This is a genomic window from Roseococcus sp. (genome assembly GCF_965227005.1).
Lineage (GTDB): Bacteria > Pseudomonadota > Alphaproteobacteria > Acetobacterales > Acetobacteraceae > Roseococcus.
In genome coordinates this window covers 390,809-486,036 of sequence record NZ_CBDDFJ010000037.1, presented here as the reverse complement: position 1 = coordinate 486,036, position 95,228 = coordinate 390,809, and the positions used below count along the sequence as shown (strand labels likewise).

At 68.7% G+C, this 95,228-nt stretch carries 97 protein-coding genes, 1 tRNA gene, 4 pseudogenes and 2 riboswitches; of the genes and pseudogenes, 45 read left to right on the top strand and 57 right to left on the bottom strand.

The window, feature by feature from the left end; genetic code table 11:
• From ACO057_RS22100 to ACO057_RS22085, 4 genes are all read left to right on the top strand, one after another.
• Positions 1-552 (top strand): 2-oxo acid dehydrogenase subunit E2 (locus ACO057_RS22100; RefSeq protein WP_421995540.1); only part of this gene is annotated, 552 nt, incomplete at its 5' end.
• Complete coding sequence (locus ACO057_RS22095; RefSeq protein ID WP_421995538.1) at positions 549-1,892, top strand: cytochrome P450; 1,344 nt, start codon at positions 549-551, stop codon at positions 1,890-1,892. The genes ACO057_RS22100 and ACO057_RS22095, both read left to right, overlap by 4 nt.
• A gap of 37 nt (positions 1,893-1,929) precedes the next feature.
• Entirely contained in the window at positions 1,930-3,618 is a 1,689-nt protein-coding gene (locus ACO057_RS22090; protein WP_421995536.1) for an amidohydrolase, read from the top strand.
• 141 nt (positions 3,619-3,759) lie between these two features.
• Positions 3,760-4,569: a hypothetical protein gene (locus ACO057_RS22085; RefSeq protein WP_421995534.1), complete on the top strand. Its 810-nt coding sequence runs from the start codon at positions 3,760-3,762 to the stop codon at positions 4,567-4,569.
• A 97-nt stretch (positions 4,570-4,666) separates the two neighbouring features.
• Here ACO057_RS22085 and mnmA read toward each other — a convergent pair whose 3' ends face one another.
• From mnmA to ACO057_RS22060, 5 genes are all read right to left on the bottom strand, one after another.
• Complete coding sequence (gene mnmA, locus ACO057_RS22080) at positions 4,667-5,731, bottom strand: tRNA 2-thiouridine(34) synthase MnmA (protein ID WP_421995532.1); 1,065 nt, start codon at positions 5,729-5,731, stop codon at positions 4,667-4,669.
• 123 nt (positions 5,732-5,854) lie between these two features.
• Positions 5,855-6,559 carry a thiaminase II gene (tenA, locus tag ACO057_RS22075; RefSeq protein WP_421995530.1) on the bottom strand — a complete coding sequence of 235 codons (705 nt, stop codon included), beginning with the start codon at positions 6,557-6,559 and terminating at the stop codon, positions 5,855-5,857.
• Positions 6,560-6,563: 4 nt separating this feature from the next.
• On the bottom strand, positions 6,564-6,881 hold the full coding sequence (locus ACO057_RS22070) for a ferredoxin family 2Fe-2S iron-sulfur cluster binding protein (RefSeq protein WP_421995528.1): 318 nt from the start codon (positions 6,879-6,881) through the stop codon (positions 6,564-6,566).
• A gap of 9 nt (positions 6,882-6,890) precedes the next feature.
• The gene (locus tag ACO057_RS22065; protein WP_421995526.1) at positions 6,891-8,066 is read right to left on the bottom strand and encodes a cysteine desulfurase family protein; all 1,176 of its coding nucleotides are present in this window, start codon (positions 8,064-8,066) and stop codon (positions 6,891-6,893) included.
• A gap of 6 nt (positions 8,067-8,072) precedes the next feature.
• A complete protein-coding gene (locus ACO057_RS22060; RefSeq protein ID WP_421995524.1) occupies positions 8,073-9,173 on the bottom strand; it encodes a cysteine desulfurase family protein in 1,101 nt (366 codons plus the stop codon).
• Positions 9,174-9,737: 564 nt separating this feature from the next.
• Between ACO057_RS22060 and ACO057_RS22055 the strand changes: the two genes are divergently transcribed.
• From ACO057_RS22055 to ACO057_RS22045, 3 genes are all read left to right on the top strand, one after another.
• Positions 9,738-10,406 carry an alpha/beta hydrolase gene (locus ACO057_RS22055; RefSeq protein WP_421995522.1) on the top strand — a complete coding sequence of 223 codons (669 nt, stop codon included), beginning with the start codon at positions 9,738-9,740 and terminating at the stop codon, positions 10,404-10,406.
• Positions 10,407-10,546: 140 nt separating this feature from the next.
• Positions 10,547-11,986 carry an amidohydrolase family protein gene (locus tag ACO057_RS22050; RefSeq protein WP_421995520.1) on the top strand — a complete coding sequence of 480 codons (1,440 nt, stop codon included), beginning with the start codon at positions 10,547-10,549 and terminating at the stop codon, positions 11,984-11,986.
• Between the two features lie 61 nt (positions 11,987-12,047).
• Positions 12,048-13,004: a tripartite tricarboxylate transporter substrate binding protein gene (locus ACO057_RS22045; RefSeq protein WP_421995518.1), complete on the top strand. Its 957-nt coding sequence runs from the start codon at positions 12,048-12,050 to the stop codon at positions 13,002-13,004.
• Between the two features lie 42 nt (positions 13,005-13,046).
• Here ACO057_RS22045 and ACO057_RS22040 read toward each other — a convergent pair whose 3' ends face one another.
• The 5 genes from ACO057_RS22040 to gcvT form a co-directional block, all read right to left on the bottom strand.
• Positions 13,047-13,475, bottom strand: a complete 429-nt coding sequence (locus ACO057_RS22040; RefSeq protein WP_421995516.1) for a cupin domain-containing protein — start codon at positions 13,473-13,475, stop codon at positions 13,047-13,049.
• A 38-nt stretch (positions 13,476-13,513) separates the two neighbouring features.
• Entirely contained in the window at positions 13,514-14,746 is a 1,233-nt protein-coding gene (locus tag ACO057_RS22035; protein ID WP_421995514.1) for an ABC transporter substrate-binding protein, read from the bottom strand.
• Between the two features lie 165 nt (positions 14,747-14,911).
• A complete protein-coding gene (gcvP, locus tag ACO057_RS22030) occupies positions 14,912-17,809 on the bottom strand; it encodes an aminomethyl-transferring glycine dehydrogenase (RefSeq protein WP_421995512.1) in 2,898 nt (965 codons plus the stop codon).
• Entirely contained in the window at positions 17,806-18,180 is a 375-nt protein-coding gene (gene gcvH, locus ACO057_RS22025) for a glycine cleavage system protein GcvH (protein ID WP_421995510.1), read from the bottom strand. The genes gcvP and gcvH overlap by 4 nt, the downstream gene beginning before the upstream one ends.
• Positions 18,181-18,190: 10 nt before the next feature.
• The gene (gene gcvT, locus ACO057_RS22020; RefSeq protein WP_421995508.1) at positions 18,191-19,330 is read right to left on the bottom strand and encodes a glycine cleavage system aminomethyltransferase GcvT; all 1,140 of its coding nucleotides are present in this window, start codon (positions 19,328-19,330) and stop codon (positions 18,191-18,193) included.
• Positions 19,313-19,419, bottom strand: a riboswitch (glycine riboswitch). Its footprint overlaps the gene before it by 18 nt.
• Positions 19,420-19,515, bottom strand: a riboswitch (glycine riboswitch).
• A 195-nt stretch (positions 19,516-19,710) separates the two neighbouring features.
• On the opposite strand from gcvT, the gene ACO057_RS22015 reads away from it, so the two are divergent.
• On the top strand, positions 19,711-21,420 hold the full coding sequence (locus tag ACO057_RS22015) for an LCCL domain-containing protein (RefSeq protein WP_421995506.1): 1,710 nt from the start codon (positions 19,711-19,713) through the stop codon (positions 21,418-21,420).
• A gap of 10 nt (positions 21,421-21,430) precedes the next feature.
• On the opposite strand, the gene ACO057_RS22010 is transcribed toward ACO057_RS22015, so the two are convergent.
• Positions 21,431-21,919: a PaaI family thioesterase gene (locus ACO057_RS22010; protein ID WP_421995504.1), complete on the bottom strand. Its 489-nt coding sequence runs from the start codon at positions 21,917-21,919 to the stop codon at positions 21,431-21,433.
• A 74-nt stretch (positions 21,920-21,993) separates the two neighbouring features.
• A complete protein-coding gene (locus tag ACO057_RS22005; protein WP_421995502.1) occupies positions 21,994-22,602 on the bottom strand; it encodes an NAD(P)-dependent oxidoreductase in 609 nt (202 codons plus the stop codon).
• Between the two features lie 102 nt (positions 22,603-22,704).
• On the opposite strand from ACO057_RS22005, the gene ACO057_RS22000 reads away from it, so the two are divergent.
• Positions 22,705-23,100: a winged helix-turn-helix transcriptional regulator gene (locus tag ACO057_RS22000; protein WP_421995500.1), complete on the top strand. Its 396-nt coding sequence runs from the start codon at positions 22,705-22,707 to the stop codon at positions 23,098-23,100.
• Here the strand turns inward: ACO057_RS22000 and ACO057_RS21995 are convergent.
• The 4 genes from ACO057_RS21995 to ACO057_RS21980 are packed head-to-tail and all read right to left on the bottom strand — an operon-like array spanning position 23,046 to position 27,781.
• Positions 23,046-23,579, bottom strand: a complete 534-nt coding sequence (locus ACO057_RS21995; RefSeq protein WP_421995498.1) for a GrpB family protein — start codon at positions 23,577-23,579, stop codon at positions 23,046-23,048. The two genes, ACO057_RS22000 and ACO057_RS21995, sit on opposite strands and share 55 nt — an antisense overlap.
• Positions 23,580-23,584: 5 nt before the next feature.
• Positions 23,585-24,667 (bottom strand): P1 family peptidase, encoded by a 1,083-nt coding sequence (locus tag ACO057_RS21990; protein WP_421995496.1) that lies wholly within the window; start codon positions 24,665-24,667, stop codon positions 23,585-23,587.
• Between the two features lie 10 nt (positions 24,668-24,677).
• Complete coding sequence (locus ACO057_RS21985; RefSeq protein ID WP_421995494.1) at positions 24,678-25,562, bottom strand: 50S ribosomal protein L11 methyltransferase; 885 nt, start codon at positions 25,560-25,562, stop codon at positions 24,678-24,680.
• A gap of 8 nt (positions 25,563-25,570) precedes the next feature.
• A complete protein-coding gene (locus ACO057_RS21980) occupies positions 25,571-27,781 on the bottom strand; it encodes an ATP-dependent helicase (RefSeq protein WP_421995492.1) in 2,211 nt (736 codons plus the stop codon).
• 97 nt (positions 27,782-27,878) lie between these two features.
• On the opposite strand from ACO057_RS21980, the gene ACO057_RS21975 reads away from it, so the two are divergent.
• Positions 27,879-28,808, top strand: a complete 930-nt coding sequence (locus ACO057_RS21975) for a hypothetical protein (RefSeq protein WP_421995490.1) — start codon at positions 27,879-27,881, stop codon at positions 28,806-28,808.
• Here the strand turns inward: ACO057_RS21975 and ACO057_RS21970 are convergent.
• The 3 genes and pseudogenes from ACO057_RS21970 to ACO057_RS21960 all read right to left on the bottom strand — a co-directional run.
• A complete protein-coding gene (locus tag ACO057_RS21970; protein ID WP_421995488.1) occupies positions 28,792-29,385 on the bottom strand; it encodes a hypothetical protein in 594 nt (197 codons plus the stop codon). The genes ACO057_RS21975 and ACO057_RS21970 overlap by 17 nt on opposite strands.
• Positions 29,385-30,044, bottom strand: coding sequence for a YjbE family putative metal transport protein (locus ACO057_RS21965; protein ID WP_421995486.1), 660 nt, complete (start codon positions 30,042-30,044; stop codon positions 29,385-29,387). Before ACO057_RS21965 ends, ACO057_RS21970 begins: the two co-directional genes overlap by 1 nt.
• Before the next feature lie 260 nt (positions 30,045-30,304).
• Positions 30,305-30,913, bottom strand: a pseudogene (locus ACO057_RS21960) (TerC family protein); the annotation flags it as partial.
• 149 nt (positions 30,914-31,062) lie between these two features.
• On the opposite strand from ACO057_RS21960, the gene purB reads away from it, so the two are divergent.
• From purB to grxD, 14 genes are all read left to right on the top strand, one after another.
• Positions 31,063-32,394 (top strand): adenylosuccinate lyase, encoded by a 1,332-nt coding sequence (gene purB, locus ACO057_RS21955; RefSeq protein WP_421995484.1) that lies wholly within the window; start codon positions 31,063-31,065, stop codon positions 32,392-32,394.
• A gap of 67 nt (positions 32,395-32,461) precedes the next feature.
• The gene (locus tag ACO057_RS21950) at positions 32,462-32,953 is read left to right on the top strand and encodes a YaiI/YqxD family protein (protein WP_421995575.1); all 492 of its coding nucleotides are present in this window, start codon (positions 32,462-32,464) and stop codon (positions 32,951-32,953) included.
• Positions 32,954-33,747: 794 nt separating this feature from the next.
• Positions 33,748-34,167 (top strand): hypothetical protein, encoded by a 420-nt coding sequence (locus ACO057_RS21945; protein ID WP_421995482.1) that lies wholly within the window; start codon positions 33,748-33,750, stop codon positions 34,165-34,167.
• Positions 34,168-34,236: 69 nt separating this feature from the next.
• Entirely contained in the window at positions 34,237-34,530 is a 294-nt protein-coding gene (locus tag ACO057_RS21940) for a hypothetical protein (RefSeq protein ID WP_421995480.1), read from the top strand.
• Between the two features lie 110 nt (positions 34,531-34,640).
• Positions 34,641-35,354, top strand: coding sequence for an NRDE family protein (locus ACO057_RS21935; protein WP_421995478.1), 714 nt, complete (start codon positions 34,641-34,643; stop codon positions 35,352-35,354).
• Between the two features lie 63 nt (positions 35,355-35,417).
• A complete protein-coding gene (gene purC / locus ACO057_RS21930; protein WP_421995476.1) occupies positions 35,418-36,182 on the top strand; it encodes a phosphoribosylaminoimidazolesuccinocarboxamide synthase in 765 nt (254 codons plus the stop codon).
• Between the two features lie 28 nt (positions 36,183-36,210).
• Positions 36,211-36,453, top strand: coding sequence for a phosphoribosylformylglycinamidine synthase subunit PurS (purS, locus tag ACO057_RS21925; RefSeq protein WP_421995474.1), 243 nt, complete (start codon positions 36,211-36,213; stop codon positions 36,451-36,453).
• Positions 36,450-36,689, top strand: a complete 240-nt coding sequence (locus ACO057_RS21920; RefSeq protein WP_421995472.1) for a hypothetical protein — start codon at positions 36,450-36,452, stop codon at positions 36,687-36,689. The genes purS and ACO057_RS21920 overlap by 4 nt, the downstream gene beginning before the upstream one ends.
• Positions 36,683-36,910 (top strand): hypothetical protein, encoded by a 228-nt coding sequence (locus ACO057_RS21915; protein ID WP_421995470.1) that lies wholly within the window; start codon positions 36,683-36,685, stop codon positions 36,908-36,910. The genes ACO057_RS21920 and ACO057_RS21915 overlap by 7 nt, the downstream gene beginning before the upstream one ends.
• 6 nt (positions 36,911-36,916) lie before the next feature.
• Entirely contained in the window at positions 36,917-37,264 is a 348-nt protein-coding gene (locus ACO057_RS21910; RefSeq protein ID WP_421995468.1) for a hypothetical protein, read from the top strand.
• Positions 37,261-37,935, top strand: coding sequence for a phosphoribosylformylglycinamidine synthase subunit PurQ (purQ, locus tag ACO057_RS21905; protein WP_421995466.1), 675 nt, complete (start codon positions 37,261-37,263; stop codon positions 37,933-37,935). The genes ACO057_RS21910 and purQ overlap by 4 nt, the downstream gene beginning before the upstream one ends.
• A gap of 104 nt (positions 37,936-38,039) precedes the next feature.
• Entirely contained in the window at positions 38,040-40,238 is a 2,199-nt protein-coding gene (purL, locus tag ACO057_RS21900; protein WP_421995464.1) for a phosphoribosylformylglycinamidine synthase subunit PurL, read from the top strand.
• A gap of 4 nt (positions 40,239-40,242) precedes the next feature.
• The gene (locus ACO057_RS21895; RefSeq protein WP_421995462.1) at positions 40,243-40,476 is read left to right on the top strand and encodes a BolA family protein; all 234 of its coding nucleotides are present in this window, start codon (positions 40,243-40,245) and stop codon (positions 40,474-40,476) included.
• Between the two features lie 22 nt (positions 40,477-40,498).
• Entirely contained in the window at positions 40,499-40,834 is a 336-nt protein-coding gene (gene grxD / locus ACO057_RS21890) for a Grx4 family monothiol glutaredoxin (protein ID WP_421995460.1), read from the top strand.
• 400 nt (positions 40,835-41,234) lie between these two features.
• Here grxD and rpsD read toward each other — a convergent pair whose 3' ends face one another.
• Positions 41,235-41,876, bottom strand: a complete 642-nt coding sequence (gene rpsD / locus ACO057_RS21885) for a 30S ribosomal protein S4 (protein WP_421995458.1) — start codon at positions 41,874-41,876, stop codon at positions 41,235-41,237.
• A 207-nt stretch (positions 41,877-42,083) separates the two neighbouring features.
• Between rpsD and ACO057_RS21880 the strand changes: the two genes are divergently transcribed.
• On the top strand, positions 42,084-42,287 hold the full coding sequence (locus ACO057_RS21880) for a hypothetical protein (RefSeq protein WP_421995456.1): 204 nt from the start codon (positions 42,084-42,086) through the stop codon (positions 42,285-42,287).
• A gap of 94 nt (positions 42,288-42,381) precedes the next feature.
• Here the strand turns inward: ACO057_RS21880 and ACO057_RS21875 are convergent, their stop codons facing one another.
• The 3 genes from ACO057_RS21875 to ACO057_RS21865 are packed head-to-tail and all read right to left on the bottom strand — an operon-like array spanning position 42,382 to position 45,082.
• On the bottom strand, positions 42,382-42,897 hold the full coding sequence (locus ACO057_RS21875; protein WP_421995454.1) for a MaoC family dehydratase: 516 nt from the start codon (positions 42,895-42,897) through the stop codon (positions 42,382-42,384).
• The gene (locus ACO057_RS21870) at positions 42,894-43,859 is read right to left on the bottom strand and encodes a tripartite tricarboxylate transporter substrate-binding protein (RefSeq protein ID WP_421995452.1); all 966 of its coding nucleotides are present in this window, start codon (positions 43,857-43,859) and stop codon (positions 42,894-42,896) included. The genes ACO057_RS21875 and ACO057_RS21870 overlap by 4 nt, the downstream gene beginning before the upstream one ends.
• Positions 43,860-43,879: 20 nt before the next feature.
• A complete protein-coding gene (locus ACO057_RS21865; RefSeq protein ID WP_421995450.1) occupies positions 43,880-45,082 on the bottom strand; it encodes a CaiB/BaiF CoA transferase family protein in 1,203 nt (400 codons plus the stop codon).
• Between the two features lie 89 nt (positions 45,083-45,171).
• On the opposite strand from ACO057_RS21865, the gene ACO057_RS21860 reads away from it, so the two are divergent.
• The gene (locus tag ACO057_RS21860; RefSeq protein ID WP_421995448.1) at positions 45,172-46,077 is read left to right on the top strand and encodes a LysR substrate-binding domain-containing protein; all 906 of its coding nucleotides are present in this window, start codon (positions 45,172-45,174) and stop codon (positions 46,075-46,077) included.
• 71 nt (positions 46,078-46,148) lie between these two features.
• On the opposite strand, the gene ACO057_RS21855 is transcribed toward ACO057_RS21860, so the two are convergent.
• From ACO057_RS21855 to ACO057_RS21805, 11 genes are all read right to left on the bottom strand, one after another.
• Positions 46,149-46,958: an RNA methyltransferase gene (locus tag ACO057_RS21855; RefSeq protein ID WP_421995446.1), complete on the bottom strand. Its 810-nt coding sequence runs from the start codon at positions 46,956-46,958 to the stop codon at positions 46,149-46,151.
• Positions 46,955-47,308, bottom strand: coding sequence for a CopM family metallochaperone (gene copM, locus ACO057_RS21850; protein WP_421995444.1), 354 nt, complete (start codon positions 47,306-47,308; stop codon positions 46,955-46,957). Before copM ends, ACO057_RS21855 begins: the two co-directional genes overlap by 4 nt.
• A gap of 51 nt (positions 47,309-47,359) precedes the next feature.
• Positions 47,360-48,781: a cysteine--tRNA ligase gene (cysS, locus tag ACO057_RS21845; protein WP_421995442.1), complete on the bottom strand. Its 1,422-nt coding sequence runs from the start codon at positions 48,779-48,781 to the stop codon at positions 47,360-47,362.
• Positions 48,778-50,094: a glutamate--tRNA ligase gene (gene gltX, locus ACO057_RS21840; RefSeq protein ID WP_421995440.1), complete on the bottom strand. Its 1,317-nt coding sequence runs from the start codon at positions 50,092-50,094 to the stop codon at positions 48,778-48,780. Before gltX ends, cysS begins: the two co-directional genes overlap by 4 nt.
• Entirely contained in the window at positions 50,091-50,504 is a 414-nt protein-coding gene (locus ACO057_RS21835; RefSeq protein WP_421995438.1) for a hypothetical protein, read from the bottom strand. The genes gltX and ACO057_RS21835 overlap by 4 nt, the downstream gene beginning before the upstream one ends.
• Positions 50,501-52,165 carry an NAD+ synthase gene (locus ACO057_RS21830; RefSeq protein ID WP_421995436.1) on the bottom strand — a complete coding sequence of 555 codons (1,665 nt, stop codon included), beginning with the start codon at positions 52,163-52,165 and terminating at the stop codon, positions 50,501-50,503. Before ACO057_RS21830 ends, ACO057_RS21835 begins: the two co-directional genes overlap by 4 nt.
• A gap of 126 nt (positions 52,166-52,291) precedes the next feature.
• Positions 52,292-53,452, bottom strand: a complete 1,161-nt coding sequence (locus ACO057_RS21825) for a nicotinate phosphoribosyltransferase (RefSeq protein WP_421995434.1) — start codon at positions 53,450-53,452, stop codon at positions 52,292-52,294.
• Positions 53,449-54,834 carry a class II 3-deoxy-7-phosphoheptulonate synthase gene (locus ACO057_RS21820; protein WP_421995432.1) on the bottom strand — a complete coding sequence of 462 codons (1,386 nt, stop codon included), beginning with the start codon at positions 54,832-54,834 and terminating at the stop codon, positions 53,449-53,451. Before ACO057_RS21820 ends, ACO057_RS21825 begins: the two co-directional genes overlap by 4 nt.
• A gap of 55 nt (positions 54,835-54,889) precedes the next feature.
• Positions 54,890-56,284 carry a glutathione-disulfide reductase gene (gene gorA / locus ACO057_RS21815; RefSeq protein ID WP_421995430.1) on the bottom strand — a complete coding sequence of 465 codons (1,395 nt, stop codon included), beginning with the start codon at positions 56,282-56,284 and terminating at the stop codon, positions 54,890-54,892.
• Positions 56,285-56,357: 73 nt separating this feature from the next.
• Entirely contained in the window at positions 56,358-56,765 is a 408-nt protein-coding gene (locus ACO057_RS21810; protein WP_421995428.1) for a VOC family protein, read from the bottom strand.
• Positions 56,765-58,237: an NAD-dependent succinate-semialdehyde dehydrogenase gene (locus tag ACO057_RS21805; RefSeq protein WP_421995426.1), complete on the bottom strand. Its 1,473-nt coding sequence runs from the start codon at positions 58,235-58,237 to the stop codon at positions 56,765-56,767. The genes ACO057_RS21810 and ACO057_RS21805 overlap by 1 nt, the downstream gene beginning before the upstream one ends.
• Before the next feature lie 105 nt (positions 58,238-58,342).
• Between ACO057_RS21805 and ACO057_RS21800 the strand changes: the two genes are divergently transcribed.
• The gene (locus ACO057_RS21800; protein ID WP_421995424.1) at positions 58,343-59,131 is read left to right on the top strand and encodes a cyclase family protein; all 789 of its coding nucleotides are present in this window, start codon (positions 58,343-58,345) and stop codon (positions 59,129-59,131) included.
• On the opposite strand, the gene ACO057_RS21795 is transcribed toward ACO057_RS21800, so the two are convergent.
• Positions 59,132-60,115, bottom strand: coding sequence for a bile acid:sodium symporter family protein (locus ACO057_RS21795; protein WP_421995422.1), 984 nt, complete (start codon positions 60,113-60,115; stop codon positions 59,132-59,134). It abuts the gene before it with no gap.
• 89 nt (positions 60,116-60,204) lie between these two features.
• On the opposite strand from ACO057_RS21795, the gene ACO057_RS21790 reads away from it, so the two are divergent.
• A complete protein-coding gene (locus ACO057_RS21790; RefSeq protein ID WP_421995420.1) occupies positions 60,205-61,056 on the top strand; it encodes a LysR family transcriptional regulator in 852 nt (283 codons plus the stop codon).
• Between the two features lies 1 nt (position 61,057).
• Here the strand turns inward: ACO057_RS21790 and glmS are convergent, their stop codons facing one another.
• Both glmS and glmU read right to left on the bottom strand, forming a co-directional pair.
• Positions 61,058-62,881, bottom strand: coding sequence for a glutamine--fructose-6-phosphate transaminase (isomerizing) (gene glmS, locus ACO057_RS21785; protein WP_421995418.1), 1,824 nt, complete (start codon positions 62,879-62,881; stop codon positions 61,058-61,060).
• Position 62,882: 1 nt separating this feature from the next.
• Positions 62,883-64,187 carry a bifunctional UDP-N-acetylglucosamine diphosphorylase/glucosamine-1-phosphate N-acetyltransferase GlmU gene (gene glmU / locus ACO057_RS21780; protein ID WP_421995416.1) on the bottom strand — a complete coding sequence of 435 codons (1,305 nt, stop codon included), beginning with the start codon at positions 64,185-64,187 and terminating at the stop codon, positions 62,883-62,885.
• Positions 64,188-64,271: 84 nt separating this feature from the next.
• Between glmU and ACO057_RS21775 the strand changes: the two genes are divergently transcribed.
• Entirely contained in the window at positions 64,272-64,916 is a 645-nt protein-coding gene (locus tag ACO057_RS21775; protein WP_421995414.1) for an HAD-IA family hydrolase, read from the top strand.
• Positions 64,917-64,923: 7 nt separating this feature from the next.
• On the opposite strand, the gene ACO057_RS21770 is transcribed toward ACO057_RS21775, so the two are convergent.
• Positions 64,924-65,685: a DUF3108 domain-containing protein gene (locus ACO057_RS21770; protein ID WP_421995412.1), complete on the bottom strand. Its 762-nt coding sequence runs from the start codon at positions 65,683-65,685 to the stop codon at positions 64,924-64,926.
• 77 nt (positions 65,686-65,762) lie between these two features.
• Between ACO057_RS21770 and ACO057_RS21765 the strand changes: the two genes are divergently transcribed.
• The 3 genes from ACO057_RS21765 (at position 65,763) to ACO057_RS21755 (ending at position 66,547) form a co-directional block, all read left to right on the top strand.
• Positions 65,763-65,837, top strand: a tRNA-Val gene (locus tag ACO057_RS21765).
• Positions 65,838-65,930: 93 nt separating this feature from the next.
• Complete coding sequence (locus tag ACO057_RS21760) at positions 65,931-66,161, top strand: hypothetical protein (protein WP_421995410.1); 231 nt, start codon at positions 65,931-65,933, stop codon at positions 66,159-66,161.
• A gap of 80 nt (positions 66,162-66,241) precedes the next feature.
• A complete protein-coding gene (locus tag ACO057_RS21755; protein ID WP_421995408.1) occupies positions 66,242-66,547 on the top strand; it encodes a hypothetical protein in 306 nt (101 codons plus the stop codon).
• Between the two features lie 125 nt (positions 66,548-66,672).
• On the opposite strand, the gene ACO057_RS21750 is transcribed toward ACO057_RS21755, so the two are convergent.
• The 3 genes from ACO057_RS21750 to ACO057_RS21740 all read right to left on the bottom strand — a co-directional run bounded on the left by ACO057_RS21750 (position 66,673) and on the right by ACO057_RS21740 (position 68,260).
• Positions 66,673-66,906 (bottom strand): hypothetical protein, encoded by a 234-nt coding sequence (locus ACO057_RS21750; RefSeq protein ID WP_421995406.1) that lies wholly within the window; start codon positions 66,904-66,906, stop codon positions 66,673-66,675.
• Positions 66,903-67,652, bottom strand: coding sequence for a hypothetical protein (locus tag ACO057_RS21745; protein WP_421995405.1), 750 nt, complete (start codon positions 67,650-67,652; stop codon positions 66,903-66,905). The genes ACO057_RS21750 and ACO057_RS21745 overlap by 4 nt, the downstream gene beginning before the upstream one ends.
• Positions 67,653-67,717: 65 nt before the next feature.
• On the bottom strand, positions 67,718-68,260 hold the full coding sequence (locus ACO057_RS21740; RefSeq protein WP_421995403.1) for a LemA family protein: 543 nt from the start codon (positions 68,258-68,260) through the stop codon (positions 67,718-67,720).
• Positions 68,261-68,449: 189 nt separating this feature from the next.
• On the opposite strand from ACO057_RS21740, the gene rpmE reads away from it, so the two are divergent.
• The gene (rpmE, locus tag ACO057_RS21735) at positions 68,450-68,677 is read left to right on the top strand and encodes a 50S ribosomal protein L31 (protein WP_421995401.1); all 228 of its coding nucleotides are present in this window, start codon (positions 68,450-68,452) and stop codon (positions 68,675-68,677) included.
• Between the two features lie 220 nt (positions 68,678-68,897).
• Positions 68,898-69,368 carry an Hsp20 family protein gene (locus ACO057_RS21730; RefSeq protein WP_421995399.1) on the top strand — a complete coding sequence of 157 codons (471 nt, stop codon included), beginning with the start codon at positions 68,898-68,900 and terminating at the stop codon, positions 69,366-69,368.
• A gap of 69 nt (positions 69,369-69,437) precedes the next feature.
• On the opposite strand, the gene ACO057_RS21725 is transcribed toward ACO057_RS21730, so the two are convergent.
• Entirely contained in the window at positions 69,438-69,635 is a 198-nt protein-coding gene (locus ACO057_RS21725) for a DUF1192 family protein (RefSeq protein WP_421995397.1), read from the bottom strand.
• Between the two features lie 129 nt (positions 69,636-69,764).
• Here ACO057_RS21725 and ACO057_RS21720 point away from each other — a divergent pair, with 129 nt between their 5' ends.
• Complete coding sequence (locus tag ACO057_RS21720; RefSeq protein ID WP_421995395.1) at positions 69,765-70,346, top strand: DUF1013 domain-containing protein; 582 nt, start codon at positions 69,765-69,767, stop codon at positions 70,344-70,346.
• Between the two features lie 21 nt (positions 70,347-70,367).
• Here the strand turns inward: ACO057_RS21720 and ACO057_RS21715 are convergent, their stop codons facing one another.
• Positions 70,368-70,538, bottom strand: coding sequence for a YdcH family protein (locus tag ACO057_RS21715; protein ID WP_421995393.1), 171 nt, complete (start codon positions 70,536-70,538; stop codon positions 70,368-70,370).
• Between the two features lie 179 nt (positions 70,539-70,717).
• Here ACO057_RS21715 and ACO057_RS21710 point away from each other — a divergent pair, with 179 nt between their 5' ends.
• From ACO057_RS21710 to ACO057_RS21690, 5 genes are all read left to right on the top strand, one after another.
• A complete protein-coding gene (locus ACO057_RS21710) occupies positions 70,718-70,918 on the top strand; it encodes a YdcH family protein (protein ID WP_421995391.1) in 201 nt (66 codons plus the stop codon).
• A gap of 18 nt (positions 70,919-70,936) precedes the next feature.
• On the top strand, positions 70,937-71,431 hold the full coding sequence (purE, locus tag ACO057_RS21705) for a 5-(carboxyamino)imidazole ribonucleotide mutase (RefSeq protein WP_421995389.1): 495 nt from the start codon (positions 70,937-70,939) through the stop codon (positions 71,429-71,431).
• On the top strand, positions 71,418-72,548 hold the full coding sequence (locus tag ACO057_RS21700; RefSeq protein WP_421995387.1) for a 5-(carboxyamino)imidazole ribonucleotide synthase: 1,131 nt from the start codon (positions 71,418-71,420) through the stop codon (positions 72,546-72,548). Before purE ends, ACO057_RS21700 begins: the two co-directional genes overlap by 14 nt.
• A 194-nt stretch (positions 72,549-72,742) precedes the next feature.
• Positions 72,743-73,837 (top strand): OmpA family protein, encoded by a 1,095-nt coding sequence (locus ACO057_RS21695; protein ID WP_421995385.1) that lies wholly within the window; start codon positions 72,743-72,745, stop codon positions 73,835-73,837.
• Between the two features lie 245 nt (positions 73,838-74,082).
• Complete coding sequence (locus ACO057_RS21690) at positions 74,083-75,180, top strand: OmpA family protein (RefSeq protein ID WP_421995383.1); 1,098 nt, start codon at positions 74,083-74,085, stop codon at positions 75,178-75,180.
• Positions 75,181-75,306: 126 nt separating this feature from the next.
• Here the strand turns inward: ACO057_RS21690 and ACO057_RS21685 are convergent, their stop codons facing one another.
• The 3 genes from ACO057_RS21685 to def all read right to left on the bottom strand — a co-directional run bounded on the left by ACO057_RS21685 (position 75,307) and on the right by def (position 77,017).
• Complete coding sequence (locus ACO057_RS21685; protein ID WP_421995381.1) at positions 75,307-75,843, bottom strand: hypothetical protein; 537 nt, start codon at positions 75,841-75,843, stop codon at positions 75,307-75,309.
• A gap of 119 nt (positions 75,844-75,962) precedes the next feature.
• Positions 75,963-76,520: a COQ9 family protein gene (locus ACO057_RS21680; protein ID WP_421995379.1), complete on the bottom strand. Its 558-nt coding sequence runs from the start codon at positions 76,518-76,520 to the stop codon at positions 75,963-75,965.
• On the bottom strand, positions 76,517-77,017 hold the full coding sequence (gene def / locus ACO057_RS21675; protein WP_421995377.1) for a peptide deformylase: 501 nt from the start codon (positions 77,015-77,017) through the stop codon (positions 76,517-76,519). The genes ACO057_RS21680 and def overlap by 4 nt, the downstream gene beginning before the upstream one ends.
• A 176-nt stretch (positions 77,018-77,193) precedes the next feature.
• Between def and rpsU the strand changes: the two genes are divergently transcribed.
• The gene (gene rpsU, locus ACO057_RS21670) at positions 77,194-77,397 is read left to right on the top strand and encodes a 30S ribosomal protein S21 (RefSeq protein ID WP_027286066.1); all 204 of its coding nucleotides are present in this window, start codon (positions 77,194-77,196) and stop codon (positions 77,395-77,397) included.
• A 159-nt stretch (positions 77,398-77,556) separates the two neighbouring features.
• Here the strand turns inward: rpsU and ACO057_RS21665 are convergent, their stop codons facing one another.
• From ACO057_RS21665 to ACO057_RS21655, 3 genes are read right to left on the bottom strand one after another with little or no spacing between them, the layout of a single operon-like run.
• Entirely contained in the window at positions 77,557-78,960 is a 1,404-nt protein-coding gene (locus ACO057_RS21665) for an NAD(P)(+) transhydrogenase (Re/Si-specific) subunit beta (protein ID WP_421995375.1), read from the bottom strand.
• Between the two features lie 4 nt (positions 78,961-78,964).
• The gene (locus tag ACO057_RS21660) at positions 78,965-79,366 is read right to left on the bottom strand and encodes a proton-translocating transhydrogenase family protein (protein ID WP_421995373.1); all 402 of its coding nucleotides are present in this window, start codon (positions 79,364-79,366) and stop codon (positions 78,965-78,967) included.
• Positions 79,367-79,376: 10 nt separating this feature from the next.
• The gene (locus ACO057_RS21655; RefSeq protein WP_421995371.1) at positions 79,377-80,504 is read right to left on the bottom strand and encodes an NAD(P) transhydrogenase subunit alpha; all 1,128 of its coding nucleotides are present in this window, start codon (positions 80,502-80,504) and stop codon (positions 79,377-79,379) included.
• 322 nt (positions 80,505-80,826) lie between these two features.
• Between ACO057_RS21655 and ACO057_RS21650 the strand changes: the two genes are divergently transcribed.
• Positions 80,827-83,355 carry an esterase-like activity of phytase family protein gene (locus ACO057_RS21650; RefSeq protein ID WP_421995369.1) on the top strand — a complete coding sequence of 843 codons (2,529 nt, stop codon included), beginning with the start codon at positions 80,827-80,829 and terminating at the stop codon, positions 83,353-83,355.
• 418 nt (positions 83,356-83,773) lie between these two features.
• Here the strand turns inward: ACO057_RS21650 and ACO057_RS21645 are convergent.
• From ACO057_RS21645 to ACO057_RS21620, 6 genes and pseudogenes are all read right to left on the bottom strand, one after another.
• A pseudogene (locus tag ACO057_RS21645) lies at positions 83,774-83,950 on the bottom strand (transposase); the annotation flags it as partial.
• Between the two features lie 281 nt (positions 83,951-84,231).
• Positions 84,232-84,612 carry an Eco57I restriction-modification methylase domain-containing protein gene (locus ACO057_RS21640; RefSeq protein WP_421995367.1) on the bottom strand — a complete coding sequence of 127 codons (381 nt, stop codon included), beginning with the start codon at positions 84,610-84,612 and terminating at the stop codon, positions 84,232-84,234.
• Positions 84,613-85,322: 710 nt separating this feature from the next.
• A complete protein-coding gene (locus ACO057_RS21635; RefSeq protein ID WP_421995365.1) occupies positions 85,323-86,909 on the bottom strand; it encodes a Fic family protein in 1,587 nt (528 codons plus the stop codon).
• A gap of 688 nt (positions 86,910-87,597) precedes the next feature.
• Positions 87,598-88,362: pseudogene (locus ACO057_RS21630) on the bottom strand (IS5 family transposase).
• Positions 88,363-88,820: 458 nt separating this feature from the next.
• Positions 88,821-90,131, bottom strand: a complete 1,311-nt coding sequence (locus tag ACO057_RS21625; protein WP_421995574.1) for an ABC1 kinase family protein — start codon at positions 90,129-90,131, stop codon at positions 88,821-88,823.
• Positions 90,132-90,169: 38 nt separating this feature from the next.
• A complete protein-coding gene (locus ACO057_RS21620) occupies positions 90,170-91,999 on the bottom strand; it encodes a M3 family oligoendopeptidase (protein WP_421995363.1) in 1,830 nt (609 codons plus the stop codon).
• Positions 92,000-92,048: 49 nt separating this feature from the next.
• On the opposite strand from ACO057_RS21620, the gene ACO057_RS21615 reads away from it, so the two are divergent.
• From ACO057_RS21615 to ACO057_RS21605, 3 genes are read left to right on the top strand one after another with little or no spacing between them, the layout of a single operon-like run.
• Positions 92,049-93,809, top strand: coding sequence for an AMP-dependent synthetase/ligase (locus tag ACO057_RS21615; protein ID WP_421995361.1), 1,761 nt, complete (start codon positions 92,049-92,051; stop codon positions 93,807-93,809).
• A 25-nt stretch (positions 93,810-93,834) separates the two neighbouring features.
• Positions 93,835-94,191, top strand: coding sequence for a hypothetical protein (locus tag ACO057_RS21610; protein WP_421995359.1), 357 nt, complete (start codon positions 93,835-93,837; stop codon positions 94,189-94,191).
• Positions 94,192-94,202: 11 nt separating this feature from the next.
• Positions 94,203-94,721 carry a Spy/CpxP family protein refolding chaperone gene (locus tag ACO057_RS21605; RefSeq protein ID WP_421995357.1) on the top strand — a complete coding sequence of 173 codons (519 nt, stop codon included), beginning with the start codon at positions 94,203-94,205 and terminating at the stop codon, positions 94,719-94,721.
• A 6-nt stretch (positions 94,722-94,727) separates the two neighbouring features.
• Here the strand turns inward: ACO057_RS21605 and ACO057_RS21600 are convergent, their stop codons facing one another.
• Entirely contained in the window at positions 94,728-94,922 is a 195-nt protein-coding gene (locus ACO057_RS21600) for a TetR/AcrR family transcriptional regulator C-terminal domain-containing protein (protein WP_421995355.1), read from the bottom strand.
• A gap of 58 nt (positions 94,923-94,980) precedes the next feature.
• Positions 94,981-95,127 (bottom strand): annotated as a pseudogene (locus ACO057_RS21595) (hypothetical protein); the annotation flags it as partial.
• Positions 95,128-95,228 lie beyond the last annotated feature (101 nt).

Below are 95,228 nucleotides of genomic sequence, written 5' to 3'. Positions count from 1 at the left end.
GCCGAGCCGCATCCGGCGCTGCGCCGATGCCACGCCACGCTGCCCTGGCCCCGCATGCTGGAGCTGGACCACGCGATCGGCTGCGTCGTGCTGGAGCGTGAGCACGAGGGCGAATCGGCCCTCTCCATCGCGCGCCTGCCCCGCTGCCACGCCATCCCCCTGCCCGAGCTGGCCCAGCGCCTGGCGCAGGCCAAATCCGCGCCCTCTGCCGAAGCGCGCAGCTTTCGCCAGTTCCGCCGATTCGCGCGTCTCCCCTGGCCGCTGCGGCGATTCCTTCTGCGCCTGGGAATCGCGACCGGCGGACCGGTGGTCCTCTATGGCGGCACCTTCGCCATCTCGGCTTTGGGCGAAAGAGGCGTGACCATCCTCGACAGCGTGAGCGTCCTGCCGATCTTCCTCTCCTACGGGCCGATCTCGCCCGAGGGCGAAGTGGACGTGACCCTCTCCTTCGACCACCGCGTCATGGATGGGGCGGACGGCGCGGACGCCCTGCGCGGGCTGGAAGAGGCACTCGAGGGTCCCGTCACGGACGAGCTCCTCGGCCTGGCATGAGCGACTTCATCCCGCCGCGCCCCGGCCTTGCCCAGGGCTATCCCGGCCCCGGGCGCATCCTGCACGCCACCGTGCGCGACCTGCTGAGCCTCTTCCCCGAGTCGGGCTTCAACCGGCACCTCATGCCCTTCCGGACCCTGACGCGGCGCGTCCTGGTCGTGAACGAGCCCGAGCTGCTGCGTCAGGTCTTCATCACCCGCCACGCCAATTACGAGGCCAAGAGCCAGCATTTCCAGCACGCCCTCGCCCCGCTGATCGGCGACAGCATGTTCCTCAACAGCGGCGCGACCTGGTCCGGCCGGCGCGAGGTGATGACGCGCATGCTGCACCCCTCGCGCACCGCCGGCTTCCACCCGATCTTCGTCCGTGGCGCCGAGGAACTGGCCGCCCGCTGGTCGGGCGAGGTCGACGTGGCCCAGGGCCTCGCCACGGCCACCGCGCTCGCCGTCATGCGCGCCCTGCTGGGGCCCGACGAGCCCTGGGAAGCCGCCGAGCGGCTCGCCGTCAGCTTCGGTGCCTATGAAAGCTCGGTCTTCGCGGTGGACTTCGCCCATGCGCTCGGCCTGCCGAAGCGATGGAGCGGCTGGCAGCGCGCCAGCGCCCACCGGGCGGCGCGCGAGGTGCGGGACCTCTGCGCGGGGCGCATCGCCGCCTCCGGCGCCGCGCCCGGGGGCCTCTTCGCCGAGATGCGGGCCGCCCGTGGCCCGGAGGGCGCGCCCCTGCTCGATGCGGAACAGCTCGTCAGCGAGGTCGCCTTCCTGCTGCTGGCCGGCAGCGAGACCGGCGCCAATGTCCTCACCTGGCTGCTCTACCTCGTCGCGAAACACCCGCCGACCCTGACCCGGCTGCGCGAGGAATACGCGCGCGTGCTCGGCGGCCGCGCGCCCGAGGTCGCGGATCTGCCGGCGCTGGTCTTCACCAAGGCGGTGATCCAGGAGGGCATGCGGCTCTTCCCCCCGGTGCCCTATCTGTCGCGCCAGGCGGCCGCGCCGGACCGGATCGCCCATATCCCCGTGGCGAAGGGCGACACCGTGCTGGCCGTCACCTGGCTGCTGCACCGCCAGGCGCAGCTCTGGGACGCCCCCCACGCCTTCCGCCCCGAGCGCTTCCTGCCCGACGCACCGCGCAAGCTGCCGCGCTTCGGCTACCTGCCCTTCAGCTTCGGCCCGCGGGTCTGCGTCGGCGCCTCCTTCGCCATGGCGGAGATGATGGTGTTTCTCGCTGTCCTGCTGCAGCGGCTGGACGTCACGGCCGATCCATCGATGATCCCCGTGCCCGGCGCGCGACTCACCTTGCGTCCGCAGACGGGCATGCGTCTCACCGTCGCGCCGCGTTCGTGAGAGAGTATCAGGACCGCCTACCATCTGGAGAGTTGAGTTGAGCACGCACGAACCCGCCGACCTGATCCTCTCCGGCGGCAAGATCATCACCGCCGATGCGCGGTTCAGCATCGCCGAATCGGTCGCCATCCGCGCGGGCCGCTTCATCGCCGTCGGCGAGGCCGCGATGGTCGAGCGCCACCGCGCTCCGCACACCCAGTCCATCGCGCTGAACGGCCGCGCCGTGCTGCCCGGCCTGATCGACGGCCACGCGCATATGGACCGCGAGGGGCTGAAGTCGGTCTTTCCGTCCCTGGCCGGCTGCCGCTCGATCGCCGAGATCCAGGCCCGCATCGCCGAGCTGGCGCGCGACAAGGCGCCGGGCGAGTGGATCGTCACCATGCCCATCGGCGAGCCCCCCTTCTATTTCGACCTGCCGGACTCCCTCGCCGAGGGCCGCTGGCCCACGCGGCAGGAGCTGGACGACGCCGCCCCGAACAACCCCGTCTATATCCGCGCCATCTGGGGCTATTGGCGGCACAGCCAGCCGCTCGTCTCCATCGCCAATTCCCGCGCGCTGCGACTGGCCGGGGTGACGCGCGAGACGGCGCCGCCGCACCCCTCCGTCACCATCGAGAAGGACGCGGCCGGCGAGCCCAATGGCGTCTTCGTCGAGCGGGGCTTCGTGCCGCTGGTCGAGCTTTCCCTCTTCCACATGGCGCCTGGCTTCACCATCGCCCAGAGAATGGCCGCGCTGCCGCGCTCCACGGCCTATTACCATGCCTTCGGCACCACCTCGGTCTATGAGGCGCATGGCGTCTCCTCGGAGCTGCTGGCGGCCTATCGCCAGGTGCATGCGGCGGGGAAGCTGACCATGCGCTCGCACCTCGCCTTCAGCCCGGACTGGCGCGGCATGGAGGGCGTGCCGATGGAGCGGCTCATCGGCGGTTGGGCGCATCAGCTCGCCGGCGCGGGGCTGGGCGACGACATGCTGCGGCTGTCGGGCATCATCACCGAGATCGGCCGCACGCCGGACAACGCGATCCGCGCCCAGGCCGCGCCCTACACCGGCTGGGCCGGCTTCAATTACGACATGGGCCTGGAGCGCGAGCGCGCGAAGGAGATGCTGATCGCCTGCGCGCGGAACGGCATCCGCGCCATCGGCATCTGGCCGAACATGCTCGACCTCTTCGCCGAGGTGAACGAGGTGGCGCCGATCCGCGACCTGCGCTGGGTGCTGGGCCATATCGCGGTGCTGACGCGCGAGCAGGTGAGCCAGATCCGCGACCTCGGCCTCGTGGTGAGCACGCACACCAACCGCTACATCTACAAGGAAGGCCACCTGCTGCAGGAGCGGAACGGGCTGCCCGACGAGGACGCGATCTCGCCGCTACGCTGGCTGGAGGAGGCGGGCGTGACCACGGCGCTGGCGACGGACAACGTGCCCGTCTCGATGTTCTACCCGATGTGGCAGGCCGTCTCGCGGATGAGCATGGTCACGCAACAGATGGTGGGCGAGCGCCAGGCGATCAGCCGCGAAAGCGCGATCCGCGCGGCGACGAATGCGGGGGCGTATCTGACGATGGCGGAGAAGGATAAGGGCGCGATCGAGGTGGGGAAGCTGGCGGATCTGGCGGTACTGACGGCGGATCCGCTAACGGTGGAGCTGCCGGCGCTTAAGGATGTGGCGGCAAAGCTGACGATGGTGGGGGGGAAGGTGGTGCATGAGGGGCGGTCGGGAGCCTGACCGCTTTTTTCTGTTGCGAGGGACTCGCTCTGTCACATATCCCGGTTAAGGGTTCGCCTAGCCGCGCCGGGAGACGGTGAGTTCAATGAGCGATGGATCTGAGAACCCGATCCCGCACAACCATTTTGATCGTATAAAATCATGCGAACCAAAATTCGATTCGTTATCAATTCCAATGGCTCTCTTCGACAACTCCTTTCAGCGGAGGAACAAAAGGATGGGACATTATCTATTTATATAAGACACGCACAAGACTACGATCAAGATGGGATTGTCAAGAAAATTAAATCTCAGAAATACTCAATACACCCAAATCCCCAAAGTAATGAACCCAGCCGAACGATCAAACATACTCTATTATTTTCAGATGGCACCTATACGGATACATGTCAATTCAGATATGTAACTAATGGAAGATTCCTGGCGCATATTTACTCTCGCTGCGCACCGACTCTAAATCCTAATCATTATGACGTAAGATTAGGCGCAAAATCAGAAATTATAAGACACATTTTCGATGAAGACATCAGAGGCATGATGATGTTTCATCACATAATTGTTTCGGATCCAGGTATGTCCTTTAAATTCTTGCACAATTTGAGTCTTCAAATTACACATCAAGATTTTTCTAATTTTCGTCTCGGAATAATTTCCGGATTCTTTACCGTGCCTGCCTTCGAAAAGGGACATCTACTTCATAGCATGACGAGTGAAGCTCGCACCGACAAAAATGCGCCTTCGAAGCCTGTGGATTTTATTGATCTTTCTTCATTATCCCCTCAAATATTATCAGCTCATATCACAATTAATACGATTCATCTTCAAAATATAATGTGGCAGAGACTACAAGAGAAGTTTTCCAAGGAAAATTTCCCAGTCGATTTAGTTGAATCCTCAAAAAAGATGATTCAAATCATTCGGAGGAACCCGCTGCCGAAAACGGATTCGTAGGGAAGCGACGTAGCTCGACGCCGGACGGGGGCAGGCATCGAACCGACGTCTACCATCAAGGTAAATAGCCAACGACATCTGAACTCCAGATTGTCGTCTACATCCGGATCGCCCCTCCCGCGATCACCCGCCCACCCCAATAAACCACCGCCGCCTGCCCTGGCGCCGCGATCCCCGGCACATCCGGCGTCAGCACCAGCTCCGCGCCATCCCACTCCGCCATCATCCCCGCCGGCCGCTCGCGCCCGCGCAGCTTCGCGTGGCATCGGAAGGCACCGCGAGGCGGATCGATCAGCCAGTTCACATCCCCCACCCGGATGCGGGCCTGCGCCAGCGCCTCGCGATGCGCCACCACAACCCGCCGCCGCTTCGGGTCCAGCTGCGACACGAACAACGGCGCCTCGTCCTCGCGCCGCGAGATCCCGAGCCCGCGTCCCTGCCCCACCGTGTAGCGCGCCAGCCCGCGATGCGTGCCCAGCACGTTGCCGTCCGTGTCCACGATCTCGCCCGGCTCCAGCGCCTCGGGCCGGAATTTTCCGACCACATCGGCATAGGTCCCGGTCGGCACGAAGCAGATGTCCTGGCTGTCCGGCTTTTCCGCCACCGCCACGCCGAGCCGCACGGCCTCGGCCCGCACCTCCGCCTTGGTCGCGTAGCCGCCCAACGGGAAGAGCGTCTTCGCCAGCTGCGCCCGCGTGGTCTGCGCGAGGAAGTAGGACTGGTCGCGCACGGGATCGACGGCCTGGTGCAGCTCCGGCCCCTCGGGCCCGTCGAGGCGGCGCGCGTAATGGCCCGTCGCCAGCGCCTCGCAGCCGAGGTCGGCGGCCAGCTCCGTCAGATCGTGGAACTTCACCGTCTGGTTGCAGCGGATGCAGGGGATGGGCGTCTCGCCGCGCGCGTAGCTGTCGGCGAAATCCTGGATCACCGCCTCGCGGAACCGCTGCTCGCGGTCGAGCACGTAATGCGGAATGCCCAGGGATTCCGCCACGTTGCGCGCGTCATGGATGTCCTGCCCCGCGCAGCAGGCGCCCTTCTTCTGGATGGCCGCGCCGTGGTCGTAGAGCTGGAGCGTGGCGCCCACCACCTCATGCCCCTGCTCGTGCAGCAGCGCCGCGACGGCGGAGGAGTCGACGCCCCCCGACATGGCGACGAGGATTTTCACTTTGCCGCCCTCAAACGCCGGGCGCCCGCTCCGCGGGCTGGGCTTCGCCGCGAGACGGGCACTCCCGGCGTCACGGTTGAGTGGGCGGCGCCGGCCGCCGTGCGGCCGGTTGCCAGCGCGATACTAATCATGGGCAGGCGGGACAGCGTCCAGGCCCTGCTGCCAGAAGCGCTGCTCCAGCCGCGCGGCCATGGAGAAGTCGCGCAGCAGCGTCTCGAAGCGAGCCGCCCCGCCATGGCTCTCGCCCAGCGCGTCGATGCGGTCGGCCGCGGCCTCGGCGAGGGACTGGTAGTTGTCACTGCCATAGGTCTCGATCCAGGACTGGTAGGGGTTGCCCTCCACCTGGCGCTTCGGGTCGGCCAGGATGCGCCGGGCCACCTCGCCATAGCCCACGGTGCAGGGCACCAGCGCGATCTCGAGGTCCATGATGTCGCCGTGCAGGCCGCGATCCATCACCCAGCGCGTGTAGCTGACCGTCTCGATGGATTCAGGGATCTTCGTGACCTGCTCCTCGGAGAGGCCCCATTCCGCGCAATACTTCAGGTGCAGCAGCGTCTCGTCGAGAATGGCGAGCACGGCGGCCGCCTTGCCGCGCATGGCCGCGAGGCTCTCGCCCTTCACCACCGCGAGCGCCTTGGCGCGGGCAAAGTGAATCAGGAACAGGTAATCCTGGATCAGATAGGTCTGGAACGCCTTGAGCGGCAGCGTGCCATCCGACAGCCGCTGGACGAAGGGATGCCAGGTGTAGCCGCTCCAATCCGCGCCAGAGGAGGCGCGGAGCTTGCGAAACAGGCCGTTTACCGAGCCGAACTCTTCGATCCCGCGCACAATATCAACGCGCCGCGGACGGCAGCTTGACGACAAGGCCGTCCAGCTCGTCGGTGATGATGATCTGGCAGCCGAGGCGGCTCGTCTCCTGCAGGTCGAAGGCGAGGTCGAGCATGTCCTCCTCGTCCTCGGTCGGCTCGGAGAGCTGCTTGAACCAGTCGCCCTCGACGATGACATGGCAGGTCGCGCAGGCGAGGCTGCCTTCGCAGGCGCCCTCGATGTCCACGCCGTTGCGATGCGCGATCTCGAGCACGGACAGGCCCAGGGGGGCTTCCACTTCGCGACGGCTTCCGTCGCGCTCGATGAAGGTCATCTTGGGCATGGTTCTGGTCTACTCCGCGGCGTGGGATCGGGCGACGAGGCCGCGCCAAGCCGCCCCGATGAGGCGCGCAGCCTGCTCCGCCTCGGCGGGCGAGGTAAAGCGCCCCAGCCCCAGACGCAAGGTGGCGCGTGCCTCGGCCTCCGCAATCCCCATGGCGCCGAGCACGTAGGACGGCGCGATCTCGGCCGAGGAACAGGCCGAACCGGTGGAAAGGCAGAGCTCCGGCAGGGCCGCGAGCAGGGCCTGGGCCTCCACCCCGCCGGGGAAGGTGAGGTTGAGGTTGCCGGCGACGCGAGCCTCCATCGTGCCGTTCACGCGCAGGCCGGGAATGGCGGCGTTCAGCCCGTCCAGCAGGATCTGGCGCTGGCCGGCGATGCGGCCGGAATCCAGCAGGCCCTCGGCGGCGGCGATGCGCGCGGCCTCGCCGAAGCCGACGATGAGGGGGGCCGGGAGGGTGCCGCTGCGCAGCCCCCGCTCCTGCCCTCCACCGGAGAAGAGGGGGGCGAGGCGCACACGCGGCCGGCGGCGGACATAGAGCGCGCCGATGCCTTTGGGGCCGTAGATCTTGTGGGCGGTGACCGACATCAGGTCGGCCTGGATCTCGGCCACGTCGATGGGGATGCGGCCGGAGGCCTGGGCGGCGTCGGTGTGGAAGAGGGCGCCGGCCTCCTTCACCAAAGCGCCGATGGCGGCGAGGTCCTGGATGACGCCGGTCTCGTTGTTCACGGCCATGACGGAGACGAGGAGGGTCGGGGTCTCCAGGGCCTCGCGCAGCACGTCGAGGTCGAGGAGGCCGTCCGGCCGCACGGGGAGAATGACGGGTTCGAAGCCCTCGGAGCCCAGGTCGCGGACGGATTCGAGCACGCATTTATGCTCGGTCGCGAGGGTGATGATCCGCTTCGGGCCATCGGTGCCAGCAAAACGCGCCGCGCCCTTGATGGCGATGTTGTTGGATTCCGTGGCGCCGGAGGTAAAGACCACCTCGCGCGGATCGGCCCCGATCAGCTCGGCGACCTGCTCGCGCGCAGCTTCCACCGCCTCCTCCGCCGCGCGGCCGAGCGCGTGCTCGACGGAATGGGGGTTCGCGAAATTCTCCTCCCACCAGGGGCGCATGGCGGCGAGGACGCGCGGGTCCAGCGGCGTCGTCGCGTGGTGGTCGAGATAGATGGGGCGGTTCGGGCGCATGGCTGACTATGTGGCGGCTGTGGCGCGGCGTGACGAGAGGCGGGCATGCATGGCGGCATAGGCGGCGAGGAAACGCTCCGGCGCATCGTCAGGCGCGTTCCAGGGCAGCGAGATGCGGATGCCGCAGCCGGCATTCGCCCCAAAGCCCATCGCCTCCAGCACATGCGAGGCCGCGACCTTGCCGGAAGAGCAGGCTGAACCGGCCGAAACGCGGATGCCGGCCAGGTCCAGCGCGATCACCTGGGTCTCGGCGGCGATGCCCGGCAGGATGGCGAGGCTGGTATTGGGCAGGCGCGGCGCGGTGGCGCCGGCGATGACGACCTCGGGCGCGAGGCGGCGCAGCCCGGCCTCGATGGCATCGCGCAGGCCGGCGATGCGCTTGGCGTCGTAGCTCTCTTCCACGGCCGCGCCGAAGGCGGCGATGGCGGGCAGCGGCTCGGTCCCGCCGCGCCGTCCGCGCTCCTGCCCGCCGCCGGCGATCAGCGGCGTCAGGTGCAGGCCGGGCGAAAGAAGCAGCGCCCCCGCACCCGGTACGCCGCCGAGCTTGTGGGCGGAGATCGCGATGGTCGCGGCGCCGATCGCCTCGATTCCGATGCGGCCGGCGGACTGCACCGCATCCACATGCAGCAGTGCGCCGTGGGCGTGGCAGAGCGCGGACACCTCGGCCAGGGGGTGCAGCACGCCCGTCTCGTTATTGGCGGCCATCAGGCAGACCAATGCGGGCGGTCCCTCGGTCAGCAGGGTCGCCAGGATGTCCAGATCCACCGTCCCGTCGGAACGAACGGGGATCTCCTTGGCCTCCGGCGCGGCCGCGCGGACGGCCGGATGCTCGGTGGCGCCCACCAGCGTCCAGCGGCCGCGCATCAGGCCCTGGATCGCCAGGGCATTGGCCTCCGTGCCGCCGGAAGTCAGGACGACATCGCCGGGCGCGGTGCCGAAGCGCCGGGCGATGGCGCCGCGCGCCTGCTCGAGGATCCGCCGCGCGGCCCGCCCGCCGCCATGGATCGACGAGGGATTCCCGCCCACCTCCATTGCCGCGATCAGCGCGTCGCGCGCGGCGGGGCGAAGGGCTTCGGTGGCGTTGGCATCGAAATCGAGTGCGGTCATGCCCCAGATGTCGCGATGCGATACCGGAAGGTCAATTCACGGGTTTCACGGAGTATTAAAGTTTTTAAGACATCGTTCCGGACCTGGTCTCTGAGAGACTCGACCAAAGCCTTTGGATTCACATTTGCCTGGAGCGCCATGCATTTACCCGGACCCAGCCATGCGGCGCTCGGCATGAATCCATTATGAAATTCAAGCGCGGGTTGAGTATGATGACGACGTCGCGCACGGGGAACCGAGCGTGGCTCTCGAAGCGATTGTTTTCCGGTCCGAACTTGAGATTTCGGGGCGGTGTCGCCAGCTCTCCGCTGTCCCGGTGGGTCGTTTCTGCGGAATGGAAGTCTGGAGGCAGTCAGGTGGCGCGTCAATGGCGTGCTCCTGCGATCCATTGGTTCGGGAAAAGCCACGCGGGCCGCCCTGCCCCGATCCTTCCGTCAGGTAAGGATTCGATGTTGCGGGGCAGCGTCAGATGCGGAGCGACCGCCAATTTGGCTGCATGAGGTCCACCGGGCTCCCCCGGCTGGCTTCGTGTCGCCCAACCGATGAAACGGACAAAGGACACCGATGCCTGAAGTCATGTTTGCCGGCCCCGACGGCCGCCTCGAAGGCCGTTACCATCATGCCAAGCGGCCGAACGCCCCCGTGGCGCTCCTGCTGCATCCGCACCCGCTGCATGGCGGGACGATGAACAACCGCGTGGTGCACAGCCTCTACGGGAAGTTCCAGGAAATGGGCTTCTCGGTGCTGCGCTTCAATTTCCGCGGCGTGGGCAAGAGCCAGGGCCGGTACGACGGTGGCATCGGCGAGATCAGCGACGCCGCGGCGGCGCTCGACTTCCTGCAGGCAATCAACCCCAATGCCTCCATGCTCTGGGCCGCCGGCTATTCCTTCGGCTCCTATGTCGGCATGCAGCTGCTGATGCGACGCCCCGAGATGGGCGGCTTCATCTCCATCTCCGCGCCGGCCAGCCATTACGACTTCGGCTTCCTCGCCCCCTGCCCCTGCTCGGGCATGATCCTGCATGGCGAGGATGACGAGCTGGTGCCGCTGAACAGCGTCCAGAAGCTGGTGGACAAGCTGAACACCCAGAAGAACGTCGCCATCGACTTCCGCACGATCCCCCAGGCCGGGCACGTCTTCACGCCGAGCCAGGTCGAGACGATCAGCGAGATGGCCGAGGACCACGTTCTCTCCATTCTCAACCGCAGCCGGATGGCCCTCGCCGCCGACTGAGGCTTCTTCAGGCCACTGATCAGCCGGCCGCGGCACCCAGGAACTGGGTCCGCGGCCGGCTTTTTTTGTGCTCCCGCCGCAGCTGTGGGACGCTGGCGGCCAAGGGGGACGCCCGGCTCACCCCCTCTGGGAGAAGATCCATGTTCGCCTGCGCCCCGGAAACCGCCACCCCGGCCGGACATGCCGGCTGCCTCTGCCACCGCCCCGAAATCCGCGCGCTGACACGCCGGCTCGGCCGGGAGATGTCGCGCCGCGGCTTCGTGGCCGCCTCGCTGGCCAGCGTTGCCGCGCCGGCACTCGCGCAGCCCGCCGCCCCACGGCCGCTCCTCCTCACGAATTTCCGCCTCTTCGACGGCACCTCGCCGGCCCTGCGCGACGGGCTGCGCGTGCTGGTCCAAGGGGGCCGCATCGCCGCCCTCACCCCAGGCAACCCAGCCCCGCCGGAGGGCGCGCAGGTCATCGACTGCGGCGGCCGCACGCTCATGCCCGGCCTGATCGACGCGCATTGGCACAGCCTCTTCGCCGGCATCCCGCTGCCCGTGCTGCTGACCGCCGATGCCGGTTATATCCAGCTCACCGCCGCCGCCGAGGCCAAGCGCACCCTGCTGCGCGGCTTCACCACGGTGCGCGACGCCGGCGGCCCGTCCTTCGCGCTGAAGCAGGCGATCGACGAGGGGCTGGTGCCCGGCCCGCGCATCTACCCCTCCGGCGCCATGATCACCTCGACCGGCGGCCATGGCGACTTCCGCCCCGTCGGCGACTTCCCCAGCCCCGGCGGCGGTCGCAGCGCCACGGAGCGGACCGGCGGCAGCGGCATCGCGGACGGCCCCGACGAGATGCGCCGCCGCGTGCGCGAGCAGCTCCTGCAGGGCGCGTCCCAGATCAAGCTGACGACCACCGGCGGCGTCTCCACCCCGCGCAGCCCGCTCGACGCCCTCACCCTCACCGAGGGAGAGATCCGCGCCGCGGTGGACGCCGCCTCGGACTGGGGCAGCTATGTGATGGTCCACGCCTACACCTCGGCCGGCGTCGCCCGCGCCGTCGAGGCGGGTGTCCGCTGCATCGAGCACGGCCATCTCATGGACGAGGCGACGGCCGCGCGCCTGGCCGAGAAGGGCATCTGGCTGAGCACCCAGCCCTTCGGCCAGGGCGATTTCGCCCCCGAAGCCGCCCCGACCACGCAGGGCGAGCGCGACCAAAGGGAGGTTTATGCCGGCACCGATCGGATCTACACCCTCGCCCGGCGCCACGGCGTGAAGACCGCCTTCGGCTCGGACCTGCTCTTCTCGGCCGCGCTGGCGACCCGGCAGGGCCTGATGCTCAGCCACCTGACGCGCTGGTACAGCCCGGCCGAGGCGCTGCGCATGGCCACGGCGACCAATGGCGAGCTGATGGCGATGTCCGGCCCCCGCAATCCCTATGACGGCAAGCTCGGCATGGTGGAGGCCGGGGCCTTCGCGGACCTGCTGCTGGTGGAGGGCAATCCGCTGGACAACCTCGCCCTCCTCGCGGAGCCGGAGCGCAACCTGCGGCTCATCATGAAGGACGGCCAGATCCACAAGAACACGCTGGCCGCTTAGGCCGGGCCGCGCTTTTTCTTCGTCACGGAACCGTTATATCCTCCGTGGCGGAGGAACATCCATGATCGCTCGTCGCACCTTGCTCGCCGCCCCGACTCTGCTGGCCGCGCCCGCCCTCGCGCAGGGCGGTTGGCGCCCGGACAAGTCGCTCACCATGATCGTCGCCTTCGCGCCGGGCGGCGGCACGGATGCCGCGGCCCGCACCATCGCGCGCTACATGGAGAAGGACCTCGGCCAGACGGTCGTGGTGCTCAACCGCCCCGGCGCCGGCGGCGAGATCGGCTTCACCGAACTGGCCCGCGCCCGGCCGGACGGGCTGACCATCGGCTTCATCAACACGCCCCATATCGTCACTCTGCCGATCGAGCGGCGCACGCGCTTCCGGCTGGAGGACTTCTCCCTCATCGGCAATATCGTGGACGATCCGGGCGGCCTCTGGGTCCGCGGCGATTCCGAGATCCGCGACTTCGCCGGGCTGATCGCCGCCGCCCGCGCCCAGCCGGGGGCCATCGGCTACGGCACCACCGGCGTCGGCTCGGACGACCACCTGGCCATGCTGGCGCTGGAGCGCACCTCGGGCGCCAGCTTCCTGCACGTGCCCTTCGGCGGCAGCGCCCAGGTGAAGCAGAACCTGCTCTCCCGTTCCATTCCGCTCGCCGTGATGAACGTCGCCGAGGGGGTGAACGAGTCGCGCCAGGGCGTGCTGCGCCCGCTCGCGCAGATGGGCGCGACGCGCTGGGCCCCGCTCGGCGACGTGCCCACGCTCAAGGAGCTCGGCTTCGATGTGATGGAGGGCTCCATGCGCGGCATGGCCGCCCCCGCCGGCCTGCCGCCGGAAATCCTGGCGCGGCTGTCCCTGGCCATCCGCCGGACCGTGGACGATCCGGAGTTCAAGGCCAGCGCCGAACAGCAGAATCTGCCGCTGCGCTTCCTCGATCCGGCGGAATACCTCGCCGAACTGCGCGGCTTGCAGCGGAACTACCAGTCCCTCTGGGACCAGCATCCCTGGCGGGAGTGACGCCCCTCGCCCCGGCAGGTCAGCCGGGGCGTCCGGTCGCGCTCAGGACGGGGGCGGATCGCAGGGCTTGGTGTCCATCGGGCCGGGGATCGACAGTTCGAGGATCTCGACATCGTCCGAGGTCGCGAATTCGTTGTGCTTCATGCCGCCTGGGATGAGCACGGCGTCGCCCGGCCCGAAGCGATGGCGGACGTCGTTGTCGAAGCCGAGTTCCACCCAGCCGCGCAGGACATAGACGAACTGCGCGTCGCAGACGTGATAGTGCCAGCCGGTGGGCTCCGTCATGCCGGTGATCGCCGTCATCACCTGGGCGCGCAGCCGGCCCTGGGTGGCATCGGCGATGCCGAGGTCGCGATACTTGAAGAAGGGACGCCGGCCGGGGACGTAGGACGTGTTGTCCTGGGTCGCCATCACGAATTTGACGGGCTCGGCCTCGGATTTCGGCGGGGCCATCGTGGTCTGACTGCTCATCATGTCCTCCTTGTTTTGAAAGGGTCGCCGCGGCGGGGTCAGGTGCGGACCAGCCGGCATCCGCCTTCGGCCAATGGGCGGAACGCCTGATCCCCCGGCAGCGTTTGCAGCACCTTGTAGTAGTCCCAGGGGCCGCGGGATTCCGCCGGCGTCTTGATCTCGAAGAGATAGGCGGGATGCAGCTTGCGGCCATCCTCGCGCAGGCTCCCCGCGCCGAAGCAGTCGTCCTCCGTCGGCATGGCCTTCATTCGCGCGACGGCCTCCGCGCCCGAGGCGCGGGTGCGCGCGACGCCAAGGTCGCGCGCCGCCTTGAGGTAATGGAGCGCCGCCGAATAGCAGCCCGCATGGATCATCGTCGGCGCGCCGAGCCGCGAGGCCGCGCGGAAGCGTTCGCTGAAGGCGCGCGTCCGATCGTTGAGGTCCCAGTAGAAGGTCTCGGCGCAGATGAGGCCCTGGGCGGCGGGCAGCCCCAGCGCATGGACCTCGGTGATGAACATCATCAGCGAGCACATGCGCGTGCCGCGCTGCGCGAGGCCGAATTCCGCGGCCTGCTTCACCAGGTTGATGAGGTCGCTGCCCCCGGCCGCGAGGCCCACCACCTTCGCCCGGCTCGCCTGGGCGCGCAGCAGGAAGGACGAGAAATCCGTCGTCCCCGGAAAGGGAAAGCGCGACGAACCCAGGACCCGGCCGCCCGCCGACTGCACGAAGCGCGAGGTCTCAGCCTCCAGCGAGTGGCCGAAGGCGTAGTCCACCGTGATGAAAAACCAGCTGTCGCCGCCCGTGCGCACCGTCGCCGCGCCGGTCGTATTGGCCAGCATGTAGGTGTCGTAGGTCCATTGCGCGGTGTTGGGCGAGCAGCGCGCGCCGGTCAGCTCGGCCGTGCCGGCGCTGGACGCGAGGAAGACTTTGTTCTTCTCCTGCGCGATGGTCGAGACGGCCAGGCCGGCCGCGCTGCCGGGGACGTCGATGATCGCATCCACGCCGTCGCGGTCAAACCATTGCCGGGCGATATTGGTCGCGACGTCGGGGCGGTTCTGGTGGTCGGCCGTGACGACCTCGACGCGCAGGTCCGCGCCGGCGATTTCCTGCACCGCCATGCGCACGGCGGCGACCGATCCGGGGCCGCTGAGATCCTGATAGGGGCCGGCCATGTCGCTCATGACGCCGAGGCGAAGCGGCGCGCCCGCCGGCTGCGCCCGCGCGCCCATGGCCCAGGAGACGGGGCCCATCGCGGCACCGGCCGCGAGCCAATTCCGGCGCGTTGTCGCCATTCTTCGTTCCCCCCGATGTCCGGGCCTTCCGATGCTCTGACGGCGTCGGTGGGGGCCTGGCTGGTCGGGGAAGACTATCGCGCGGCCGGCGGCAGGGACAAGTGCGACGGCCGGGCGCGTAATGTCGCGGGAGGGCGGGAGAGCCGGGGCTCCCCCGCCGCTCGTTTACTCGGCGGCCTGGAGCTGCATCTCTTCCGCATAGGCCTCGAGCGGCGCGCAGGTGCAGATCAGGTTGCGGTCGCCATAGACGTTGTCCACGCGCTTCACCGGCGGCCAGTACTTATGGGCCTTCACGTAAGGCAGCGGGAAGGCCGCCTCCTCGCGGGTGTAGGGGTGCGTCCACTCGCTCGCCATCACCTCGGCCGAGGTGTGCGGCGCGTTCTTCAGCGGGTTGTCGGCGCGGTCCATGCGGCCCTGCTCCACCGCGCGGATTTCCCCGCGGATGGCGATCATGGCGTCGCAGAAACGGTCGAGCTCGGACTTCGTCTCGCTCTCCGTCGGCTCCACCATGAGCGTGCCGGTCACCGGCCAGCTCATGGTCGGCGCGTGGAAGCCGTAGTCCTGCAGGCGCTTGGCGATGTCCTCGACCATCACGCCGCCGCCCTGCTGGAAGCCGCGGCAGTCCAGGATGCACTCATGCGCCACCATGCCCTGCCCGCCCCGGTAGAGGATCGGGAAGTGATCGCGCAGCCGCATCGCCATGTAGTTGGCGTTGAGGATGGCGATCTGCGTGGCGCGGGTGAGACCCTCGCCGCCCATCATGCGGATATAGGCGTAGCTGATGGGCAGGATCGCCGCCGAGCCGAAGGGCGCGGCGGAGACGGGGCCGAAGCCCGTCGCCGGACCGGCCTCGGCCACCAGCGGGTGGTTCGGCAGATGCGGGGCGAGATGCGCCGCCACGCCGATCGGCCCCACGCCGGGGCCGCCGCCGCCATGCGGGATGCAGAAGGTCTTGTGCAGGTTCAGGTGACAGACGTCGGCGCCGATCGTCGCCGGCGAGGTCAACCCCACCTGCGCGTTCATATTGGCGCCGTCCATATAGACCTGCCCGCCCTGCGCGTGGATGAGCGCACAGATCTCGCGGATCTTCTCCTCGAAGACGCCGTGGGTGGAGGGGTAGGTGATCATCAGCGCGGAGAGGTTCGCGCCGTGCTGCTCCACCTTGGTCCGCAGGTCGGCGAGGTCCACGCTGCCGTCGCGATCGCTCGCCACCACCACGACCTTCATGCCCGCCATCGCCGCACTCGCGGGATTGGTCCCGTGCGCGCTGGAGGGGATGAGGCAGATGTTGCGGTGATGATCGCCGCGCGCCGCATGGTAGGAGCGGATCGCGAGCAGGCCCGCATATTCGCCCTGGCTGCCGGCATTGGGCTGCAGCGAGACGGCCGCGAAGCCGGTGACGCCGCAGAGCCACGCCTCCAGCTGGCGGATCATCGCGAGATAGCCCTGCGCCTGGTCGATCGGCGCGAAGGGATGGATGTCCGCGAAGCCCGGGAAGGTGATCGGGATCATCTCCGCCGTCGCGTTCAGCTTCATGGTGCAGGAGCCGAGCGGGATCATCGAGCGGTTGAGCGCGACGTCCTTGTCCTCCAGCCGCTTCATGTAGCGCAGCATGGCGTGCTCGGCGTGGTGCGACTGGAACACCTCCGCTTCCAGGAAGGGCGTCGTGCGGACCAGCGCCACGGGCTCGCCGCCGGCCGGGGCCAGCGTGGCGAGATCGCCGCCATGGAAGAGCGCAACCAGCGCGGTGAGATCGGCGCGGTTGACGGTCTCGTCCAGCGCGATGGCGACGGCATTGTCGTCCACGCGGCGCAGGTTGAAGCCGGCGTCCAGCGCCGCCTTCATGATCGCGCCGGTCTTGCCGCCCGTCTCGATGCAGATGGTGTCGAAGAAGGCCGCGTGGCGCAGCTTGAAGCCGCCCTCTTCGGCGGCCCCGGCGACGAGGCGCGCCTGCAGCGCGACGCGGCGCGCGATCTTCTTCAGCCCCTCCGGCCCGTGCCAGACGGCATACATGCCCGCCATCACGGCCAGCAGCACCTGGGCGGTGCAGATGTTCGACGTCGCCTTCTCGCGGCGGATGTGCTGCTCGCGCGTCTGCAGCGCGAGGCGCATGGCGGGCGCGCCGGCCGTGTCGACCGAGACGCCGACGAGGCGGCCCGGCATCAGGCGCTTCAGCCCGTCCTTCACCGCCATATAGCCGGCATGCGGGCCGCCATAGCCCAGCGGCACGCCGAAGCGCTGCGAGGAGCCGACGACGATGTCGGCGCCCATCTCGCCCGGCGGCTTGACCAGGGTCAGCGCCAGCAGGTCGGCGGCGACGATGGCGATCGCGCCGGCCGCCTGGGCCGCGGCGATCTCGGGCGCGATGTCGCGCAGCTCGCCGGTCGTGCCGGGATATTGCGTCAGCACCGCGAAGGGCTTTTCGGCAGCGATGGTCGCGGCGAGCGCGGCGGGCGCGGCCAGCACGACCTTGATGCCCACGGGCTCGGCGCGCACCTGCACCACCGCGATGGTCTGCGGATGGCAATCCGTCGCGACGACGAGCGTGTCGCCCTTATTGCGCTGCGAGGAATGCGCGAGCGTCACGGCCTCGGCGGCCGCCGTGCCCTCGTCGAGCAGCGAGGCGCCGGCCATGGGCAGGCCCGTCAGCTCGCCGATCATGGTCTGGAAGTTCACCAGGGCCTCGAGGCGGCCCTGCGCGATCTCGGCCTGGTAGGGCGTGTACGCCGTGTACCAGCCCGGATTCTCCAGGATGTTGCGCAGGATCACCGGCGGCGTGTGCGTGCCGTGATAGCCCATGCCCAGCAGGCTGCGCTTGCGGATGTTGCGCTCGGCCAGCGCACGCAGCTCGGCCAGGGCGCCGGCCTCGTTCACCGGCTGCGGCAGGCCGTCCAGCGTCATGCCGCGAATGTCGGCGGGGATGGTCCGCGCCGTCATCTGCTCCAGGTCGTCGCAGCCCACGGTCTTCAGCATGGAGGCCACCTCGGCCTCGGTCGGGCCGATGTGACGGCGGATGAATTCGCCCTGATCCTCGAGGGCGGCGAGTTCCTGGAGCGCGCTCATCCGAGCGTGTCCACGAAAGCCGCGTAGCCGTCGGCGTCCATCAGGTCGTCCGGCAGCTCGCCGTCGAGCTCGATGCGGAAGAACCAGCCCTCGCCGGTCGGCTCCACGTTGATCTTCGCGGGGTCATCCACGAGGGCGGAGTTCACCTCGACGATCTTGCCGGCGATCGGCGCATAGACGTCGGAGGCGGCCTTCACGCTCTCCACCACGGCGATGGCCTCGCCGGCGGTGACGACGCGGCCCATCTCGGGCAGGTCCACGAAGACCACGTCGCCCAGCGCGTTCTGCGCGTGGTCGGTGATGCCGATGGTGGCGATACCGCCCTCCATCCGGATCCATTCGTGGTCCTTGGAGAATTTCATCTCGGACATGGCGGGGCTCCTAGCGGGCGTAGCGATGGGGTTGGAAAGGCATGGGCGCGACGCGGCCGGGCAGCGGCTTGTCACGCACGATGAGGTCGAGGGCGGTGCCATCGGCGGCCGCCTCGCGGGTGACGTAGCCCATGGCGACGGGCGCGCCGACCGAGGGGCCGAAGCCGCCCGAGGTGATCTCGCCGACCGCCACGCCGTCCTTCTGGATGACGGTGTGGCCGCGCGCGGGCTGGCGGCCCTCGGGCCGGATGCCGACGCGCAGGCGCTTCACGCCGTTGTCGAGATGGCCGCGCACGACATCGGCGCCGACGAAGTTCCACTCGGTGCGGCGGCGCTTGCCCATGGACCAGGTGAGCGCGGCCTCGACCGGGCTCGTCGTCTCGTCCAGGTCGTTGCCGTAGAGGCAGAGCCCCGCTTCGAGGCGCAGGCTGTCGCGCGCGCCGAGGCCCGTGGGCATGACGCCGGGCATGGCGAGCAGCGCGCGGGCGAGCTTCTCGGCCTGGTCGGCGGGCACGGAGATTTCGAGGCCGTCCTCACCCGTATAGCCGCTGCGGCTGGCGAGGACCTTGATGCCGGCGATCTCGATCTCGCCGATGCCCATGAAGGTCAGGCTCGTCGGGAGGAGCGTCGCGACGGCAGGGCCCTGGAGGGCGATCAGCGCGCGGTCGGGCAGCGGCTTCAGCTTCACGCCGGCGGGCAGCACGCTCTCGATCAGCGGCAGGTCGATGTGCTTGCGGCTGGCGTTGACCACCAGGAACAGCCGGTCACCGAGATTGGCGACCATGAAGTCGTCCACGATGCCGCCGGCCTCGTTCAGCAGCAGCCCGTAGCGCTGGCGGCCGGGCTTGAGCGCCTGGACATCGGCGGGGGTGAGCTTCTCCAGCGCGGCGGCGGCGCCCTCGCCGATCAGTTCGGCCTGGCCCATGTGGCTGACGTCGAAGAGGCCGGCCTGGGCGCGGCAGTGCAAGTGCTCGGCCATGATGCCGGCGGGGTATTGCACGGGCATGCTGAAGCCCGCGAAGGGGACCATGCGGCCGCCCAATTCCCGGTGCAGGGATGCCAGAGGTGTTTCGAGCAGAACTTCGGAATCGGTCACGCATCCCCCTGCCGCTTCGCGCGGCGGTTGAGTTTGTGACCCCCCTCTGTCCATGGAACCTGAGAGATTCAGAAGCCGGTGAAGACCTCCTTACTCCGTCGGCGTCGCCTGCCCCTTTCGGAGGACGAACTTTCCAGAGCGCCCAATCCCACGCGGCCCTTTTGCCTGAGCGTTTCCGGGGGCCGGTTGCGCCTTCGGCGACCCGATCCGAGGATCGGGTTCTCTCCCGCGCGGGATGCACAGGCAGGCGCCTACATGCCCCCCGATCGGGCCGGAGGCAAGGCGATTCCAGGACGAATCCTCAGGCTCGCCCCAAGCATGCCCAGGAATTGAGCAGGGGCGGAGCTTGAGGGCGCGACAGGCGCGACAATCCTCCCCTGTCGCCTGCCGTCCGCCCCCCTGCATGCTTTCGCGACGACCGAGGGGAAACCACCATGATGCGCCGTCTTCTGCTGCTGTCCCTGCTGCTGCCCCTGGCGCTGCTCGGATGGACCGGCGCGGCCGGCGCGCAATCCCTCCCCAATTGCCCCCCGACGGTGGACGGCGCCTCGCTGGGCCGCGCCGAGATGAGCTGCCGCTGCCCGGCCGAGGCGCTCAGCCAGGACGGCAGCGTCTGGGGCACCGACACCTACACCGCCGACAGCGCCGTCTGCCTCGCGGCCCGGCATGCGGGCGCGGTGACGGCCAAGGGCGGCGATGTGCGCCTGCGGATCACCGCCGGGCTGCCGGGCTATCGCGGCAGCGCGCGCAACGGCGTCGAGACGCGCGACTACGGCAGCTACCCCCAGAGCATCGCCTTCGCCCAGGACTCCTCCGCCGCTACGGAAGTGGGCCGCTGCCCCAACACCATGGCGAGCTATGCCGGCTCCTCCGAGGTGCTGAGCTGCGCCTGCCCCTCCGGCGGCGTCGGCTCGGTCTGGGGCAGCGACACCTATACGGCCGATAGCGACGTCTGCCGCGCCGCGCTGCATGCGGGGGTGGCCGGGCGCTCGGGCGGGACGGTGCGGATCCGCATGCTGCCGGGCGAGGCGCGCTATGCCGGCAGCACGCGCAACGGGCTCACCACCTCCAATTACGGCCCCTATGCCGCCAGCTATCGCTTCGAGGGCGAGACGGTGACCGGCGCCCAGGGCGCGGCCCCCGCCGGCAGCGGGGCCTGCCCCGACAATATGAGCGCCTATGACGGCTCGGCCGAGGTGTTGCGCTGCGCCTGCTCGCCCCAGGCGATGGCCGCCGGCGGCACGGTCTGGGGCAGCGACGCCTATACCGCCGACAGCGCGACCTGCCGCGCCGCGCTGCATGCCGGCGCGCTGCGCGGCCCAGGCGGCCAGGTCTCGATCCGCATGCTGGGCGGGCTGCCGCGCTATGTCGGCACCACGCGCAACGGCGTGCAGAGCCAGAACTACCAGAACTACGGCGCGAGCTTCCGCTTCGAGGGGATGGAGGCCAGCGGCCCCCAGCTCTGCCCCGACAATATGAGCGCCTTTGCCGGCACGACCGAGACGCTGCGCTGCATCTGCACGGGCGAGGCGGTGCTGCGGACCTCCGCCGTCTGGGGCACCAACGCCTATACCGCCGACAGCGGCACCTGCCGCGCGGCGCGGCATGCGGGGGTGGTGCCGGTGACGGGCGGGCTCGTGGAGCTCAAGATGCAGCCGGGCGACCCGCGCTATCCCGGCAGCACGTCCAACGGCGTGACGACGATCAATTACGGCGAGTACCCCGCGGGCTTCCGCTTCCTGGGCGGCCAGAACGTCGCCGTGGGCGCGCCGATGCAGGCCCCGGTCGCGGCGGCGCTGCGGCAGCAGGGCCGCGTCTCGCTCTACATCACCTTCCGCACGAATTCCGCCGACCTGGACATCTCGGCCGCACCGGTGCTGACCCAGGTGCGCGAGGCGATGGCCGCCGATCCGGCAATGCGGCTGCGGCTGGTCGGCCACACCGACAACCAGGGCGGGGCCAATATCAACGTGCCGCTCTCGCAGCGCCGCGCGGCCTCGGTCCAGGCCTGGCTCGTGCAGAACGGCGTGCCGGCCGCGCGGCTGGCCGCGGACGGACGCGGCCAGAACGAGCCCATCGCCGACAACGCCTCCGAGGCCGGCCGCTCGCTGAATCGGCGCGTGGAGGCGGTGCGGGTGGATTAGACCGCGTGTCCTACGGCTTGAGGATCATCAGCGTGGAGGAGGCATAGGCGTAGAGCGTCTTGCCGCCATCGCCCGTCAGCCGCGCCTCGGAGATCGCGATGCGCCCGCCACGGCTGACCACCTTGCCCTCGCAGCTCACGAGCCCGCTCTTCACCGTCAGCGCCTTGGCGTAGTTCACCTTCAGCTCCAGCGTCGTGTGGCCGTGGCCCGCCTCCAGCGTCGTGCGCACGCAGTTCCACAGCGCCGCATCCAGGATCGTCGCCGCATAGCCGCCATGGGCGATGCCGATGCTGTTGTAGTGCTGCTCGCCGACCACGCCTTCCATGACGGCGAGGCCGGGCTCGGCGCGCACCAGGCGGATGCCCATCAGCGCGAAGATCGGGCTGCGCGTCGCGCCCTCGGCGATCTGCGCCTGCATGGCATCCAGGCCGTTCATCCCGGCGAAGGGCGAGGGCCCTTCCGGAACATCCCAGGTGACGGTGTGGCTGCGGGTCTGCATGGAGTCGCCTTCTCTGCGTGGAGGCGCATCAAAGGCCGGCGCAGGCCCACCGCCAACACCCGCCGCGTCGGGGCTCAGTACCCGACGGTGAAGCGACGCCGGGAATGGGCCGGGCGCTCCAGCTCGTCGACGAGGGCGACAGCGTAGTCCTCGAAGGAAATGCTGCTGCCGGCCGGGCTGGCGAGAAGCTGGTCCGTCCCCAGGCGGAATTGCCCCGTCCGCTCGCCGGCGACGAAGAGCGCCGAGGGGGAGAGGAAGGTCCAGTCCAGCGCGCGCTCGTCACGCAGCAGATCGAGGAAGGCGCCGCCCGCCGCGGCTTCGGCCTTGTACTGTGCGGGGAACTCCGGCGTGTCGATGAGCTTCACCCCCGGCGCCACCTCCAGGCTGCCGGCGCCTCCCACCACCAGGTAGCGCGTCACGCCCGAGGCCCGCACCGCCTCGATCAGCTTGCGCGGATCGCTGGCCGTGAAATGGACCGCGCTGATCACCGCGTCATGGCCGGCCAGCAGCGCGGCGAGGCCGGCCTGGTCGAAGACGTCGCCGGCCTTGGCGGTGACGCCGGGCTGGGCCGGCACCTTCCCCGCGTTCCGGGCGATGGCGGTGACGGTGTGGCCGCGGCGGGTCAGTTCGGCGAGGAGGCGCGAGCCGGCGTTTCCGGTGGCGCCGATGAGGGCGATGTTCATGATCGTCATCCTATTGGTTTCCAATAGGTACCAGGTGGCCTAATGTCCCATCGAGGGGAAGAAGGCACTTTCTTCTCACCTGGTCACCTCGGAGAAACCGCCTTGCGCCCCTGGAACCCCTATGCCGCCGGTTGCCCGACACGCCTCGTGCTCGACCGCGTGGCCGACAAGTGGGCGGTGCTGGTGCTTGGCCTGCTGACGGGCGGGCCGGTGCGCTTCAACCGCCTGCGCCGCGAGATCGAGGGGCTGTCGCAGAAGATGCTTTCCCAGACGCTCAAGAGCCTGGAGCGCGACGGGCTGGTGAGCCGCCAGGCCTTTCCGACCGTGCCCGTGACGGTGGAATATTCCATCACGCCGCTGGGGCAGACGCTGACGGCGACGGTGGATGCGCTGCGCGTCTGGGGCGAGCGGCATATGGACGAGGTGCTGGCGGCGCAGCGGCGCTACGACGCGGGGGCCGAACCCCCGCGGGCCCTGGCGAGCAGCCCCGCCATATAGCCGGCCTTGGCCCCGGTATAGGCCTCGCGGTCCTCGCGGTGCCGCACGGCCAGCTCGCGCTTGAGCGCGGCGTAGCGCGCGGCCTCCTGCGGATCGTCGCGGAGGATGTCGCGGATGAGCAGCAGGTCCCACATCTCGGGCGAGGGCTCGATCATATGGACGTGATGCGACCGCCGCGCCGCGGCCGGCGGCAGGCCCTTCACGAAGAAGAGCCGGTGGCGGCGCGGATTCTCGGCCCAGAAGGCGTAGCCCAGCGCCTCCATCGGCCCCACGGCCTGCTCGCGCGCCTCCTCGATGGAGGTGACGGCCACGAGAATGTCGATCACCGGCTTGGCCAATAGGCCGGGCACCGCCGTGCTGCCGAAATGCTCCATCCGCAGCACGAGCCCCTCGGGCAGCGCCGCGAGAAGGCGCTCGGCCTCCGCGTCGTAGCGGGCCGGCCAGCTGGGGTCATAGGACAGGAGCTCGACCTCATCCATCGGCGTCAGCCCCGGTTGAGCCCGTGGTGCCGGACGATGCGCTCCACCTCGGAGGCCGGGATGGCTTCCAGGCGGCGGCCCTCATGGCCGGTGATCGTCACGGCCTGGAGCATGGCGTTGTAGACCGCCTCCTCCACCGCCTCCACGACGGCGTGGAAGAGCGGCGACATCGCGTCGTTCGGCAGGTCCAGTACCGCCGCCACGCCCTGGCGCTGGGCCGGCGTGCGGCGCACCGCCTCGGCCGTCGAGAAGGCGACGGCGTAGTCGCCCGAGCCATTCGCCATCGAGGAGCCCGTGCGCGCGATGCCGAGGAAGGCGCGGCGCGCGAGCCGGCCGAGGTTGCGGTCGGAGAGCGGCGCGTCGGTGGTGAGGACGATCATCATGGAGCCGTCGCCGCCGCGATCGTCCAGCCGGTCCCGCAGGTAATACCGCCCCAGCGCCTGGCCAACCGGCGCGCCGGCGACGGTCAGCACGCCGCCGTAATTCGTCTGCACCAGCGCGCCCAGCGTGTAGCCGCCGAGCCCGCGCGGCAGCACGCGCGAGCTGGTGCCGATGCCGCCCTTCCAGCCGAAGGCCTGGGTGCCCGTGCCGGCGCCGACGCAGCCCTCGGCGACGGGGCCGCCGGTGCAGGCGGCAAGGGCGTCGAGCACATGCTGCTTGGTGACGTGCCGGCCGCGGATGTCGTTGACGACGCCGTCATTGGTCTCGCCGACCACGGCGTTGACGGAGAGGACGCGCTCATTGCCCGGCTGGGCGAGGGTCCATTCCACCAGGCCGGCCATGCCCTCGGCGACGGAGAGGGTATTGGTCAGGACGATCGGCGTCTCGATCTCGCCGAGCTCCTCGATCTGGGTGGAGCCGGCGAATTTGCCGAAGCCGTTGCCGGCGGCGAAGCCGGCGGGGGTCTTGTCCTGGAAGGTGTTTCCGGGATGCGGGCGGATGACGGTGACGCCAGTGCGGATGGAATCGCCCTCGATGAGGGTGACCTGGCCGACCGTGACGCCGGCGACGTCGGTGATGGCGTTTAGCGGGCCAGGCGGGAGGATGCCGGGGGCGATGTGGAGGGTGCGGGCGCGGGGCGAGGGCATGTCGGGAACCTCAGCCCGGCTTGTGCAGAACCAGCGTGCACCACGGCGCCAGATCAATCCGCCGCTCCAGCACCAGCCCCGCCCGCTGATGCGCCACCAGCACCATCCGCACCTGCGTCCCCAGCAGCCCCGCCAGGATCGCGCGGCCGCCCGGGCGCAGATGCCGCCCCAGATCGCCCGCCATCGCGCAGAGCGGCCGGGCCAGGATATTCGCGAAGATCAGGTCGAAGGGCGCGCGCGTCTTGATCGCGCGGTGGCGGTAGCCATCGGCCAGGATCACCTCCATCCGGCCGCGCAGCCCGTTCATCACCACGTTCTCTTCCGCGACCCGCACCGACCACGGCTCGATATCCGTCGCCAGCGCCTTCGCGCCGTACATCTTGCAGGCGGCCATCGCCAGGATGCCGCTGCCCGAACCCACGTCCAGCACGTTGTGGGGCGCCTGCGCCAGGTCCTCCAGCGCCATCAGGCAGCCCTGGGTCGAGGAATGCTCGCCCGAGCCAAAGGCCAGGCCCGCATCCAGCGTGAGGGGAATGCGCCCATAGACCGGGCCCTGCGGCACATGCGTCGGACGGATGAGGAAGCGCTGGCCGATCTCCTGCTCGGGGAAGGCCTCGACGGTGCGGGCCAGCCAGCCATCGGCCTCCACCGGCGCGCGCTCCAACACCACCTCGTGGCCCGAAAGCCCGGCCGCGAGCGCCAAAGCGGCGGTCAGCGCGTCCTGGTCGGCCAGGACCTCGCGCACGGCCTCGATCCGCCAGGTGTCCCTGGGCTCGTCGCGGAACAGCGCGACGGTCGCGCTCACGGCCAGCAGCGCCGCTTCGTAGGCGGGCACGGCCTCGTCGGGCAGCTGGTCGAGCACGAGGGTCTCAAGCTGGGCGGGGTGCTTCTTCATGCGGGTTCTCAGACGGGTTCGACGAAACGGGAGAAAAGGCGCTTGGCGCCGGCCTTCTCGAATTCGATGTCCAGCTTGTCGTCATCCACCCCGGTCACGCGGCCGTAGCCGAACTTCTGGTGGAAGACGCGCGTGCCGCGCTGGAAGGCCTTTTCCGCCTCGGGCCGCTGGTCGACCTCCCAGGCGCCGGCCTCGATCACGCGCGGGCGGCGCGTGCTGGACAGGGCGCCGGCGGCGAAGACGGAGGAGGGCATGACCGGGCGCTGCTGCTTCACCCCGCCCTCGCGCGTGATCTCGGCTTCCGGAAGCTCGTCCAGGAAGCGCGAGGGGATGGAACTCGTCCAGTTGCCGTAGATGCGCCGGTTCGCGGCGTGGCTGATGATGCAGAGCCGCTTGGCCCGCGTGATGCCGACATAGGCGAGGCGGCGCTCCTCCTCGAGGGCCTTGGCGCCGCCTTCGTCGAGGCTGCGCTGGCTGGGGAAGAGCCCCTCCTCCCAGCCGGGAAGGAAGACCATCTCGAACTCCAGCCCCTTGGCCGCGTGCAGCGTCATGAGGCTGACCTTCTCGCCCTCGGCCGCGTCGTCCACGTCCATCACGAGCGCGATGTGCTCCAGGAAGGCGCCGAGCGTGGCGAATTCCGCCATGGCGCGCAGGAGCTCCTTCAGGTTGTCGAGCCGGCCCGGCGCCTCGAGGCTGCGATCGGCCCTCCACATCTCGACATAGCCGCTCTCCTCCAGCACCTGCGCGGCGACCACGACATGGCCTTCCTTCTCCAGCGCGGCGTTCCAGCGGGCGAGGCCCTGGAGCAGTTCGCGCAGGGCGGCGCGCGGGCGGGGGCGGATGGCGTCGCCCTCGATGAGGCGTTCGGCGGCGAAGCGCAGCGGGACCTGCTGCTCGCGCGCGAGCCGGTGCAAGGCGGCCATCGCCGTGTCGCCCAGGCCGCGCTTGGGCGTGTTCACGATGCGCTCGAAGGCGAGGTCGTCGGCGGGCTGCGACAGCGCGCGGAAATAGGCGATGGCGTCGCGGATCTCCAGGCGCTCGTAGAACTTCGCCCCGCCATAGACGCGATAGGGAATGGCGAGGGTGATCAGCCGCTCCTCGAAGGAGCGGGTTTGGAAGCCCGCGCGCACCAGGATGGCGATCTCGCCGGGCTGCTGGCCCTCGCGCCGCGCGGCCTCGATGCGGCCGCCGACCATGCGCGCCTCCTCCTCGCTGTCCCAGAGCGAGACGACGCGGACCTTCTCGCCCGAGGCGTCCTTGCGGCCGGAGCGCAGCGTCTTGCCCAGGCGGCCCTCGTTGCGCGCGATGAGGCCGGAGGCGGCGGAGAGGATGTGCTGCGTCGAGCGGTAATTGCTTTCCAGCCGCACGGTCACCGCTCCCGGAAAATCCCGTTCGAAGCGGAGGATGTTCTCGATCTCGGCGCCGCGCCAGGAATAGATCGACTGGTCGTCGTCGCCCACGCAGCAGATGTTCTTGTGCCCCTGCGCGAGCAGCCGCAGCCAGAGGTACTGCACCAGATTGGTGTCCTGGTACTCGTCTACCAGGATGTAGCGGAACATCCGGTGGTAGCGCTCCAGCACTTCGGCATTGGTGCGCAGGATCTCGGTGATGTGCAGCAGCAGGTCGCCGAAATCGCAGGCGTTCAGCGTGACCAGCCGCGCCTGATAGGCGGCGTAGAGCTTTTCCGCCCGGTTGTCCGCGTAGTCCGATGTCTCGGCGACGGGGATGCGCCCCGGCGTCAGGCCTCGATCCTTCCAGCGCTGGAGGATCGCCATCATCCCATTGGCAGGCCAGCGCTTGAGGTCGATGCCCTCGGCTTCCATCACCTGCTTGAGCAGGCGCGTCTGGTCGTCCGTGTCGAGGATGGTGAAGCTGGAGGTGAGGCCCACCAGCTCCGCATGGCGGCGCAGCATGCGCGCGGCCAGCGCGTGGAAGGTGCCGAGCCACAGCCCCTCGACCGGGCGGTCGATGATGGTGCCGACCCGCTCGCGCATCTCGCGCGCGGCCTTGTTGGTGAAGGTGACGGAGAGAACCTGGTGCGGCTGCGCGCGGCCGGTCATCAGCAGATGCGCGAAGCGGGTGGTGAGCACCCGGGTCTTGCCGGTGCCGGCGCCGGCGAGGACGAGCAGGGGGCCGTCCAGCGTCTCCACGGCCTCGCGCTGCTCGCTGTTCAGCCGGGCCAGGTAATCATGGGGGGGTGGGGCTGATGGTGCGGACACCCAGCAGCCTATAGAACATCGTTCCACGGCAACCAACCGCGCGCCCCGCGGGCGCCTGCCGCTCTCTGGGGAATAGGTCCGCAACTCCTTGGAATCGATGCGTCGCCTTCTGGAGTGGTCGGCCCTGCGCGGCGCGGCCCTGCTCGCCGCCGGCATCTTCGCCGGGCTTTTCGTGCCGCCCCTGGCCTCGGCCGCGCGGGGCGTCATCACGCCGATCGTCTTCCTGCTGATGGTGCTGGTGCTGCTCCGGGTCGATCCCGCGCAGGTCCTCGGCTATCTGCGCCGGCCCGCCCTGGTCACGGCGCTGCTGGCCTGGCTGCTGGTGCTCTGCCCGCTGATCGTCTGGGCCGTCCTCGGCGGCCTGGGGTTGGGCGGCCCCTTCGCGGCGGGGCTGGTGATCGTGGCGACGGGCTGCGCGGCCACCTCCTCGCCCGCCTTCGCGCGGCTGGTCGGGCTGGATGGGGAGATCGCGCTGGTCGTGGCCATCCTCTCCACGCTGATCCTGCCCTTCACCGCGCCGCCCCTGGCGCTCGGGCTGCTGGGGATCGACCTCGCCATCTCCATCCCGGGGCTGATGCTGCGCCTGGCGCTGCTAGTCGGGCTGCCGCTGGTGATCTCGATTTTCCTGCGGCAGTGGATGGGGCCGGCGCGGCTGCAGCATTGGGGCCGCGCGGTGGATGGCGCGGTGGTCCTGCTGGTGGTGCTCTACGGCTTCGGGGTGATGGACGGCGTGCTGGGCCAGCTTCTGGCCACGCCCGGTCTGGTGCTGACGGGGATCGTCGTGGCCTTCGCCGGCTCGCTGGCGATGAATGCCATGACCGCCTTGGCCTTCGCCGGCTTTGGCCGACGGATGGCGCTCTCGGCCGGGCTGATGGCGGGCAACCGCAACATGGCGCTCTACCTGGCCGTGATTCCCGCCACGGCCGACCCGAACATCATCCTGACCTTCGTGCTCTTCCAGTTCCCGCTCTTCCTCAGCCCGTTCCTGCTGAAGCCGATCTATCAGCGGTTCAGGGAAGAACCCTGAGCCCCGCCACGATGTCGCGCAGGAAAGCGCGCGGATCGGCGAGGGGCGGATCGCGCCGCGGCATCGAGGCCCGCAGCCGCAGGAGCTGGCCACCGGCCGCGCCCACGCAGATCATGCTCGTCACCGGCTGGCGCCCATAGGTGCCCTCCAGCTCCGCGCAACGGAAGAGAGGATTCTCCTCCGGCTGGTTCATCTCGTTGACGACCCGCAACCGGCGATGCTGCCCCGCGCCGCGCGCCGCCTCGGCGATGGAACGCTGGTACTCGCTTTGCACGGCGGGGGCTTCGATCCCGTCGGGCAGCGCCGCCGGATCGGTCGGCGGACGCAGGACCTGCACGAAGCCGGCGGCCGTCCGGCCCGGGGTGGCATAGGCCACCTCGACGCCCGGATGCGGCTGCCGCAGCGGCACCGTGGCGCCGCGTTGGAAGCCCGCCGCCTCGGTGGGAAGCCGCCGCGCCAGGAGCTCCGGCGCGGAGGCCACCGAGATCGGCGCCGGAAGAAGCGCCACCGACGGCGGCGAATCCTCCATGGCGCAGGCCCCGAGACCGAGAACCGCCAGCAACGCGAAGCCCCGCATCAAGCGAACAGAGCCAGCTTCAGGGGCGTCAGAAGACCGATGGATACCTCGGCGGCGTGGGCGGTGAAGTGCTGTACATCGTGATAGATCATCTCAAACCCGATATAGACGATGAGGGCCACGCCGATATAGGCGATGACCGGGAACTTCTCGAGCAGCTTGGCGATCAGCGTCGCGGCGACGCCCATCAGCAGGATCGAGATGATCAGACCGATGATCAGCATCTCCATATTGCCGCGCGCGGCGCCGGCCACGGCCAGCACGTTGTCGAGGCTCATGGAGACGTCGGCGATCACGATCTGGCGCAGCGCGACCATCATGGTCTTGGGCGCGGCGTCGGTATGACCGTCCGCCTCGTCCTTGTCCTTGGCCCGCAGCTCCTTGAAGAAGGTGTAGGCGATCCAGAGCAGGACCAGGCCGCCGGCGAGCATGATGCCCGGAATGGCGAGCAGATAGACGGCGCCGAGGCTGAGCACGATGCGCAGCACGACCGCCAGCACCATGCCGAACATGATCGCCTTGCCGCGCTGGGCGGCCGGCAGGCCGGCCGCGGCGAGGGCAATGAGCACGGCGTTGTCGCCGGAAAGGATGAGGTTGACGCCGAGGATCTCCGACAGCGTCACCCAGTTCCAACTCGCGGCAAAAGAGGCGAGGTCCATATCTTCAGCTTCCCCCAGGGTGAATCCGCGAAAACTACCCTCGCTGACCCACCCTGTCTTTACAGGAAGGTAATGTTTCGGAAAGGTAACGCCTAGTTGTTGTTGCGCTGGATGGCGCGCTTCACCGCATCCGCCATCAGCGTCACCACCACGGTCACCACCACGATCTGGAGGATCGTTGCCCCCGCCCAGAGCCAGGCAGGGAAGACACCCGGCAGAGCGAGATAGCCCAGCGGCAGCAGCAGGAAGGCGTAGGCTTCCGGCAGGCGGTCGGCGACTTCATGCGTGCCGGACCAGATCATGTCGCCAGCCACGTAGAGGATGATGATCAGGCCGACCCAGGCGATCCAGCGGTGCTTGTTGAGCAGGTTGGCGATCAGCGTCGCCGCCACACCCATCAGCACGACCGAGATGGCCAGGCCGAAGATCAGCACATAGGGATGATCCTTCGCCGCGCCCGCCACCGCCAGCACGTTGTCGAGGCTCATGGAGATATCGGCCACGAGAATCTGCGTGATGGCCTGGCGCATCGTCTTGCGCGGCGTGCCATCGGCATTCTGAGCGCCGGCCTCTTCGTCTCCATGCGCGTGCGCCCCGCCGTCGCGCAGCTCACGGTACATCTTCCAGCAGACCCAGAGCAGCAGCACGCCGCCCGCCAGGGTGATGCCCACGATGGACAGCAGCTGGACCGTGATGCTGGCGAAGCCGATGCGCATGATGGTCGCAGCGACGATGCCCCAGAAGATGGCCTTGCGACGTTGTTCGGAGGGAAGTCCCGCCGCGGCCATGCCCACGACGATGGCGTTGTCGCCCGCCAGGACGATGTCGATCATCAGGACCTGGAGGAGCGGTACAAACCAATCTGGCATAGGCGGCTTCCTTCACATTTTAAATTTGCAACATTTGGCCGGAGCCTCAATCATTGCCCAAATGACAGAAATAGCCCTCCGGGCCAAGCCTGCTTGCTCGGTACGGTGCAACGCGCGACATGTCGGCCCGATATCCGAAAGAGGCTCCGATGGTCCCCCGTTATTCCCGCCCCGCGATGGCCGACATCTGGTCCCCTGAGTCGCGCTACCGCATCTGGTTCGAGATCGAGGCCCTGGCCGCCGAGAAAATGGGCGAACTCGGCACGATTCCTGCGTCAGCGGCCGCGGCGATCCGCGCCGGGGGCGGCCCTAAGGTCGCCGCCATGGGCGCCGCCGACGTCCAGCGCATCGACGAGATCGAGTCCGTCACGCGGCACGATGTGATCGCCTTCCTGACCTGGCTCGGCGAGGGCATCGGCGAGGATGCGCGCTACATGCATCAGGGGTTGACGAGCAGCGACGTGCTCGACACCTGCCTCGCCGTGCAGATGACACGGGCGGCAGATTTGCTCATCTCGGATGTCGAAGCTGTCATGAACGCGTTGAAAACGCGCGCCATTGAGCACAAATTCACGCCGACGATCGGGCGCAGCCACGGCATCCATGCCGAGCCGACCACCTTCGGCCTCAAGCTCGCCAACCACTACGCGGAGTTCTCCCGCAACCGTCAGCGGCTGATCGCGGCGCGCGCCGAGATCGCCACCTGCGCCCTTTCGGGGCCCATCGGCACCTTCGCCTCGGTCGATCCGCGCGTGGAGACCTTCGTGGCCGAAAAGCTGGGCCTCGCGGTCGAGCCCGTCTCGACCCAGGTCATCCCGCGCGACCGGCATGCGGCCTTCTTCGCCACCCTGGCCGTCGTCGCCGGCGCGGTCGAGCGCCTGGCCACCGAGGTCCGCCACCTGCAGCGCAGCGAGGTCCGCGAGGCGGAGGAGTTCTTCCACAAGGGCCAGAAGGGCAGCTCCGCGATGCCCCATAAGCGCAATCCGGTGCTGAGCGAGAACCTGACCGGCCTCGCCCGCCTGGTGCGCGGCTACGCCATACCCGCGCTCGAGAACATCACCCTCTGGCACGAGCGCGACATCAGCCATTCCAGCGTCGAGCGTGTGATCGGCCCGGATGCCACCATCGCGCTCGACTTCGCGCTGATGCGCCTGGCCGGGATGATGAAGAAGCTGACCATCTATCCCGAGCGGATGGACGAGAACCTCGAAGGCCTCGGCGGCGTCGTGCACAGCCAGAAGGTTCTGCTGGCGCTGACCCAGGCGGGCATGTCGCGCGAGGGCGCCTATGCGGCGGTCCAGCAGGCGGCGATGGCCACCTGGCTGAAGCTCGGCAAGGCCGACGCCCAGCGCTTCCGCGAGAACCTGCTGGTGCAGCCCGAGGTCTCCGCCGTCATGGACGGCGCGGCGCTGGACAAGGCGATGGACCCGCAGGTCGACTTCCGCCACGTGGACACGATCTTCGCCCGCGTCTTCGGCTGAGACCCGGCGCAGGCCCCTCACCGGGCCTGCGTCCCCCTGATCATCGCCCGGGACAAGGAAGCCGAGCCTGACCGAGCTCTATATCGACGCCGATGCCTGCCCCGTCCGCGACGAGGCCTATAAGGTCGCACTGCGGCTGAACGTCCCTGTCCACGTCGTCTCGAACGGCGCGCGCGGCCTTCGCATCCCCGAGCATCCGCTGCTGCATCGCGTGATCGTGACCGAGGGCGCGGATGTCGCCGACGACTGGATCGCCGAGCGCATGACCGCCCGCGACGTCTGCATCACCCAGGACATTCCGCTCGCCGCGCGCTGCCTGGAGAAAGGCGCGGCCGCGCTGAACTCCAAGGGGCGCCCCTGGACCACGGACAATATCGGCGGCGCCCTGGCCGGCCGCGCCGTGGCCGAGCACCTGCGCTCCACCGGCGACCGCACGGGGGGGGCCGCGGCGATGACCCAGGCCGACCGCTCGCGCTTCCTCTCGACGCTGGACACCATGCTCCAGGCCGCGATGCGCGGCCCGGCGCCTAAGATGCGGATCCCGCCCGGCGGATTTTAAGCCCCGGCGGATTTCGACCGCATTTCCGCCTCGCTGCCGCGATGCCCTAAGCTCCGGTCTGGAAGCTTCCGCCTGGCGATCCATCGCCGCGCCGGAACTTCAGTGAGGGAATTGGGCAATGCGTGGGTTTCGGGCATGGATCGTGTTGGGGGCTTTCGCCTCGCTGGTCGGCTGCGGCACGCCGCCCTCCGGCGACACGCTGGGCGGAGCCCCGGCCGTCCCCGGCTTTGGCGATCCAGCCTACGCAACGCCCGCCGATCCTGGCTTCGTGGCCCCGACCTACACCTCGCCGGGCCGCTCCCCGTCCCGTGCCTCCGATCCCGAATCCGTTCGTCGTTATATGGATTCGATGAATGAGCGCCTGAACCGCGCCCGGGCCGGAGGCGGACAGCCGCCCCGCCACGCCGAGGAGGCCAGCCCGGCGCGGCATTCTCCCCGAGCGGCGCAGCATTCGCGGCATGCACCCGCCCCTTCATCGACGGCGCGACGGGCTACGCCCACCCCCCATGCCGCCACGCCGGCGCGGTCCCATTCGCAGGTCACGTCCCATCCTCCCGCCCCCCCGCCGCGCGCGACGCCGCGGCGGCATCCCGGTTGAGGAAAAGCGCAGAAATTTGGCGCAATCGCGCCATGGTTCCGCCATTGCGGTCTTCCCATATGAAGACGACGAAGAAGCGTCGGGAAAGACGTAGATCCAACCCGCGCATCGCTTCCGAGTTGAAGATGCTGCGACACCCCTGCATCAGGCACCCCCGCTTCGACAGGCAAGCTTCGCAGCCCCGGAGGAACAAGCCATGCGCCGGTTTCGCGCTCTGGCGGTACTGGGCCTGATGGCGTCGCTGGTCGGCTGCGCGCCCTATTACGGGCCGGGCTATGGCGGCCCCGTCTATGGCGGTGGTGGCGCCGGCTATGTAGGTGGCCCTGTCTATGCCGGCGGCTATGTCGCGCCAGCCTATGGTTACGGTTATGGCGGCGGCTATGGCTACGGCGGTGCGCGCTATTACGGTGGTGGGCCGCGCTATTATGGCGGCGGCCCACGCTACATCGCCCCTGCGCCGCGCAGCTATGGCTGGGCGGGTCCCCGGCCGGGTGGCTGGGGCGGGGGCGGAGGCTATCGTGGCGGCCCTGTCCTGAGCGGTGGTGGATATCGTGGCGGCGGCGGCGGCGGCGGTGGATACCGCGGCGGTGGCGGCGGGCACCACGGGCGCCGCTGACGTGACAAATTGCCACGCTTCCGCCACCAAGGCGGTGCTACATTCGAGGGAATGAAGGAGGACAATCCAATGCGGATGATCCGGAATGTGATGATGGCCAGCCTCGCCGCCCTCGGCGTCGGGGCGGGTGCTGCCCAGGCCCAGTGGATCGAGAAGCCCCCGGCTTACTACGCGCCGCCGCCTCCGGCCTATTACGCGCCGCCGAGGGTCTATGTCCCGCCGGTGCCGGTCTACGTGCCGCCGCCCATCTTCGTGCCGCCGCCGCGCTACTACGCGCCGCGCCCGTATTACGGATATGGATACGGCTACGGCCGTCCCTATGGCCGGCCCTACGGGTATGGCGGCTATGGCCGCCGCTGGTAGTCGGGAGCGGCGGAGGCCGCCGAACTGAGGGCGGTCTGGCCGGCTGATCCGGCATAGCTTTCCGCGCCCTGGCGATATCGCCAGGGCGCGTTCTGTTTTATCAGTCCCAGATGTGCACCGTGATCCTGCTGCGCCGCCCCGGTGCCGCCTGGCCCCTGCTTCTGGCCGCCCATCGCGACGAGCGGATCGACCGCCGATGGGACCGCCCGGCCGAGTTCTGGCCCGGCATCCTGGGCGGGCGCGACGCCACGGCCGGCGGCACCTGGATGGCGATGAACCGATCCGGCGTGGTCGCCGCCGTCCTCAACCGGCCGGGCAGCCTTGGCCCCGCGCCGGACAAGCGATCGCGTGGCGAGCTGCCCCTGATCGCGCTCGAATCCGCCACGGCCACCGAGGCCGCTTCGGCCATCGGTCGATTGGACGCGGGACTCTACCGCACCTTCAATCTCGTCATCGCCGATGCCCGGACGGCCTGGTTCGTCGCAGGCCTGGGGAGCGGCGCGCCGGAGGTGACGGAACTGCTGGAGGGCATCTCGATGGTCACGGCCCATCCGCCCAACGACCTCGCGAGCCCCCGCACCGCGCGGCACCTGCCCCGCTTCCGCGCCGCACCTCCGCCCGAGCCGCCGGACTGGTCCAGCTGGTCCGCGCTGCTCGCCGATTCCGAGGGCGGCCCGGGCGAGGCGCTGAATGTCCCACCGCTCGGCGGCTTCGGAACGGTCTGCGCCTCGTTGCTGGGCCTTGCCCAGGACGGACGCAAGGAGTGGCTTTTCGCGCCGGGCCCGCCGGACCGCACGGCCTTCGCCGGGCTTACGCTGCCCTGATCCGCGTGGCACGCATGGGCAAGCCTGCTATATGCCCAAATCACGAGATGAAGGACCATCACCATGGCTCGCCGACGCCAGATCTATGAGGGCAAGGCCAAGATCCTCTTCGAGGGTCCGGAGCCGGGCACGATCGTTCAATACTTCAAGGATGACGCCACCGCCTTCAACGCCCAGAAGAAGGGCATCATCACCGGCAAGGGTGTGCTCAACAACCGCATCAGCGAATACCTGATGGTCCGGCTTGGCGAGATCGGCATCCCCACGCATTTCATTCGCCGCCTCAACATGCGCGAGCAGCTCGTGCGCGAGGTGGAGATCATTCCGCTCGAGGTCGTGGTGCGCAACGTCGCCGCCGGCTCCATGGCCACGCGCCTGGGCATCGCCGAAGGCACGCGCCTGCCGCGCTCGATCATCGAGTATTACTACAAGAACGACGCTCTGCAGGACCCGATGGTCAGCGAGGAGCACATCACCGCCTTCGGCTGGGCCGCTACGCACGACCTGGACGACATGGTGCAGCTCGCGCTGCGGGTGAATGACTTCCTGACCGGCCTGCTGCTGGGCGTCGGCATCACGCTGGTCGACTTCAAGCTGGAATTCGGCCGGCTCTACGAGAACGACGAGATGCGCATCGTCCTCGCCGACGAGATCAGCCCCGACAATTGCCGCCTGTGGGACAGCAAGACCGGCGAGAAGATGGACAAGGATCGCTTCCGCCGCGACCTCGGCAAGGTCGAGGAAGGCTATCAGGAAGTGGCGCGCCGCCTCGGCATCCTGCCCGAGGCCGGCATCCGGGACGTCAAAGGTCCGGAGCAGATGCAGTAATGTCGACACGAGTTTCGCGAGGGATCGCATGACCAAACTGAAAGTGACCGTCTTCCCCAAGGCCGGCGTGCTGGACCCCCAGGGGAAGGCGATCGAGCGCGCGCTCGGCGGCCTCGGCTTTACCGGCGTGGGCGAGGTCCGCACCGGCAAGGTCATGATCGTCGAAACCGCCGAGACGGATGCCGCGAAGGCCAAGGCCGCCGGCGAGGAGATGGCGCGCAAGCTGCTCGCCAACACCGTCATCGAGAGCTTCACCGTGGAGATCATGTGATCACGCGCGAAACCTCGCTGCGCTGGTTCATCATCGTCACGGCCGTCTTCACGTCCTGGCGGTTGCTGACCACGGTCGCCTGGCTGGCCTTCGGCCCGGGATTGGGGCCGACGCATCCGCTGACGCAGATCTTCTTCTACCTGTCGCTTGCCTTCCTCGGCGGGTTGTTCTGGCCGATCAGCTTCTTCATCGATGGGCTGTCCAACCCCTTCGGCTGGTTCTTTCCGCCATGGTGAAGGCCTCGGTCTTCCTCATGGTCGTGCTGACCGTCCTCGTCTTCATTGGGATGCGCTGGCGCGAGCGGAGGATGACCGCCGCCAAGCCCGCGGTGCGGATCGGCTGGCTTGCCGGCAAGCGCGCCAGCTTCGATCGCTGGGTCACGGCCGCCGCCATCGCGGCGGTGGGCACGACGCTGCTGCTCGGCGGCCTGCACTGGCTGCGGGTCTGGCGGGGATGATGCGGCATGGCGGTGATCTGGGCCCTGCTCGTGCTGATCGTCCTGCCCGCGGGGATCTTCTCGGCGGTCTTCGGCGCAATGGCGCTGATCGCTCTGCCCCTCGCCGTCGCGCTCGCCCTGCTGCTGCCCCGCCGCTGGATGCGCGGCCTGCCCGCGCTGACCTTGTTCTTCGGCTCGATGCTGCTGGCGCCCGTCCTGATGATGGCGGGCCTGGCCCTCTCCGCCCTGGCCGAGAAGCCCATCACCTGGGAGCCCCTCGAATGGCGCCCCATCGATCACGCTCGGCTGCCCGGCGCCGCCTGGCACCACCTCTTTCCCGTTCGCTCCAGCAGCCGTGAGGACATGACCCCATGAAGGCTTCCATCGTTGTCTTCCCCGGAACCAATCGCGAGCGCGACATGGCGATCGCGCTCGAGCGCACCACCGGCCGCAAGCCGACCATGCTCTGGCATCGCGACGCCGAGCTGCCCACCGGCACCGATCTCGTGGTGCTGCCCGGCGGCTTCTCCTATGGCGACTACCTGCGCTGCGGCGCGATGGCCGCGCAGTCGCCCATCATGGCGGCGGTGCGCGCCCATGCCGAGCGCGGCGGCCATGTGCTGGGCGTGTGCAACGGCTTCCAGATGCTGACCGAGGCCGGGCTGCTGCCGGGCGCGCTGCTGCAGAACGCCTCGCTGCGCTTCCTGGCGATGAACTGCCAGATGCGGGTCGAGCGTGCGGACACGGCCTTCACGCATCACTTCCAGCGCGGCCAGGTCTTCGGCGCGACCATGGCCCATGGCGACGGCAACTACTTCTGCGACGCCGAGACCCTGGCCCGCCTGGAGGGCGAGAACCTCGTCGCCCTGCGCTACGAGGGCGGGAACCCGAATGGCAGCCTCAACGCCATCGCCGGCATCCTGTCGCCCAACCTGCGGGTGATGGGGCTGATGCCGCATCCGGAGAACTGCGTGGACCCGCTGGTCGGCGGGACGGATGGGCTGCCGATGTTCACCTCGCTCGCCGAGAGCTTCGCCGCGGCCTGAAAACCGGGTGGGAGGCACGGCCTCCCACCCCTCCGCGCTGAAAGCGTGCGGGCCATGAGCTTTCGGACGCTGGACAACCCCGGCGCGCGGCCCGAAATACAGCCATGGCCTCCGTCCCTCCCCTCGCCCCCGAACGTGCCACGCAGCTCGCCGCCGAGTTCGGCCTCAAGCCGGACGAATACGCCCGCGCGCTCGCCATTCTCGGCCGTGACCCGACCCTTGCCGAGCTCGGCATCTTCTCCGTCATGTGGAGCGAGCACTGCTCCTACAAGTCCAGCCGCGTCTGGCTGAAGGAGCTGCCGACCAAGGCCCCCTGGGTCCTCGTCGGCCCCGGCGAGAATGCCGGCGTCATCGAGATCGGCGAGGGCCTGGCCGCCGTCTTCAAGATGGAATCCCACAACCACCCGAGCTTCATCGAGCCCTATAACGGCGCCGCGACCGGCGTGGGCGGCATCCTGCGCGACGTCTTCACCATGGGCGCGCGCCCCATCGCCAACCTCAACGCGCTGCGCTTCGGCGACCCCAAGCTGCCCAAGACGCGCCAGGTGATGGACGGCGTCGTGCGCGGCATCGGCGGCTACGGCAATTGCGTGGGCGTCCCCACCGTGGGCGGCGAGGTGAACTTCCATCCCGCCTACAACGGAAATCCGCTCGTCAATGCGATGACGGTCGGCATCCTCAAGGCCGACCGCATCTTCACCGCGGCCGCCACGGGCCTGGGCAACGCCGTGGTCTATGTCGGCTCCAAGACCGGGCGTGACGGCATCCACGGCGCCACCATGTCCTCCACCGAGTTCTCGGCGGACAGCGAGGAGAAGCGCCCCACCGTCCAGATCGGCGACCCCTTCGCGGAGAAGCTGCTCATCGAGGCCTGCCTGGAGCTGATGGCGACCGACGCCATCGTCGCCATCCAGGACATGGGCGCGGCCGGGCTGACCTCCTCGGGCGTCGAGATGGCCGGCAAGGGCGGCATGGGCGTCGAGCTCGACATGGACCATGTCCCCCAGCGGGAGGAGGGCATGTCGGCCTATGAGATGATGCTGTCCGAGAGCCAGGAGCGCATGCTCATGGTGCTCAAGCCGGGCCGCGAGGAACTGGCCGAGGCCATCTTCCGTAAATGGGAGCTGGACTTCGCGATCATCGGCCGCCTGACCGATACGGGCCGCATCGTGATCCGCCACAAGGGTCTCGTCGAGGCCGATATCGAGCTGGCGCCGCTGGAATCCGAGGCGCCGCTCTACCGCCGCCCCACGGCCGAGACGCCCAAGCTGCCCGTCATCAACTCGGGCGACGTGGCGAACCCGGTCAGCCTGCTGGACGCGTTGAAGACCCTCGTCGCCTGCCCCGACCTCTGCTCGCGCCGCTGGATCTGGGACCAATACGACGCCCAGGTCGGCGGCCAGACGGCCAAGCGCCCCGGCCAGGCGGATGCCGCCGTGGTCCGCATCGAGGGCCATGTCCGCGCCCTTGCCATGACCACGGACTGCACGCCGCGCTATTGCCAGGCCGACCCCGAGGCCGGTGGCATGCAGGCCGTGGCCGAGGCCTGGCGCAACATCACGGCCGTGGGCGCCCTGCCCCGCGCCATCACCGACAACATGAACTTCGGCAATCCCGAGAAGCCCGAGATCATGGGCCAGTTCGCCTCGGCCGTGCGCGGCATGGGCGCGGCCTGCCGGGCGCTCGACTTCCCGGTGATCAGCGGCAACGTCTCGCTCTACAACGAGACCGAGGGCCGCGCGATCCTGCCCACCCCCGCCATCGGCGGCGTGGGCGTGCTGGAGGATGTGGCCCAGGCGGTGGGCCTCGGCCTGCCCGAGGGCACGGATCTGGTGCTGATCGGCGAGACGGCCGGCTGGCTCGGCCAGTCGCTCTGGCTGCGCGAGATCGCCGGCCAGGAGGCGGGCGCGCCCCCGCCGGTGGATCTGGCCGCCGAGCGCCGCAACGGCGACTTCGTGCGCGCCGAGATCCTCGCCGGCCGCGTGGCCGCCTGCCACGACTGCGCCGATGGCGGGTTGCTCGTGACGGTGGCCGAGATGTGCATGGCCACGGGCGTCGGCGCGACGCTCCGGGCCTCGGGCGACCACGGCTTCTGGTTCGGTGAGGACCAGTCCCGCTACGTCGTCGCCACGGCGGATGGCGCGGCACTTCTCGCAGCTGCGAAGTCAAACGGCGTTCCAGCCCTTGCCCTCGGACGTTCGGGCGGGAAAACTCTGGTGATTCCGGGCGGCGATGCCATATCGGTGGATGAACTGACGGCAGCGAACGAAGCCACGCTGCCGGAACTGATGCGGGGAATGTGAGCGAATGGCGATGCAGCCGGCCGAAATCGAGGCCTTGATCAAATCCGCCATGCCGGACGCGCATGTGGCGATCGAGGACCTGGCCGGCGACGGTGACCATTATGCGGCCACGGTCGTCTCCGAATCTTTCCGCGGTCTGTCGCGGGTGAAACAGCACCAGCTGGTCTATGCGGCCCTCCAGGGCCGCATGGGCGGCGTGCTGCATGCCCTCGCGCTCCAGACCAGCGCGCCCGAGTGATCATTCGACAAGGAACCGACAGATGACGACCGTGACCGAGCGCATCGAAGCCGAGATCAACGCCAACCCCGTGGTGCTCTACATGAAGGGCACGCCGGTCTTCCCGCAATGCGGGTTCTCAGCGCGGGTCGTGCAGATTCTCAGCCATGCGGGCGTGCCCTTCAAGGGCGTGAACGTCCTCGAGGACGCCGAGATCCGCGAAGGCATCAAGGCCTATACCAACTGGCCGACCATCCCTCAGCTCTATGTCGGCGGCGAGTTCGTCGGCGGCTGCGACATCGTGATGGAGATGTTCCAGTCGGGCGAGTTGCAGACGCTGATGCAGGACAAGGGCATCGCGACCAAGACCGAGGCCTGAGGCCTCACTCCACACCTGCGGGGCGGCGAGCACGTCCCGCAGGCCATTGAGGCCCGAGGCACAGGCAAGCCACGCGCGAGGTTGAGTTTATCCCTCGCCCGGCATTTCGTAGCTGCGCCCGACCGCCGGCTGGCCGCGTCTACCCCGGCCTTGGAAATTGCCGCGTGATCCGCTCAGCGCGTTGCGCAGCGGCAGAACGACACAGGCCTGATCAAATTCCCCACCACCGATGAAGATCCAGCCCTGCGGCGCAGCCCTGCGCCCCGGGGGCGAAGGCGCGCGTCGGGGTCCGGAGGAGCTGTCGCCGCGTCGCCCTTCGCCGAGCCCCAAAAGCAGAAAGGCGGCGCTGGGATTTCCCCCTGCGCCGCCCTCCAAAAATCCCGGACAGGCCGGAAGCGAATTAGCGCGAGTAGAACTCGACGACCAGGTTCGGCTCCATCTGCACCGGATACGGCACGTCGCTGAACTTCGGCGAGCGCAGGATCCGGCCCTTCATGGCGCGGTGATCGACCTCGAGGTACTCCGGCACGTCGCGGCCGGCTTCCTGAGCGGCATCGAGCACCATCGTCAGCTGCTTCGACTTCTCCTTGACCTCGATCACGTCGGTGTCCTTCACCGAGTAGGACGAGATGTTCAGGCGCTTGCCATTGATCGTCACGTGGCCGTGGTTCACGAACTGGCGCGCCGCGAACGGGGTCACCGCGAACTTCATGCGGTAGATGATGGTGTCCAGCCGGCGCTCCAGCAGGTCGATCAGGTTCTCGGAGGTGTCGCCCTTACGGCGCACGGCCTCGTCATAATACTTGCGGAACTGCTTCTCGCCGATGTTGCCGTAGTAGCCCTTCAGCTTCTGCTTCGCCATGAGCTGAATGCCGAAGTCGGTCGGCTTGTTCTTGCGGCGCTGGCCATGCTGGCCGGGGCCGTAGGTGCGCGCGCCCTGCTCACCCTTGCGGGGCTTGGAAACCGGGCTCTTGGCGCGGCCCCAGAGGTTTTCACCCAGGCGGCGATTGATCTTGTACTTGGAAGCGAGACGCTTGGTCATGCACGGCTTTCCCGGCAGCCTTCCGGCGCGGGACCTTCTTTGATGCGGACCCATTCTCAGGCCAGCGGATTGTCCCGGTAGTCCCTGCTCTCACGAGCAAAGCGGGCGCACGCCCCGAAGGCGTGTCCTCTTTCCCAGGAATGGGCGGGTCTTAGGCGGCGGGGTCGGGCTTGTCAAACCAGGGCTCCTCCCCCTACTCCGGGCGCCATGGTCACACGCGAAGAGATCCTGATCCTGGGCCTGACGGCCGGCGTCGTCGGCAGCCTGATCGGCGGACTGATGCTGGGCATCGGCTTCATCGCCGTCTCGGAAGGCGTGCATATGGGCTGGCTGCTCGTATTGCCGGCCGCGCCCCTTGGCGGCGGCATCGGCTATATGCTGGCGCGGAAGCTGGCGAAGCAACTCGGCTAAAGCAGATCCCGGTCATGCCGCCTGGCATGACCGGGTGACGATTCTCGGAAAACAAAAGTTCCAGAGGCGATCCCTAAGGCTCGCCCCCGCCGCATCATCCCGCCACGGGTGTGCGCCGCCGGAGCAGGTAGCGGTGCCGCCCCTCCAGCACCATGACACCTGCCTGATTGTGGATGGTGCTGCGCAGCCCCACCACGCCCGTGGTCCGGTTGGTGCTCAGCTCGTCCACCTCCAGGCAGGGGTAGAGCGTGTCGCCGACCACGACCGGATGCAGGAAGCGGCTGGACTGCTCGAGGAAGGCCTTGAGCGAGTCCTCGACGAGATGCGGGAAAAGGCCGGCCCCCGCCGCCGTCTGGATCGCGACCTGATAGCCATGCGCCAGCATGTCCGACAGGCCGTGCGCCCGGCAGTATTCGCGGTCGTAATGGATCGGATGGTTGTCGCCGCTGGCCGCCTGGAACGCCAGGAAGATGGCGTCGGTCATGGTTCGGCTGGGCAGCGGGAATCGCTCGCCGATGCGGAAATCCTCGAACCAGCGCTGCTCGGCCACCATGCGGTGGCTGCGCGGATCGAAGGGGGCCGCCGGCTTGGTCGTCGGGTTCGTGCTCATTGCGTGTTCATCCCCGACCGGCGGACAACCTCGCCCCATTTGGCGATCTCCTCCCGCAGGAAGCGGCCCAGCGCCTCGGGGGGCGCCGGCTCGGCCAGCTCGGCGCCGAGTTCCGCGAAGCGCGCGCGCAGGCGCGCATCGCCCATGGCCCGCAGGGTCGCCGCATTGAGCCGCGTCACCGCCTCGCGCGGCGCGGCCGCCGGCAGGAAGAGGCCGCTCCAGGTATAGGCCTCGTAGCCGGGCACGCCGCCCTCCGCGATGGTGGGCAGCTCGGGCGCGATCTCGCCGCGCGTCAGCATGGACCAGGCGATCGCCCGGCCCATGCCCGCGCGAGCCTGCGCCAGCCCGCTGGCGGCCGCATCGAGGTAGAAGTCGATCCGCCCCGCCGCGAGATCGGTCATGGCCGGCGCGGAGCCGCGATAGGGGATATGGACCGCCTGGAGCCCCGCCATCATCAGCAGGAGCGCGGTGCCGAGATGCGGCGCGCTGCCGACGCCGGCCGAGCCATAGATCGCCTGCCCATTGCGCGACCTGATCCAGTCGAGGAAGTCCGGCACGCCGCGGACGGGCAGATCCTTGCGGACCAGCACGACGAGCGGAACCTTCGCGACCAGCGCCACGGGGGCGAAGTCGCGCTCCGTGTCGTAGGGCAGGTTCGGGAAGAGCGACGGGTTCACCGCATGGGCCACGGTGGTCAGCAGCGCGGTCAGCCCATCCGGCGCCGCCTTCGCCACGGCCTCGGTGCCGACCACGACGCCGGCGCCGGTCCGGTTCTCGACCACCACCCGCTGGTCGAGGGGCGCGGCGACATGCTCGGCCAGGATGCGGGCGAGGATATCCGTCGGGCCGCCCGCCGCATAGGGCACGATCATCCGCAGGCTCGTCGCCGCGGATTGGGCGCGCGCCAGCGAGGGGGCGGCAATCGCCCCCAGCCCGCCCGCCATCATGAGGCGTCTCTTCATGGTCGTTTCCTCTTCCTGGGTCATACCACGCCGGCGGCGCGGAAGGCTTCGATCTGCGCCGGCCCGTAGCCCAGGCCGGCAAGCACGGAATCGGTATGGGCGCCGAGGGCGGGGACATCCCCCATCACCGCCTCGACATCGCCGAAGCTGACGGGTGGGAGCATCGCCCGCACCGGGCCGACTGGCGTGCCGACCTCGCGCCAGCGATCCCGCGCCCGGAGCTGAGGATGGTCCCAGACCTCGCGCGCATCGTTCATACGGCCATTGGCGATGCCTGCCGCCTCCAGCCGCTCCGTCACGATGGCGCTGGACAGCCCGGCGAAGGCCGCTTCGATCGCCCCCGTCATCGCCTCGCGATTCCGGACGCGGGCGATGTTGGTGGCGAAGCGGGGATCGGCCGCCAGCTCGGGCCGCAGCAGCACCGAGGCGCAGAAGGCCGGCCATTCGCGGTCGTTCTGAATGCCGAAGATCACCTGCCCGTCCGCCGTGCGATGGACGCCATAGGGCGCCAGCCCCGGATGGCTGCTGGCGCGGCGCTCGGGGGGCCCTTCCCCATAGGCCGCGTGGTAGAGCGAATTGCCGAGCCACTCCGCCATCGCATCCAGCATCGCGACCTGCAGGTGGGCGCCGGCGCCGCTGTGCCCCCGCCGCACCAGCGCGCCGAGAATGCCGGAGGAGACGTACATGCCGGTGGCGATGTCCGCGGCCGAGATGCCGGCGCGGGCGGGGATTTCCGGCGTGCCGGTCACGCTCATCAGCCCGGCCTCCGCCTGGATGAGGAGGTCGTAGGCCTTGCGGCCCGCATAAGGTCCGCCCTCCCCATAGCCGGAGATGTCGCAGAGGATCAGGCCGGGATGCCGGGGGGCCAGCGCCTGGTAGGAGAGGCCCAGCCGCTCCGTCGCGCCGGGCGCCCAGTTCTGCACGAGCACATCCGTCGCACCCACGAGCCGGGACAGGATCTCCGCCGCCTCCGGCTTCTTGACGTCGAGGGTGAGGCTCTTCTTGCCCCGGTTCAGCCAGACGAAGAAGGACGACATCCCCCGGACGGCCCCGTCATAGCCGCGCGCGAAGTCACCCACGCCCGGCCGCTCGATCTTGATCACCTCGGCGCCGAGGTCGGCGAGCTGGCGGGTCGCGATGGGCGCGGCCACGGCATGCTCCAGGGCCAGCACGCGCAGGCCCGCCAAGGGCAGGTCGGGAGCACTCGGCAGGTCTTGCGGCATGTTATCGAACGTTCCTCACGGCGCGTTTCGCCGTGCAGTCTCTTCGCGCCCCTTGAAGGGGCCGGCAAACCAGTAATAGTCAGCGCACCATGAGCAAAACTCATAACCCGCGCCGTCATCCGCCCCTGAACCCCATGCGCGTCTTCGAGGCGGCCGCGCGCCATCTCAGCTTCACGCGCGCGGCGGAGGAGCTGCACGTGACCCAGGGCGCGGTCAGCCGGGCGGTCGCGGCGCTGGAGACCCATTTCGGTTTCCCCCTCTTCGAGCGGACCGGCAGCGGGCTCATCCCCTGCGAGGGCACGGCGGCCTTCGCCCGGCAGATCGGCACGGCGCTCGACCGGATGGCCGAGGCCTCGGCGGCGCTTTCCGCGCAGAGGTCGGGCGGGCGCGTGCTCGTATTGCAGGCCTATTCCGGCTTCGCCTCGCGCTGGCTGGTGCCGCGCCTGCCGGAGTTCCATGCCATGCACCCGCAGGTCGATCTGCGGCTCGCCTCCGCGCATGACCGCGCGGGTCCGGGCGCCGGCCGGTTCGACGCGCGCATCCGCTACGGCAAGGCACCCTGGCGCGGCGAGATGGCGGAGCTGCTGTTCCGCGACGAGCTGTGCCCCGTCTGCGCGCCCTCCCTGCTCGATCCGAAGGGCGCGCCCTACCCCGTCGAGGCGTTGCGCGGCCTGCCGCTCATCGCGTTGCGCTGGTTCCCCCGCGACTGGCCGGAATGGTTCACCTGCGCCGGCGTGCCCGGGATCACCGGCAAGGCTCAGCTCGTCTTCGAGGAGCTGAGCGTCGCCTACCAGGCGGCGGAAGCCGGCCATGGCATCGCGCTGGGCCAACGCCAGCACCTCGCGCGGGACCTGGAGGCGGGCACGCTCTTCGAGCCCTTCCCCCCGGTGCTGCGGCGGGAGACCGGCTACTACCTGACCTATCGCCACGAACTCGGCGCGGATCCGGCCTTCCAGGTCTTTCGGGAATGGATCCTCGGCCAAGTGGCCGCTTAGCCCTTGCGCTCCGGTAGGGCGATGAAGATCTACCCCGTCATCGGCGGCATGCAGAAGCGGAAGGCGCCCGCCTATTCCTCATCCTGCGGCAGCATGTCCTTCTCCTGCCGCCCACGGACCATGCGCCCACGCGAGAGCTCCGCCACCACGCCGTGCAGCGTGCGGACCTCCTGCTCGGTGATCTCGCCGCGCTCGAACCAGTGGCGCAGGTTGCGCACCATGCCGTCGCGCTTGGGCGCGTTGCGCAGGAAGCCGCTGGCGTCGAGCTCCTCCGTCAGGTGGCGCATGAAGTTGTCGAGCTCGCCCTTGGTGGCCACCTGGGTCTTATGCGTCTGGAGCAGGCGCGGCGGCGTCGCATCGGCGGCGACCCACCATTCATAGGCCATCACCATCACCGCCTGGGCGAGGTTGAGCGAGCTGAATTGCGGGTTGAGCGGATAGCGCACCAGCGTATCCGCCCGCGCGAGATCCTCCGCCTCCAGCCCGGCCCGTTCGGGGCCGAAGAGGATGGCCACGCGCTGCCCGCCGCCATTGATCGCGCGCAGCTCCGTCGCGGCGGCGCGGGCCGTCAGCACCGGGATGACGACGTGGCGCGGGCGCGGGCAGGTCGCAATCACGCGGTGGCAGTCGGCGACGGCCGCGTCCACCGTGTCAAAGAGCTGCGCCGCATCCAGGATGCGGTCGGCGCCCGAGGCCGCGGCCCAGGCGCGCGGCTTCGGCCAACCGTCGCGCGGCGCGACCAGCCGCAGGTGGAACAGTCCGCCATTGGCCATGGCGCGCGCCGTGGTGCCGATATTCTCCGGCAATTGCGGGCGCACGAGCACCACGATAGGGGTCTCGCCTTCCGGCGCGACCAGCGGTGCGGCGCCCTCCTCCCTCACAGGCGGGCGAGCAAGGCGCGCATCTGTGCGATCTCGGCTTCCTGTGCGGTGATGATGCCCTCGGCCAGGCGGCGCACCTCGGGGTCGCGGCCGTGGCGCAGGACGATCTGGGCCATGGCGATGGCGCCCTCGTGATGCGGGATCATGCCGGCGACGAAATCGCGGTCGGCATTGCCGGTGAGCGGGATGTCCATCGCGCCGTGCATGCGCGCATTGGCGGCACGGAACTCGGCATTGCTGGCGGGCTCGCCGGCGGCGGGTGCGGGCGCAGGCGCGCCATGGCCCGCATGCTGCGCGGCGGCAGCCGTGGGCGCGAGGGCGGCGGCGATCAAGGCGAGGCGTCGATTCATGTCATTGCTCCTGTGGGAGAGCCTTCTTGCAGCCTTCCCACGTGGGGAGGGTCAAGCGCGCTTCCACACCGTGCCGGCGGCGCTGTCTTCCAGCACCACGCCCTCGGCCAGCAGCGCGTCACGGATGCGGTCGGCCTCGGCGAAGTCGCGCGCCTTGCGGGCAGCGGCGCGGGCGGCGATGGCGGCCTCGATGGCCTCGCCGTCTAGTCCGCCCTGCAGCCAGGCCCTGGGATCGCCCTGCGCCACGCCGAGCAGCGCGCCCGCCTCGCGGAAGGCGGCCGCCGCCTGCCCCGGCACCAGCGACCAGGACTTCCCGGCCCGCCCCAGCACGGCGGCGGAGGAACCGCCGACCGTCGCCGCGTTCTCCAGGGTGCGCAGGTCGCGCAGACGGGACAGCGCCAGCGGCGTGTTCAGGTCATCCTGCAGCGGCTCCAGCGCCCAGGCCGCCATCTCGGTGATGACGGCCGCCTCGGAGACGGCGGGCGCGCGGGCGAGCATGGCGTAGCTGTCGTCCAGCTCCTGCTTGGCCTCGTCGAGCGCGGCCTGGTTGTAGTCCAGCGCGGAGCGATAATGCGTGCGCAGCAGCAGCAGCCGGAAGGCCTCGCCGACCCAGGGGCCCTGGGCGAGGATATCGCGCAGCGTGAAGAAATTGCCCACGCTCTTGGACATCTTCTCGCCGTCCACCAGCAGCATGCCGTTGTGCAGCCAGGTGTGCGCCATGAAGGGCGTGCCGAAGGCGCCGCGCGACTGCGCGACCTCGTTCTCGTGATGCGGGAAGAGCAGGTCCGCCCCGCCGCCATGGATGTCGAACTGCTCGCCCAGATGCTTCCAGGACATGGCCGAGCACTCGATGTGCCAGCCCGGGCGGCCGCGGCCCCAGGGGCTGTCCCAGCCGGGCGTGTCCGCGTGGCTGGGCTTCCAGAGCACGAAGTCGCCGGGGTCGCGCTTATAGGGCGCGACGTCGATGCGCGCGCCGGCCAGGAGCTCGTCCTGGTTGCGGCCCGAGAGCTTGCCGTAATCGGCGAAGCTGCCGACGCTGAAGAGCACGTGGCCCTCCGCCGCATAGGCATTGCCGTTCGCGATGAGCTTCTCGATCAGTGCGATCATCTCGGCGATATGGCCGGTGGCGGTCGGCTCCACATCGGGGGGGATATTGCCGAGCGCGGCCATGTCGGCCTGGAAATCGGCCGTGGTGCGCGAGGTGATGGCCGAGATCGGCTCGCCGGATTCCCGGGCGCGCGCGTTGATCTTGTCGTCCACGTCCGTGATGTTCCGCGCGTAGGTCACGCGCGGATAGATGCGCCGCAGCAGCCGCGCCAGCACGTCGAAGACAACGACCGGACGCGCATTGCCCAGATGGGCGAGGTCATAGACGGTCGGGCCGCAGACGTAGAGCTTCACATGCTCCGGATCGAGCGGACGGAACTCTTCCTCGCGCCGCGTCAGGCTGTTGTGGAAGCGAAGGGTGCTCATGCGGAAAGTCTCTCGGCGACGCGCGCGCGTCCCATCAAAGGAAGCAGGGTCTTGAGGTCGGGGCCGTGATCCTCGCCGGTCAGCGCCAGGCGCAGCGGCATGAAGAGCGCCTTGCCCTTGCGGCCGGTGGCGGTCTTCAGCAGGTCGGTCCAGGCGCCCCAGGTGTTGGCGTCGAAGGGCTCGGCGGGCAGCATGTCCAGCGCCTGGGCGAGGAAGGGCGCTTCCTCCGGCTGCTCGATGGGCGCGATATGGCCGCGCACCACGTCCCACCAATGCTTGGCCTCGGGCATGAGGTCGAGATTGCCGCGCACCGCGTCCCAGAAATGGGCATCGGCGCCGGGCGGCAGATGCGGCTTGGCTTCGGCGAAGGGCATGCCGTGCAGCAGCTTGCGGTTCAGCGCCAGCATCTGGCGCGGATCGAAGCGCGGCGAGGAATGCGAGACGGCCGAAAGGTCGAAGGCTTCCAGCAGCTCCTCGGGCTTGGCCGGACGCGCGTCATGCGAGGTACCGAGCGCGCCGAGATAGCCGGTGATCGTCGCCGCCTCCACGCCGTCGCGCCGCAGCTGGCGCAGCGAGAGCGAGCCGATGCGCTTGGAGAGCGGGCCGCCATCGGCATCCGTCAGCAGCGGCAGATGCGCGAAGTGCAGCCACTTGCCGCCGAGCGCGCGCCAGATGTCGAGCTGCACGCCGGTATTGGTGATGTGATCCTCGCCGCGCACCACATGGGTCACGCCGGTCTCGAGGTCGTCCACCACGGAGGTGAAGGTGTAGAGCGGTGAGCCGTCGGCGCGGATCAGCACCGGATCGCTGACCGCCGAGAGCTTCACCGAGCGGCGGCCCAGCACGCCGTCATCCCAGTCGATGCTGGAACCGGCCAGCTTGAAGCGCCAATGCGGGCGCTTGCCGTTCTCCATCGCGCGGGCGAGCTGCTCCTCGGTCATCTTCAGCGCGGCGCGGTCGTAGAGCGGCGGGCGGCCCTGCTTCATGCGGAGCTCGCGCTTGTAGTTGAGCTCCTCCTCCGTCTCGAGGCAGGGATAGAGATGGCCGCTCTTCTTCAGCCGCTCCGCCGCCGCCTCGTAGAGGGCGAGGCGGTCGGACTGGCGGAACATGCTGTCCCAATCCAGGCCGAGCCAGCGGAGGTCCTCCTCGATCGCATGGGCGTATTCCGCCTTGCTGCGCCCGGTGTCGGTGTCGTCCAGGCGCAGCACCAGCTCGGCGCCGAGCTTGCGCGCGACCAGCCAGTTGGCGAGCGCGATGCGCGCATTGCCGACGTGGAGATGGCCCGTGGGCGAGGGTGCGAAACGGAGCTTCATTCTTCGGTCTCCGCTTCGTCGCCGTCGTCGTCTTCTTCGGCAGCGAGCTTACGTGGGTCGATCATGCGCCAGTTGCGGTCTTCACGGTCGCGCGGCGGGGTCGCGGCGAAGTCGGCCAGTTCGTTGCCGCTGTTCCAGCCGCCCTCGATGGCACGGCCCTCGGCATCGGTGATCACCGCGTCCTCGCCGAAGGCGAACCAGGCCTCGCGCGCGGCCTCGGCATTGCCGCCGCGAGGGCGGCATATTTCCATGGAATCGCGCACGTAACGGCGCGCGAAGGAATTGGCGTGGGCAAGCGAGGTGAAGTCGCGCACCGTCTCCAGCGGCTCGGAGCCGTTGGCGCCGGAGAGGTCCATGATGCGGACCTCGATGCCGTCGGCCTTGCCGAGGATTTCGTCCGTGATGTTCAAGAGATCAGTCCGGTAAAGCCATTGGTGATGGGGTAGCGGCGGTCGCGGCCGAAGGCGCGGCGGCCGATCTTCACGCCCGGAGGCGCCTGGCGGCGCTTGTACTCCGCGCGGTCCAGCAGCTTCCACACGCGCAGGATCAGCGCGCGCTCGAAGCCCTGGGCGACGAGGTCGTCCACGCTGCGCTCTTCCTCGACGAGGCCGTTCAGGATCGCGTCCAGCACCTCGTAGGGCGGCAGCGTGTCCTGGTCCTTCTGGTCGTGCTTGAGCTCGGCGCTGGGCGGCTTGGTGATGACGCGCTCGGGCATGGCAGGCCCCTGGGGGCCGAGCGCGCCTTCCGGCACGTTCGCGTTGCGCCAGCGGCAGACGGCGAAGACGTCGGTCTTGTAGACGTCCTTCAGAACGGAATAGCCGCCGCACATGTCGCCATAGATGGTGGCGTAGCCGGTGCTCATCTCGCTCTTGTTGCCGGTCGTCAGCAGCATGTTGCCGAACTTGTTCGACAGCGCCATGAGCGTGACGCCGCGGATGCGCGACTGGAGGTTCTCCTCCGTGATGTCGGGCTCGCGATTGCCGAAGGTCGGCGCCAGCATCGCCTCGTAGGCCGCCATGGCAGGGCCGATGGGGATGGTGTCGTAATGGATGCCCAGCAGCCGCGCGCATTCGGCCGCATCCTCCAGGCTCTCCTGGCTGGTATAGGGCGAGGGCATCATGACCGCGCGCACGCGCTCGGGCCCCAGCGCATCGGCGGCGACGGCGGCCGAGATGGCGGAGTCGATGCCGCCGGAAAGGCCCAGCACCACGCCGGGGAAGCCGTTCTTCTCCACATAGTCCCGCAGGCCGAGCACCATGGCGGCATAGATCTGCGCGTCACGGTCGAGCGGCGCGGGGATGGGCTGCGGGGCGCAGTGCCAGCCCTCGGCCTCGCGCGACCAGTCGGTGATCGTCAGCGCCGCCTGGAAGGAGGGCATGCGCACGGCCAGGCTGCGATCGGCGTTGAGCACGAAGCTCGCGCCGTCGAAGACCAGCTCGTCCTGGCCGCAATTCTGGTTGAGGAAGACGAAGGGCAGCCCCGTCTCCACCACCCGCGCCACGGCGAGATCCACGCGCGACTGCGCCTTGTCGATCTCGAAGGGCGAGCCGTTGATGGAGAGCAGCAGCTCCGCCCCGCTCTCGCTCAGCGTCTCGGCGACGGCGGGGAACCACCAGTCCTCGCAGATCATCAGCCCGATCCGGACGCCGCGGAACACCACGGGGCCCGGTGCAGGGCCGGCATCGAAGACGCGCTTGTCGTCGAAGACGCCGTAATTGGGCAGCTCGTGCTTGGCGCGGCGGGCGACGATCTTGCCGCCGTCCAACAGGAAGGCCGCGTTGTAGAGCTTGTCGCCATCCTGCCAGGGACCGCCGACGATCAGGCCGGGGCCGCCATCGGCCGTCTCGGCGGCCAGGGCCGCGATCTCGGCCTCGGCCATGGCGCGGAAGGCGGGCTTGAGCACCAGATCCTCCGGCGGATAGCCGGCGATGCTGAATTCGGGCGTGACCAGCAGGTCCGCGCCGGCGGCGGCGGCCTCGGCCCGCAAGGCGCGGATCTTCGCGGCATTGGCGCGCAGTTGACCCTCGTGAGGGTTCATCTGCGCCAGGGCGATGCGGATGCGGTCGGTCATGCTCAGGAAGTAAGCGGGCGGCGGTAAAGGGTCAACGAGGCTTGCGAGCGGGGCCGACCACCCCGGCGGTCATGCCCGGCCCGATATCCGCCCAGCCGTCAGGCCCCCGCAGTCAAACCCCAGCCGTCAGACCCCGGAGTGGCCGTTCCGGCGCCGGCCGTCCCGCAGCAGGAACTCGCGGCCGACCTTCACCCGCGCCGTGCCGTCGTAATCGACGATATCGGCCGTGGCGTAGGTCTCGCTCCAGCTATTGGGGATGAAGCTGCCGGTGCCGACGACGTCGACCGGCGCATGCGCCTCGTTCATCACCCGGCACTTGCTGACCGAGAAGCCCGAGGAGGCGACGATGCGAACCTTGTCGAAGCCCGCCGCGTCCAGCGCCTCGCGCGTGCGCCAGATGGCGGCGGCGGAAACGCCCGTGCCGACCAGGTGCCGCAGCTCGGAATCGCTGCGATAGCGGCGGATGGCCGCCGGCGCGTGGCGCTCCAGCACGGCATAGCTCTCGGCCGGGTCCAGCCCCTCGAGGAAGCGGCCGCCATGGGTGTCGAGCCGCACGGCGAGGCGGCCGGCGGCGGCGTGCTCGGGGAAGCGCCGCGCCACGGAGAGCGCATCGGTGATCTCCATGCCGAAGTAGTCGACCAGCACGGTCAGCGGCTCGTCCGGATAGGTCGCGTGGAACATCTCGGCGGCGCGCAGGGTGGAGCCGGCATAGCCGATCAGGGCATGCGGCATGGTCCCGCGCCCGGTCCTGCTGCCGAACCAATGGGCCGTCGCGTCATTGGCATTGCCGATGAAGCCCTTGGCCCCCTCGCGCTTGGCCGCCGCGCTGCCGACCGAGGCCGCATAGGCCATCATGTCCTGCATCTCGAAGCCGGCGCAGTGGCGGGCATCCATGGCGAGGAAGGCCGCCTCGGGCAGCTCCAGGCACATCTGATAGGCGTTGTGTGCGGCCACGCAGGGCGGGCCGAGCTTCTGGAGGTAGAGCGTCTCCAGATCGGTCAGGGCCGCGAAGGAACCGGTGAGGTAGAGCAGTGGATCGCCCGCGCCCACCCAGGTCCCTTCCGGGTATTTCAGCTCGATCTCGAACGGCGTGCCGCGCGCCTGAGCGACCGTCTGCAGCCATTCCACGGCGATGCGCGGCGCCGAGATCACCGGGCGCCGCAGGAAGACCGCATATGTCACCCGGCTGTCGCCGAACTTCTCGACGATGGCGCGGGTCCGATTGAAGTAGCTGTCGGTCCGCGCCGTGATGTCGCGCTCGAGTTCCGGCCGCGCGGCCTTGCTCACTGCGCGGCCTGCACCATCGGGCGCTCCGGCCGCTGGCGGTGGGCCTTCAGCTCCTCGGCGATGAGGAAGGCCAGCTCCAGCGACTGCTCGGCATTGAGCCGCGGGTCGCAGAAGGTGGCGTAGTTCTCGCCGAGATCCGCCGGGGTGAGCCGGTGGGCGCCGCCGATGCACTCGGTGACGTTGTTGCCGGTCATCTCGACATGGACGCCGCCCGCGATGGCCCCCTCGCCCGCCATGACGTCGAAGAAGCGCCGCACCTCGGAGAGGATCGCGTCGAAGCTGCGCGTCTTGTAGCCGTTCTGGGTGGTGGTGTTGCCGTGCATCGGGTCGGTCAGCCAGACCACCTGACGCCCGGCTGCCGTCACCGCCCGCACCAGCGGGGCCAGCTTGGCCTCGACCTTCTCATGGCCCATGCGGGCGATGAGGGTCAGGCGGCCGGCCTCGTTCTTCGGGTTCAGGATCTCGGTCAGGCGCAGAAGGTCGTCGATCTCCATGCTCGGTCCGACCTTCATCCCGATCGGGTTGGCCACGCCGCGCAGGAACTCGACATGCGCGCCGTCGAACTGCCGCGTGCGGTCGCCGATCCAGAGGAAGTGCGCCGAGCAGGCATAGGTCTTGCCGAGATGGGTCGAGCTCTCGCGCGTCAGCGCCTCCTCATAGGGGAGGAGCAGGCTCTCGTGGCTCGTGTAGAAGGCCGTCTCGCGGATCTGCGGGGCGTTGTCGCTGCTCATGCCGCAGGCGGCCATGAAGCTCAGCGTCTCGTCGATGCGCGACGCCAGGCCCTCATACTGCTTGGACAGCGGCGAGCGCGCCACGAAGTCGAGGTTCCAGCGATGGACCTGGTGCAGATCGGCGAAGCCGCCGGTCGCGAAGGCGCGCAGCAGGTTCAGCGTCGCCGCCGACTGGAGGTAGGCGAACTCCATCCGCGCCGGATCGGGCGAACGGGCGGCCTCGGTGAAGGCGGCGCCGTTAATGATGTCGCCGCGATAGGAGGGCAGCGTCACGTCGCCGACCTTCTCCACGTCCGACGAGCGCGGCTTGGCGAACTGGCCGGCCATGCGGCCGAGCTTCACCACCGGCATGCCGGCGCCGAAGGTCAGGACGACCGCCATCTGCAGCAGCACCTTGAAGGTGTCGCGGATGGTGTCGGCGCGGAAATCCGCGAAGCTCTCCGCGCAGTCGCCCCCTTGGAGGACGAAGGACTGGCCTAGGGAAGCTGAGGCGAGCGCGGCCTTGAGTCGCTCGCACTCGCCTGCAAAAACGAGGGGCGGAAAGGTCGCGACCTTGGCCTCCATCGCGGCCAGGGCCGCGGGATCGGTATAATCCGGCACTTGCCGGATGGGCATCTGCCGCCAGGAGGCGGGGCGCCAGTCGCGCGCCATGGCACGAACTCCAAGGTAATGGGCTGGTGAGGTTACGGCAGGATCACCGCAAACGCTACTCGGCGGCGGCTTTCTCAGGTTGGGCGGCAGGCATGCCCGCCACGCGGGTCCGCGTGCGCAGCGTGACGAACTCTTCGGCGGCCGTCGGGTGGATGCCGATGGTGCGGTCGAAATCCTGCTTGGTCGCGCCCATCACCACGGCGATGCCGATGCCCTGCATGATCTCGGCCGCGTCCTCGCCCAGCATATGGGCGCCGACGATCTTCTGGCTCTTCTGGTCCACGATCAGCTTCATCAGGGTCTTGCGGCCCTCGCGCTTGCTGATGGTGTGGCGCATGGGCGTGAACTTGCTGACATAGACGTCCACCGGCCCGCGCTTGGCGGCCTCCTCCTCCGACAGCCCCACCGTGCCGATGGGCGGCGAGGTGAAGATGGCGGTCGGCACGTTCTCGTAGCTCGCGCGGCGCGGATTCTTGCCGAAGAGCGTGTCGGCCAAAGCATGGCCCACCGCCGTCGCCATGGGGGTGAGGTTGATGCGGTCGATCACGTCGCCGAGCGCGTAGATGTGCGGCACGTTGGTCGCGTGGTCGTCATCCACCGGGATGGCGCCGTTCGGCTTCACGGTCACGCCGGCCTTCTCCAGGCCGAGGCCGCGGGTATTCGCCTCGCGTCCCGTGCAGAAGAAGACGGCGTCCACCTCGCGCATGAAGTTGTTGGTGAGGGTGAGCATCAGCTGGCCGTCCACCCGGGTGATGCGCGTCGGCGCGCAGCCGGAGCTCATGACGATGCCCTGGGCCGTCATGGCCTCGGTCACGGCCAAGCGGACGTCGCCATCGAAGCCGCGCAAGGGCTGCTCGGCGCGGAAGAAGACCTCGACCTCCGCGCCCAGCCCGCGCAGCAGGCAGGCGAATTCCAGGGCGATATAGCCCGAGCCGATGACGGCGATCTTCTTCGGCAGCTCCGGCAGGGTGAAGAGCCCGTCCGAGATCATGCCCAGCTCGGCGCCGGGGATGTCGAGGCGCGTGGCGGTGCCGCCGGTCGCGATCACGATGCGCTCGGCCGTCACGACCTGGTCGCCGACCTGCAGCGTGTGGTCGTCGATGAAGGTGGCGCGCGCGTCGAAGCTGGTGACGCCGGCGCCGGCCAGCATGCGGCCATAGATGCCGGAGAGCCGCGCCACCTCGCCGTCGCGGGCGGCGGCGAGCTTCTTCCAGTCGTGGCCGTGATTCTCGATGTTCCAGCCGAAGGCCGCGGCGTCTTCCGCCCATTGGCCGTATTCGGCGGCGTTCACCATGATCTTCTTCGGCACGCAGCCCACGTTCACGCAGGTGCCGCCCCAGAAGCGCTCCTCGGCCACGCCCACGCGCGCGCCGTGGCCCGCCGAGATGCGGGCGAGCCGGACGCCGCCGGAACCGCCGCCGATGACGAAGAGGTCGAAATCGTAGGTCATGATGCGCCTCGGAGACAGAGCGTGATGACCGAGGCGCGAAGGCGCCGGAGGTCTGAATCACGCGTGAAAATAACTATGCCAATGTAGGAATTGGCGAGCAGATTTCGACCAGCGCGCCATTCGGGTCGCGCAGGTATGACACGCTTTGCCCCCATGGCTTCAGCTGGGGCGCCGCGACCTCTACGCCGCCGGCCGCGATGGCCCTGGCATGGGCCGCCGGCACGTCATCGACCTCGAAGGCGATCTCCTGCGCCGGCGGCGGCCCATCGGGCCGCGTCGGCGTGAAGGGGATGCCCTGGGGCGCGACGAAGTCCTCCCGGGCGAAGGAGAGGACGGTGCCGCCCGTCTCCATCGCCACGAAATCGGGCCCACCCGAATCCGATGGGGAGGCGAAGCGGACCGTCAGCCCGAAGGCCTTCTCGTAGAAATCCACGGTCGCCTGGACGTCGGGGACGTACTGGACGATCCAGGCGAGCCGCATCAGATGCCGCCCAGGGCCAGGTACTTCACCTCGAGGTAGTCCTCGATGCCGTACTTGCTGCCCTCGCGGCCCAGGCCGGACTGCTTCACGCCGCCGAAGGGCGCCACCTCGGTGGAGATGATGCCCTCGTTGATGCCGATGATGCCGGCCTCGATGGCCTCGGCCACGCGGAAGATGCGGCCGACGTCGCGGGCGTAGAAATACGCCGCGAGGCCGAACTCGCTGTCATTGGCCAGGGCCACGCCTTCCTCGTCCGTCTTGAACTTGAAGAGCGGAGCGACGGGGCCGAAGGTCTCCTCGCGGAAGATCAGCGCGTCGTGCGGCACGTCGGTCAGGATGGTGGGCTGGAAGAAGTTGCCGCCCTTCTCGTGACGCTTGCCGCCGCTCAGCACCTTCGCGCCGCGCCCGGTGGCGTCGGCGATGTGCTCCTCCACCTTCGCCACGGCGTCGGCGTTGATGAGCGGGCCCTGGGTCATGCCCGGCTCCATGCCGTTGCCGACCTTGAGCGCCTCGACGGCGACCTTCAGCTTGGCGGCGAAGGCGTCATAGACCCCTTCCTGCACCAGCACGCGGTTGGCGCAGACGCAGGTCTGTCCGGTGTTGCGGTACTTGCTGGCCATGACGCCCAGCACGGCGGCATCGAGGTCGGCGTCGTCGAAGACCAGGAAGGGCGCGTTGCCGCCGAGCTCCATGCTCGTCTTCTTGATCGTCGTCGCGCATTGGGCGAGCAGGATGCGGCCCACCTCGGTCGAACCCGTGAAGGTCAGCTTGCGCACGATCGGGTTGGAGGTCAGCTCCGCGCCCGTCTCGCCGGCCGGGCCGGTGATGACGTTGCAGACGCCGGCCGGCATGCCCGCGCGCTCGGCGAGCACCGCCAGAGCCAGGGCCGAGAAGGGCGTCTGGCTGGCGGGGCGGATGACGCCCGTGCAGCCGGCGGCCCAGGCCGGGCCGGCCTTGCGGGTGATCATGGCCGAGGGGAAGTTCCAGGGCGTGATGGCGGCGAAGACGCCGATCGGCTCCTTCATCACCAGGATGCGGCGGCCCGGCGCGTTCGGCGGGATCATGTCGCCATAGATGCGCTTGCCCTCCTCGGCGAACCACTCGATGAAGCTGGCGGAATAGACGATCTCGCCCTTGGCCTCGGCCAGCGGCTTGCCCTGCTCGGCCGTCAGGATCGCGCCGAGGTCATCGGCATTGGCCAGCATCAGCTCGAAGAGCTTGCGCAGGATGGTCGCACGGTCCTTGGCGAGCATCTTGCGCCAGCCGGCGAAGGCGGCCTCGGCGGCCTCGATGGCGCGGCGCGTCTCGGCCTTGCCCATGGCGGGCACGTGGCCGACCACTTCGCCCGTGGCGGGATTGCGCACCGCGAAAGTCTTTCCGGAGTCCGCCTGGACCCACTTGCCGCCGATGTAATTGGCCTGCCGCAGCAGGTCGGGATCCTTGAGCGCAAGCTTGGAGATTGAATCGAGCATCTGGATGTCCTCCGTCCTTCCGGCGGAAGATAGGCTCCTCCGCGGCGATTGTCAGTGCCCGGGCCGCAAGCTTAGCCTTCCGGGCAAAAGGGAGAGGAAACGGGAATGCCGCGCCGCATCATCGATCTGTCCGTGGCGCTCAGGACGGGCATCGCGAGCGACCCGGCGCGCATGCTGCCGGAGATAAAGTATATCGACCACAAGATGAGCGCCCCGGCCATGGCGGACTACATGGGCGTGCCGGTCGAGGCGCTGCCCGAGGGCGAATACGCCGCCGTCGAGCAGGTGAACATCAGCACCCATAACGGGACGCATCTGGACGCGCCCTACCATTTCTTCTCGCGCATGAACGAGCGGACGGTGCCGGGCGGCGAGCCCTCCTGGCGGATCGACGAGGTACCGCTGGACTGGTGTTTTCGCCCCGGCGTGAAGCTCGATTTCCGGGCGAAGCCGGACGGCTATGTGTGCCAGCCGGACGACGTGAAGCGCGAGTTGGACCGCATCGGCCACAAGCTGGAGCCGCTCGAGATCGTCGTGGTGAACACCGCCGCCGGCGCCCGCTACGGCGAGAGTGATTATATCGACACGGGCTGCGGCATGGGCAGGGCGGCGACGCTGTGGATGCTGGAACAGGGCGTGCGCCTCGTGGGCACGGATGCCTGGTCCTGGGACGCGCCCTTCTCCCACACGAAGCGGCGCGTCGAGGAGACGGGCGACGCCTCGCTGATCTGGGAGGGTCATCGCGCGGGGCGCGAGATCGGCTATTGCCACCTGGAGAAGCTGGCGAACCTGGACCAGCTCCCGGCCACGGGCTTCACCGTGGCCTGCTTCCCCGTGAAGGTGCATCGCGGCAGCGCGGGCTGGACGCGGGCGGTCGCGATCCTCGACGACTGACTATTCGGCCGGAATGGCGGCGGGCTCCGGATTGCCGTCGGCGTAGCGACGCGCCAGCCAGGCGCAGGCCATCAGCTGGATCTGGTGGAAGAGCATCAGCGGCAGGACGATCAGCCCCACCTGGCTGCCGGCGAATATCACGCTCGCCATCGGCAACCCGCTCGCGAGGCTCTTCTTCGAGCCGCAGAAGACCAGCACGATCTCGTCGGCCCGGCTGAAGCCGAGGAGGCGCGCCGCCAGCACGGTCAGCCCCAGCACGGCGCCCAGCAGCGCCACGCAGATCGCCAGCAGCACGACGAGCTGCCCGGTATCGAGCCGGTGCCAGATGCCGCTCGTCACGCCCTCGCTGAAGGCGACGTAGACGACCATCAGGATCGAGACCCGATCCATCTTCCCCAGCAACCAGCGGTGCTTCGTCGCCCAGGCGCCGAGCTTCGGCCGCAGGATCTGGCCGAGGGCGAAGGGCAGGAAGAGCTGCGTGGCGATATCGCCGAGCACGCCGAGCGAGACGCCCGTGCCCGCCCCATGCATCAGCAGCGCCACCAGCGCCGGCGTCAGCAGGATGCCGAGCAGGTTCGAGGCCGAGGCGCTGCACACCGCCGCCGCGACATTGCCCCCGGCGATGGAGGTGAAGGCGATGGAGGACTGCACCGTCGAGGGCAGCACGCAGAGGAAGAGGATGCCGGCATAGAGGCCCGGCGGCAGCACGGAATCCGGCAGCAGCCTCAGCATCAGGCCGAGCAACGGGAAGAGCACGAAGGTGGAGGCCATCACGGCGAGATGCAGCCGCCATTGGGCCAGCCCCTCCAGCGCGGCCTTTGGCGCGAGGCGCAGGCCATAGAGGAAGAACAGGAAGGCGATGGCGATATTGGCCGCGTAGCCCATGAGCTCCGCCCCCTGCCCATGCGCCGGGAAGACCGACGCCAGGGCGACGGTGGAGAGCAGAGCGAGGACGAAGCCGTCGATGGGGAGCTTGAAGCGCATGCGGGACAATCTGCGCCTCGGCATGATATTCGGAAGTACGCTTACCATGTTGATGGTGATCGTAAATCGCGATGAACAAAGGGGATTGCATGCTGGAACCCTTGCTTCTCCGCAGTTTCCAGGCGGTGGCCGAACGGCGGGGCTTCTCCGCGGCGGCGCGCCAACTCGGACTGCGGCAATCGACGGTCAGCGGCCATGTCCGCAAGCTCGAAGAGGGCTGCGGCCGCCGCCTCTTCCTGCGCGACACCCATCGCGTCCAGCTCACGCAGGATGGCGAGGCGATGCTCGGCTTCGCGCGTTCGGTCCTGGATGCCGAAGCACGGGCGAGGCGGCATTTCACGGCGGGAAAGCTGCGCGGGAAGCTGCGCTTCGGCGCCTCGGAGGACGTGCTGCTCCAGGGCCTGCCCGAAATTCTGCGCGACTTCACCCGCGAGAATCCGCGCGTGGACCTCGAACTCACCGTCGGCCAGAGCGGGGAGCTGCATGCGCGGCTGGCGGCGGGCGAGCTGGACCTGCTCTTCGCCAAGCGGCAGGAGGGCGATCCGCGCGGCCGGAGCGTGTGGAAGGAGCCGCTGGTCTGGATCGCGCGCCCCGGCTTCGAGCCCGATCCGGCCGAACCGCTGCCGCTGATCCTGCTGGCGCCGCCGAGCATCACCCGGATCCGGGTGCTGGAGGCGATGGAGCGCGAGGGCCGCGCCTGGCGCCTGGTCTGCAGCAGCAGCACGCAGACGGGCGTGGATGCGGCGGCCCAGGCCGGGCTCGGCGTGGCGCCGCATGCCGCGAGCCTCGTCCCGGCCGGGCTGGTCACGCTTCAGGGGCGCGGCCTGCCGGCGCTGGGCGAGGTGGAATTCGTGGTGATGGGCGCGCGGCGCGGGCCGGCCCTGGCGCTGTCCGCGTTGATCGAGGCGAGCGCGGACCGGCTGCGCCGGCCCGCCTCGTAACTCACTCCACCGTGACGCTCTTCGCCAGGTTGCGCGGCTGATCCACATCCGTGCCCTTGAGCACGGCCACATGATAGGCCAGCAGCTGCACCGGAATCGCGTAGAGGATCGGCTGCGCGAAGGGATCGATCTCCGGCAGCACGATCACCCGTTCCGCGAAGCGCTCCAGGCTCGGCGCGCCCGCCGCATCGGTGAAGGCCATGATCCGCCCGCCGCGCGCCGAGGCCTCCTGCAGGTTGGACAGGGTCTTCTCGTAGAGCGGCCCCGAGGGGCAGATCGCGATCACCGGCACCTGGTTGTCGATCAGCGCGATGGGGCCGTGCTTCATCTCGCCCGCCGCATAGCCCTCGGCGTGGATGTAGCTGATCTCCTTCAGCTTCAGCGCGCCCTCCATCGCGATGGGGAAGAGCGAACCGCGGCCCAGGAACAGCACGTCGCGCGCCTTGGCCACCTCGGCCGCCAGCGCGTGGATTTCCGCATCGCGATCCAGTACCGCGGCCGCCTTGTGCGGGATTTCCAGCAGCGCCTTGGTCAGGCGCCCCTCGTCCAGCGTGCTGAGCTCGCGCCGCGCGCGACCCAGGCCGATGGCGAGGCAGGCGAGCACCGAAAGCTGCGCCGTGAAGGCCTTGGTCGAGGCCACGCCGATCTCGGGGCCCGCCACCGTCAGCACCGTCGCGTCGCTCTCGCGCGCCATGCTGCTCTCGGGGACGTTCACCACCGCCAGCACGCTCTGGCCCTTCTCGCGCAGCAGCTTGAGCGCGGCCATGGTGTCCGCCGTCTCGCCCGACTGGCTGACGAGGATCGCGGCCCCGCCCTCGGGCAGCGGCGGGTCGCGGTAGCGCAGCTCGCTGGCCACATCCGCATCGACGGGGATGCGCGCCAGCTGCTCGATCCAATAGCGCCCCACCTGCGCCGCCAGGAAGGCGCTGCCGCAGGCCGTCATGGTCAAGCGCGGCACCTTCACGGCATCGAAGGGCAGCCGGGGGAGGTTCACCTCCAGCGTGCGCGGGTCGAGATACTGCCGCAGCGTGTCGCCGATCACAGCGGGGTGCTCGTGCAGCTCCTTCTCCATGAAGTGGCGGTAGTTGCCCTTGCCCGTCGCCGCGCCCGAGACCGCCGTGGTCCGCACCTGGCGCGAGACCGGGTTGTCGTGGATGTCGAAGAAGCGCGCGCCGTCGGCGTTGAGCACGGCCCAGTCGCCTTCCTCGAGATAGGCGATGCGGCGCGTGAGCGGGGCCAGCGCCAGCGCGTCGGATCCCACGAACATCTCGCCCTCGCCGAAGCCGATGGCCAGCGGCGCGCCCTGCCGCGCGGCGATGAGCGTCTTGTGCTCGCCGGCGAACATCATCGCGACCGCGAAGGCGCCGTGCACGCGCTTGAGCGCGGCGGCGGCCGCCTGCTCGGGCGTGGCGCCGCCGGCCAGCAGATGGTCGAGCAGGCGGCAGAAGGTTTCCGTATCGGTCTCGGTCTCGAAGACCTGGCCCTGCTTCTCGAGCTCCTCACGCAGCTCGGCGTAGTTCTCGAAGATGCCGTTGTGAACCACGGCCACGCGCGCCGTCGCATGGGGATGCGCGTTGCGCTCGACCGGCGCGCCATGGGTGGCCCAGCGCGTGTGGCCGATGCCGGTGGTGCCGGGCAGCGGCATCGCCTCCAGCACGGTGGCGAGGTTGTGGAGCTTGCCCTCGGCGCGCCGCCGCTCGACATGGCCGTCCACCAGCGTGGCGATGCCCGCGCTGTCATAGCCGCGATATTCGAGGCGCTTGAGCGCATCGAGCAGACGCGGGGCCGCATCCTCGCGGCCCACCACTCCGACAATTCCGCACATGCTACGTCTTCCCCTTCGCCCCACGCCCGGGCTTGTTCGCCTGCCGCCCCCGCGCGATGGCCAGCGCGTCGTCCGGCACATCCTCGGTGATGACCGAGCCCGCCGCCGTGACCGCCCGCGCGCCCACGCGCACGGGCGCCACCAACGCCGTGTCGCTGCCGATGAAGGCGCCCGCGCCGATCTCGGTGCGATGCTTGTTCACCCCGTCGTAATTGCAGGTGATGGTGCCCGCGCCGATATTCGCGCCCGCACCGACCGTCACATCGCCCAGATAGGTCAGGTGGTTGGCCTTGGCCCCCGCGCCGAGATGCGCCGCCTTCAGCTCCACGAAATTGCCCACATGCGCGCCCACGCCCACCTCGGTGCCCGGGCGTAGCCGCGCATAGGGCCCGATGATCGCGCCCGTCCGCACCACGCATTGCTCCAGATGGCTGAAGGCGCGGATGGCGACGCCATCCTCCACCGTCACGCCCGGCGCGAAGACCACCTGCGGCTCCACCACCACATCCTGGCCGAGCCTGGTGTCGTGGCTGAGCGTCACGCTCTCGGGATGGACGAGCGTGGCGCCGCCGAGCATCGCCGCCTCTCGCAGCAGGGCCTGCACCTCGGCCTCGGCCGAGGCGAGCTCGATGCGGGTGTTGATGCCGCGCAGCTCGCGCTCCGGCGCCTCGACGGCGACCGCGCGCCGACCTTCGGCATGGGCCGCGCCGACCACATCGGTGAGATAGAATTCGCTCTGGCGGTTGTCGCTCTTCAACCCGGCCAGCCATCGCGAGAGGTCGGGCCAGGCGGCGCAGACCACGCCGGCATTGCACAACCCGATCGCGCGCTCGGCCTCGTTGGCATCGGCCCATTCGACGATGCGCTCCACGGCGCCGGCGGCATCCTGCACCACGCGGCCATACCGCGCCGGATCGGCCGGGCGCATGGCCAGCAGGGCCAGGTCGGTGCCGAGGCGCGCGGCCACGAGCCGCTCCAGCGTCGCGGTCGTGACCAGAGGATTGTCGCCATAGAGCACGGCGACGTCGCCGGTCTCGCCCTCGAGCAGCGGCGCCGCCATACGCGCGGCATGGCCGGTGCCCAGCCGCTCGACCTGGATCACCGTCGCATGGGGCGCGACGGCAGCCGCCAGCTGCGGCATGTCGGGGCCGATGACGACGATCACGCGATCGAAGGCGGGCACGCAGGCCGCGATCAGATGGTTGATCATGGGCCGCCCGGCGATGCGGTGCATCACCTTGGGCATCGCGGATTTCATGCGGGAGCCCTGTCCCGCTGCGAGAATAATGGCCGTGCGCATGGACATGGCCTAGCCGCCCCGCCCCCCGCACCGCAACCCTTACCCCCCTGACGCTTTCTTGCGGGGCGTTTCGGCGCTACCTCATCAGTCATGCCCCTCGCGATCTTCGACCTCGACGGCACGCTGGTGGACAGCGCGCCCGACCTCCATGCCTCGCTGAATCGCCTGATGGCGCATTACGGCCTGGCCCCCTTCCCCCTGCCGGAGGTCACGAAAATGATCGGCGACGGGGCGCGCGCGCTGGTCGAGAAGGCCTTCGCCGCCCGGGGGACCATGTTCACCGACGCGGCGGTGAAGCACTTCCTGGCCGATTACGAGCCCAAGAGCGCCGTCCTCACCCGGCCCTATCCGGGCATGGTCGAGGCGCTGGAGGCCTTCGGAAAGGAAGGCTGGCAGCGGGCCATCTGCACCAACAAGCCCATTTCCGCGACCTGGGTGATGCTCGATGCGCTGAAGCTGGGCGGCTATTTCGAGCTGGTGCTGGGCGGCGACAGCCTGCCCGTGAAGAAGCCCGATCCCGGCCATGTGCGCGGCGTGCTGGAGGAGCTCGGGGTGGATCCGCTCGACGCCACCATGATCGGTGACCACCAGAACGACATCCGCGCGGCGGCGGGGGCTTCGGTGCGCAGCGTCTTCGCGGCCTGGGGATATGGCGACGGGACGGGGGCGGACCTGACCTGCGCCACCCCGGCCGAGCTGCCGGGACTGCTCATCGAGGCCTACGGGGCGCCCTGAAGGCCCCTCACCCGCGCGTCACCTGGCGCAGGGTGACCTGGATCGTCCCCCACCAGCGGCTGGCCAGCTCGATCCGGATCGGCAGCAGCGGCGCGCCCGGCTGCGCCGGATTACCGAAATGCACCACGCTGCGCATCGGGCGCGCATCCTCCGGCCGCTCCACCGGCAGGCCGCCGACGATCTGGCTCTCGATCACGCAGCTCGGCTGCCCGCCCCCGGCGGGGTCGCGCACGGGATCGGTCGTGACGTTGAGCTGGGTCAGGCGGCGCCCGTCGAAGATCCGCGCCTGGCCCTCGCAGCGTCCCGTGTCCCGCACCTGGCGCGAGAGCTTCAGCATGGCCGAGAGCGCATCCAGCGTGCCCGGCAGGGCCTCGGGCGGAATGGGCGTGCGCTCCAGGTCCTGCGCCGGCTCCAGGAGGCCGACCTGCGGCGTTCCGCTGGCGGTGTAGTTGAGCAGGGTGCGCCGAGGGCTGCCGCGCCAGTTGCCGCTGCTGCGGTGCTGCCGCGGCAGCGGATTCGCCCCGCGCCAGCTGCCCTCGCTATGCGCGACCTGCTCGCCCCGGAAAAACAGCGTGCCGAGGCCGCGGGCCCTGGTTCGGGTCTCGATCGTATAGGGGGCGCCGGGCCCGCCGATCTCGAGATCGACCTCGGCCTCCATCACCGTGATGCCGGCCGCGGCGAAGGCGTAGCTGGCCCGCCAGGGCTCCGCCGCCGCGGGTCCGGCCAGGAACGCCAAGCCTAGTGTGATGCGCCACAGCATGAAGCTCATTGGTGGGCACATCCCCTTGTGAACGCAACCGTCTTGACACCCGGCGCCATCCGCCGCAAAGGGAGCGCCGATCGGATGGGCGCGTAGCTCAGCGGTAGAGCACTGCCTTCACACGGCAGGGGCCACAGGTTCAATCCCTGTCGCGCCCACCATCTGATCCCTTCATGCATCGCCGAATTTCGTACCGCCATCGTTGTGCGATGTCTGGGCGCGCAACGTCTGAGCGCGCCTCGCGTTGCAGGGGCATGCCCCAGAATCTCCTCTCCCTCAGCCCGGCGATCCTGGCCCGCATCGAGGCCGCAGCGGCCGAACAGGGGCTTTCCTCGTCGGAATGGGTCGAGCGGCTCGTCCAGCGCGAGACGGAAAGCGGGCGCTCGACGATCGCCGCGCTGGAAAGCCGCCGAATCGGTCCCGAGGACGAGGCGCGCGGCGGGCCGCAAGCGCCGGGGACCATCGCGAATCCCACCGACGATTAGGGGCGCCGTCTCCGGCCGCGGGCAACCCGCCTCCCCGCGCCGGCGTTGGGATTTACGAAACGCAAGGAAGGAAACCGCAAATGACGAATCGTCGAACGTTGATGACGATCTTGGCCGCCGCCATGATCGCTTTGCCGATGGCCAGCTTCGCGCAAGGCAACGGCTCCGATACGCCTCGGCCGCCCGGCTCGGATCCGAGCGCGCGCGTGGACAGCATCACCGGACGCGGGCCCGCCTCGCCGGGCACCACGGGCAATCCCACCGGCCGGCGCGTCGATCGCCCGGCGACCTCGACGGCGCCGACCAACCAGGCGGTGACGCCGGCCAATCCCAACAGCCAGCGCCGCCCCGGCGCGCCGTCGGCGCCGGGCTCCCACACCAACTGAATTGCACGGCGAGCGCCTGCGGCCGTTTGGATCCGGCGGGGAAGGCGGGCGAGGATCCCCTCGCCGGCCTTCTTCGATTCGTCCCCTCGTGAATCGGCAAGCCGTCTTCCTCGCCAAGGACAGCCTCACGCGTCCTCCGCCGCCAGCTCGCGCTCCAGATCGCCGAGCTCTTGACGGGTCTGACGCAGGTAGCTGTCGCGCTGGGCGATCTCGGCCTCGGTCTTCAATTTCCAGCCATAGGCGTTGGTGATCTCCTGCCGTTTCTTGCGGATGAGTTCCGCGAGATCGATTCGTCGCTGGGGAAGCGTTCGCGGCTCGGCACGGGGCGGGGACGATGCCGTCTCCAGCTCGGCCGTCACCAGCGGGGCCTCGTCGCTGCGTTCCGGCCAGAATGCGCCGGAGGCCGCGATCCCGCCAAAAGCCGGATGAGCACCGACCAGCGCAGGCCCGCCAGCCGCATCCCGGCCCTTCGGCCAGCCGCCTCGCCCAGATGCCGGGCGCCGCGACGGAAAGCCTCGGTGGCGTGCAGGCCATAGGCGAGATCCAGGAAGGCCTCCACGTCTCGCAAGCCGGGCCGGTGCGGCAGGCTGCGCCGATGCCGGCTCCAGGCCCACATCACCTCCCGCGCCGCCAGACGCGCGGAGAGCCGGCGCTGGGCCGCCCGGCCGAAGGCCTCGGCGAACCAGTCATAGCCCCAGGCCAGATGGTAGATCAGATGGGCAGCGGCCTCGTGCAGCCCCTCGCGCGCGGCAGGCAGCCGCAGCAGAATCCAGATCGGGCCGGCCAGGGCCAGCACGGTCTCGGGCGTCAGCTCGTCTGGCCGCAGAACCGACCAGATTCCCCAAAGGAATCCGGCCAGCACCAGCATATCCAGGACGATCCACAGGAGCGTGCCGAGCTTGCCGGCCAGCTTGCGCGCGGAAGGCGCCTCGCGCTCCGGCAGCCCACACGGGAGGGCGCGGCGGCGGGCATGAAGGAGCGAGCGGGAGTTTGCGATCAGCAGCCGGACGTCCGCCCGGCGCTCGGCCAGCCCGCTCCTCTCGAGCTGCGCCAGGAGCTCCCGCAATTCCGCCGCGACGCGGTCCTCGGCCCGCCTGCCCTGCACCCGATGCCTCTGGCCCCCGCCATGGGGGCAAGCCGGTATTCTCCGACGCCTTTGTTAAAGCTGGGTTAAAGGCCCATGGGTTCGGCCGCGCCGGACGCGCGCTCCGTCGTCGCGGCATCCGCCCCGCCGTAATATTCAAGCGGCTCGAGGCGGATCAACAAGCTCAGAAGGGCGCCCGGGAGGCCGAGCCGCGCGGTGTTGTAGCTGCGCGCCGCCGCGTTGTAGGTGCCCTGAGCCGCCGCGATCCGGCGCCCCATATCCTCGAACTGGGCCTTGATCCGCCGGAATTCGGCACGGGAGCCGAGGTCGGGAAGCGTCTCCGCCCGCTCGAACAGCGCCTGGACCTCGACACCCAGCACGCCCTCGGCCCGCCCGATGGCCGGCGGGGCATGTGCCGCGGTGGCACGCTTGCGGGCGGCGAGCACCTTGTCCACCAGCCTGCCTTCGCGGGGCGCATGGCGCTGGACGATTTCGACGAGAGGGCGGATGAGGTCGTGCCGCCGCTGGAGCAGCGCATCGAGCCCGGACCAGATGCCGGCCGCCGCGCTTTGCAGCGAGAGAATCCGCCCCCGGACGACGACGACGCCAATCAACAGCAGCACGGCCACTGCCGGTATCACCCACTCCATGGCACCCTCTGCTCCTGTCCTCGGAACGTGTTTAGGCCGGCGGCGCCCGGATGAAGAGGGGGCGGGCCGGCGCCTTTAGCCTTGCACCGCCGGGGCTGATGGCCTAATTCCCCGCGACCCACGGCGGGACGCCATCGCGCCTGCCGCATCCCCGAAAGCCCTTGCGCCATGAAGCCCGACACCCACCCCGCCTACCACGATCTGCACGTCATCATGACGGACGGCACGACCTTCACGACCCGCACCGCGGGCGGCAAGCCGGGCGAGACGCTGCGCCTCGACATCGATCCGAAGAGCCACCCGGCCTGGACCGGCGTGCAGCGCCTGATGGACACGGGCGGCCAGGTGGCGAAGTTCAACCGCAAGTTCGCCGGCATCGGCATGCGCAAGGGCTGAACTAAGCCTTTCGCTTCAGGAAAAACCGCCCCGGCCAATGGCTTGGGCGGTTTTTTCATTTTTGGCCGGAACCTCTTGAAGCGCGCCGGCGCGCTTCACATCTCCCCCTCACCGGAGTGCCCAAGCGGGCTCCGGCGCGGATCCGGATGCAGGCATCGCCCGAATGGGGATGGCGGCGGCGGGACGCTCAACAGGACCTTGCTACAGCAGGAGGTTCAGTATGAACGCCATTGATTTCTCTCCCCTTTTCCGCAGCGCCATCGGCTTTGATCGCGTCGCGCGCCTGCTCGACGGTGCGCGCAGCCAGGCCGAGAGCCAGACCTATCCCCCCTTCAACATCGAGGCGACCGGCGAGGACAGCTATGTGCTGACCATGGCCGTGGCCGGCTTCGGCGCGGAGGACATCGATCTCGTCGTGCGCGACGACCAGCTGTCCATCAGCGGCAAGGCGCCGCAGCAGCCCGAGGGTCAGGAGCGCCGCTTCGTGCATCGCGGCATCGCGGGCCGGGCCTTCGAGCGCCGCTTCGTCCTCGCCGACCACCTCGTGGTCCAGGGCGCGCAGATGGAGAACGGCCTGCTGCATGTCGCGCTGAAGCGCGAGGTGCCCGAGGCGCTGAAGCCCCGCCGGATCGAGATCCAGGCCGCGCCGCAGCGCCAGCCGGCGATCGAGCAGGTCGCCCACGCCGCCTGATCTTTGGCGTCGGAGTGAATACGGGAAGGCCGGCGGGACACACCCGCCGGCCTTTTCTTTGATCGCGCCTCAGCCGGCAGGGGGTGGGCGGAAGAAGGCATCCGCGGTCGCCCGCTGGTTCGACCGGGCGGCGATGGCGGCCTCGGCCCGGGCGATCTCGGCCTGCAGATCCGCGATATAGGCGCGCAATTCCGTCTCCGCCCAATCCTGCAGGGGCGCCGGCACGAAGCGCTGAATGGGCCTGGGCCGCGCCTCCTCTTCGAACATCGCTTTTCTCCGAATTCGTTACAGGGCTTGGCCCAAACGGGCCCTGCGACTATAGGGCTTGCGACAGAAGAGCCGCCCCTTCGGGCGCGTGCCCGTCCGCGCCGCCCCCTCACCCATGGAAGCACCGTCATGGCCCTCCCGCCCCTGATGCCTAAGGCCACCGCCGTCTGGCTGATCGAGAAGACCTCGCTCTCCTTCGAACAGATCGCCGATTTCGTCCAGATGCACCCGCTCGAGGTCCAGGCCATCGCCGATGGCGAGGTGGCGCAGGGCATCATCGGCTACGATCCGGTCGCCAACGGCCAGGTGACGCGGGAAGACATCGTGCGCGCGGAGGCCAACGGCTCGGCCCGCCTGACGCTGGCGCCAAACGCGCTGCCGGTGGCCAAGGGACGCGGCAAGGGCGGGCGCTACACGCCGGTCGCCAAGCGCAATGATCGCCCGGACGGCATCGCCTGGCTGCTGCGCAACCACCCCGAGCTCACCGAGGCGCAGATCGGCAAGCTGGTCGGCACCACCAAGGAAACCATCCAGAAGGTGCGCGACCGCAACCATTGGAACAGCGCGAACATCAAGCCGCGCGATCCTGTGATCCTGGGGCTGTGCAGCCAGGGCGCACTCAACGCCGCCGTGACCTCGGCGCAGGACCGAATGCGCGCAGAGGGCATCGCCATTCCGACGCCGCCCCCCACGCCCTTCGATTCCGAGTGAATTCCGGAAGAAGTCGCGCCCTCAATGGGCGCGGCGAAGCTTCTCCATTTCTTCCTTGAGATGCAGCTTCTCCCGTTTCAGACGGGCGAGGGCTTCGATGTCGGGGCGCGGACGGGCGCCTTCGACGGCGATGCGCGTCTCCAGATCTGCGTGGCGGGATTCCAGGGCTCGCACCCTCGGCGCGTGCATCATGCAGTGGCTTCCTCTGCTACGGGATCGCCTCTGGCGGGAACGTGTCGGCCTCGCCGGGGACGTCGCCTGTTCATGCGGCTGTTGCTACCGCATCCAGCCATGCTATCCCCCATGGGGCCGGGCAGGCGAGTGAATTCGTTCCCCTCGAATGAATCTGTATCCAGGATGCGGCCGAACTGATGCTGGAAGACCGAGAGGCCCTGCTGCGACGCCTGCATGAGCTGCGCAGCGAACACCGCGACCTCGACACCGTCATCGCCCGCCTCGTCAGCGGCCTCGGCGACCAATTGCAGCTGCAGCGGCTGAAGAAGCGCAAGCTGAAGCTGAAAGACGAAATTTCCTGGCTGGAGGGGCAGCTCGTCCCCGACATCATCGCCTGAGCGGGCCGCGATACCGACATGAATCCAACTGACTCCGCGCCGCTCGTCGGCATCATCATGGGCAGCCGCTCCGATTGGGAGACGATGCGCCATGCCGACGAGACGCTGACCGCGCTTGGCATCGCGCATGAGTGCCGCGTCGTCTCGGCCCATCGCACGCCCGAGCGGCTCTTCGATTACGCGAAACAGGCCCGCGGGCGCGGCCTGAAGGTCATCGTCGCTGGCGCCGGCGGAGCCGCGCATCTGCCCGGCATGGCCGCGAGCATGACCCCCCTGCCCGTCCTGGGCGTCCCCGTGGAAAGCCACGCGCTGAAGGGCATGGATTCCCTGCTCTCCATCGCGCAGATGCCCGGCGGCGTGCCGGTAGGCACTTTGGCCATCGGCAAGGCCGGCGCCATCAACGCCGCGCTGCTCGCCGCCGCCATCCTCGCCTTGTCCGACCCCTTGCTGGCGGAGCGGCTCGACGCCTGGCGCGCCCGGCAGACCGAAAGCGTTCCCCATGACCCCGCCTGAACCCATGCCCGCCCCCCTGGCTCCGGGCTCGACGATCGGCATCCTGGGTGGCGGACAGCTTGGCCGGATGAGCGCCCTGGCCGCGGCGCGGCTGGGCTATCGCTGCCATGTCTTCGCGCCGGACGCCGATTCGCCCGGCATGCAGGTCTCGGCCGCGCACACCCTGGCCGAGTATGACGACCTGGAGGCCCTGGCCCGTTTCGCCGAGTCGGTCGACGTCGTGACCTTCGAGTTCGAGAACGTCCCCGTCGCGACGCTGCGCGCGCTGGAAGGCCGCGTGCCCTGCCGTCCGGGGAACAAGGCGCTGTCCGTCTGCCAGGACCGCATCACGGAGAAGCGCTTCCTCGCCGCGGCCGGCGTGCCGGTCGCCCCCTGGCGCGAGGTGAACAGCGAATCGGAGCTGCGGGACGCCATCGCCGAGATCGGCCTGCCGGCAGTGCTGAAGACCACCCGCCTGGGCTATGACGGGCGCGGCCAGGCTGTGCTGCGCCGGCCGGAGGACGTGGCCCCCGCCTTCGCGCGCCTGTCGCCCAAGCCATTGATCCTGGAAGCCTTCGTGCCCTTCTCGGCCGAGATCTCCGGCATCGCCGCACGCGGGCTCGACGGCACGGTCGCGACCTATGACGCCATCGAGAACCAGCACCGCAACCACATCCTGGCCCTCTCCTTCGCCCCGGCGCGCCTGCCGCCGGCCGCGGCCGAAGCCGCCCGCGCCCATGTCGCGCAGGTCGCCGCCGCGCTGGAGCTGGTGGGCGTGGTCGCGCTGGAGATGTTCCTGCTGCCGGACGGCTCGCTGCTCGGCAATGAGATCGCGCCGCGGCCGCACAATTCCGGCCATTGGACCATGGATGCCTGCCTCTGCGGGCAGTTCGAGCAGCATATCCGCGCCGTCGCAGGACTGCCGCTGGGCAGCCCCGCGCGCCACGCGGACGCGGTGATGCGCAATCTCGTGGGCCCCGAGGGGCTGGCCGCCTGGCCGGCGCTCGTCGCGCGCGCGGACGTGGTCGCGCATTGGTATGGGAAGGCCGAGGCGAGGACGGGCCGCAAGCTCGGCCATGCCAACCGTCTTCTTCCCATGAATGCCCTGGCCGGGGATGCCCAGCCCGAGGCTTTCTGAAGCTTCCCACCGCCCCTGTGGCGGAAAGGCCAGGGGCCATGTTGCGTTTTGGCCACAGCCTCCGGGAATTGGTGGACAAGGTGATGCAATCCGGCGGTCTTGTTGTTAGGTTGCAGTCACGCAGCGCGGAATTGTTCCCGACGGGTTCACTGTGCAGCGACCGAACAAACGAATTGTATTCAAGGAGAACGAGGATGAGCCTCAAGAAGGCCCTTCTGGCCGCGACCGTTCTGTCGCTGCCCATGGCCGCACAGGCCCAGCCGATCACCGGCCTCTACATCGGTGGCGGCGTCGGCGCGAACTACCGTGCGCCGAGCGACGACAGCCTCCGCCTGCGCGGCCCCGGCGGCGCGGCCGCCAACGGCACCTTCGACGTCAAGTCCAACTGGGGCTACGCCGCGCTCGGCAGCATCGGCTGGGGCTTCGGCAACGGCCTGCGCGTCGAGATCGAGGGCAACTACCGCAACAACAGCGTGCAGCGGATCACGGGCGCGCGGTCGACCGGCGGCACCATCCACCAGTACGGCGCGATGGCGAACGCCCTGTACGACTTCAACTTCCTGAACCTGAACGTTGGCGGCGTGGGCATTGTCCCTTACGTCGGCGCGGGCGTGGGCTATGCCTGGAACGACTGGCGTAACGTGAACGGCCGCAACGGCGCCGCGCAGATTCGCACGGACGATCGTGATGGCCAGTTCGCCTACCAGGGCATCGCCGGCGTGGCCTTCGGCCTCGACTCCATGGTCCCCGGCCTGGCGCTGACGACCGAGTACCGCTTCTTCGGCACGCTCGAGCCGGAACTCGCCACGACCGCGCTGACGAACGGCCGTCCGGTGGCCGCCGGCACCTACAAGCCGACCAACTACAACCACTCGATCCTGGTCGGTCTGCGTTATGCCTTCAACGCGCCGCGCCCGGCTCCGGTTGTGGCCCCGATCGCCGCTGCCGCGCCGGCTCCGGCCCGCACCTACCTGGTCTTCTTTGACTGGGATCGCGCGGACTTGACGGATCGCGCCCGCCAGATCATCGGCGAGGCGGCCACCAATGCCCGTGCCGTGAGCTCGACCCGCATCGAGGTGTCCGGCCACGCCGACCGCACCGGTACGGCCGTCTACAACCAGCGCCTGTCGGTGCGTCGTGGTGAGGCGGTTGCCGCCGAGCTCGTCCGCCGCGGCATCGCCCGCAACGAGATCACGGTCCAGGGCTTCGGCTTCGATCGTCCGCTGGTCCCGACGGCGATGGGCGTGCGCGAGCCGCAGAACCGCCGCGTCGAGATCGTCCTGCGCTAAGCAGGACGTTCCTCTCGCAGGAATTGGGAAGGGGCGCCGCGAGGCGCCCCTTTCTTTTTGCCCATTCCCTTCTTGCCCTCTTCCTCGAATCTCCTGCGCTTTCGCCCGGTTGTGGCAAAATATGCACGCTTAGAGGAAATATCCGCCGATATGCGGCACCGCAGCGAAAACATTCCTTCGATCATGATGCGATCGTCTATGTCGTCATGAGATGGCCACCAGATGGCCTCCAGGAGACAAACAGAATGACTTTCCCCAAGCTGGTTCTGACCGCGGGCGTGTTCGCGTTCCCCATGTTGGCCCAGGCCCAGCCCATCACCGGCCTCTATGTCGGCGCCGGCGCCGGCATGAACTTCGTCGAGAACGGCACCTTCCTGTCGGATCGTCCCCTCGCGGCTGGCGCGCGCGCCAATGGTTTCCCGACGACCGGCACGGGTGGTTTCGAGACCGGCCTGGCAGCCGTCGCCTCCATCGGCTGGGGCTTCGGCTTCGGTCTGCGCGTCGAGCTCGAGGGCAACTACCGCCGCAATGAGGCCGCTAGCGCGGGCTCGGTGAACGGGTCCGGCACGGCCCAGTCCTACGGCGTCATGGGCAATGTGCTCTATGACATCGCCCTGCCCTTCGCGCCCTGGGTCACGCCCTATGTCGGCGGCGGCGTGGGCTATATCTGGCGCAACGCCGATTCGGTCGCCGCCGTGAGCCCCGGCCGTGGGGCGGGCCTGGTGTCCTCCGATACGCAGGGCGTCTTCGCCTATCAGGCGATCGGCGGCCTGGCCTTCCCGGTCTCCGCCATGCCCGGCCTGTCGGTCACGCTGGAGTATCGCTACCTCCGGGCCGAGGACGCCTCCTTCAACGCGCACGCCTTCGCGACCAACACCGGCGCGACCTTCGCCTCAGGCGCCGTCAAGAGCGGCTATACCAACCACTCCGCCCTTGCCGGTTTGCGCTATGCCTTCAACACGCCGCGCCCGGCGCCGGTCACGGCCCCGATCGCCGCTGCCGCGCCGGCTCCGGCCCGCACCTACCTGGTCTTCTTTGACTGGGATCGCGCGGACCTGACGGATCGCGCCCGCCAGATCATCGGCGAGGCGGCCACCAATGCCCGTGCCGTGAGCTCGACCCGCATCGAGGTGTCCGGCCACGCCGACCGCACCGGTACGGCCGTCTACAACCAGCGCCTGTCGGTGCGTCGTGGTGAAGCGGTTGCCGCCGAGCTCGTCCGCCGCGGCATCGCCCGCAACGAGATCACGGTTCAGGGCTTCGGCTTCGATCGTCCGCTGGTCCCGACGGCGATGGGCGTGCGCGAGCCGCAGAACCGCCGCGTCGAGATCGTCCTGCGCTAAGCAGGACGTTCCTCTCGCAGGAATTGGGAAGGGGCGCCGCGAGGCGTCCCTTTTCCGTTCCGGATCGCGGACATGAAAAAGGGCGCCTCGCGGCGCCCTTTTCCTATCGGTCGTGGTGGCCTGAACTCAGCGAGTCGCGGCGGCGCGCTGCGCTGCCGGGCGCGTGGTGCGCGCGCGGGGCGTCGCGGCGGCCGGCCGATCCGGGCAGGCCGGGGTCGTCAGGGCCTGCGGAACTTCCCGCGCCAGGGAGATCTGCGCCAGCTCGGCCGGCGAGGTCGCGGCCGTCGCCTGCTGGAAGATCGGGGCCTGTTCGCGGCAGAAGAAGGATCCGCGCGAGATGCCGACCTGCGACTGACCATTGGCGAGGTTGGTGATGTACTGGTCGAGCAGGCGCTGGTGCGAGGCACCCGCCGTGCGGCGGAAATGGCTCGCCACATTGCGGAAGGCGGCCGCCAGGTCGCTCTGATGACGCGTCACGAAGGTGTTGTAGTCGTCCTGCTGGCCGCAGGTGAGCGCGACGACCATGAGCTGGCTCTGCAGCGCGCGGATGTCGAACGCCGTCTTCTCTACCGGCTGCACGCAGACCGAGCTCTGCGCGAAAGCAAGGCTGGGCGTCAGCATGACGGCGGCCAGGCCGGCCATAAGCTTACGTGAAGGCGTCATACCGCCCATACTCCCGATCTCGTTTGGCCCAGCCACCCCCTGGCGGATCCAGACGGATGGCGCGAATCGGCCTATCAGCATCGCCCTTTACACGGATCAATGCCAAGCGCGAAGCCCGATCACACGGCTTTTGGATGGGGTTTAGGTAATCCTGCCAAACGTCTGTCAAGAAACGATAAAGTTTCTTCTATAGTGGGAGGGTTCGGCTGCAACCAGAAAGCAAGCACCGCCCCCTGCACCGCCACCAGCGTGGCTCGCCGCGTGTACCAGGAAAAATCGGCCGATTCGTCTCCCGCCGCGTGCCAGATCGCCGAGGCGCTGGCCGCCGCACAGCGCAGGCCGGTGAGCAGGTTCCAGGGCAGCGCCAGCAGCGCCACGGCGCCGCGCATGGCATCGCGATCGGGCTCGAGCAGGTGCAGGCGCAATTCGATCAGCCGGCGGATCCGGGCGGGGGTTCGCAGGGCGGCGAGATCCTCCGTCGCGGCGGCCGCCTCCATCTCCGCATCGATCTGCGCGATCCAGGCCTCGATCGCGCCGGTCACCCCCCGGGGGAAGTGGCTGGAAGCGAGCTCCGGCGCCTCGCCGCGGTCTTGCAGGGCGTGGCGCAGCGTGGCCGGCGTCCAGCCCTCGCGCCCCGCACGGGCGACGACGGCGCGCAGGAGGTCCGACTCGCTCATGTCCGGCTCTCGGCGAGGCGGGCGAGTTCCTCGGTGAAGCCCAGCTGCGTGAGGTCCTTCATGCGCGACAGATACAGCACGCCGTCGAGATGGTCATTCTCATGTTGCAGCACGCGGGCCGGAAGGCCCTGTGCCTCGCCGGAGACGGGCTCGCCCCTCTCGTCCAGGCCGCTCCAGGCGACGCGCGCCGGACGGTCCACACGGCCGCGCAGGCCGGGAATGGACAGGCAGCCTTCCCAGGAGGCTTCGGTCTCAGGGCCGAGGGGGGCGATCGCCGGATTGAACAGCACGCGCAGCGCCGGCCCGTCGCGCCAGAGGAAAAGACGCAGTGGCACATGGACTTGCGGCGCGGCGAGCCCGATGCCGCCGGCGTCCGCGAGAGTCTCGGCCATGTCGACGATGAGTCGCTGCATCTCCGGCGCGGTCGGATCCGTGACCTCGTCGGCGCGGGCGAGTAGAACCGGGTGGCCCATTCGGGCTATCTTCAGGATGGCCATGCGGCACTATTTCCTTTGTCTGGGCTGGCACGGGACGGTTTCCAACTTTACCCCATTTGAGGGCTTCCCGCCGCTGCGCTGGTTGTGTTATGTCGCTGCCTCGGCCTCGGCGCGACTTCGCACCGAGGTCTTACCGCATTTCAGGGCCGGATGAGGCCAGCAGGAGATACGCCCGCGTGCAAGTCGTCGTTCGGGACAACAATGTCGATCAGGCGCTCAAGGCGCTCAAGAAGAAGCTGCAGCGTGAGGGTGTGTTCCGCGAGATGAAGCTTCGCCGGCACTACGAGAAGCCCTCGGAGCGCCGTGCGCGCGAGGCGGCCGAAGCGGTCCGTCGCGCCCGCAAGGTCGAGCGCAAGCGCATCGAGCGCGAAGGCTTCTGAGCGGCGGGCCGGTTTAAGCCGGCCCTCTTTTCAGACAGACGTTACAAGCGCCGCCCGGCAATGCCGGGACGGCGCTTTTGGCGTTTGCGCCTCTCCAGGACATGAAAAAGGCCGGCGCAGCCCGAAGGCTGGCCGGCCCGACTCGGCGGCGAGTCGCGCTTAGCGCTGAAGCGCCTGTACGATTTCCTGCGTGACCTTCTTGGCGTCGCCGAAGAGCATCATCGTGTTCGGCCGGAAGAAGAGCTCGTTGTCCACGCCGGCATAACCGCTGGCCATGCCGCGCTTCACGAAGAACACCGTCTTGGCCCGCTCCACGTCCAGGATCGGCATGCCGTAGATGGCGCTGGACTTGTCGGTCTTGGCGGCCGGATTGGTCACGTCATTCGCCCCGATCACATAGGCCACGTCGGCCTCGGCGAATTCGGGGTTGATCTCCTCCAGCTCGTGCACGTCCTCGTAAGGCACGTTCGCCTCGGCCAGCAGCACGTTCATGTGGCCGGGCATGCGGCCCGCCACAGGGTGGATGGCGTAGGAGACCTCCGCACCCTCCTTCTTCAGCAGATCCGCCATCTCGCGCACCACCTGCTGCGCCTGGGCCACCGCCATGCCGTAGCCGGGCACGATGATGATCTTCTGGGCGTTGCGCATGATGAAGGCGGCGTCCTCGGGGCTGCCCGCCTTCACCGGCGCGCGGTCGGTCGCCGCGCCGCCGGCGGCCACCGCGCCGCTCTCCGAGCCGAAGCCGCCCAGCAGGACGTTGATGATCGAGCGGTTCATCCCCTTGCACATGATGTAGCTCAGGATGGCGCCCGAGGCGCCGACCAGCGCGCCCGTCACGATCAGCAGGGTGTTGCCGATGGTGAAGCCGATGCCCGCCGCCGCCCAGCCGGAATAGCTGTTCAGCATGGACACCACGACCGGCATGTCCGCCCCGCCGATCGGGATGATCAGCAGGAAGCCCAGCCCGAAGGCCAGCAGCGCGATCATCCAGAAGAGGACCGAGGAACCCGTCACGACGAAGAGGATCACCAGCAGCAGAAGCAGCGCGCCGAGCGCCGCGTTCAGCATGTGCTGGCCCTTGAAGAGGATGGGCGCGCCCGACATGCGTCCGTCGAGCTTGGCGAAGGCGATCACCGAGCCGGAGAAGGTGACGGCGCCGATGGCCAGGCCCAGCGACATCTCGATCAGCGACTGCGCGTGGATATGTCCCCGCGTGCCGATGCCGAAGCTCTCGGGGCTGTAGAAGGCCGAGGCCGCCACGAAGACGGCCGCCATGCCCACCAGGCTGTGGAAGGCCGCCACCAGCTGCGGCAGCGAGGTCATCTGGATCCGGCTGGCCAGCCAGGCGCCGATGCTGCCGCCGATGGCCAGGCCCGCGATGATGAGCACAAAGCCGCCAAAATCCATGTGCGAGTTCAGCATGGTCGCGACGATCGCGATCCCCATGCCGATCATGCCGAACTGGTTGCCCTGGCGGGAGGTGGTCGGGTGGGAGAGGCCGCGCAGCGCCAGGATGAAGAGGACCGAGGCGACCAGATAGGCGAGGCTCGAAATCGTCGCCATGGGATCAGGCCTTCTTCTTGTTCTGGAACATGGCGAGCATCCGGCGCGTCACCAGGAAGCCGCCGAAGATGTTCACGGCGGCCAGCATCACGGCCAGGAAGCCGAAGAAGCGCGCGGCCCCGCTCTCGGCCGAGGCCGCCGCATGGATGGCGCCGACCACGATCACCGAGGAGATGGCGTTGGTCACGCCCATCAGCGGCGAATGCAGCGCGGGGGTGACGTTCCAGACCACGTAATAGCCCACGAAGCAGGCCATCAGGAACACGGTCAGGAGGAGGAGGAAGGGCTCGGCATGCTCGGCCACGGGCTGCACGGCGGCCGCCGCGCTGCGGGCCATCCCGGCGAGTTCGGCCGCGCGGATCGAAAGCGCGTGCGCCGCATTGGCGATGTCCGTCTGGGTGCTCATCTGCGTCTCCTCAGGCCGCGGTCGCGGGGAGAAAGTTCTTGTGGACCACGGCGCCGCCGCGGGTGAGCGTCACGCCGATGACGATGTCGTCCTCGGCCGGCAGCTTCGGCGCCTTCGCCTCCTTGTCCCAGAAGGTGGTCAGGAAGGTGAGGAGGTTGCGCGCGTAGAGGGCGCTGGCGGCGGCGGGAATGCGGCCGGGCCAGTTGTTGAAGCCCAGGATCTTCACGCCATTGGGCGTGGTGATCATCTGGCCGGGCACGGTCGCCGCGCAGTTGCCGCCGGCATCCGAGGCGATGTCCACGATCACGGAGCCGGGCTTCATGCTGGCGACCATCTCGGACGTCACCAGGATCGGCGCCTTGCGCCCCTGCACGAGCGCCGTGCAGACCACGACATCCTGCTTGGCGATATGCGCGGCCACGACCTCGGCCTGCTTCGCGTAGAAATCGGCGGAGAGCTGCTTGGCATAGCCGCCGGCGGTCTGGGCCGACTTGCTCTCCTCGTCCTCATAGCCGACGAAGCTGGCGCCGAGCGACTTGATCTCCTCCTTGGCCGCCGGGCGCACGTCGGTCGCCGAGACGCGGCCGCCGAGGCGCCGCGCGGTGGCGATGGCCTGCAGCCCCGCCACGCCCGCGCCCATGATGAAGGCATTGGCGGCGGGAATGGTGCCGGCCGCCGTCATGAGCATGGGGAAGCCACGGTCGAAGGTGTTGGCCGCCTCGATGACGGCGCGGTAGCCGGCCAGGTTCGCCTGGCTGCTCAGCACGTCCATGCTCTGGGCGCGGGTGATGCGCGGGGCGAGCTCCAGCGAGCAGGCCTCGATGCCGCCCTGGGCATAGCCCGCGACCGCATCGGCATCGGCCGCCAGGGTGCCGATCAGCAGCGTGCCGGAGGGCAGCGGCGCGTCGGGGGCGCGCACGCAGAAGACGATCTTCGCGCCGCTCAGCGCGGCGGCGGCATCGGGGGCGAGCTCGGCCCCGGCGGCGGTGTATTCGGCATCGGGGAAGCCGGAGGCAAGACCAGCCCCCGCCTCGACCGCGACGGTGAGGCCGAGGGCGATCAGTTTCTTCGCCGTCTCCGGCGTGGCGGCGACACGGGCCTCGCCCGCCTTCGTTTCCTTCAGAACGGCCAGACGCATGTCGGTAATACCCCCCGAGACTTTTAAAAACTTCCTGCCTGCATAGCCATGCCGCAACGCCACATGCAAGTGACCCGCACGGGACTCGGACGGCCCGCAGGCATGGCGGGGATCGGCGCGAAAAATCTTCCTTCGACAGAACCCATGCGTCGGACAGCAGTGAGGCTGGAAAGCGCGGACATCCTCGCCGCCGCCCTCCGGGGAGGCCGGCCAGAACCTGCCGGACGGCATTTCTTCACAGTTCAGTAACGAAACGTCCATCGACAGTAGCCGCCCTATTGGATGTGTTCCGGCGCGTAACGACACCCGCAAAGGGCCTCCGATGCCGCAATTCCCATCACCGCGCAGCCTGCTCCTCGCAGGCTGCGCAGCCCTGGCCACCGCCCACGGCGCCTCGGCACAGAGCGTCTCCTTCCGGGGCCAGACCTTCAAGAACCAGGGCCTCGCTGGCGTCGGCCGCGTCTCGCCACAGCTGCGTGACGGCTTCGGCGACACGCTGGGCAGCCTCGGCTCCGGCATGGTGGCCGACCTCACCCGCTGGCGCCGCAACGGCGACAGCTATTCCGGCGTCTTCTTCATGTTGCCCGACCGCGGCTACAACATCGCCGGCACCATCGACTACCAGGGCCGCCTCCAGCAGATGGGCGTGGCCTTCACGCCGCTGGGCACCAGCGGCAGCACCGGCCAGCAGAACCAGATCCAGTTGAACCTGCAGCAGACCATCGGCCTGCGCGACAACAACGGCGTGCCGACCACGGGCCTGGATCCCACAGGCTTCCGCGCCGCCGGCAACGGCTTCCCGATCCTGCCCACCGGCAGCAACGGCCGCGTCACGCTGGACAACGAGGGCATCGTCCGCGGTCGCGACGGCACCTTCTATGTCAGCGACGAGTACGGCCCCTACATCTATCGCTACCGGGCCGACGGCACGCTGATCGGCGCCATCCGCCCGCCCAACGCACTGATCCCCATCCGCAACGGCCAGCCGAACTTCGCCTCCAACAACCCGCCCGTGGGCCAGGCGGCGCCGGTGCCGGCCGACCCGGTGACGGGCCGCCAGAACAACCAGGGCTTCGAGGGCCTGGCCATCAGCCCCGACGGGCGCCAGCTCACCGCCGTGCTGCAAAGCGCCGCCCGACAGGACGGCGGCACGGGCGGCTCTGCCGCCACCCGCAACAACACGCGGCTGCTGACCTACGACATCTCGAACCCCGCCGCGCCGGTCGAGACGGGCCATTACGTGGTCCAGCTGCCGCGCTTCACGGCGGCCAACGGCACGACCCTGGTCGCCGCGCAGTCCGAGGTGCTGGCGCTGAACCGCAGCCAGTACCTGATGATCGCGCGCGACAGCGGCAACGGCTTCACCTACCCGACGCCGACCTCGCTCTATCGCCAGATCCTGCTGGTCGACACGAGCGGCGCCACCAACATCAAGGGCACGGCCTTTGAGGGCACCACGCCGGTGGCGCCCGGCGGCGTGCTGGCCTCCGGCATCACGCCCGCCGCGACGACGCCCTTCATCAACATCAACGACGGCACTCAGCTCGGCCGCTTCGGCCTGCGCAACGGCGCGCCCAACAACTCCAACAACCTCTACGAGAAGTGGGAGGCGATGACCCTGCTGCCGGTGCTCGACCGGCGCCGGCCCAACGACTTCTTCCTCGTCGTGGCCAACGACAGCGATTTCATCGCCCGGAACGGCAGCATGAACGGCGCCTCCTATTCCGACCCCTCCGGGCAGGACGTGGACAACATGTTCCTGGTCTATCGGGTGACGCTGCCGACCTATGTCGATCCCCTCGCCCTGCAGTCGCTCGAGGTCACGGCGCTGCCGCTGGCCCGCGCGACCGGCGAGAGCGCCATGGCGGTCGGCCGCACCCTGCTGGGCCATGCCGACACCCGCCTCTTCGGTCTGCGCACCGGCCAGGACATGATGCCGCGCGGCGACGGCGCCGAGGTTCCAGCCGTCCAGCCGCGCTGGAACACCTTCGTGGCCGGCAATTTCAACTTCTCCTCGCTCGGCTCGAACAGTATGGCCGCCTACGCCTATGGCCCGACGGGCGGCTCGCTCGGTCGCGCCTCCACCGATCCCTCGGTCCGCGCGGCGACGGCGGGCATGGATTACCGTTTCACGCCGAACCTCCGCGCCGGCCTGAGCGTCAGCTACTTCGACAGCTCCGCCTCCCTCTGGGGCGGCACGCGGATCGACGGCACGGGCGGCGCGATCAGCCCCTTCATCACGGCGACGCACGGCAATTCCTACCTCGACCTGCAGTACAGCTACGTCTTCGGCGACTGGGACATCCGGCGCGACACCGGCATCTACGGGCTGACCGGCCGCGGCAAGCCGGGTGGCGAGGGCCATCTCGTCGCCCTCTCGGCCGGCCATAACTTCCGCAGCGGCGGCTTCGTCTATGGCCCGCTGGCCCGCTTCACCCACAGCAGCATGAGCGTGGACCGCTACACCGAGACCGACGCCGTGCACGCCAATGCCTCGGTGCCGCGGCAGACGGCGACGGCCAATATCCTGAGCCTGGGCATGCAGGGCAGCCATCCGATGCAGTTCCAGGGCGGCTGGCGCGTCACGCCCCAGCTCCGCGCGGGCTGGGACTTCGCGCTCAGCGACGACAACCGCAACATGACCATCGGCCTGTCGGAGCGGCTCTTCATGCCGGAGGCCTATGTGACGGGCCCCGTCGGCACGCGCATCCAGAGCGGATTCCGCGGCGGCGCCGGCGTGCGCGTGCAGCGCGGCGCGGCCTCGGTGCTGGTGGACTACGATGTCCGCAGCTACCAGGGCGGCGGCGGGCAGAGCCACGCGGTCACGATCGCGCTGGGCTATTCGTTCTGAAAGTTTGAGGGGCGTTGCCCCTCAAATTCCCCGCCGGGAAAGTGATTTTCCTGGATCTTCCATCCGTTGGGGGGTCCAGGGCCAAAAGCCCTGGCAGGGTGCGCGAGGGGCGGAGCCCCTCGATCTTCTTTAACCGCAGCTTTTGCGGCATTTGCAATGGCTTGTGTTGCGTGGGGCGAAAGGTCTGACTGTGCTGCGGCGAGCATGCGGGCGAGTTGACCCTCGACGGTGATACGGGGCGGTTTTCCGCGAGGGCCGGGGTGGATCACCACGCGGTCGATGAGGTTGCGGGCGGCTTCCAGTGCTGCGGGGTTGTCACCTGCGGCCAGGGCCTCCCTGAGGCGCTCGACGCTGCGCCGATAGGCTTGGCCCAGATTGGGCAGCAAACGCCAGGTAGCCGCTCGCCCGCAGCGTGGCATCGAAGCGTGGCATCGAAGCGTGCAAACAGCGCGTCCACCGCGCCCGGCCGCTTGATTGCCTCACCGAAGGTCCAGATCGTGTTGGCGTCCGGCACCGGGTCGGCCAGGCCCAGGCCGAGAAAGCGCATGAAGGACAGCCGGTCCTTGATCAGATACTCGCAGCGCTCGTCCGACAGCCCATCAGCAAGGACTCGACGCCGGTCGACCGTGCGTTCGGCAACCTGCCGACGTTGCGTAAGGGTGGCGTCGTCTGCGATCCAGACCTCCGGCAGGAAGCCCGCAGCGTGTAGCTTTGTGAGGATTGCTGCGTCGATCTTGTCCGTCTTGACGCGGGCATAGGCGATCGCGCGGACGAGCCGGGAGTTTGCGACAACGGCACGCCGCACGTGAGGGCGAAGCAGCCGCTCCATGGCTGCGCTGTTGCCGGTCGCCACCAGCACGACGTCGTCCTCGAGGCTCAGCATCCGGGCGAAGTCGATGACCGGACCATAAATATGCGCTCCCGTAGGATGATCGCAGCGGTGCGCTCGAACGATGCAGCTAGATAGTTGCCGATCAGCTTAGCATAGTCGGCTTGCAAAAAAGCCCCAGGCAGAACCCAGGCCATTCGCCCGCCGCACCCAAGAAAAGATACAGCGTGGGCAATAAAATAATCCCACAAGCTCGCTCGGCCTCCAATTCCGTCGATGCACCATCTCCGACTAGAAAGATCGTTTCTCTGTTCTGCTGTCAAAATCTGGTAAGGAATATAAGGTGGGTTAGCTACGATTCCTGAGAAGGCTTCCGGCCAGGAACCGCCTGGCACGACAGCGAGAAAGTCAGACTGCACGAAACGCATCAAATCGATGGGCGCGCCAAGCGTGTTAGCGAGATATTCGAAGGCGACCGGATCGATATCGCAGCCGAAAATCTGCGGCCTTGGGTCGGAACGCCCTAACTCGACAAGGCGGTTGCGCGCGGCCTGGAGGAAGCCGCAGCTCCGAAACTGGGTTCAAGGATGGTGTCCGATGGTGAGCGGATAACCCAGTCGGTTAGTATCTGGCTGAGACGTTCCGGCGTATAGAAGGCACCGAGCTTGCAGCGGTCTTCAAGAAGGCGGTCATCCTTGATGGTTGGAGCTACGCTCAAACGAAGTCCTTAGACTGTGGTTACGATAGGCAGATTGCTTGGCCCGGCCCCATGAATCGGCCCACCCCAATCTAGCGGCATTCGGGCCCCGGTGTGAATTTCCATACTCCCGTGCAGAGCGATGAAGGCGATCACTCATTATCGTTATAGCAGGCCGTCGACGCGCTGAAATCGCGGGCTACGAAGCGTGCCTCGCTCCTGCTCGGCAGCAAGGCGCTCAAGACCTATGCAAGTTGCGCTCATACAGGAGGGGCCGGTCTACTCATCGCCGGATGGTAATTTGGGGCGATGAAAGTGTCGGTGCGGGTCCGGGACACCATGGAGACGGAGCCACGGAGCGAGACGGGTGCTGCGGGGGCCGTGGAAGAGGCCGTGAGCCTCCTATCCTGGGTGGGCCAGACTCAAACGGACGGCTGGGCCCTAGCTGGGAGGACCATCGGCCGGGCGATACGTCTCCATCGCCAGCCGCACCCGATCGGCGATGAAATCGGCGAAGGGGCCGACGTCTCCCTCGATGCTCGCGGCATCCAGCCCCCGCAGATAGTCGTCGCGGTCTTCGAGGCGGATGACCGTCCAAGGGTAACCGCCCGACGCCAACATGGCATTCATCAGCAGGCGCGCCGTCCGTCCATTGCCGTCGGGGAAGGGGTGGATGTAGCCGAACAGCCAATGGCCAAGGACGGCCCGCACGCTCGCTTCGGGCTCATTCGAGAGCAGGTCCAGAAGCTCGGACATGGCCTCGGGGAGCAGATCCTTCTGCGGGGGCACGTAACGGGAGGTCTTCAGGTAGATGAAGTGATCCCGGTAGCCGATGGTGCTCTTTCTCGTCAGCACACCCGCATCGACCAGGGGCTCGAACAGATCCTGATACCACTCGAGGTGGGCGCGGCGCATGGCCTCGCCGGGAGATCCCCCTTCAAGGATTCCGCTAATCACGCCCTTGGCCCGCTCGAAGGCGAGGTAGTAGCCGCGTGCCGCCATGGCGTTGCGCTGGTCACGGTCACCGGTGTGCTCATCGGGCCTCCACTCACCCGAGCGAACCCGCTCGATCAGGCCAGGCGTAACCCGATATCCCTCGATGCTGAGGGAGTGGTAGGCGTCGAATTTGTAGATGTCCTCCACCGATCGCAGGTAGGCATCGTGGTCCTCCGGAAGCCCCGGAGCCTGCGGAAATGCGTCAATGACCCTCTGACGGCTGGTCTCCCACAACGTGCGGATCCGGCCGACAATGGGCGCGACGTATCCCCGCAGCGGACCGGATCTCGGCGGCGTCACGAAGGGGTCGGTCTCGCGATAGTCGTAAGCGGCGCGGCGGAAGGTCATCTCGATTTGATCCGCGAGATCCCCGCGACCGACATGGCGAAGCGCCCCCGCCAAGCGGCCCGCCACCGTCGAGTGATCGCCATCGAGAAGGACGGCCAGCAAATCCGAGGCGCCATTCAGGCTCTTGAGGGCGACCTCCGCGTCGACAGGTGCCTGGCCGTAGAAGCCTTCTGGAACCCTGGCGAGGGCAGCTGGCAGGGTGAAGAGGCGCAAGCCGTTCTTCACCTCGAGTAGCGATGCTGGAACGGCCGTGCGCTCCCGGCTGTCGAAGAGCGAGGTCTCGAAAGGGAGCTTCAAGCGGTTGTTGCCGCCCTTGGTGGAGAAGACCACCACCTGCCGGGGTATGGTGGAATTCTCCGCGTGCAGCTGCAGCGACTGTTCCGGCGACAGGTGCCAGTCATCTGCGAACCGATCCTCGCAATAGGCGGCACAGAACTGCCAGAATGAGGCGTGCCATGGCGTGGAATCACCGGGTGCTGCATGCGGATCCGAGGACATCACCCAGCCGCGGGTGATGGATTGCAGAAACCCCAGCTTCGTCAGGAGGGTCCGCTTGCCGACGTCGAACTCGGACGAGCGGAAGACGCGCTGGTTCCTTCCTTGCAAGACCGAAAGGCCCTGCAGAGCTTGGGCCAGACGCTCCGCTTGTTCGGTGCCACGCTGCAGACCTTCAGAACCGCTCATCGCCATCCTCGCCTAACTTCGAATCCGTATGACTGCACGTCCAAGGAGCCGAGCCGTTGCAAGTTTATAGAGGAGGGCGACTGCACGTGCAAAGGCTCGGGTGTTTGCAAGTGTGAGGGGGTGGGTGAGTGCAAGTTTGAAAAGTGCAGCCGCGCCATCAAAGCCCCCCGCTTCGTTTCATCCAAACCGGGGAGCTCGCGAGCGAATGGATCAATCGTTTGATTTGATTTAATATTTTATTGACGCCCCATAGAGGCGGGCACGGCGCCCTGAAGACATCGCACCGAAGCGCTGCACGTTTAAGAGCTTGGCACTCACTCTTTTTTCAGTGTCGCGGCCGTCCGATAGACGGCAAATTGCCCTCGGCGTCCGATCGATCGCAAGTCTGAAGACGCTCCCGGAGGTCTCTTGCTGCACGTCCCAAGCCGCGGCAACGCCAAGTCCAACGTCGAAATTGATGTCTCCGCAGGTCGATTCAGGGGCCGAATCCCCGGAGGAGTGAATTAGCAGTTTTCGGCCGGAAGATTTTTGAAACCCGAGGAAATTCAACGGTTACAGCGTGAAACTAAAGTCTCGCAGCCTGTGTAATCTCGTCGCCATGTTCTGGAACAATGAGAACTCCGCCAGACCCGTGGCCTGATGCGGATGGTCAGCCGCATCGTGCGGGACGTCTAGGTCGTGTGGACAGTTATCGTAGCCACAGGATGGTAGCAGCGAGAGTGACGACGCTGAGGTAGTTCCTCGCGGTTTTCTCGTAGCGAGTGGCGACACGGCGGAACTGCTTAAGCTTGGAGAAGCAGCATTCGACCAGATGGCGCTGGGCGTAGCGGTGCTTGTCGAGCGGGTATTTGCGGGCACGCGACGGGTTGTTCGGGATGACGGCGATGGCGCCTTTGTCCGCGATCGCCTCGCGCAGCGGGTCGGCGTCGTAGGCGGCATCGGCCATGACGACATCCGCGGGAAGGCCCTCGATCAGAGCGTAGGCCTGCGGGCAATCGCCGCGTTGCCCGCCGGTCAAGGCGAATCGAACAGGGACGCCCAGGCCTCGGACGGCCAGGTGGATCTTGGTGCTCAGGCCGCCGCGGGAGCGGCCAAGGGCCTGATCTTCAACCCCCCCTTTGGGGCGCCGGCGGCGTGCTGGTGGGCGCGGATGATGGTGCTGTCGATGATCAGATATTCGAAGTCAGGATCGTCCGACATCGCTTCGAAGATGCGCCGCCACACGCCTTTGTCGCTCCAGCGGCTGAACCGGCGAAACACGCTGTTCCACTCGCCGAAGACGTAGGGCAGGTCGCGCCAGGGCGAACCCGTTCGCACGATCCACAGCACGCCCTCGACGAACATGCGGTTGTCGCGGCCGGGTTGAGCCCTTCTGGTCGGGCCGACCGATGATCAGCGGCGCCATCCGCTCCCACGCCGCGTCGCTCAACACCAGACGATCCAGAACGCCCAAGGCCGCCTCCCCAAAGGCAGCCTTGAATCACCCAACCAACGTTTCGGGAATCCCTAGAGTCCACACGACCTAAGGCATGAGGGTAGAATCGGCCTACCCTCAAGGTTCGGAGATTATCTGCGCTCCGGAGAGCGGAATGCCCCCTTGGTCCGCGAGCGAACCATCAAGGTGTCTTCCTGACCGCGGCCACACTTGGACCCCAGCGCAGAGCCGACCGATAAGAGAATGTTTTTTCGGGGAAAGAGCTGGAGGTCCAAAGGGATTCGAACCCTTGACCCCAACCCGGGGCGGTCGGCAATTTAGCCCAGCTGTGTTCGCCATAAGCCGAACCCTGTCCGCGATTTGGACCTGCGATCTGATCGGTGGCACGAACTGGACTCGCGCTTTCTGGAGGCGAAGCAATGGGGCTGTCCCGTCCGCTTACTGGCGGTATAAGAAAGACCACCCCCTCGATCTTCTCATACCGTCGCCGGCACCCGCGCCTCGGCCAGGGCCGCCGCCTGGCGTTCGGCCAGCTCCTGCTCGTTGAAGTCGTCCACGAGCTCGTGGAACAGCCGGTGCCAGTTCAGCCGGGCATCGAGGCGCATGAACACGCTGCCGAGGCCGATCGCCGAGCGGTCCATCAGCGGGAACTCGCGCGGAATCCGCACCCCGCCGGTCCGCTTGAGGCCCTGGTGGACCTCCTCGGCGATCTTGCGGCCGAACATCGGGTCTTCCGTCTCGGTGATCGGCCGCACGCGGTCCTGCATCAGCGGCTCGTAGAGGAAGGTCGCCCACTTCTTCAGGACCTGCATCGTGTCGTTGGACAGGTTGCGGAAGCCCCAGATGCGGAAGCCCTCGGCCGCCTTCTCGTCGTCGCCGTCGCGCACCGCCTCATAGAGCGTCAGCACACCGGTGATGAAGCTCGGCGGGAAGATGCGGACCGTGCCGAAATCGAGCAGGTTGATGCCCTGGTCCCAGGGCCGCACCTGGTAATTGCCCAGATGCGGGTCGCCATGGATCACGCCGTAGCGGTAGAGCGGCACATACCAGGCGGCGAAGAGCGCGCGGGCATAGGCGTTCTTCTCCTCCGGGCTCGGATCCTCGGAGATGCGCTGGAGGATGGATTCGCCCGGCAGCCAGGTCATGGTCAGCAGCCGGCGCGTGGTCAGCTCCTCGACCGGCGTGGGCACGCTCACATTCGGCGTGTCGGCGAGCATGAGGGCGTAGAGGCGCTGATGCGCGGCCTCGCGCTCGTAATCCAGCTCCTCGCGAAGGCGGTCCTTCAGCTCGACGAAGGCCTCCTCATTGTCCAGCGCGCTGTCCATGCGGCGGTAGAGGCTGAGCGCGAGCTTGAGCTGCTTGAGGTCCGCCTCCACCGCGGAGGGCATGTCCGGATATTGCAGCTTGCAGGCGACCTCGCGGCCGTCATGCAGCGTGGCGCGATGCACCTGGCCAAGGCTGGCGGCGGCGGCGGCTTCCAGCCCGAAGGTCGCGAAGCGCGACTGCCATTGCGGGCCGAGCTCGGTCTGCATGCGGCGGCGCACGAAGGCCGGGCCCATGGCCGGCGCATTCGCCTGCAGCGTGGCCAGCTCGCGCGCATATTCCTCGGGCAGGGCGTCGGGCACGGTGGCGAGGAACTGCGCCACCTTCATCATCGGGCCCTTGAGCCCGCCGAGGATGGCTTTCAGATCCTCCGCATGCGCGCCCTTGTCGGTCTTGAGGCCGAGGAAGCGCTGGCCGGCGACGCGTGCCGCGATGCCCGTGACCGCGCCGGAGGTGCGGACCATGCGCCGCACCTCGCCGAAGAAATTGCCTTCGCGTTCGGTCAAGGAGAGGCTTCCAGTTCGTCGATAAAGCCGGAGATCACGTCGAGGCCCTTCTTCCAGAAGTCCGGATCGGAAGCGTCCAGGCCGAAGGGCGCCAGAAGCTCCTTGTGGCGCAGCGTGCCGCCGGCCTTGAGCATCTCGATATACTTGCCCTCGAAGCCCGGCACCGAGCCGTCGCGGAAGACGCCGTAGAGCGCATTCACCAGGCAATCCCCGAAGGCATAGGCGTAGACGTAGAAGGGCGTGTGCACGAAGTGCGGGATATAGGCCCAGTAGGAGGCGTAGTCCGGCGTGAACTCGAAGATCGGCCCCAGGCTCTCGGTCTGGATGGACATCCAGATCTCGCCCAGCCGCTCGGGCGAGATCTCGCCGTTGCGACGCTCGTCATGGACCTTCGTCTCGAACTTGTAGAAGGCGATCTGGCGGACGACCGTGTTCAGCATGTCCTCCACCTTGCCGGCCAGCAGCAGGCGGCGCTTCGCCGGATCGGTCTCGGCATCGAGCAGCGCGCGGAAGGTCAGCATCTCCCCGAAGACGCTGGCGGTTTCGGCGAGCGTCAGCGGCGTGGACGAGCGGAAATAGCCCTGCGCGGCGGCGAGGCGCTGATGCACGCCGTGGCCGAGCTCATGGGCCAGCGTCATCACGTCGCGCGCCTTGCCGTGATAGTTCAGCAGCAGATAGGGATGCGCCGAGGGCACGGTCGGATGGGCGAAGGCGCCGCTCGACTTGCCGGGGCGCAGCGCGGCGTCGATCCAGGCCTTTTCGAAGAAGGGCGCGGCCAGCTTCTCCATCTCGGGGCTGAAGCCGGCATAGGCGCTGCGCACGCGGCTGACGGCATCCGGCCAGGCGATCTTGCTGTCGTCGTCGCGCGGGAGCGGCGCATTGCGGTCCCAGTGCTGCAGCTTCGGCAGGCCGAGCCACTTGGCCTTCATCGTGTAGTAGCGATGCGAAAGGCGGGGGAAGCTGTCGGTCACGGCCGTCACCAGCGCGTCCACCACCTCGTCCTCGACCATATTGGCGAGGTTGCGCGAGGAGCCGGGGCGCGCGTGGTTGCGCCATTTGTCCATCACCTCCTTGTCCTTCACCAGCGTGTTGGTGATGAGGCTGAAGAGGCGGATGCGACTGCCGAAGGCCTCGGAGACGCCCTTGGCCGCCGCTTCGCGCACGGCGCGATCAGTGTCGGACAGCTTGTTCAGCGCGGCGGAGACGGAAAGCTCCTCGCCGGAGACGGTGACCGTCATGGTCGCCAGCGTCTCGTCGAAGAGGCGGTTCCAGGCGGCGCGGCCCGTCACCTCCTTCTCGTGCAGCAGCCGTTCCATCTCGTCGGAAAGCTGGTGCGGCAGCCAGACGCGCAGATCGGCGAGCCAGGAGCGCCAGGTGGCCAGCTTCGGGCTGGAGGCCAGCTTCGCTTCGAGAACCGCTTCCTCGACGTGGTTCAGCTCCAGCGAGAAGAAGACGAGGTGCGAGGAGATCTCCGTCACCCGCTCCTGCATCGTCTGATAGAAGCGACCATTGCCGCCGCTGAGCGAGTCGCCGGCAAAAATCAGCGAGGCGAAACTCATGGCCCGGCCCAGCAATTCCTCGATCCGCTCGCAGGCCTCGATGGCCCCGGCCAGCTCGTCGCCCGACAGGCCGGCGAGTTTCGTTGCGTATTTCGCCTGGAAGGCGCGGGCCTCGGCATCGGCGCGATCCAGGTCGGATTTCAGTGCGGGGTCATCCTCGCCCTTATACAGATCGGAGAGGTCCCAGGACGGGAGAGCCGCCTCGCCGGTGCTGGCATCAAGGGGAGAGCGCAGCATTTCGGGCGCGCGGCCTGGGATCATTCGCATTTCTCACATATATGCCCCCTGACGGCGTGGCCAAGCGGGAAGTCCAGGAATGACCACAGGAATCGAGGAGGCCAAGAGCCTCCCCGCCTTGCTCTTCACTCTGGCCGTCGAGGCGCCGGACCTGCCGATGATCGGCTATTGGCGCGACAAGGGCTGGCACAAGCTGAGTCGCGGCGCCTTCGCGCAGTCCGTGGCCAATGCCGCCGCGGGGCTGCGGCGACTCGGCGTGATGCCCGGGGACCGCGTTCTGCTGGTCAGCGAGAATCGCCCGGAATTCCTGATTGCCGATACCGCCGTGATGTCCATCGGCGCCGTCTCGGTGCCGACCTACACGACCAATACCGAGGCCGACCACGCCCATATCCTGCGCGATTCCGGCGCGCGCGCCGTCGTGTCCTCCACCGCGGCGCTGGCGGACCGCATCCGCTCGGCCGCCGGCCAGGTGGCGGGGCTCGACGTGCTGATCTGCATGGAGCCGGCCGAGGGCACTACCCCCTGGTCCGCGCTGGAGGCGCCGGCCGACCTCCCTGCCCTCATCGCCGAGGTCGAGCAGATCCCCGACGGGCGGCTGGCCTGCCTGATCTACACCTCCGGCACGGGCGGCGCGCCCAAGGGCGTGATGCTGCCGCACCGCTCCATGCTCGCCAATTGCGCGGCCGTGCGGAAGATCATCCGTCGGCTGCACATCCGGGAGCAGGGCCGCTACCTCTCCTTCCTGCCGCTGTCGCATGCCTATGAGCACACGGTGGGCGGCTATCTCATGCCCTCCGCTGGGGTGGAGCTCGTCTTCTCGCGCGGGGCGGACAAGCTGCTGGCCGATTTCGCCGAGCACCAGCCGCACCTCATCACCACCGTGCCCCGCCTCTTCGAGGTGATCCGCGAGCGGGTCTCCGCCCAGGTCGCCAAGGAGGGCGGCGGCAAGCAGAAGCTCTTCGACAAAGCGCTGGCGCTCGGGCTGAAGCGGCTCGACGGCCGCCTGAACCCGATCGAATGGGTGATGGACAAGGTGCTGGACCGCCTGGTGCGCGAGAAGGTCCGCGCGCGCTTCGGCGGGCGCATCAAGGCCCTGGTCTCGGGCGGGGCGCGACTGGATCCCGATCTCTCGGGCTTCTTCCTGGGCCTCGGCGTCACGGTGCTGCAGGGCTATGGCCAGACCGAGGCCGGCCCCGTCGTCAGCGTGAACCTGCCCTGGGACAACGACCGCCGCAGCGTGGGCCGCCCCCTGCACGGCGTGGCGGTGAAGATCGCCACCGACGGCGAGCTGCTGGTCCGCGGCGACCTCGTGATGGACGGCTACTGGAACAATCCCGAGGCCACCGCCCGCTCCATCGCCGTCACGTCCGATGACGGCCTGGCCTGGCTGCACACGGGCGACGTGGCGGAGCTGCGCGAGGGGCGCATCCACATCACCGACCGCAAGCGAGACTTCCTCAAGCTCAAGGGCGGCGACATGGTGGCCCCCTCCAAGATCGAGAGCCTGCTGGCCGCCGAGCCCGAGGTCGCGCAGGTCGTCGCGGCGGGCGAGGGCATGGCGGGGGTTGGTGGCGCTCATCGTGGCGGCCGAGGGGCGCGAGGCGCAAATCGGCGACGCGGTGAAGCGCGTGAACGCCCGGCTCTCGCCCATCGAGCGCATCCGCCGCTTCAAGGCCCTGCCCGATCCCTTCACCGTCGAGAACGGGCTGATGACGCCGACCATGAAGGTGAAGCGCCGTCAGGTGATCGAGCGATACGCGACCGAAATCGACGAGCTGGCCTGACATCCTGGAAGCCTTTCGGCAACTTCGCGCCGGGTGTTTCGTTGCAGTCCTGACAATGCCGATGCAGAGGAACGCGAAATGACAGGCTACAAGCCCCTGATGGCGGCGGCACTGGCCGGCGTCATGGCCCTGTCCGCCGGGCCGGCCCTGGCGCAGCGCCACGACCGCGGCTGGCATGGCGGTCCGCCGCCCGGACGCGGATATGATCGCGGTCCGCCGCGCGGATACGATCGCGGTTATGACCGGGGCTACCATCGCCGGGACAACACCGGCGCGATTATCGGCGGCGCCTTGCTGGGCCTGGGTGTCCTCGGCGGCGCGCTGGCGCTGCAGCAGCAGCAGGTCGCCCCGCCTCCCGCCTATTACGCGCCTCAGCCGGGCTATGACGCGCCGCCCGGCTATGCCGCCCCTCCTGGCTATTACGGCTACAAGTGAGGAATGCACCCATGAAGATCTTCCCGATCAGCCGCGCGGCAACCTTCGCACTCGCCCTTGGCTTGCCCTTCGCGGCGCAGGCCCAGGCTCCGGCGCAATCCCCGGAGCCGCGGGCGGCCTCCGCCCAGACGCCGCCCGCGGCGGCCAACCCCGCGCGCCGCTCCCAGCATCTGACGCAGGAGCAGATGATGCAGCGGGTGGAGACGCATCTGGCGAGCCTGCGCACGCAGCTCGGCATCACCCCCGCGCAGGATGCGCAGTGGCAGGAATTCGCCAAGGTCACGCGCGACAACGCCGTGGCGATGCGCCAGCGCTACACCCAGCGCGGCACCTTGCTCGCGCAGATGAGTGCGGCCGACAACATGATGGATTTCGCGCAGATCTCGCAGCAGAACGCCCAGGAGCGGATGAAGCTCGCGACGGCCTTCCGCGGCCTCTATGACGTCATGTCGACGGAGCAGAAGCAGCGTGCGGACCAGGCCTTCCGCACCCAGCATCAGCCGGGCCAACGCCCGCACCGCCGTCCGTAACGGCGGTCAGGACTCGCGGATCAGCGCTCCGTCGAGGAAGATGTCCACCGCGATGGCGACGCGGTGGGCGATCTCGGCCTGATCCAGCGCCGAGCGCTGTCCCAGCAGCATCCACATATGCGGCTCGCCGATGGTGAGCCCGAACAGCATCCCCGCCGCCATCGGGGACGTCTTCCAACCGAAGGCGCCCTGACGCGACATGGATGGCCAGGAACTGCTCCACCGCATCCTCGCCGTGAGTCTTCGTGGCGCGCCAGAACGCCTCGGTCACCCCCGGCACACGCTTCACTTCCGAGATGATGAGCCGGCAGAACGAGACATTTCTTTCCGTCAGGAGATAGCCCGCCACGCGCTGCAACAGCGCGATCAGGCCCTGACGGAGCTCGCCCTCCGTCTCTTCCGGCATCGCCACCAGCAACGGCGCCATCTGGTCGTCCATGACTGCCTCGAAGAGCGCCTCCTTCGAGGCGAAGAGCCGATAGAGCGTTTCTTCGACATGCCCGCGCC

Coding starts and splice junctions, on each gene's coding strand:
- ACO057_RS22095 (WP_421995538.1), top strand. CDS start 549: ATGAGCGACTTCATCCCGCCGCGCCCCGGCCTTGCCCAGGGCTATCCC.
- ACO057_RS22085 (WP_421995534.1), top strand. CDS start 3,760: ATGCGAACCAAAATTCGATTCGTTATCAATTCCAATGGCTCTCTTCGA.
- ACO057_RS22070 (WP_421995528.1), bottom strand. CDS start 6,881: ATGCCCAAGATGACCTTCATCGAGCGCGACGGAAGCCGTCGCGAAGTG.
- ACO057_RS22065 (WP_421995526.1), bottom strand. CDS start 8,066: ATGCGCCCGAACCGCCCCATCTATCTCGACCACCACGCGACGACGCCG.
- ACO057_RS22060 (WP_421995524.1), bottom strand. CDS start 9,173: ATGACCGCACTCGATTTCGATGCCAACGCCACCGAAGCCCTTCGCCCC.
- ACO057_RS22055 (WP_421995522.1), top strand. CDS start 9,738: ATGCCTGAAGTCATGTTTGCCGGCCCCGACGGCCGCCTCGAAGGCCGT.
- ACO057_RS22050 (WP_421995520.1), top strand. CDS start 10,547: ATGTTCGCCTGCGCCCCGGAAACCGCCACCCCGGCCGGACATGCCGGC.
- ACO057_RS22045 (WP_421995518.1), top strand. CDS start 12,048: ATGATCGCTCGTCGCACCTTGCTCGCCGCCCCGACTCTGCTGGCCGCG.
- ACO057_RS22040 (WP_421995516.1), bottom strand. CDS start 13,475: ATGAGCAGTCAGACCACGATGGCCCCGCCGAAATCCGAGGCCGAGCCC.
- ACO057_RS22035 (WP_421995514.1), bottom strand. CDS start 14,746: ATGGCGACAACGCGCCGGAATTGGCTCGCGGCCGGTGCCGCGATGGGC.
- gcvP (WP_421995512.1), bottom strand. CDS start 17,809: ATGAGCGCGCTCCAGGAACTCGCCGCCCTCGAGGATCAGGGCGAATTC.
- gcvH (WP_421995510.1), bottom strand. CDS start 18,180: ATGTCCGAGATGAAATTCTCCAAGGACCACGAATGGATCCGGATGGAG.
- gcvT (WP_421995508.1), bottom strand. CDS start 19,330: ATGGACAGAGGGGGGTCACAAACTCAACCGCCGCGCGAAGCGGCAGGG.
- ACO057_RS22015 (WP_421995506.1), top strand. CDS start 19,711: ATGATGCGCCGTCTTCTGCTGCTGTCCCTGCTGCTGCCCCTGGCGCTG.
- ACO057_RS22010 (WP_421995504.1), bottom strand. CDS start 21,919: ATGCAGACCCGCAGCCACACCGTCACCTGGGATGTTCCGGAAGGGCCC.
- ACO057_RS22005 (WP_421995502.1), bottom strand. CDS start 22,602: ATGAACATCGCCCTCATCGGCGCCACCGGAAACGCCGGCTCGCGCCTC.
- ACO057_RS21995 (WP_421995498.1), bottom strand. CDS start 23,579: ATGGATGAGGTCGAGCTCCTGTCCTATGACCCCAGCTGGCCGGCCCGC.
- ACO057_RS21990 (WP_421995496.1), bottom strand. CDS start 24,667: ATGCCCTCGCCCCGCGCCCGCACCCTCCACATCGCCCCCGGCATCCTC.
- ACO057_RS21985 (WP_421995494.1), bottom strand. CDS start 25,562: ATGAAGAAGCACCCCGCCCAGCTTGAGACCCTCGTGCTCGACCAGCTG.
- ACO057_RS21975 (WP_421995490.1), top strand. CDS start 27,879: ATGCGTCGCCTTCTGGAGTGGTCGGCCCTGCGCGGCGCGGCCCTGCTC.
- ACO057_RS21970 (WP_421995488.1), bottom strand. CDS start 29,385: ATGCGGGGCTTCGCGTTGCTGGCGGTTCTCGGTCTCGGGGCCTGCGCC.
- ACO057_RS21965 (WP_421995486.1), bottom strand. CDS start 30,044: ATGGACCTCGCCTCTTTTGCCGCGAGTTGGAACTGGGTGACGCTGTCG.
- purB (WP_421995484.1), top strand. CDS start 31,063: ATGGTCCCCCGTTATTCCCGCCCCGCGATGGCCGACATCTGGTCCCCT.
- ACO057_RS21945 (WP_421995482.1), top strand. CDS start 33,748: ATGCGCCGGTTTCGCGCTCTGGCGGTACTGGGCCTGATGGCGTCGCTG.
- ACO057_RS21940 (WP_421995480.1), top strand. CDS start 34,237: ATGCGGATGATCCGGAATGTGATGATGGCCAGCCTCGCCGCCCTCGGC.
- ACO057_RS21935 (WP_421995478.1), top strand. CDS start 34,641: ATGTGCACCGTGATCCTGCTGCGCCGCCCCGGTGCCGCCTGGCCCCTG.
- purC (WP_421995476.1), top strand. CDS start 35,418: ATGGCTCGCCGACGCCAGATCTATGAGGGCAAGGCCAAGATCCTCTTC.
- purS (WP_421995474.1), top strand. CDS start 36,211: ATGACCAAACTGAAAGTGACCGTCTTCCCCAAGGCCGGCGTGCTGGAC.
- ACO057_RS21915 (WP_421995470.1), top strand. CDS start 36,683: ATGGTGAAGGCCTCGGTCTTCCTCATGGTCGTGCTGACCGTCCTCGTC.
- ACO057_RS21910 (WP_421995468.1), top strand. CDS start 36,917: ATGGCGGTGATCTGGGCCCTGCTCGTGCTGATCGTCCTGCCCGCGGGG.
- purQ (WP_421995466.1), top strand. CDS start 37,261: ATGAAGGCTTCCATCGTTGTCTTCCCCGGAACCAATCGCGAGCGCGAC.
- purL (WP_421995464.1), top strand. CDS start 38,040: ATGGCCTCCGTCCCTCCCCTCGCCCCCGAACGTGCCACGCAGCTCGCC.
- ACO057_RS21895 (WP_421995462.1), top strand. CDS start 40,243: ATGGCGATGCAGCCGGCCGAAATCGAGGCCTTGATCAAATCCGCCATG.
- grxD (WP_421995460.1), top strand. CDS start 40,499: ATGACGACCGTGACCGAGCGCATCGAAGCCGAGATCAACGCCAACCCC.
- rpsD (WP_421995458.1), bottom strand. CDS start 41,876: ATGACCAAGCGTCTCGCTTCCAAGTACAAGATCAATCGCCGCCTGGGT.
- ACO057_RS21880 (WP_421995456.1), top strand. CDS start 42,084: ATGGTCACACGCGAAGAGATCCTGATCCTGGGCCTGACGGCCGGCGTC.
- ACO057_RS21875 (WP_421995454.1), bottom strand. CDS start 42,897: ATGAGCACGAACCCGACGACCAAGCCGGCGGCCCCCTTCGATCCGCGC.
- ACO057_RS21870 (WP_421995452.1), bottom strand. CDS start 43,859: ATGAAGAGACGCCTCATGATGGCGGGCGGGCTGGGGGCGATTGCCGCC.
- ACO057_RS21865 (WP_421995450.1), bottom strand. CDS start 45,082: ATGCCGCAAGACCTGCCGAGTGCTCCCGACCTGCCCTTGGCGGGCCTG.
- ACO057_RS21860 (WP_421995448.1), top strand. CDS start 45,172: ATGAGCAAAACTCATAACCCGCGCCGTCATCCGCCCCTGAACCCCATG.
- copM (WP_421995444.1), bottom strand. CDS start 47,308: ATGAATCGACGCCTCGCCTTGATCGCCGCCGCCCTCGCGCCCACGGCT.
- cysS (WP_421995442.1), bottom strand. CDS start 48,781: ATGAGCACCCTTCGCTTCCACAACAGCCTGACGCGGCGCGAGGAAGAG.
- gltX (WP_421995440.1), bottom strand. CDS start 50,094: ATGAAGCTCCGTTTCGCACCCTCGCCCACGGGCCATCTCCACGTCGGC.
- ACO057_RS21830 (WP_421995436.1), bottom strand. CDS start 52,165: ATGACCGACCGCATCCGCATCGCCCTGGCGCAGATGAACCCTCACGAG.
- ACO057_RS21820 (WP_421995432.1), bottom strand. CDS start 54,834: ATGGCGCGCGACTGGCGCCCCGCCTCCTGGCGGCAGATGCCCATCCGG.
- gorA (WP_421995430.1), bottom strand. CDS start 56,284: ATGACCTACGATTTCGACCTCTTCGTCATCGGCGGCGGTTCCGGCGGC.
- ACO057_RS21810 (WP_421995428.1), bottom strand. CDS start 56,765: ATGCGGCTCGCCTGGATCGTCCAGTACGTCCCCGACGTCCAGGCGACC.
- ACO057_RS21805 (WP_421995426.1), bottom strand. CDS start 58,237: ATGCTCGATTCAATCTCCAAGCTTGCGCTCAAGGATCCCGACCTGCTG.
- ACO057_RS21800 (WP_421995424.1), top strand. CDS start 58,343: ATGCCGCGCCGCATCATCGATCTGTCCGTGGCGCTCAGGACGGGCATC.
- ACO057_RS21795 (WP_421995422.1), bottom strand. CDS start 60,115: ATGCGCTTCAAGCTCCCCATCGACGGCTTCGTCCTCGCTCTGCTCTCC.
- ACO057_RS21790 (WP_421995420.1), top strand. CDS start 60,205: ATGCTGGAACCCTTGCTTCTCCGCAGTTTCCAGGCGGTGGCCGAACGG.
- glmS (WP_421995418.1), bottom strand. CDS start 62,881: ATGTGCGGAATTGTCGGAGTGGTGGGCCGCGAGGATGCGGCCCCGCGT.
- glmU (WP_421995416.1), bottom strand. CDS start 64,187: ATGTCCATGCGCACGGCCATTATTCTCGCAGCGGGACAGGGCTCCCGC.
- ACO057_RS21775 (WP_421995414.1), top strand. CDS start 64,272: ATGCCCCTCGCGATCTTCGACCTCGACGGCACGCTGGTGGACAGCGCG.
- ACO057_RS21770 (WP_421995412.1), bottom strand. CDS start 65,685: ATGAGCTTCATGCTGTGGCGCATCACACTAGGCTTGGCGTTCCTGGCC.
- ACO057_RS21760 (WP_421995410.1), top strand. CDS start 65,931: ATGCCCCAGAATCTCCTCTCCCTCAGCCCGGCGATCCTGGCCCGCATC.
- ACO057_RS21755 (WP_421995408.1), top strand. CDS start 66,242: ATGACGAATCGTCGAACGTTGATGACGATCTTGGCCGCCGCCATGATC.
- rpmE (WP_421995401.1), top strand. CDS start 68,450: ATGAAGCCCGACACCCACCCCGCCTACCACGATCTGCACGTCATCATG.
- ACO057_RS21730 (WP_421995399.1), top strand. CDS start 68,898: ATGAACGCCATTGATTTCTCTCCCCTTTTCCGCAGCGCCATCGGCTTT.
- ACO057_RS21725 (WP_421995397.1), bottom strand. CDS start 69,635: ATGTTCGAAGAGGAGGCGCGGCCCAGGCCCATTCAGCGCTTCGTGCCG.
- ACO057_RS21720 (WP_421995395.1), top strand. CDS start 69,765: ATGGCCCTCCCGCCCCTGATGCCTAAGGCCACCGCCGTCTGGCTGATC.
- ACO057_RS21715 (WP_421995393.1), bottom strand. CDS start 70,538: ATGATGCACGCGCCGAGGGTGCGAGCCCTGGAATCCCGCCACGCAGAT.
- ACO057_RS21710 (WP_421995391.1), top strand. CDS start 70,718: ATGCTGGAAGACCGAGAGGCCCTGCTGCGACGCCTGCATGAGCTGCGC.
- purE (WP_421995389.1), top strand. CDS start 70,937: ATGAATCCAACTGACTCCGCGCCGCTCGTCGGCATCATCATGGGCAGC.
- ACO057_RS21700 (WP_421995387.1), top strand. CDS start 71,418: ATGACCCCGCCTGAACCCATGCCCGCCCCCCTGGCTCCGGGCTCGACG.
- ACO057_RS21695 (WP_421995385.1), top strand. CDS start 72,743: ATGAGCCTCAAGAAGGCCCTTCTGGCCGCGACCGTTCTGTCGCTGCCC.
- ACO057_RS21690 (WP_421995383.1), top strand. CDS start 74,083: ATGACTTTCCCCAAGCTGGTTCTGACCGCGGGCGTGTTCGCGTTCCCC.
- ACO057_RS21685 (WP_421995381.1), bottom strand. CDS start 75,843: ATGACGCCTTCACGTAAGCTTATGGCCGGCCTGGCCGCCGTCATGCTG.
- ACO057_RS21680 (WP_421995379.1), bottom strand. CDS start 76,520: ATGAGCGAGTCGGACCTCCTGCGCGCCGTCGTCGCCCGTGCGGGGCGC.
- def (WP_421995377.1), bottom strand. CDS start 77,017: ATGGCCATCCTGAAGATAGCCCGAATGGGCCACCCGGTTCTACTCGCC.
- ACO057_RS21665 (WP_421995375.1), bottom strand. CDS start 78,960: ATGGCGACGATTTCGAGCCTCGCCTATCTGGTCGCCTCGGTCCTCTTC.
- ACO057_RS21660 (WP_421995373.1), bottom strand. CDS start 79,366: ATGAGCACCCAGACGGACATCGCCAATGCGGCGCACGCGCTTTCGATC.
- ACO057_RS21655 (WP_421995371.1), bottom strand. CDS start 80,504: ATGCGTCTGGCCGTTCTGAAGGAAACGAAGGCGGGCGAGGCCCGTGTC.
- ACO057_RS21650 (WP_421995369.1), top strand. CDS start 80,827: ATGCCGCAATTCCCATCACCGCGCAGCCTGCTCCTCGCAGGCTGCGCA.
- ACO057_RS21640 (WP_421995367.1), bottom strand. CDS start 84,612: ATGCGTTTCGTGCAGTCTGACTTTCTCGCTGTCGTGCCAGGCGGTTCC.
- ACO057_RS21635 (WP_421995365.1), bottom strand. CDS start 86,909: ATGAGCGGTTCTGAAGGTCTGCAGCGTGGCACCGAACAAGCGGAGCGT.
- ACO057_RS21625 (WP_421995574.1), bottom strand. CDS start 90,131: ATGGTCCGCACCTCCGGCGCGGTCACGGGCATCGCGGCACGCGTCGCC.
- ACO057_RS21620 (WP_421995363.1), bottom strand. CDS start 91,999: ATGCGAATGATCCCAGGCCGCGCGCCCGAAATGCTGCGCTCTCCCCTT.
- ACO057_RS21615 (WP_421995361.1), top strand. CDS start 92,049: ATGACCACAGGAATCGAGGAGGCCAAGAGCCTCCCCGCCTTGCTCTTC.
- ACO057_RS21610 (WP_421995359.1), top strand. CDS start 93,835: ATGACAGGCTACAAGCCCCTGATGGCGGCGGCACTGGCCGGCGTCATG.
- ACO057_RS21605 (WP_421995357.1), top strand. CDS start 94,203: ATGAAGATCTTCCCGATCAGCCGCGCGGCAACCTTCGCACTCGCCCTT.
- ACO057_RS21600 (WP_421995355.1), bottom strand. CDS start 94,922: ATGTCGCGTCAGGGCGCCTTCGGTTGGAAGACGTCCCCGATGGCGGCG.